This window comes from Arthrobacter sp. M71 S08, from assembly GCF_059089725.1.
The window spans coordinates 168,980-283,720 of sequence record NZ_JBNHEY010000001.1 but is presented as its reverse complement, the minus strand read 5'-3'; the positions used below and the strand labels follow the sequence as shown (position 1 = coordinate 283,720).

The following is a 114,741-nucleotide window of genomic DNA, read 5'->3' as shown; positions in this document are numbered from 1 at the left end:
TCGGATCCCTCTACCGATCCCGCTGCCTCGCGGATTCCCCGCGCGGTTGCGGCTGCGGCGATCGCACCCGGAGCGGTGGCCGCGTTCTTCGCAGCCGACGACGGCGAAAGGTCGGTCTACAACGACCCGGCGGCTTTGCGCGCCGGCGGGTCGGGTGACACGTACACTGGCGCTGCGGTTCCCTGCCCCGAGGCGGACTTTCCCGCGTCCTTCGACACCGGCGGAGCAGACGGCGGCGGCGAGTAGGCCAGCAGGCCCTGAACGCAGCAGCGCACTCGGCCGTAGTGGTCAGCCCTTCACCCAAGAGTGGCTACGCCGTCCGAGGGGGCGGATTCGAATACCGACGTCCGTACCGGGCAGCGTCTGCCTCACAGAGGTGGACCATCATCGCCGGCGCCACCCACAGAGCGCCGATCGGGTTGGCAATGTCATTCCGCGGTTTCCGTAACAATCCCCGGCGCACGGTCGCGTTTAGTCCGGCGACCGGGCGGCTGACGCCGTTGACGCCGTTGACGCCGTTGACGGGCAATCTAGCGGCGAGCGCCCGGGCGTCGTCCGTTATCCGCCGCACGAACGTCGAAGCAGAACGGCCACCAGCGCGAACACAGCGCCGACACCGAACTCCGACACCGAACTTCCGCCTGGGCACCGGACGCTGGGCCGGACCTTCCACCGCTCCCCCGTCCGATGCAGTGACCGCGTCAACGGCCAAGAGTGACGCGAGGATCGCTGTTCCCGCTGCCCCGGCCAGATGCTGCAGCGTGTTTAGGATGACTCTGGCGCGGCCGCAGAGGTTGCGGGGCAGAGCTTGGTACGGCCGTCATGAGCACCGCTGTGTCGACGGAGATCATTAAGTTCATGGCCGCGAAGGTCACTAGCGATGTGTGCGTCCAGCGTGGGGTCCGCTCTACTGGGGGATCAGTGCCGATCACGGGCCCGAAGGCGTACGTGGATTGCCGCATTATGAGTGGTCGCGCTAGTTCTTTTTTACTGTGGGTTTAGACGGAAACAGGCAAGCGATGCTGTCTCACACTGACGAGCTCGTCCAAAAGGTATCTCGTCGATTGCTAGGAACCTTCGCTGCGCGGACGAGGTTGCTCCCAGTCACGGGCGAAATCATCTCTCACCAGAGGCCAGACCAAATGGAATCCGTCCTCTAGTGAACTGACCCTGCAAGGCAGTGGCGGAAATAGCACGAACTCGTGCGGGATCACTCTGCCGGCTGCATCGCGACGCTCCTCCGGATCGGGGAACCGAAACGCAACTGTGCCTGCGTTGACCTGGAATGCTTCGCTGGTGTCCTCGACACCGGAGAATGCGGCTTCATAAATTCTGAGAGGATGCAAGCGACCCGCAGTGCGTAGGAAGCGGAAGCCCCAGTTCTTCCCGCGGGTAGCCCAGATGAATGCAATCCCTTGGTCTTCGGAACTACTGCCGGACATCACGCGCGACTCCGCAGTAGGACCTTCTCACCATCTCCACGGTCCAGCTCTAATTGAAAACCTGTCATCGTCTCCGCAAGGAAGTCGTGCTTCGCCTTCGCCTCGGCATGCAAATTCTCTACCTTGTTGCCGGCGAGCTCGAGCACTGTCTGCACGAGGCGTGGAGCCATAACGGCTGCAACACTGCCCACTGGACCAGGCAGACGAGCTAAGAGACCCGGAATCCCGGCCCTGCCGATCAGATCCGCCGTCGGGGTAGCGACGCGCACCAAGTGCTGGGCCACGTTCGCGCCTTTTCGCATTGCGAGGGCCCAGCTCACATAGCGTGAGAAGGGAAGCATGGCCGCGATCGGCAGTATCAAATCCAACCCCACACGCTTAGTTATCTCGATCTTTTCGGGCTCGAACTGGGCTGAGGAAAGCAGAACAAAATCGTCCCCCACCGACAACGCTTCAGGAGCTTCCACAAAGGTCGCAATTACCCCTTGCAATTTGTTCAGCTCTGCTCCAGCTTTTTCTACGAGCAGGTCTCGGAAGTCGATCACGTCCATATCCGGCAGGAGATCGGCCTTCGAAAGCGCCATCAGCCAGATCCGCGGAAATGTCACGAGCGGCTTGCCCTCTTGCAGAAGGTTGTCACGCAGCTTGAGCAGTTGGGTGCTGAGATTGGTCAAAAGATGCTTGAGGTATCGCTCCTCCTCGCCTACGTTGTCGAGAAGTTTTTGGCCATCCACCAAAACCAGCGCGACATCGGATCCCAGCAGAGCTTGGAACGTGCCGATCCGGCGCTCTTCTTCTTCCGAATCGCTCGGCTCCGTCTCGAACCACTCGCCGGGGTAGTCGTGCCACACCAGTCGCAACTCCTCAGGACCCCTCCTGGCTCTGGTAGCCGTCCCGGGCTTGCGTTTGATCGAAAACTCGTAGGAGGTTGCAGAAAATCGATTCGTGAGTGGTAGCACGGCGGAATTCTTCATCCCGAGATAGTTCTGATGCAGACGTCGGCCTTGAGCGTTGTCGGCTGCGAGAACGTCAAACTGTTCAGTGCCGGAGAGTAGCTGCTCTACCGCTAATCCATAGAAGGAGGACAAAAGCACTGTCTTGCCACTTCCGCTCTCGCCGAATACAGCAATCTGTTGCTCTCGAGCGACCTTATTCCGATGCATAAGATGAATTTACGCGACTCTCACGTTGAAAGACTGGTGTTACGCATTTCAGTGTGTCTTCGAGCATGTCGAAGGCGCGAGCCAAGGCCCGCGGATCGCACTAGCACTACCTTGTGGCAGCGCGCTGCTCCACCAAGTCCACCAAGTCATCTATGCCGGGCGAGGCCTCGCGTAGCGACGGCGGATGGGAATTTCGGCGATCGGTTCTGGCAGAGCTCCGTCCGAGGAGCTGATCAGCCTCGACGGGCACGTGGCCTGGATGGGAGACGAGACTCCGACGCGGCTGGAGGACGCGTCGGCCAGGTCGTTCGGCCTGCGCTTGACTAGTTGGACGCGTCTTCCACGAATGTGACGTCAATTCCGAGCGAGCCGAACATACCGGTCAGCATCGCCTCAGTGTTCTCGATAGCCTGCTCCCTAAGCTCTGACTCTTCCGCGGCGGCGGCCATCTTGGTTTCGGCGAGCTGGTAGAGCTCCGATTGCTCGGGCGTCTCGAGCGCATCGACAATTCGGTTGATGATGCCTCGGTCCTGATCGTGAATATATGATTGCTCAAGGTTGAGGTTGGGCTTGTCGAGTTTCGGCTCGGGCAGCCGGATTGTCGCCGACTTGCCGTCCGCGGATACCTCAAGATCATCGTCGGCCAGACCAGATAGCTCAACATAGGAATTGACGGTGCCCGCTGCGACAAACAGCGTCCGTTGTCCAGCGATTAGCTCGGGCATCCAAGCAACATCCTCCTCGATGTCGAGCAACACCTCGAAGTTGCCCACCGCAGCGTGGTACTGGCTTATTTCTTGCACCGACTTCAGCAGCGCGGGCTGGCTCCGGTCGATCTGGCCCGCTTGGTTCCCCTGAAGTCCAAGCACATTAACCACCCCAAAAGTGGCCAACACCAAGACGAATACGACAACAACCCCAGACGCGATACGTTTGAAAAGCTTAATGATCATCGGCCCCCTCGAACCCTCGAAACGCCCCCGGGGCCGTTTTCGATTTGCCCACCCGGCGAGTGCTGGATGGGCTGAAGCAGCATCAGTGTAGCGCCTGGTGTTGGCTCTGCTGGTCGCCCGAACTAGTGTGACTGGTCGGCCATGCGAGTCGGGTCCGCTCACCACCATTGGTGGCGGCACTCGGCATTCTGGCACGCCCATTCAGGCGAACCGTATTCAACCTTGCCGGTCGCCGGGTAGACACGCTGTTGATATTCGATGCAGCAGCCCGCGAAGTATGTCTCGGGCTGCTCTTCATACGCGTCCGGGCCGACCATCCCGTAGGCGATAGGCCAGGCGTCGCTGCCACACACCGGGCACTTCTTGAGCCGCTTCCGCCGCGGCTTCTTCTCTGCTGATTCCATGCGCAAACCATACGATCCGCTACTGACAAAGCTGGCGATGCCCCATTTACATCGACGCGTCTGTCATGCGTAACCGGCTATGGCGCCGTCGACGGAAGGTTCGCGGCCAAAGCTAATCGGTCGAAGTCTTCCGGATACAACATCGCGAGATCGGCGATCTTGCCGTGGCTGCTGGCGCCGCGGTGCCAGAGATAACAAATCGTCCTGGTGCTGCCGCCCAGGGTCATTGTGAAGATGTTCTGGGAAGGATCAGGCCTGCTATTCGCTTCATCGATACCGAAGCGCGGGTACTCAGCTGCCAACTCGGGGTATGCCTCCATCAGCGCCTTGCGGGCTTTCCCTCCCACAACGACAACCAACCCCGCAGCAGTGCCGCTAAGGATGCGATTCATGTGCATCGAACTGCAGTGTGCGGCCGCCTCTGGAACGCCCTGCTCCTCCACCGACTTGCAGTGCACGACCTCAGTCATCACCGCGTTCTGATGCCACGGCGCCCCGTCGGAAATCAAAGCTTCAGTTTGTTCTTTGATCCACTTCCAATATTGCTCCGGCCTGCCCCGCGAAACGCAATCCTCCTTGAGGTGACGGAGTTCCTCATTCACCCACGAGTGGTCGCTATCGAACCGATGTGTCATGAAATCAGCGATCAACGCATCGTCCCAATCAGTCAGTCGTTGGATACTTCTCCGCCAGACGACGATAGGTGGCCGTTGCATCAGGGTGCGCAGCGCTAATCGACGGGTTGGAAGACAGGAAAACCACCTTTGCTGTGCCCAGACTCCCTGCCCACGCCTCGGGCACCTGAAATGGCCCAGCGTAGCGGTCTTGTGAGTGCACAACCTTGTGGCACGGATGCCGAGGGTCGGCGGCAGCCCTCGGCACCTCAGGACAGCGGGCGACACTCAGGGCAAGTTCTTCAAGGTGTACTGGCACTAATTCCCCCAAGGTCGTCATTGGCTATGAGAAGGAGACTATCGGTTACCTGAGACATTGGGTCACATTCGTCAGCAGGGTCACGAGTCTCGGACCGGCTAGTCGACGAGCATGTGCACATCGTCGGGACCGGTGTACCAGCGTCCGGTCGTAGGCGAGAACTGAAATCTGCCGACCAGACCTATAGGAGGTGCGATCACCTGGACGGCGGTTTCCTGCGCATGCAAAGGGTCTACCCCGGCGGCAGTACCGTGCTCGCTCTGGTCAAGGGTCTAAGCACGGCGCACGCAACTCTGGAGCTCTTTCCGGGCGCCACCTTCCAAATGAAGCTGCAGGATGTCACGTCCAATGAACTCGACACACTGGAAGACCTGCCAACGGTCGGCGAGGTAGTAGTTGTTCGCCTCGACTACAGCCACGGACCGGTCCGGCTCTCGATGATCGATGTCGATGATGAGGAACAGGTGCTTGCCGCTCCTGGGCTGGTTCCGGGTGGACCTCCCTGGCTAGAACTCGGACGGAATATGCCTACGGGGTGGGACAGCACCAGCCAGCGCCGACCTGTCAGGCGAGGCGCAAGCCGCCGTCGGCATGGGCGCGGAGACGGACCCTGTAGATGCCCCGGGCCGGACAGCACTGAACGCCCTCAAGCTTTCACTCGACGCTGCCAGGGCGGAGGCGGACAGATTGCGGACTGAACTTGTGCACGGCAAAGAACCCGGGAGCCTGCCCTTGCCCGGCAAGGAGGACGTCGATTCGCCGAACAGACTGATCGCTGAACTTGAGCTGCAGCTTGACGAGTCCGACCAGATGCTAACGTGCTCGATCTTCCGGTCGACTTCCGGTTCGTTCGCGCGCTAGCCCCGCCACATCTTAAGATCCATACCGAGTGGCCACACGAACGCGTCCTCCTCCACCGGGACCGCCCCGGCTTCTGTTGACTCGCGGTCTTAATCCCGCTCCAGGTGCTGCCGAACCCGTTGATCCGCGCCACGCACCAGTCCTGCCAGCTCAGTATCGTTCAGCGCGCCGATGACGGTGGTGCCGGTCCGCGCTTGGATCTCGCGCAGGAATCTCCTTGTGTACAGGTGGCTGCGGTCCGCACCTTCGTACCCGAGGATGAACTGCGCGGCGGCTCGGGCAAGCCGTGGGTCGGAGACGAAAATCGTGCGCTCTGTGAGGCCCACTAGTTCGTCCTCCACCAGGGGGTTGGTTGAGGCGTCCAGCAGATCGCCCAGGGCCTGGCGACGGAACCACAGACGACGTAGCACATGACGGCGGGGCGGACCGACATGTCGTGCTGCGATGCTCATAGGGAACCGCGACGCCGCCGTTCCGGGAAGGACCGCCAGTCCGAGGAACCACCAGACCTCCATGGATGCTGCTTCCGCCGGGACGATGTCCAGGGTGTCCCACAGCACCGCGCTGATTCTGCGGTCGAACTCCGCGGCTGCCTGGTTGGGTCCCAGCCCGTCCAACTCTGCAATGACCTCCGATGCCCTGGTCCGGAGGAGTTGCAGGTGTTGCTGGGTTACGGGAATTCCGCCTGTTGCCCTGGGGCTGGCGCTGACCAGGTCCACGGGGGTGGCAGGCGAGTCCGGAGGAAGGGGGCCTGCGGCTTGGAGCTCCTGGAGGCGTCGCTCTGCCTCGTGCTTGTTGATCCGGTGGTACAGCAACTGACCGGTATTCACTCTTGAGCTCCTCCGTAGTAGCCCACCGACTCCTCCAGCTCCAGCACGACGATGGCGGGGGCGTGAGAGATTCGGCGTGCAGTGGCCAGCAGACTGATCCCAAAATGGTGGCGGCAGAGTTGCTCCGCCACATGGCCCAGGCTTCCCTTCCCGCAGTCGGCGGCTCCTGCGAGGTCTGCGTCTCCGTCGGCTCTGGCTGACATCTGTAGAAGCAGCGCGAGAACCACGTCGCGGCGCACGCTGGCTAAAGCCCTTCTCCGCAATTCACCGCCGCCGGGTTGCATCAGCTCCTGGGCGACGGGGAGGTCGGAGTTGAGATAGAGCCGGGCGCATCGCCCGTAGGGAGCCTGGAGGTCGTCTACGTCGACCATGAACCGCCACGGCGATGCGTTCCACCCCTGCTCCTGAAAGCTGACCGGCGTAATCGGCAACTGGTCAGGAGCGGCCGAGAGGTCGACTTGTTCGATGGGTCCCCTGGCCAGACGGGCGCCAGGAGTGCGTTCCGGATGTCCGTGCCGGAGTCCGGGGCCGACCAGGTGCGCAGACGCCACGAGCCGTCCGTCGACCCGGTTCCCGGGAACTGGAACTGTGAGCTCGGCTCCGAGGACGCCTTCGCTCAGAGGAAGCAGGGGGACAGAGACCGTGGAACGCCAGGCGCTCTCCCGGCACACCACCTCTCCGACGAGCTTGACGTCGACAGCCTCCGTGCGCCCGACCGCACGCACTATGGCGGACGCAGGGCACTCCACCGCGATCCGCAGGTGGAGGTCCACGGCGTAGTCCCACCGGTCTGCCACGGTGGAGAAGTCCAGTCCTGACGGGTGCACGATCTCCCAGGGAGTCCATCCCAGCGCGCCAGACGAGACGGTGATGTGGGGGAAGGCAACAATTTTCTGGCCGGCCATCAGAGAGTCTCTGCCCCGATCGCGAATGAGAGGTCATCGGGCAGAACCACGTCCACATAGGCCGGAGGTCGCGAACCTATCGCCCCGGATGCCACGACGGCGGTTGCCGAGCCGGACACAATCCACTGCTGACCTTCTGCGAATGCAGGGCCCCAGTGCAACTCAACCTTCTCGTCGGTCTCGAGGTCCAGACCGCCCTCAGCGGTAGCCACCCGGACCGACAGCATGAGCCTATCCCGGTCCCCCCACTTCCCTGCGAGGGTGAGGCCGATGCGCTGGCGCTGACGTCCGGCACCTTCCGCGCCGAGAAGACCGATCGACTCGATTTCCACGGACCGCGACACGCCGCCCCTCTCGGTGCCGCCGCCCCCCGTGCCGCCCTTGCGTCTCACTTCGGGCTCTGCCGTGAAACCGCCCAGGTCCGACAACTCCGCAGACAAAGCCGCCGCCGAGCCCTCCGACACCGTCACCGGGGTTTCGCCGTAGGACTTGAGCAACGAACGGACTTCGGACCTGATCTCTCTGAGTGCCACTCTGACGAAGGTCTTCGCGTGGGACTTGGTCATGGATGTGGGGACCCAGTCGTCGTGTGCGGGGGTCTCAGACCGGGCGAAGTCATCGTCCATGGCGGGAATGGGCTTGAACACGGCGGTCCAGCACAGCTCTTGCGTCGCAATTGGTTCGCCCACGGGCAGGTACTTCACCACGAGCTCAGCCTGGTTGCGCATTAGGCACACGGCATCGACAGGCACCTTGACCTGCTGTCCGGCATACTCTTTGGACGGGTCCTTCGCCACCGGTGCCGGTCCCACGTCCACACTGAGGTGACCCAGCAGTCTGCGTGGACTCCCGCACCAAATCTCCTTCGTGTGCGTTCCCGGCGAGATCGATGGCTCACCTGCCCCGACTACCGCCTGCACCTTGCGCACCGTCTCCAGGGCTGAGCGGTAGCCATCCATGCCCGGGATCAGGTCCAGGCTCTCGGCGTTCATCTCCTCCTCACCGACGAATATCCTCAAGGCCGGGACACCCGAGACGTTGAGCAGCTTCGGCCAGAGATTTTTCACCACCAGCTTTCTCAGACGGTCGTGGATGCCGCCGAGGACGCCGTGGGTGACGACTGCCAGATCGGACTCCTCGTTGTAGAGCAGAGTCGCCGGGTCGGGGTCCAAGACGAGCATGGAAGTTCCTGTCTCCCCAGGTTCGAACCTTCTGTCAAACAGAGCCTCCCCCAGCTTTCGTGCCCGGTCTCCGCGCAACGGCTCCACCCTCGTCCGCTCGCCCTCTTGGGCCGCCTCGGGGATATGTCCCCACCAGTGGCGACCTGTGTACCGCCTGCCGCCGTGGTCGAACGCGCGCCCCAGTCCACTGACGATGAGCCGGTGCTCAAGATTCCCGGTGTCCGTCGCGCACACCGACCAGTAGACGACTGTTTTCGCCCGGCTCGCCTTAAATGCACTGCTCTTTCCGAAGCCGAAGGAGCCCCCGGTGCCTGCGCCCTTGTTTGCAGTGCCGACGTTGAACACTAAGTCGATGAAGTTGGTGGGGGTGCCGGAAGGCACTGCGAGGTCGGAGCGGACCGGTCCGTTGAGCCCAGTGGTGCCCCGGTCCCAGATCTCCAGAGCGCCCGTGGACTGCCGCGCAAAGCTCTCATGGAGGTTCGTGAACCTGGTGCCCTGCGCGAACACCACCCTGCTGAGCATCTGCTCAGCCTCCCGGTTGAAGACCTTGCACCGGAGGCCAAATTCGGGTGTGGCCCCCGGCTCACGGGCGTCCCAAGAATTCTGTGCGGACTCACGGATGAGCAGCTCGACGATCTCCACCTCCGGCTGCCCTAGCAGACGATCAGTTCCGGAGGCATCCATGCTGCCGACCCCGAACTCGAGCGGAAACCAGTCCAGTGTTTCTTCGGAAACACTCTCTTCCCCGTCCGTCTCTGGAGACCTCCGGCGAGAGAACAGTGCCTTCAAAGCGCTTCTCCCCCCTCAGCCGGCGGAGCGGGCACGTAGTCCTCTTCGTTGTCGTCTTCGACCACGAAGTCGACAACGACGTCGAGGTCCTCGTCGTCGAGGGTGGGGGTGACGGCGACGTACTCGACGTCTCCGTGCCCAGCGTCGGGCAGCACCAGTCCCAACCCGATGATGTGCTCATCGGCGTCCATGTTGCGCCGGTTCTTCGATGCCTTGCCGTAGTGGTCGGTCTGGGAGTCCTTGTCGATGGCGTAGAGCACCAGCAGGGGGACGTTGCCGTTCAGCTGGCGGAACTTCAGTTGCTCTTCCACGGTCTTCTGTTCCTTGGAACCGCCAGTGGTGCCGGCCCGGCGCTCCTGGATTTGGAGATCGATCAGAACGTCGTTGCCAGCCATGAGCGCCTTGATGTTGGCGCTGGCGGCGCATCCGGACTCCTGCAACGGGGGCCTCTGTGTCAGCGGGACGTCGGCCCCGTGCGCGTACGAGAAGGTTCCTCCGCTCTTCGACTCCGCGTTGCTCGAGGCCCGCAGCACGACGTTCCAGCCCCGGTCGGCGTGCTTCTCAATCCAGGGAACTGTCCTCTCAGGCTGCAGCGGCGTGTGATCCGGGTTGACGGCGTATCCGGACAGGAAGGCCGCCACCAGAGAAGCTGGGACCTCACGGAGCATCACAGACCCGGTGAGCTTGTCCACGATGGGTGTGATGCCCCCTGCAAGGGCCCCCTGGACGAGCTCGTTAGCCTTTTCCTGGTTGTTTCTCAGCGTGTCGCCGTCGTGCTCCTCGAACCTGGTCGTCTGGTGGCGGTGGCCTCCCAGCGCCAGGGTTACCTTCTCGGTCATCGTCATCTTGTTGCGTGAGGTGATCTCGAGCCGTCCGGGGTGGGTCCTCACCGCGACTCCCACCTCACTGGGCGGGCTGCCGGCATGAGCCATCTGACGAACCTTGTCCCTGAGCTCTTCTTCGACGCCTGCGAGGAAGGCGTAGTCCACGGCGAGTTCCGCGGAAGTCCAGATGCGGACGAGGTCTGCGTAGTCCGGCCGGTAGCCGAACCACCGTCCCATCTGCAACAACGTGTCGTAGGCAGACGCGCCGCGGACAAAGTAGGACGTGACGAGGCCTTCAAGGGTGAGGCCCCTGGCGAGGGTGTTGCCGCCCACGACGACCACCGTACGAGGACGTCCGTCAGGATATTCCACCCTGTAGCTGGATGCGCCGTTGTCCGCCAGTACCTCCAGGTCTGCGAGCACGTCCGCCACCAGGGGCCGGATCTGGTCCCATGCGGGGTTGGCCTGACCTTCAGGCTCGACCTGTGTGTTCTCGGTGCTGTAGAGCGCTTCAAGGTGCGTGCAGTCTCCAGCTGCGACCGTTTCGCGCAGTTCGTGCACGTACTCCTGCAGGACTGCCTGGAGGGCGAAGTGGGAGTCTTTCCACGCGGCTGTGTGGACGAGCATGGAGGAGTGGAAGTCTCCGTGGCCCCGGAATCGTCGCACCGCGGAGGAAATCACAAACCACTGCACCGCGGCCGCCAGTGAGGGCACCATCTCGGGGTCGTAGTACTCGCCAGTCTTCTCCTGCGCCTGCGGTGACTTGGGCACAATGATCTCGACTTCTTCCTTGGGAACGTACCGGACGATTCCCATTCCGTCGTCGGAGCCGTCCTCCGAGAACTCCCCGGAGACCCCGAACACCTTCCTCGCACCGATGTAGGTTTCGGGTCGACTCAGGGGGTAGATGAAGTTAGCGGGGTAGAGCTCACCGCCATCGTCGGGGTCCATGAAGATGTTCGCGAACGGAGTGGCCGTGTAGGCGACGTAGGATCCGGTCTCGACGAGTTCCCAGACCTGACGGACCAGATTGTTGATGCCCGAGTACTTCTCCTTCTTGGCCTCCGTGTTCGGTGTCGCCTGGTCGGACTCGTCGTCGATGATGAGGACGGGTGTCTTCGCCAGGGCGCCCAGTTGCCGGGCCATTTTCAGGAAGTTCACGAGGTTGGTGAGTCTGCTGGGATTCTTCTTGACGACGGCGGTCACGTAAAAGTTGGACTTCCCGAGGACCTGGGTGCCTGCCAGCGACGTGCCGATGTCACCGCTCGCGTCCGTCAGCGGGTACCAGGAAGCACGGGTGCTGAAGAGATCTCTGTCAAGACGCTCCTGTGTCTGCTGTCTGAGATTGTTATGCATGCCGGCGAGGACGATCACCATCCGGTACCCCTCATCGAAGGCTTTAGCCACCACCGCGGTGTAGTTGGCGGTCTTACCGGACTGGACATAGCCGATGACGAGGCCTCTGACCTTGTCACCCTTCACCTTGGGATTGGCCAGCCCTTTGACGATCAAACCCGATTCCTTGTCGATCGTTGCCACTGCACCGGCAAGAGGTCCGGCTGACATCTTCTGCTTGATCTGGCCCCACACGGGCCCGGGGTCCTTGTTGTTGTCGTACCACCCTCCGCCGTCCTCTGCAGGCTTGCCGTCGACCACTTCCCCACTGTTCTTCGCGTTGTACTGCTCGATGCCCTCCTCGTGCTCCCTCTTGATCCCCGCCAGGAGCTCGGACACCCCGGGGAAAGCGCCCACCAGCTCCGTGCAGAAGTCGATGGCCTCGTCGAACGAGTGGCCCAGGAGCTTGTGGCCCTCAATCATCTTCTTCAAACCCGGCGTGTCCAGCACTGTGCATTACTCCTTCATCGGCGGTGGAGGAAGGCCCACATGAGCTCTGACCCACACGGATTTCCCCAAGTAAATCCTATGCGCGGCACGCGACACATACGCACCTCCTGGCTACGGAGCTGTGCTGGGCATGCCTGGACCTGAGCCATGGTGCGTCCAGTAGTGGCTGCAGACCTGCATGGTAGGACTGGATGCAGGTCTGTGACACATGGTGTGGACGCAACCAACAACATAGTCATTGGAAGCTTCTTGGCGAGTATGGTTGCTATTTTGAGGGTGACCACGACAGCCCTCGCCGACGCCATCTGCCCGCAGACGGACCACCACAGCCTCGCCGGATACCTCCTCACCCGCACTCGGGTTGGGTGGGATGTCCAGGCGTCACGGGACGGAGCCCCATGTTCTACGACAACCTCGCCGAACACATCCTGCGCGCCCCGCAGAATGGCGCAAACCTCGATGTGGTGAGCGGGTACGCCTCACCGTCCGCCCTCTTGTGGTGCCTTTCAGACGGCGACCCCAGCAGAGTGTTGTCCTCCAGCTCCGAGCTGAAGACCACAGACGTCATGCCAAGAATCAGGTTGTTGATTGGCATGGCGGGCGCCTCCGGAGTTACCCGTGCCGAGCATGACATGTACCTGCGCCTCTGTGCCGGTTCCCAGGGCCACCTCGAGGTCCGGTACCCCCACCCAAACTTCCAGTCGGACATCCACACGAAGGTTTACCTGTGGAAGGACGAGATACTCCGCCCCCTGGCAGGATTCTCGGGTTCGGCGAACATGACCAACGCTGGCATGGGAATCGGCAACCACGTCCAGGAAAACGTCATGAGCAAGGTCGATCCTGTTGCAGTCTCCGTGTATTTCGAGCAGCGCTACAGTCTCGCTCTCGATTGCCTTGCACCCGGAGTCGAGGACCTCATCGACTTTCCGGCGCACCAGGACGACATTCGGTTGCCAGTTGCTCACATCGGGAAACCCGGATCGAACCGACCCGATGCTGACGCCGGCAGGGTCAACTTCTACCTGTACAAGAAACGAGAAGGCCAGGCCTACGAGCCCGGTGGCGGAATCAACTGGGGCCATAGGGGCAGCAGAGACCGCAACGAGGCTTATGCCGCGATCTCCGCCGCAGTCAGCCGATCAGGTTTCCTGCCGGTGAAGAACACCCCCATCACGGTGCATTGTGACGACGGCGAGATCCTTGTGCTCAGGGGAGCCAGCGGAAACGAGCTGCACCCGTCAGGCAAGGACCTCACCTCGATTCCCTCCAACGCGGCCCTGGGCGCCTACCTGCGGAAGCGGATGGGTCTGCAGTCCGGCCAGTACGTGGGCATGGAAGAGCTCTCCGATTACGGCCGGGCATATTTCACGCTGTCCCGCCTCCAGAGCGGTGACTACTACCTCGACTTCTCTGCACTCGGCCCCGGAGACTATACGGGGTTGGAGGAGGCAGGCCTTCCTGATCTGGACGAAGGATGAAGCCCTCCGGCTCAGGCAGCGCACCGTGGCACGGTCTTACGCGCGCCGGTTCTTTCGATGGTCGGGGGGAGCGCGAGTGACCATTGAGGCTCTGCTCGACAGCATCGCGGATGTGGAGCACGAGTCCGTCGAGCCGTCGCTGGCTGATCTCATCCTTCAGGCATAAGCCCTTCCAAGGGGATGGGAAACTTCAATTTCGACCTGGTAGGCCCGGCTCAGGAGCGAGTCGCCTACCTTCACCGCATCGGCGAAGGGCATGAAGACACTTCCACCATCAACGTCACCTATTCGTGCATCAGTCCCTCAGAGTGAAGAACGGCTTCCTCCCAGCTTGGCCTCAGTCCGGGTCCTCCGCCCAAACGGTGCAGCTGAGACGGACTGGGCAGTGCCTGCAGACGTCGGGGTCATCAACCCCCGGGGGTAGGTACGCGCTACCAGGGGGAACGAGGATTTCTGGGGCTGGGCTCTTCTCCTGCGACGCCATTTGGTAGGCCTGGCTGAGCGGGTCCTTCCCCTTCGCACTGCCAGAGAGAGTCAGGATCCAGGGGCCCTCTGCCGAGGGTTTAACCGGGTGGACCACGCGCTTTTCGCGGCTGCTGGCCCTCTGCCCTGGCGTGAATTGGCGCCAGAGATCGTTGGCGGCCCTCAGCGCGTCGTCTCTGCTCATGAGCTTGAGTTTGACGAGTGCGCCGGCGACGTTCCCGTGCATCATCGCGTGGTGGTGCTCGGACTGGAAGGCGGGTGACTGGCCGAGGACCCACTGGAGGGCCAGCCGTCGGGCGCAGGCCACTGCCGAGGCGCTTGCGTAGGGATCGATCATTCCGACGGACTGAGCCACTTGTGCCTCCGGGGCTGAGGGGAGAGCGGGCACGGGGCGCTGAGTGGTTGGTGGCATGTCTGCGGGGGACCTCACTGATTTCGCCTGGAGGCCGCCTGCCCTGGCCTGCACCGCAAGGCTCTTCACTCCTGGGCGAGTGAGGAGCGAGAGAATTGAGGACGGACTGCGCAGTTCGCCTCCGATGTCGGATATCCAGCTGAGGGTGACTCTGCGGCCGTGCTCGACCCCGTCCAGGGCCAGCCACATAAGGTAGAGGTCGCTCAGGGCTGCGGTCTCCGACCGCGCTTTCAGGATTTCGACGGTGACGGGGTCGGCTGGGTCTGAGGCACCGACCAAGTCGTCGGCGCGGAAGGGCCACCAGACTGCTGGGGCGGTTGAGGGGAAGGTCCCCTCGGCCAGGTTCGTCACGTGCAGGTCCTGGGCCAGCGGGTAAAGCCCAAGTGCGTCCAGCGCACGGAGCTCATCGATCGCATAGGTGCTGGTGTCCCGCTCACCGAGGGCATCAAACTCAGCCTTCCGGCCCAGGAGCATGGTCACCACGTCGACGAGGCCTTCGACGTCGATCTCGTCGTCAAGACCGACGGAGAAGCCGTCCACCTTGGCGGTGATCTCGAGCCGTTCCTCCTCGGGAAGCTCCCGCATGCCTTGCACCAGCTTGCTCTTGAGGAAATGCATGTGGCCCTTCAGCGTGACACGTTCACGTGCGGCTATTTGATCCACCAGAGCCGCAGTGGAGGTGACCACTTGTGCAACTCCGGCCGCCTCATCGCGGCTCAGGTCTCCCCATGGCACCAGTCGCAAGGGGTTGTGGGCAGCAAGTCGGATCCTCTCTATATCTGTCACGCCGGCGTCCCTGCCCCCCAGAGGCTCCACCTCGGCGATGATAAGGCGATGGAGGTGGTCTGCCCGTTCCTTCCACTGGTCTCCGGTCGCGCATCCATGGAAGAAGGGCAGGGCGCGCCGCAGGGCACTGACATAGTCCGTGGTGGGCCTGTCCAGCCCCCGGGTCTCGAGGTAGCCGCTGGCCGCGATGTCCAGGACGGCCTCACTGCTCAGCACCACATCTGCGCCGCCGCCAGCGCGCGGCTGGATGCAGTCGTGGACGGCGAGGAGGAACGACCCGATCGGCAGCTGGGCCAGGTCCGTGGGGCCTGAGTCGGTGTCCCTGCCCAGCCGCCGGACGAACCGCTCAACCGACTCCGCATCAGCGGCGAACCGGCGGGAAAGGGGCCTCTCTCGGTCGGTGGTTTCGTCCCGCCAATGGCGCACGAGCTCCGCCGGGTTGCGGCACTCCAGGACGGTGAGGCTTTCTGCGAGACCGTCCGAACCAACCGCTTCGCCGCTGAGCGCCTGGAGAAGTGCTTTCGCTCCAGGGCCAGGCCTTGTGGCTCTCTGCTCGCCCCCTGGCGAGAGGCGGACATCCATGGGCACCGGCATGTCCCACTCGTCCACGAAAAACCGCCGCCACGTCTCAAACGCCGGGTTGACGCCGTCGTCGTGGACTACGAAGAGCTGGTCCACATCGGGCATCCGCCGCAGCAGCTGGAACAGTGCCCACTGGGGCGGGGTGAAGAAGTAGAAGCCGTGGTGGACCACCACCCTTCTGCCTCGGGGGACGCCGAACGCGCGCTGCAGGGCCTCATCAATTCGGGCGCGAAGATTCCGGGCGTGGGGGGTTGACTGCCTTTGGAAGTCGTCGAGGTCGATCCAGAGGTCGTCTCGCAAGGCTGTCAGCGAGGGGATGTCCTTCTCCAGCTGGTTCCACGCGGCCACAGCGGTGCGAGGGAGCTCGCCGTCCACGGAAAGCTCGTCGGGATGGATGCCCGCGGCGATCAGTCCATGGACGGTCCGGGAGAACTCGCGCCGGGACCTGATCAGCAGCTCTCCTGCGGCCTGACCAGGAAATTCATCACGGCAATACCGTCTCAGGGCGTCATCGAACTGTATGCCCATTCTCAGCCTCCGGCCGGTGGCCCACTGCTGCCAGGTCGAGAGTGCTCGCCTGTAGGGCGCAGGGCCCTCCCCGCCCAGCACGTCCGGTCCGGGAAACCTGTCGAGCGGCAAAGCCATGTCTGGCACGCCCGGAAGCACGATGAGGTCCGTGAGGGTCGCGATAGGCAGGCCAACGACTTGAGAATCCCTGATGCTCTTCGCTAGCGAGGTTGTAGCCGTGACGTGAGAGGCAGTCTCCCAGCTGCTCCCGTGCGCGCTCAGGAGTGCCCGCAGGGACTGCTCGTCGACCTTGCCGCTGGACACGGCCTTCCATCCACCCACTATCTACCTCCCGAGTGACATGAGATCAGCCCAAGACGAGGGCTGGACGTTTCGCCCACTTCTGCGGTTTGGCAGGTAGACCCGCAGCTGGTCCTTGGCGCGTGTGAGTGCGACGTAGAGCAGTCGGGCTTCTTCGCGGGCAGTCTCCCAGTCGTCTTGATCCCAGAGGTGCTTCTCCTCGGTGGAAACGTTGGAAAACCTCTGGCCATTCCCGTCGTTCCACTGCCATGCGACACGGGGTCGGCTCTGGCCTTCGTCGCGTAGCACTGAGACCCGTGTCTTCACGTGACTCGGTGTCTCGAACTTTGTCCAGGTGTTCGGCACCAGCACACGGTCGAACTCCAGCCCCTTGGCCTTGTGGACGGTGAGGGCGGTGGTCCTGCCCTGGAGGTCGCCCCATTCGATCGGCTCGTCCTCAGCCCGGTTCGTCGCGATCTGCAGCTGGAGCCAAGAGATGACCCTGTGGAGGGTCACTGGTCCGTCTTTGAAGTTCGCGTCCATGAGTATGACCAGGTGGTCGAAGCAACGGGCGTACCGGCGCCGTTCGGAATCATCGTCCACGGAGGGAAGCACCGAGCCCTCGGGGACGAACGCCCGGGCGCACTCCACAATCCACGCCATCATCGGCAAGGTGTTGAGCAGCGTCCTGAGGGACTGGATCCGTTGTCGCATCGGCTCGAGGTCCGACCTGTCGTATGTACCCGACGATGCCAGTGACCCGATCCTGTCGTGCCATCCGTGGAGCGGCGGGGCGGGGGCTTCCCACGCCGCTCCGGACACTCCCTGCGGCGGTTGCCCATGAAGGATGCCAGCGGCCCACCGCGTTTCGCAGAGCTGGAGCAGGGCGGCGTCGTCGGACGGCTGCGCCACGGCTTGGAGGAGGACATTAAGTTCCCTGACTGCTGGCGAGGTGAAGAAACTGCCCCCAACCAGCAACTCACACGAGATTCCCAGCTCTTGGACCGCCGACCGCACCTGCATCGCGTGCCGGTTCCGACGGCAGAGGATGGCGATCGTCGCATCTCGACTCTCCGAACGCCACTTCTGCACGTCTGCCGCAGCATACTGTGCGAACTTCTTGGACGGAACCTCCCGGAGGTCGATCGTCCTACTGGTATCCCGGCTCTGGACTTGGGGCTGCAGACGCTCTGACTCCCCGTAGACCAGTAGGTCGGCCACGCCCCACGCCGTGAAATGGGGGTGTAGGGAATTGAGAAGACGAGCCCCGGAGCGGAAGTTCCGCGTCAGCGGGTATTCCTCCAAGATGTCGAGCCTTCGAACTCGGACTCTGGACCGCAACTCTTCGAACGCGTTACCTTCCGCCCCCCGGAACCGATAGATGCCCTGCTTCGCATCACCGACCACGAACAGTCTGGCTCCGAGCCTGGTGTTGACTTCCAGGATGAGGTCCATCTGGAGGGCGTCGGTGTCCTGGAACTCGTCGACGAAGAGGTACCGCGGCTCCCTGACACGCGGTTTATCCTTGCTCCTCATGGTGGCCAGTGCGAAGGGGACGAGCTCAGAGGCAGGGATCGATTGGTTCTGCAGGCACAGCTCCCGGAACCGGGCGGCCACCTCGTTCACCACGAGACGGGTCGCATCTTCTACGGCGGCCCGCAACCCGTCTGAACCCGTCGCTCCCCAGTCCACACTGGGAACCTCTCCGGAGCCGTCGGTGACTGGCATCATCTCCACGCCGTTGTTCTCAAGGGCGTCCCACACAGCTTGGATGTGGTCCTGCCAGAGGTGAGACGCTGGCACATGCGCGTGGTGCTGGTCGATCAGCTCTGCAAGACGGGGGGACAGGGCCTCGTGGAGGAGGGCCCGAAAATCCATGGTCTGACGGCTCACCGCCAGTCCCGGCCCAAGGCCGAGTACACCGCCGCCCGACTGCACCAGGTGCTTCGCATAGGTGTGGATGGTCGCGATCTCAGCGTTGCTGAGCTGCATCATCCACGCCAGCGCAGGAAGCACGCAACGGCGGCAGAGCCTCTGTCGGAGCATCAGGGTGCGGCCGATCCTCTCTCGCATCTGGCGGGCCGCCTCGCGGGTGAAAGTCATCAGGACGATGTCGTCCGCGCGGAGGTCGAAGGGCCTGGAGATACCCGGTTCCTGCCTGTCCTCCGCGCCCTGGCACGTGGCCAGCAGGTAGACCACGCGTTCCGACATCGTCTCCGTCTTGCCCGTGCCGGCCCCCGCGGTGACCAGCAGGTCGGAGTCCGAAGGAGCATGGACGATGCGGTACTGGCCGACGTTAATCCCGCCCACGTCGTCCGCGGCGCCGAAAGCCTGCGCCAGCCCTTTGGGAAGGGGAGTAGGAAGGGCGCCGTCTACTACCCACTCACCGAACTCGTCGTCTAGCTCGTCTCCCACAACCGCCCACTCCAGTAGGCGGCTGTCCTTGAACGCCTGCATCTCAGCCGGGTCCAGAGTGGTCTCAGCTTCCGTGCCGCTTACCACAAACACACGGATGCCGTAGTGCAGAAGACCGAGAAGATCGTCCACGTCCACGCCACCCAGGCCCACCCTGAGGACGGAGTACCGCGGAAGCGCCGGGATTCCCAGCGACCGGCGCAGGACGTCCAGGCCCACCGCGGGATCCCCCTCCAGGATAGTCGCGGGGTCGGGCACAATCGCGGGTGCGTTGTCCGTCCCTTCTGTGCCCGTAGCCGGTCTGCGCTTCCTCAGCCTCCTTTCGAACGGCTCCAGGTGTGCCGGTTCCAGGGCCACGTGCATTCCCTCGGCTGGTAGCAGGTCCATAGGGGCGGCGTGGAGGTCCACACCAGGACCGGGGACGACCTCCATCGCCGCTGCCGGCCAGATCCAGGCCTCGACTTCCTCGCCTCCCCGCCCCAAGCGCATGCCTTTCCGCCCCTGCTCGCGCAGTTCACGGACCTCCGCACGCAACCACCTTCCCGGTGACGTTGACGTGGGGGCCTCGAACAAGATCAACCAGACCTTGCATCCGGTCTCCTTGACGACGTTGAGATAGTCCCTGAACGCCTCGTAAGCGGTCCAGTGCACACGTTCGCCGGTCAACGCGTCCACGTTGGACCGACTCCGGAACTTGACCTCCCAGTACTCGCTGGTTCCAGCTTTTGTTGCAAGCAGGTCCGGCGCTCTCAACTGCTTGCCGCCGACTGCTATGAGAGGCGCCCTCGTCCCCGGGGTGTTGCCCACAGCGTCGCTGAGATGCACAACTGTGTAGCGCTCGGACTGCAACCAGTCAGACCATGCTGTCTCACAGCGGCGCCACGCCGCGTTCTCCTGCTCATGCTCTGGTATCATCGCTTTTCTCCATCACGAGCTGCGCGATCAATGTCGGGGCGTGCAGGAACGACACTGTGGGATTTCGTAGCGCGGCGAAGAGCGTCCCGCTCATGGGCGATCCGAAGCCGGTCTTCGGCCAGAACATCCACGGACCGCCCAACCTCATCCGGCCCACTCTGCAACCTTTTGCGCCACTCGCCGAACATGAGCTCCTGCATGTCTCGGGGAAGCGCGGCCGTCATACCCCAGCGGCTCAGTAGCTCAGCCTCAACCGTGAACGTCGCGCGGAGTGACTCATACTTCCACAACAACGCCTCGGCCTCCCCGACCGGTGCTGGAACCCTCGGGACGACGGCATCGACCTTGACCTCCTGAATCGGCTTCGCAGGAGATAGCGGGGTCGGACGTGAAGTGTTGCGGGTCCGGCCTCGAACCGGTGTCCTCTCAGGCAGCGATTGATCCTGGTTTCTCAGCTGGGACTTGAGCAGCCGAGCTCTAGGGCTCTTGCGTAGCTCGAGCTCGGCAATCAAACGCCGCGACACCTCCGGATCATCTCCACCTGCCCGGGCTAGTTCTTCCAACTGCCCAATTTTGAGAGGGCGGTACGGTCGTGCAGTCATGCCGTTCTCAGCGGCTGGAAATTGGTCATCGTGAACCCTTGGACCGCACTGCCTAGCACTCCGCTTCCCCCAGCCAGAAAAAGTCTAATCGCTGTTGCAACCTATTCTGATCACTCTAGAAGCAAAGCTCAAAAGCGTGTTGCGCTGCGGCTCTACCACACAGTTTTGAATGGAAGTGCGCGAGGGCCACGGGCATCGATGAGACGTTCCTAGTCATGACATCCTCGATCGGAAGGACATCGCGGAGATGCGTGGCCGCTAAGGCGGATGGTTCTCATTTGCCCAATCTGCCACCGCCTGCCGCGATCCCAAGTGCCGCTGTTGACACCCGAAGAGTTGCGCCAGCGACGCCCTCCACGGGCCTTCCGAGTAACCAGACGCCCGGCAGGCACGGTGCTCGCAGTGGGCATCATCGCCTCCTCGCGCGAGCTCGAGTCGCGGCGGAATAGTTCAGACGGCTCTTGCGGTCCCCGTGGTACTGGTCCCAGTGCTGTGCCAACCACTTCCTCTGCCGGGGCATCAGAGGCACATACGGCTGGCCCTGCATGGGAGGTAGCCGACGGCCTTTCGTCCTCGAGTTTGTCCCCGAGATCCGGGCCCCATGCATCAACTTGCGAACCTGCCTGCGTCCGAGTGACCGGACTGAAGATAAAACTGCTCACGTATCCATCCGGCAATGGGGACGAGGAAGCCCATCTCTCCCAGTTCCCGGCGAGGGGGAAACGCATCACCGCGGTCTGGGTGCTAGCCAGGAAGGTCACGGCACCGGCGTCTGCCAAGCACACCTGGATTTCTTGACAGTAGTCCCCACCATTGGGCGCATTTGCATCAGCCACTGATGGAGCGACCTCGCGGCCCACGCACTTCGTTCGACGGTCGTCACAACGGGTGTCGGTCTAGTCATAATAAGCTACCTTCAGAGGTCAGTCCCGGTGGTTGCGCCGGGACTGATGCACCGATCGATGACCGCTTGACCTATCGGTGCATCAGCCCCTTCTGCAGAGCTGAGGCGCATCAGCCTGCTCAACTTCGCGCCTTGCACCCGTCCAGCCCAGGTGTCCGGTTCACAAGCCTGCTCGGACAGCGGGGGCGTATTCGTGCACCATGGCGCGGAACTTCTGGACGGACTCTGGGGCCAGTAGCGGCAACCCGGCCGTGTAGCGGCTGGAGACAAGTTTCCTGCTCAGCGGCTTGCCCGCCAGGACGGTGTAGGCGCCGTCCACGAACTTTTCGAGACAGACCAGGCGCCGCTCGACGAAGGCTGAGGTAGTTTCGAAGAATGCCAAATTGTCGATGTCCAGCCGCGGCTCGACCAGTACCGGCGCACCATGAGGGACCAAGCGGTTCCACGCGTAACCTGTGCGCCGCGGTGGAAGTGCCCTCGTGCCCGCAGAAGATGGCTCGGCGGTGGCTTGCAGCAGCGCCCGCACGCGTGGCTGGTGGTCGGTCAGGGAGTTCAGCGGCGAGGGGATCCAAACCAGGTTTGCCATGAAGGAGTAGATCCACGGGTCACTTCCGCCGATTCCGCCGTCGTCGAGTTCGCGCCAGATGTGGCAGGTTGTGAAACCGCGCGACGCACTGCCGCCCGCGTAGACGTGGCCTTTGGAAGCGAACACGTTCAGCGGGATCGGCAGCTTCTTGATGATGCTGTTGTCATCCCTCAGGTACCCGTGCTCGTGGGGGAACCCCACGACTCGGGCCCCTGGTCCCACCGGGCGGAACGGTCGCGGATGCACCCCGGCGTCAATGTGGGTATCAGGGCGTACCCTCCGGGCGCCACCAGATGCTCAGCCGCTGCAACAGGTGGAGGGTCAGACGCCTACGGGCCTTCACGGTTTCTCGCGGCGGCCTCGGTGACGAGGCCCTCGGTCAGATAGCGGGCGATGCCGGCGCCCCGCGGGGCGGCGGAGGCGACGGGGTCTGTCCCGGAGAGACGGTCAAGCTCTGCCACGAGAACAGCCTTGCCGTCGACGCTTCTCATCATGCCCTCCTGCCACCGATGACGACCAGTCGTGGGGCCAACACACTTTACCGGCGACGAACCAGGTCGAATCTGCAATGCAATACTCTGGTCGAAGCCCGCGGCACGCCCTCCAGCATCTCGAGCCAACACCTCCAGCGACAGTCCTCACCAGACGTAGCACGCGCTCCACCGGAGGGCTATCTCGACGCCGCGGGCCTCCGACGGCAAGCGTGTGGTGCCTCGGATGCAGGGCTGGAGCCGGCGCGAGGAAATGTGTGCCCTTATGCCCGGTCGGAGTGCTTGACCTCTTGGGAGCGTCAGGAACCCTGACCGTGTCAGAGTCTCAGATCCAGCAGAACGGGGATTGATGTGACGTCCGCTTCCCTGTTGCACGTGCGGTTTCTCGCAATATTCTCGGGTGACGCAGGGCAAAGTATTGCTTCGCCCTCGACAGTGAAGCGCGGCAACAAATTCCTCGTTCACCTGAGTTAGGAATGCAATCGACGTCGGGGTTGCGAGGCTGCGGAACGGCAGCTGCACGGCTAGGATGGGCCTCGTGACCATCGCAGCTGAACACCCCCCGAAGACCACCGCAGACACTCACGCAAGTACCAAGACCACAACATTTCGGCTCGGCGAATTGTTCTCCGGTCCAGGCGGGCTCGGCCTGGCCGCGAAGCTGGCATCTCGACCCGGATACGAGATCGTCCACCAGTGGGCAACTGACTACGATGCGGACACCTGCCGCACCTACGCCCAAAACATATGCAACGACCCCGATGACAAGTCAGTGGTACACCGCGACATCCGCACGTTGGACTACGAGGTGCTCAAGCAACTTGGCGGAATCGACGGCCTAGCGTTCGGCTTCCCGTGCAACGACTTCAGCCTCGTGGGGGAGCGTAAAGGCTTCGACGGCAAGTTCGGTCCGCTGTACACCTACGGCGTCAAGGCACTGAAGGAATTCAAGCCCGACTGGTTTCTGGCCGAAAACGTCGGGGGCATTCGAGCCGACGGTGGGGTCGCATTGAAGCGCATCTTCTCAGACATGATCTCGGCCGGCTACCGCATCTACCCGCACTACTACCGCTTCGAGCAGTACGGCGTCCCGCAGGCTCGGCACCGCATGATTGTCATCGGCATCAAGAAGGAGCTGGAGCTCGAATTCAAGGTGCCGAGCCCCAAGCCCTACGCTGCTCGAGACGTGAGCGCCAGGACTGCGCTGGAAGGCATACCCGCGTGGGCTACCAACCAGGAGCCAACAAAGCAGTCCGACACCGTCATCGAGCGCCTGGGATTCATACCGCCCGGTGGCAACGCCTGGCATGCAGACATCCCGGAGCACCTTCAGATAAAGACTAAGACGAAACTATCCTCGATCTACAAGCGCCTGCATCCAGAAAAGCCCGCTTACACGGTCACAGGCTCGGGCGGTGGCGGAACCCACATCTACCACTGGTCAGATCCTCGGGCTTTAACCAATCGGGAACGTGCTCGCCTTCAGACGTTCCCTGACAAGTTTGTCTTCCACGGTTCTAAGGAGTCCGTGCGGAAGCAAATCGGGATGGCAGTGCCGGTGGAGGGGGCTCGTGTGATCTTCGAAGCTCTGCTCGACAGTTTTGCGGGTGTGACGTACGAGTCTGTGGAGCCGTCTTTGGCCCATCTCATTCCGAAGGCTTGAACCTTTCAAGCCGTTTCTGAATAGCACGGCTTAGCGCCTCGGCCAGAAACTAACGAGGACCGAGTGAACTCGGAGACGAAGTGTGACCCCCCAGTCCGCCTAAAACGCCTCAATACAAGCGGCTAGACGTATTCCTGAACTTCGCCGCCCTTCTTGGGCACAATCGGTCAATGGCCGATGCATCAAGGAAGCAGGTACAGGAAAGGCATCGCAATGTTGCGTCGAAAACGGCGTCCCCCGCCAACCTGATTGGACGACCGCAATCAGAAGTTTCAGCCCATAACATCCTGTAATTTGTCGCACCGGCCATGATAATTAAGCTTCCAGAATGCATTGGAGGCCGCTTTCCTATACACAGAGGAAGTGTTCGTGAAAGACGATGAGTACGGGAGCTCGCTGGTCATTCCTCCCTTCCCCGCAGCAGCATTGGTGGATCCAGCTCTGTCCCGCCGTATGGCCCGGTACCCTAGGAAGGACACCGTTCCGGAGATGGTTCTTCGGCGAGAGCTCCACCGCCGAGGTCTACGGTATCGGGTGGACGCTCCGCTACCGGGTATTCCGCGCCGGCGAGCGGACATCATGTTTACACGTGCCAAGGTGGCGGTATTCGTTGACGGGTGCTTTTGGCACGGGTGCCCCGTGCATGGAACCCAGCCGAAAAACAACCGATCTTGGTGGCAACGTAAGCTTGATGGAAACCGGGCGCGAGACGCTGACACTAACAGCCGGCTGCAGGTTGCCGGGTGGACAGTTCTCAGGTTTTGGGAGCACGAGGACTTATTGAGCGCGGCCGACGCAGTTGAGACAGCAGCCCGGACCCCGGTCCAGGCCCGCAATCCACCGGAATAGGCAGGATGCCAGGACACCGTGCGCAGAACGCACTCTTGTAGGGCCTGCGTGAAGTTGTTGAGCTTGTCGCACCCCTGGTGAGCGGGCAGACGGCATATGCTGGTGCGGATGGTGACTCCGTTGATGCCGCGGTGGTTGGCCCTCTCCCGGCACACTCCAAGAGGATCTCAGCGCATGCCCTGCGCCACCAAACCGTCCTACCGCTACTGGATGTTCCCCTTTTCGACCTCATCCGATGCTTCGGGGCGCGACACCGTCCGAGACCTATCCATATGGGCGCCCCCCTCGGGGACAACCAGATTCATCGAGACTCGACTTCATGCAACCTGTCGCATTCACGTAGCTGTGTGATGATCGAAGTACAGATGTCAGACGCAGACTCGGGGGCACAAAGCAAATGACAGGTAATGCTTGGCTCGTCTCAGCCATGGGGGACGTCCGGACCTATGGCGGGAACGACGGATACGCAGACGAACCAGAGTCTCTGTACCGCTGGGACAGCAACGTCGCCCACAGTAGAGAGATCGAAGATGGCGATTACATCGTGGTTCGCAACAAGAAGATCAGTCTCGGGTACTCGGTAATCGAGAGAGTCGTCCAGAAGGACGGTTTCAAAACACTGCGATATTGCAAGTTCTGCGAAAGTTCGAATATCAACTACCGGAAGACGCTTGGAAACTACCGCTGCGGAAGTTGCGAAGAAGGAGGGGAGGGCTTCACCGACCCGACGTCGAGGGAGGCCGCGGTTACTCACTACACGGCGTTGTACTCCTTCGGGTGGAGGAACCTCACTACAATCTCAAGCCAGCAGCTCAGAGCTATGTGTCATGGGAGTGAGGGAACGCAGCACAGCATCAGGCGGATCGACTGGAGGGCGTTTACCGAGGCAGTAGTCGATAGAACAGGTTTCGGTCCGCTCCAACAGGTTGTGAACCTACAGAAGCAAATTGCCGGAGGGCACTCACGCGCAACTGTTCGTGTGCGTATAGGGCAGGCCGCGTTCCGGCAACGGTTGCTGAACAAGTACCGCGCCAATTGTGCCATGTCCGGCCCGTGCCCTGAAGAAGCTCTTGACGCCGCCCACCTGTACAGCTTCGCAGCTGAAGGAGAGCACCACGAGGACGGCGGTCTACTACTTCGAAAAGACCTTCACCAACTCTTCGACCTGGGCCGCCTGGCAGTCGAGCCTACAACAATGCTCATCAGTCAGCGGGGCCTTGATGCGTTCCCGGAATACGCAAGGCTTGACTCACAACCACTGCGAATCACCCTGACTCCCGGCCAGAGGAAGTGGTTGAAGCTTCACTGGCAACAACACCGGCGGGAAGAGCGTGCGTAACCTCTATGAGACGCCGGTGACCTGAGGAGCGGCGGGCACGCCGAGGCGTAGGACGAGCGCTCCTCAAAAAAACTACGCCGACTACGGTCCGGAACGAGGCGCGAACTCATTGCCCTGCGCGGCACCCAGGTTGAGGTCCACGAGACCGACCAGCTGGACGTCGTCGTTCGTCTGACAAACCCCGCGTAAGCCCAAGACCCCAGCACCGCACGGACATCGGCCCGCCGCTGCGACGCCACGGCAACCCCGTACGCGCCCCCACCACATCGTCGATGAGCACCCGCTGGTTCGTCGACCCGACTGCACCGCCGCTTCCACCATTGCCAGGCTCACCAGACCGCAACGCCCACACGAACTCCACCAAGGCGCCCGCGATCTCCTCCTCATGCGACGCAGCATGAACCGCAGCCGCACCTGACAGCAGCTCGGCCACCGGCTCCCCCGCACCGTCCCACGCCGCGGTCCGCCGGCACCGTTCACCCGCCACGACCCGTTCCACGAAGTCTCCAACCCGTCCGCACACCAACTCCCGGTGTACACGTACCGGTGCCGCCACTCATCTGGAACACCGCGGTGGCGGCTACCGCGCCGTCGTACCAGCTTCACGCGGATTGAACTCCTCGCAATACACACACCGGATTCTGGTCCAGCAGAAACCGCACCGCATCGAACTGGTGGATCGCCATGTCCACAAGCAGCACATGCGCCATCTCCTCCCGAGACCCGCCAAAGGGGGGCCTTGAAGAACTCGGCCGTCATCTCGCCAGCGTCACCCAGCCCAGCAGTCAACGCCTTCAACTGCGTCAGCCCCTGAAAATGCCGGCGGGACTGGCTGATCATCAGCTGCCCCTCACCTCCGTAGCAGCAGCCAGCGACAGACCCTCGGCGACGCTCGGGGCCACCGGCTTTTCGCACAGCATCGGTAGCCCGGCGAACATCGCCTCAACATTCACCAGATGATGCGCCGCCGACGCCGTCGTGTTCATCCTGGTGGCCGTTGCCGGTGTAGAGCTCCTCGGTCTGGTAGCGCAGCAACACCGAGTCTGTACGCGTTGATCTGCCGGTCCTCAGTGTGCCCTTTTGCGCGTATGGCATGCTCTCCTCCAAGTCTGACGGTGATGGCGTATCCGTCGTCTGTGCTCAAGGTAAACACGCCCCGTGGGGAAGGAGAGTACAGCGAAAAAAACAAAATTTCGCAAACCCTGCACTAATCCCCAAGGAAAACGTCAGAGGCGTCACATAGCCTCAGACCATCTCGTACAGCAACTCATTTGGGGGATGACATGACGCTTCTGGCTGACGCCGCGGATACAGGACTCTCAGGGCAAGTGACCGGTGCCATACCGACCGCGATCCCGACATCCTACGACTACGCCTTTCTGTATCCGTGGCAACAAGAAGCGCTGAAGTCCTGGCATCACAATGCTCGCCGGGGTGTCGTGGAAGCGGTCACCGGCTCTGGCAAGACGAGAGTGGGCGTGGCCGCTGCCTTCGAAGCGGTGCGCCAAGGCATCAAAGTGCTGATCCTCGTGCCGACAGCCGAGCTGCAGCGCCAGTGGCTTGAGTCGCTGAAGCGGGATCTCCCCAGGGCAACGCGCGGTGCGCTTGGCGGCGGTCGCACCGACTCGCTCGACAATGTCGACATCCTCGTGGCCATCGTGCACTCCGCTTCAAACCGTCAGACGCTTCGAAGCCACAAAGCCGGACTCATCATCGCCGATGAGTGCCATCGGTACGCTGCCCCCATGTTCACCGGCGCATTGCAGGAACAATATGCCTGGCGTCTCGGGCTCACCGCTACTTACGAACGAAGCGACGGGGAGCATGAGAACGCACTCACCCCATACTTCGGTGGTGTCATTTACACCCTCTGGTATGACAGGGCGCTGAAGGACCAGGTGATCGCACCGTTTGACATCGCTCTGGTTGGCGTGCAGCTCACGGACGGCGAGCAGGTGCAATACGCAGATTACTCCGAGGTCCTGCTCGAGACCGGACGCAACCTTGAGAACTACGCGGGCATTCCTCGTCGACCGTTCGCACACTTCATCGCAGCCGTCAGCGCCCTTGCGGGATCCGATTCCGCAAGTAGGGAGGCCATGCTGGCCCGGAAGTACGTGCGGGCGATGGCATCACGGTTGACCTTGCTGGCCGACGCGAAGAAAAAGTACCACGCGCTCGCCGCGCTCAAGGGAACCGTGGACGGTTCCCGCGGCACCCTTGTCTTCACGCAGACACAGGATTCCGCGCGCCGTGCGGAGGCTCTCTACACCGCGATGGGGTCTCGTGCTTCAGCGATTTTCAGCGGTATGGCCAGAGAGGAGCGCAAGCAGGGGATGGACGATTTCCGCAGCGGGGCCTCCCAGATTCTCGCGGCTCCACGCTTGCTCGATGAAGGTATCGATGTACCCGAGGCGGATCTGGGCATCATCGTGGCGGCAAACCGCAGCCAGCGGCAGATGGTGCAGCGTCTGGGACGTGTCATCCGCAAAAAGGACGACGGCCGCGTGGGTCGGCTGGTTGTTCTCTACTCGAAGGGCACCGTCGAAGACCCGGATGTGCAGGGCGAGGAATTCCTGGGACGCGTCCTACCGTTCGCACGAAACGTCGAATTCTTCGATATCGAGCAGGATCTAGCGCGAATCGAGGAGTACCTGCGCTACCCGGAGTTGCCGGTGAAGAATCCGGTGGTGCCGCCCGCGCCAGAATCTCCTGATGACTCCAGCGATCAGGACGCCGAGAAAATTGAGGACGAGGTTCCGGATGAGACCGCCCCGAGCACCTTCGATTGGGACGACGACGAAGAGTGGGAGGAGCAACTCGCGGGTTTTGAAGGGCTAACCGACGACGCCGTGAGGGATTATTTGCGCAGAATTGGCCGCTATGAGCTGCTGACTGCGGAGCAGGAAGTCGAGTTCGCGCAGGACATCGAGGCGGGGCTTTTCGCGCAGCACCTTCTGGAGAACGGTAGGGAGTGGTCTCGCCGGGAGACCCGGGAAATGAGAGCCATCGTGCGTAAGGGGCACCAAGCGATGGAGGCATTGTTGAACTCAAATCTCCGCCTCGTAGTCTCATTGGCCAAACGTTATACAAACAAGGGTCTGGAGTTCCTCGATGTGATCCAGGAAGGCAACCTGGGACTCTACAGAGCGGTTCAGAAGTTCGACTACACCAAGGGCTTCAAGTTCTCGACCTACGCGACGTGGTGGATTCGGCAGGCCATCACAAGAGGTCTGGCGGATCGGGGGCGCCCGATACGCCTTCCAGTACATGTCGTCGAACAGATCCAGAAAATATGGTCTGCGCAAGCGGAAAACGACGAGACCTCGCAGCTGGGCGTCGACCGACTTGCTGCGGTGACCAACAATACGGTGGAGAAGGTCGAATATCTTCTCTCTCTGCAGAAGCCGCTTTTCTCCCTCGATCTGCACGTCCCTGATGGCCGGGGCGGTACTGAGCCACTATCGGAGCAGCTCTTCGACCCACTGGACACGCCGCCCCTCGAAAAAGTCAGCTTCGTTCTGCTGCAGGAACAGCTGCACTCGGTACTCGACACATTGCCAGAACGCGAGGCGGGCGTGATCGCGATGCGATTCGGCCTGACAGATGGCGAGGAAAAGACACTGGACGCCATCGGGAAGGTTTACGGCGTGACGCGGGAGCGCATCCGCCAGATCGAGTCGAAGACCATGAGTCAACTGAGGCATCCCTCCAGGTCTCAGGTCCTCCGCGATTACCTATAAACCCTTACGGAATAGTCGCGACGGCCGGCCGCGACCGCCGTCGGACATGTCGCCTGTCTCCTTGAGCTGCGGCTCCATCAGCCGGCGGAAGGTATCGCGCTGCAGGGGCTCCCCCGCGACGATCTCGTGCATGAGCCTGAGCTCGCGCAGTGTGAACGGCTCTCTCATCAATCCACCTGGATCGGGGTGCTCGGCGTAGGCGGTCCGAACGAACTCAAGCGCCTTGGCGAGGATGATCGGGTGGTCAAACGGCAGCTCGGGTTTTCCGGCCATTAGGTCCTCAAATGGTACGAGTCGTACCGCGTCGCTCTGCAGTGCGTCGGCGAGCTTCCGCTCCGGGACGAAGTCAACGTGCGCCACCGACAACACCCACCCTCGGGGATCACGTTTCGGATCGTCGAACACATGCAGCTGCCGCGGAGTGCGGCCGCTTATGCCCGCCTTGTTCCGAAGGGAGCGCAACACCGCATCAGCCAGCGTCTCCCCAGGATGCAGGAAGGCGCCGGGCAACGCCCAGCCGGAGTTTGACACCGAGGTTCCCACCAACAAGGCGCACAGCCGGCCCTCGGAAATGCTGAGTACCGCAGTATCCACAGCGACCGAAGGGCGAGGGTACTGCTCAAGGGCACTGCCGGCGTCGTTCGCTGAAGTCATGCGACCATTTTGCGCACACTTGCGCTAATCATCCAAATGGGCCTAGTCTTAATTTAGCGCAAATATGCGCAATATCGACAGAGCGACTGCCCCGGCAGCCGGATCGGAGGCACCATGAAAATCAGCCAGCTACATGTAGGCAGCGGCCATCAGGTCGGGCCCCTCACGCTCTTCCCCGTCTGGTGCGAGGGTCCGGCCGTCGTCAGCCTTACGACCGGCGCTGCAGCGAACCTGTCCGTGACCGAGCTCCCCGGCGGTCCGCAGGTCGCCAAACTCCTGGTCACAAACCGGAACACCAAACCGGCGCTCCTCCTCGAGGGCGAGCTGCTTGAGGGCGGCCACCAGCACCGGGTCTGCGCACGGGACGTCATTCTCGCTCCCGGCGAGACCCGGGAAGTTGACACCCTCTGCGTTGAGCAGGGCCGGTGGGGTGGGGCGAGCGCGCATGGCCATTCCGGCCGCCGCGCACCGCTGAACGTGCGCGCCGAACTGAACCGGACGCACTCCGGCGGCGCCGTCCAGCAGCGGGTGTGGTCGAGGGTCGGCCGCTTCCAGGGGGTGAACACCGTCTCCGCGACCGGCTCGCTCGTCGAGCATCTCGACGCAGGCGCCGGACGTGCTTTCGATGCCACAGCGTTGCCGAGGCCGATCGACGGGCAGCGCAGCGTCGTCGTCGGTTTCGGTGGGAAGGCGCTCATGATCGAGCTGTTCGGGAGCCACCGGCTTTTTGTGCAGCACTACCGCGCACTGGTGGAAGCGGCGATGCTGGACATCCAGCTCACCGCCTCGAGCCTGCCGCACGTGCTGACACCCGCGCAGTCCGCGAGGGATCTTGCGGTGCGGGTGATGGAGCTCGGCCTGTCGCGCGACGGCGGTCCGGTCTCCGTCAACGGCGTCACGTACAAGACGCCCGGGCACGAGCCGGTCCTCGCGCATCTCACCGGCTGGGATGCACGCCATCCCATCATGGGCGGCTGAAAACGTCAGAGCCACCTGCTAGAACATTTCACAACCCTTTTGGAGGCCCCATGAACCTTGATTCTCTTCAGAGCGACCGCGCCGCAGGCGTCCTGGTTGCGCTTGCCGCCGGCGATGCGCTCGGCGCCGGCTACGAGTTCGGTGTGCCCCTGCCCGACGACGCCCTGGTCACCATGAAGGGCGGCGGACCCTTCGGGTTCGCTCCTGCGGAGTGGACCGACGACACTTCCATGGCCATTGCGGTCGCTGAAGCGATGCTCGATTCGGCGGATGATGGTCGGGATCCGGTTGGTGAAGCGAGCCTCTCTGCAATGGTTCAGCGCTGGGTTAAGTGGGCACGGACGAGCAAGGACGTTGGTGCGCAGACGAGCAGCGTGCTTTCGTCGGTAGTTGGGATGCTGCGTGGCCAGCCAGGGCTGTCCGCGGCGGACGCTGCTTTCGCCGCCGCATCGGAGCTCCACCAGCGTCACGGCCGGTCTGGTGGCAACGGGTCCCTGATGCGCACCGGGCCGGTGGCACTCTGCTATCTCGAGGCGGAGCCCAGCGTCCTTTTTGATGCGGCCGTCAACGTCAGTGCGCTGACCCATTACGATCCCGACGCCGGGGAGGCGTGTGCGCTGTGGTCGCTCGCCATCCGCCATGCGGTGCTCACTGGTGAGCTGGACGTCCGCGTGGGGCTGAACCTTCTTCCGTCGGAGAGGGCCGATCTCTGGCTTAATCGTATTGAGGAAGCCGAGCGATCACTCCCCCGCGACTTCGACAAGAACGGATGGGTGGTGCAGGCATTCCAGGGTGCGTGGAGTGCCATCGTTTCCACCGCAGACTTCGCCGCCAGCCCTGCCCATCTGCGTGCGGCACTGGAGGCCTGTGTTCGGGGTGGACGTGACACGGATACAGTGGCGGCGATTGCGGGCGGGCTCCTGGGTGCGGCGTACGGGTATTCCGCCATCCCGTTCGAGTGGCGCCGTTGGTTGCACGGGTGGCCCGGCTACCGCGCCGGGGATCTGATGCGGATAGCGGCGAAACTCGCCCGTGGCCGAGGCCGCACCCCGGGTGCTTGGCCCGATCTCGAGCGGTTCGACAACTCGGGCTATATCGCCGACGACCAGACGGACGTCGTCGTGCATGCTCTGGATGACGGCGTGCTGCTGGGTGGTGCGCCGGCTCTTTCACGGGACGACTACGACGCTGTTGTGTCGCTGTCCCGGGTCGGGACGGTGGATGGTGCGCGGGTGCCGGCGGAGGACCGCGCGAGCTTCTGGCTGCTGGATTCTGCCGGGCCGGGCGCGAACGCTCATGTGGAGTTCGTGCTACAGGACGCTGCGGAGGCTGTCCGACAGTTCCGTTCGGAGGGTAAGCGGGTGCTGCTGCACTGTGTGCGGATGGAGAGCCGAACGCCGACAGTCGCGGCGCTCTATGGGTCGAGGGTGTCTGGGCTGACGCCGCTTGAGTCGTTGGAGCGGGTGCGCGAGGTGCTGCCGAGCGCGCGGCCGAATGAGGCTTTCATGGAGGTGCTCACTCGGGAACCATGACTCGCCTCTGCGAGCTCCGTCAGCCCGGTTGATGCAGCTATACACGTATCATTTTGACCAATTGCGCTTACGCGACCTTCTCTAGATATTCGAAACCCTGGAGCACATATGCAGGAGATGGCAGGACCCGCACTTCCTCCATGGGAGGCAGTTGTCGAAGATGCATATCGGCGTGGTGATCCGTTGCTGCTGCTTGGGCAGAGCTAGAGAAACACGAAGCTCTGGTGCAGAAACTGCTTGGATCGGAAATTGCGCTGGCAGATGTTCCTAAGGTACTGCGCGCTCTCACGGACAACAGCATCGACGACGATATCGCCGCCGAGCTTCTATGGACTCCTGGTGCTCCGGATAGTCGCATTCTGGCCGATCACAACGCGCCTCAAGGACCTCGGCTCAGCGACAAACTGAGCCTTCTCTATTTTGCGGGTAGTCATCACGAAGTGACGGCCGACTACGAGCTGGCATTGGGCAAAATGTCTCTAACTTGCATTCAGGAGTTGAGGGACCTCCTTTATGAGGGGTTCCCGTACCGTAGAACTGCTGAAATGCTCGCGACTATTGAGACGACCGCACTGGCAATTCGCGCCGACCGCGAATTGAGCCTTACACCCGCAGAATATGAGACTGCCGCTAAGGAATTCGCTCGGCGAAATGGCAAAGTAGGCGTCGACGTCGACCGACCTTGGCCGGTGCCGGTCGAATTACTTCGATCTCGGCTAGGTAAAGGGTTCTGGGAAGATGCTTTGAGGGCCGGGGGGCTTGCCGCCCCACGGGTCGACCAACACTTCACGGAGGAGGAATGCTTCGATGCCCTTGACCGTTTCACGGATACCGATCTTGATTTCGATCTAGTCGGTTTTGATTCGTGGGTTACTGGTGAAATCGCTATGGGTCACGAACGGCCCTCCGTGCTCGCCCTGATTAGACAGTACGGCTCATGGGAGGAGGCACTCGGTCGCATCCTTCCTAACGATGAAGAAGGGGAAGAATACGAGTACGGGGAACCCGATGACCACACATATCATTGGGGCTTTCCATTCGGAATGGAGGACGCCAGCCTCGCTGCTAATGAAAAACGATCGCGTGAAGACGCCGACCGGTGGCATCGTGCAGCTAGTTTGGTAGCCCAAGTGCTAGCAGCGCTACCGCAGTGCGAAACACTTCATGTTGCATACGTGCCGCCCAAGGACGAATGGGAGTTGCAAGCGACATTGCGAGCGGACGAAGGCATGCTGCATTGCCGCATACAAGGTCGAGGTGGATTGCTCACGCCTATCCTGGAGAGAAATGGATGGACCGCCGATGCCGCTGGCAGTACATCCTGGGAGCAGAAGGTCGCCGATCCAGACGAAGCCGCCCGGCGCACCCTGAACGGGTTCAGAGTGAGACTGTTCGGCGGGGATGTTGACCATCTAGGTTGGTGGGTCGGCGAAGAAGGGCCCAAGTTCGCCCATGGTGTCGCAATCACAGTCAGAGACGCTCTTGGCGGAAGCTTCCAGACCCTGCGCAATGCATCCGGTCCCGGCGAAACCACACAGTGCTTCACCGAGTGACGGACACGAAGCACGGAGGCCATTGCCTCCTCGAATCGCGTTGAAGCGGACCGCTGAGTGCGGGACGAGCGCCGGGTGCGTTGCCTAGCGGCCGTCGAAATTGGACCCGAGCAGGTTTTGCGCGACCTCTGGATCGGTCAGGTTACAGGCGAGATCGTGGTCAATTTTGTTCCTACCGTGGTAGTCACTCGATCCGGTTACGGCGAGACCCAAATTCTTCGCGATCGACCGCAGCTCGGCGCGTACCTCGGAGTTGTGCTTTTGGTGGTCTACCTCGATCCCGTTGAGGCCCGCCGCAGCGAGGGCCGCGAAACCGGCCTCAGTGACGCCGGGACCCCGCCTTTCGTCCCGCGGATGCGCAATGACGGACACGCCTCCCGCATCCCGGATCGCGGCGATCGCTTCTTCAATCGCGGGACGGTATCGCTGGATGTATACCGGGCCTCCTTCATTGAGGTAGAGCTCAAACGCGTCGTCCTCGGTCACGACATGCCCGGCCCGCACCATGCCGGCGGCAATGTGTTTCCGGCTCGGGGTTCCACCGGCCAGTCCGTTGACGTAGTCGCGGTCCACCGGCTTCCCGATCTCTTCCAGTCTGCGGAAAAGGTCCGGCACGCGGTTTTTACGCGACGTGTCGCCTCGCTGAAGGATTTCTGCGATAGCAGTATGCCCCGCGGAGAAGTTGTAACCGAGGAGGTGCTGTCCGCGGCCCTCGTTGGTCGTAGAGAACTCAGTGCCGCGCACCACCTTGATATTCAGCCGATTCCCAGCGTCGACTGCATCGTCCCACCCCGCGACAATGTCGTGGTCAGTCAAGGCGACGACATCGAGGCGGGCTGCGGCAGCCTGTTCGACAAGTTCGGCGGGTGTGTCCGTACCGTCGCTCAGCAGAGAGTGCGTGTGCAGATCTATTCGCATGTTTTCGTCACTTTCATTGTAGTTTTCGATGCCTGAATTGATTGGAGGGCGTCACCCATAGACGTGCAGCGCCGCTCCGTAGCCGAGCGGCACTCCGTGACCTCTGAGCCAGGAATCCAGCACTTCCGTGACGCCCGCAAAGGTGAGCCGCTGCGACGGTGCGGGGCCTCCATACGGGACGTTGCCGTCGTCGTCCGCTTCCAGCCCCAGGCCGATCCGCCAGTTGTGGACCACCGCGCCGTCCTGATGCGCCACCTCCACGTGATAGCCGCGCCCCACATTCATGACCTGCGCGTATCGTCCCACAGGAAGGTAGTCGAGGTTCTTCGACTGGATGATCAGCCAGTCACCATCCGTGGAGATTAGCTGGACCAGGCCGACCACCTGGTCCCGCGACTCAAGGTCCCGCCAGTCAGTGCAGCGGCCGTTCAGGCTGACGCTCCACTCGAATGCATCCTCAGGTGATGGGCGGAGGAGCAAGTCAAGAGCGGTTCCTTCGACGGGCATCCCACCCAAATGCGTTGGCATGTTCTCAATGGTCTGCGGGGCGGTATGAGTTTCCAGCATGGCGGGCACCTTTCCTGCGGTTCGGCCTCACCATCATCATGTCGCCCGGCACCGACATTTCTGGATGTGCCGGTGACCTGGGCTGTCCGTCCGCCTGCGCTTCGGCTACTCCGGGAAATGTGGGTGCCGGCTAGTAGCCTGCAGATGTCGGAGGCGTTGGGCTTGTGAACCGGAGCCGGAGTTGCCGCCGTTCTGGATCAGCATCGAGCGAAAGGACCCGCCATGAGCACTCAGAGCCTGACTCCCGAGGTCGCCGCCGCGAAGGCGATCGCCACGATCGCGCATCGTGGGCAGACGGATCGGATTGGGGTCGCCTACATTGAGCATCCGCGGAGGGTTGCGGCAAGGTTGTCGGACCCCCGCGAAGCGGCCGCTGCCTGGCTGCATGACGTCATCGAGGACTGCGATATCAGCGCGCAGGATCTGCTCGATGCCGGCATCAGCCAGGACGTGGTGGACGCCGTCGTGCTTCTCACCCGCACCGGAGATGTCGGCAAGGAGGACTACTACAGGGCCATCCGGGAAAACCCGATCGCCCTCGCTGTGAAACTGGCTGACATCGCGGACAACACTGACGAGACGCGCACTCGCCAGCTGGACCCCGCGGACCGTGAAAAGTTCGCCAAGAAATACCGGGAGGCGCTCGAAGTGCTTCAAGGATGACGTTGCGGATCCACCACCGTATGGCTCCCGCCCTCCGGAATGTCACAGCTGGCTGCTAGACCTAGCCTCATCAGTCAAAGGAGCAGCCATGGACAACTACACCGAGTTCATCCAGCGCCTCGACGCGGCCTCCTCCAAACTCCAGCGCCGGCGAAGTTCAGTGGCCACGAGTCTCGAGGTGCTGACCTGGATGTACACCAGGCACATCACCGGCCTCCAGCAGTGGGAACGGCGTCGAGCGCTCGTCACGCAGAAGCTTGACGGGCACGCCGGCACGCCGGGTGCGTACAAGTCCCTCAGCGACCTGCAGGACGTCGCACGAAACATGGAGTCCATGTTCCGAAAGCGCACCGAACGGATCGATGAGCGCCTCGCCGTCGTACAGCAACGCTGCAGTGAGATCGACCGCTCCCTCCGGGAACTGGAACGCAGCAGGCTGAAGCTGGAATCGTCTCGGATGCTCCATATCGACCGTGAGAATCTTCGCAAGGCGATGACCGATCTAGCCGGCACACCGGACGCGTCCATCAGCGAAGCCCAGGATCCGTCGCTGCGAGATGAACTCGGGGACGCCCGTGAAGCCATCGCACTGGCGGAAGCCCTACTCGAACTGAAGGAGGACTGACCATGCAACAAGCGAACTCCGAGCAGCGAATCCTCGCCTCGTTCACCTCGGAACAGTGGAACGGTCGACCCGGCAAGGGCGGCTGCAGCATGTTCATCGGCTCAGTCATCCTCGGATACATCCTCGCGGCCATCCTGGCGATTTTCATACCACCACTGAGGGACGCATCCGCTGCCACCGTGTTGGCGTTCATCGTCGGCATCGTCATCACCTGGGCGGGGATCGGTTCCGGCGCATCTCTGCAGAAGGCATTCCTGCACAACCTGCTGGACAAGATTAACGACACCGTCCTGGGCATTACCGGAAACCCGAATGACCGCCTGTCCACGTCAGATTTGCGTTCCTTGGTCCAGCGGCAGCGCTCCCGTCCGCTCCTCGTCAACGGCGTTCCCGGTGTTGAGCTCCGGGCTGTCCAGTCGAAAGCGCCCGGTCCCACCCGCACGGTCCAGGTCAAAGGAAAGCCTGCTCAATACCAAACCGAGCCGATCGTGACCACCACGATCCTTATCGAAATGACGGCGCCGGACCTAGGTCTGTCCAGCTTCGACCGACTGCTTGAAGCGAACGAGTAGGACGGCAATTAAGTACCTGGCCGAGAACGCCGTGGGACGGCATCGAAACGGTGCCGCCCCTCTTCCTTCCTCGGAATCAAGCCTTGCTATCGAGTGATACCCGCTCCCCCGCGTGCGCCCGCACTGCACCCCAGCCCTCCAGCACCGCCCGCACGTCCATACGCCGCTCCGATGCCACCGCAATCCGGTACGCGTCCTCCACGACGTCGTCGATCAGCACCCGCTCGCCGGTTGACGCCGACTGCACCGCCGCCTCCACCATCGCCAGGCTCAACACGTTCGAGTGCACCTCCCCCGACGGCACCTCCCCCGACCGCAACGCCGACACAAACTCAGCCAGTGCCCCGGCAATCTCCTCCTCATGCGACACCGGCGGAACCGAAGCTGCACCGGACACTAGCTCGACCATGGGTGAACCAGCACCGTCCCACGCCGCAGTCCCGCCGGCACCGTTGACCCGCCAGGAACCGTTCCACGAGGTTTCCAGCCCGTCCGCACACCAACTGCCCGTATATACGTACCGGGCACCACCGTTCATCTGGAACACAGCGGTGGCGGCAGGAGCGCCGTCGTACCAGCTCCAGGACGGATTGAACTCCTCGCAATACACCGACACCGGATCCTGATCCAGCAGGAACCGCACCGCATCGAACTGGTGGATCGCCATGTCCACCAGCAGCACATGCGCCATTTCCTCCCGGAACCCGCCAAAGTGCGGGGCCTTGAAGAACTCGGTCGTCACCACACCGACGTCACCCAACTCCCGGGTCAGCTCCTTCAGCTGCGTCAGCCCCTGGAAGTACCGGCGCGACTGGCTGATCATCAACAACTGCCCACTGACCTCCGCCGCAGCCGCCAGCGACAAGCCCTCCGCCACGGTCGGCGCCACCGGTTTCTCACACAGAACCGGCAACCCGGCGAACATCGCCTCCACATTCACGGGATGGTGCGCCGCTGGCACCGTCACATTCACGACGGCGTGAGCACCAGAAGCAGCGGCAACCTCGGATACGGAGGTGCCCAGCACAACATCCCGTAGCCCGAACTCGTCGACCGCGGCCTGCGCGGCACCCAGGTTCAGGTCCACGAGGCCGACCAGTTCGACGTCGTCGTTTGCTTGAAGTGTCTGAATCCAGGCCTTGCCCATTCCGCCGGCACCCACCTGCACCACGCGTAGCGGCCCGGCGGTCTCAACTGTTTTGAAGGTGATCAACTGCTCATCGCTCCCTGGTAGCCGTGGCCGGTGTAGAAGTCCTCGGTCTCGTAGCGCAGCAGGACTGGGTCGGTGCGCTCGGGCCGCAGCGTCTTGGCCCACTCGACGCCGTTGGCGATCACGCGGCGCACGTCCTTGTGGTGGTAGACCGGGTAGTCCTGATCGCCCGGGCTGAAGAAGAAAATCTTCCCGAAGCCGCGCTTGAACGTGCAGCCGCTGCGGAACACCTCACCGCCGCTGAAGGTGCTGAGGAAGATCAGCTCATCCGGCGCGGGAATGTCGAAGAACTCCCCGTACATCTCCTGCTCGGGAATGATGAACGGGTGCGGCACGCCCTGGGCAATCGGGTGCGCCGGGTTCACGGTCCACACGATCTCGCGGTCGCGCTCGGACCGCCACCGCAGCGTGCACGAGGTCCCCATGAGCTTGCCGAAGATCTTCGACCAGTGGCCCGAGTGCAGCACCACCAGCCCCATGCCCGCCAACACGTGGCGGTGGACGCGTTCGACGACGTCGTCCGCCACCTCGCCATGCGCGGCATGCCCCCACCACACCAGTACGTCGGTGTTTTCGAGGACGTCCTCGGTGAGGCCGTGCTCGGGATCATCAAGCGTGGCGGTGCTGACAACAGCCCGCGCCCCGAGGTTCTCCTCGATGCCCTCGCGGATGGTGTTGTGCATGCCGTCGGGGTAGATGGCGCGGACTTCGGGCTGGACCTGCTCGTGGCGGTTCTCGCCCCAGACGAGGACGCGCAGGGTGTCTGTGGTGGTCATGGTTTTCTCACTTTCGTTAGGAACGTTTACTTGACGGCCCCGCCGGTGGCACCGGCCGCAATGTATTTCTGGGCCAGGATCAACAGCACGATCGCCGGCAGGGAGGACAGGACAGCGGTGGCCATGACGGCACTCCAGTTGGACACCTGCGTGCCCAGGTACTGGTAGATGCCCAGCGTCACCGGCCGCACCTCGTCCGTGGTGGTGAGGGTCAGCGCGAACAGGAAATCGCTCCAGGAGAACAGGAACGCGAACAGGCCCGCGGTGATGAGCGAGTTCCGGCTGATCGGCAGCACAATCGAGACGAACGCCCGGACCAGGGCGGCGCCGTCGACCCTGGCGGCCTCCACGATCGACGTCGGAATGCCGATCATGAACGCCCGCATGATGAGGATGACAAACGGAATGGCGTGCGTGGCGTCGGCGAGGATCAGGCCGGGGATGCTGTTGAGCAGCCCGAGGTCGTTGTACGCCGCGTACAGTGCGTTGGCGATCACGATGCCCGGAATCATCTGCGAGATCAGGATTGCCAGAAGTGCGATGTTCACCCAGCGGAACCGGAACTGCGCCAGCGCGTATGCTGCGGGCGCCGCGACGAGCAGGCTGAACACCACCGTCCCCAGCGAGACGATCAGGCTGGTGACGAGGTTCTGTCCCTGCTCGGCGATCGCCTTCCGGTACCCCTCGAAGCTCGGGTTCCACGGGAAGAAGTCCGCCGTCAGCGTGTTGCCGGAGGGCTGCAGCGACGCGTTCACCATCCAGTACACGGGGAACAGCATCACTGCCAGAAACAGGATCCCCAGCGCTGTATAGGTGGCGGAGCGCGTCCGTTGCTTGCCCGCGTTGCGCTGCGCCGGAACGGGCACGACGGCGGTTTCCATAGTGGTCACGGTTGTCCCCTTACTCGTCGACTGCGCGCCGGTTGGCACGAAGGTAGATGACGGCGAACACCAGCGAGATCACGATCAGGATGTTGCTGAACGCGGCACCCACCCCGAACTCGAAGTTCACGAACGACTCCTGGTAGGAACGGATGGACAGCGTCTGCGTCGCATTCGCCGGCCCACCGTTGGTCAGGCCCAGGATGATGTCCAGCACCTTGATGGTGTAGACGACGCCGAGCACCAGCACCACACTGACCACCGGCTTCAGGTTCGGCAGCGTGATGTTCCAGAACGCCTTCCACCCAGTGGCACCGTCCAGCGCGCCCGCCTCGTAGAGCTCGTCCGGGATGTCCTGCAGACCCCCGTAGAGAATGGTCACGTTGAACGGGATGCCCACCCAGATGTTCACCAAAATCACGGCGAGCAGCGCCACCGCCGGGCTGGTCAGCCACGGAACCGGTGACACCCCGAAAATGCCGAGGAACTGGTTGAGGATCCCGGAATCCTGATCGAGGATGGAACGCCAGGTGGCGCTGGAAACAATGAGCGGCAGGAGCCACGGCAGGAGCAGCATCGAGCGCAGGAAGTTGCTCAACGGGAAGCGCCGCTTGAAATAGCACGCGAGCGCCAACCCGATCACGAACTGCCCGGCAATGGACCCGACGGTGAACAGCGCCGTATTGGTCATGGACGGCCAGAACAGGTTGCTGCTGAACACCGCCTGATAGTTCGCGAACCCCACCCAGGGCGCTTCTCCGGTGAAGAAGGTCTTGGTGGTGTACTCCTGCAGGCTCATGATGATGTTCTTGACCACCGGGTAGCCGAAGAACAACACCAGGTAGAGGGCCGCCGGCGCCACGAACAGGAGGCGAGTGATTCCCTCGCGGCCGAGCCGCCGTCGTCGTACTGGTGCTGGTGGTGTGTCCTGACTGCGGGAGGAGGTCGTCGCCGGAGCGCTGTCGATCTGTGTCATGAGAGGCGTCCTTTCCTGCGCATCGCCGTGAGTATCCTGCGCATGTCTGGGCTATCCTGCCGAGGCTTGCTCGAACGCTTCGGCGGGCTCCGCCTTGCCGGTCAGGGCAAGCTGGATGGCGGTATAGATGGTGGTGGCGGCTTCCGGCCAGTCCTCGCCGAGCTGTCCGGTGCGCGAGCGGGCGTTGGCGACCTGCTCGGTGAAGGACTCCATCTCCGGAACCTTGGCGACGTACTCTTCGGCCAACTCGGTCTTGGTGGGCACGGTGTAGCGGGCTTCGGCGAGCGCGAGCTGGTTCTCGTCATTGCTCATGCACTCGACGAACTCGGCCGCCTTGGCCTGCTTGGCGTCGTCGCCGGTGACCGGGACGGTCCAGACCTCGCCGCCGAGCGGTGCAACGGAGGTCTGACCCTCCTCGTTGACGGGGATCTGCACGGAGTCCCACTTCACGTCCGGGTTTTCCTGCAGGCCGGGGATCTGCCAGGGCCCGTTGACCATCATGGCTGCCTTGCCCGCGACGAACTGGTCTTTCACATCGCCCTGCGACCAGTTGATGACTGCCTCGGATGCGGAACCGCTGCCGACGAGGTCCTTCCAGAGCGCGAGCGCTTCGGCCACCTTGGGGCTGGTGAGGTCGGTTTCGTCGCCGCCGTTGGACCACATGAACGGCAGGAACTGCCAGCTGCCCTCATAGGTGGCGACGGCGGAGAACGCGATGCCGTACGTGTCACCCTGCGTGAGCTTCTCGGCCGCGGTCTTGAGCTCGTCCCAGGTCTGGGGCGGTTCGACGCCGGCTGCCTCCAGCAGCTCCGTGTTGTAGAAGATGCCGAGCGTGTTCGCGGTCGGTGCAAGTCCGTAAACCTCACCCTCGTACGTGGCAGCCTCCAGCATGCCCTGCGCGAAGCCGGAGGTGTCGACGTCGTACTGGCTCAGCGGTGACAGCCCGCCGGTGGCGGCGATTTCCTGGACGTCAGGATTGTCGATCATGAGCACGTCCGGCAGGGTCTGCGATGACGCGCGCTGCAGCACCTTCTGGATGAGGTCCTGGCCGGGGACGGTCTCGCGTTCGATGGTGACGCCCAGTTCGGTGGCGCACCGGTCGATGGCCTCCTGGACGAGGGTCTTGTCCGGCTCGTTGTTGTAGTAGTCGACGACGGTGAGGGACTCGACGTCTCCGCCCGGCTCTGCGGCGGCGCCGCCTCCTCCCCCGCACGCGGTCAGCGCGAACGGTGCGATGGCTGCCATCGCGGTGAGCGTTGTGAGTTTCCGGTTGTTTTTCATGGGGCTCCTTTGCCTAGCTGTTCTTGGAGGATTTGTCAGGGGGACGGGATGCTGTGCCAGGCCGCGTTCTGCGCGGCGCTGGCTTCGACGGCCGCGAGGACCTGCTGGATCTGCAGGCCGTCGCGGAAGGATGGTGCCGGTGCTGTATCGGTCGCGATGCAGCGGACGAAGTCGGCGATCTCGTGCGTGAAGGTGGACTCGTAGCCCAGGCCGTGACCCGGCGGCCACCACGCGCCGGCGTAGGGGTGGTCGGGTTCGGTGACGAGGATCCGCCGGAAACCCTCGCTCGTGGCCGGCTGGGTGTTGTCGTAGAACTCGAGCTCGTTGAGCTTCTCGAAGTCGAACGCGAACGAGCCTTTCGAGCCGTTGACCTCGATGCGCAGCGCGTTCTTCCGGCCGGTCGCAAAACGGGTGGCTTCGAACGTGGCCAGCGCGCCGCCGTCGGTCCTTGCGAGCACGACGACGGCGTCATCGACGGTGACTTCCCCGCGCTCCGTGGTTCCGCCGTCGTTCGCTGCGGTGCCGCTTTGTGCGCTGAGCCCGGAGGACGACGACGGCAGCGGCCGCGTGGGCACGAACGTCTCGGTGAGCGCGCTGACGCCAGTGAGGATGTGGCCGGTGAGGTGCTGGGCGAGGTCGAGGATGTGCGCGCCGATGTCGCCCAGGGCTCCTGAGCCGGCTTGCTCGCGGTCGAGGCGCCAGACCAGCGGGAAGTCCTCGTCCGTGATCCAGTCCTGGAGGTAGGCGGCGCGGATGTGGCGGATGGTGCCGATGCGGCCGTCTTCGACCAGTTGCTTTGCGTAGGCGAGCGCCGGGGTGCGGCGGTAGCTGAAGCCGACCATCGCCCTGGTGCCGTTCGCGGCCGCCTGTTCGGCGGCGTCGGTCATGGCCTGCGCTTCCTCGAGGGTGTTGGCGAGGGGCTTCTCGCAGAGGACGTGCTTGCCGGCCTTCAACGCGGCGATGGCGATGGGCGCGTGGAGCTTGCCGGGAGTGCAGATGTCGACGACGTCGATCTCCGGGTCCTCGACGGCCTTGCGCCAGTCGGTCTCGACCCGGTCGATGCCGAACTTTTGCGCGAACTCCCCCGCGGCGTCGGCGTTGCGGCCGCAGACGAGGGCGAGCTGTGGTGAGGCGCCGAGGTCAAAGAAGCGGGGCGCCGTCGTCCAGGCCTGTGCGTGGATGGAGCCCATGAACGAGTAGCCGATGAGGGCCACTCTCAGGGATCGCGGCATGGAGCAACTCCTTTGTTGTGAATTGTGTGGCGTTTCCGGGGCGGACTGTGCGGCTAGTAAAACGCTTAACTCGACCGCCACCATCGAGTGTGGTCCGTGACACCGGCCTTGTCAAGGAAAAATTTAAACGCTTTACTGGAAGGGCCGAACGGAGCCCAATCACAGGCGTCCGCGGCATATTGCTGACCCGAAGGACGGTTCCCGTGGCCACCATGCAGGACGTTGCCCGGCACGCCAACGTGTCCATCGCTACGGTGTCCTTCACGATCAACAACACCAAGCCGGTCTCGCCAGCCACCCGGGCGAAGGTCGAGGCGGCTATGCAGGAACTGGGGTTCCGGCGGAACGTCGTCGGCAGGGCCCTGGCCAGCAAGCGCACACGAATCATCGCGCTGCTCTTTCCGGCGCTGCAGCATTCCTTCAGCGGGACCATCGTGCAGTTCTTCACGAGCGCTGCGGCTGCGGCTCGGGAGCTCGGCTACAACCTGGTGTTGTGGCCCATCAGTAACGACGCCGGCCAGACCACCGAGCTGACCTCAAGTGGACTGGTGGACGGCGTTATTCTGATGGAGGTTCAGCTGGATGATCCGCGCGTGGAGGAACTGGAGAAGTCGGGGACACCGTTCGCCCTGATCGGGCGCACCCGCGATCCGAGCGCCCTGACCTACGTCGACATCAACTTCGAGGACACGCTTGTTGCCGCGGTGCAGCACCTCACCGAACTGGGGCACTCACGCATTGTGCTGCTGGACGACGCCGTCGGCAGCCGCGAGCTCGAAGGGTTCGGCCCGGTGGGCCGCTCCCGGGACAGCTACGAAGCCGAGATGAAGCGCCAGGCGCTTGAGCCGGCGTCGTTCACGTGCGAGGCGAACCCTGGAGCAGGGAAGGCTGCGGCGGCAGAGTTGCTGCGCGACTTCCCGGACGCCACCGGCGTCATCATTCAGAACGAATTGGCGGCCACGGGATTTGTGAGCGGGTTGCGGCACGCGGGAATCGAAATTCCGCGCGACCTGTCTGTGCTGTCGGTCGGGTCGTCAGTCGAGATGGCAGCGATGGCAGACCCCGAGCTGACCGTCATGTCCTCCCCCAGCGTCGAACTGGGCCGGATGGGCGTCGAGGCTCTGATCGACCAGCTGGAGGGCCGGGCGTCGGAGCTGCGGCAGGAACTGGTGATGTGCACGCTGGAGGGCGGAACGTCAACGGGGCCGGTGCCTAAGGAGCGCTGAGGCCTGACGGCTGGCAGTCTGCGCCTATCCGGCCTCGACCAGGCGTCGGCGGTTCTTCAGTTCTTTCACCCAGCCTTTGATCTCGGCGTCCGAGAGAGGCACAGCTCCCCCACTCAGGTCATCGGTCAGACCCCGGGTTGCATTCAAGGCAACCTCCAGAACGCGCTCTCCTACCCGCTGCGGCAGCCCCACTTCCTGCATCCAGCCCAGCAGATGCTTGCGGGAAATACCCGTTCGTTTCCCCCCAACCGGTAACGCCAGTGTCCTGTCTCCGTAGGCCACAGTGGACGGAATGTCATAAATGGGGGCGATAGCGATACGACCCCCCGCATCCTCCAGGAGGGACACGTTCTTGGCGTGAAGGTCACCGTTCCCTGTCAGCCAGGCGAAGACCCCCTGCAGCGCGAGGTTTCGCAAAGCAGGAAGTGGAGCGTCGCACAGGCGAGTCAATTCCTCGCACACGCGGTCGTAGGAAACGTCGTATTTGGCGGCCGGGTGCAAGCCCATAATTTGGGATGCATCCTCAACCGCCAACCGGCGGAGGCCCCCCTGTTCATCTGTCTCCCGATCGAACCGCTCCACCAATAAACCGGGCCGCCCCGTGACATCGTGAACCAGGTTCACGGCACTAGTGGGAACCTTCAGCCGCCGCGCATACCCGTACATGAGGAACTCGTTCACAACCACATGCCGGTACTCCGGTGGATCCAGCTTGAGAATGAAGCGTCTACCCGCTGCTTCCACCGGCAAAGTGATCATCCCGGCCGAGAGCTTGTCCTGAACACCGGCCAACGCGCGCGGGTCGATGCCGGTCCGTTCCATCACCTCATCAAAGTCAACCGGAGCCTTGGGATCCAGCACGACGGCGGCAGCTACCTCTGCCGCCACGGCACCTTTAGGGACGATCTGCACATCGCCTACCGGATCACCTCCCACTGCGAGTAGAAGGGATAGCTCATCGTCAATCGACGTTTTCACAGCCCTGCGCAGCATTGACAAGCGGCGCCCTTCAGGCAGCAATCCAGCAAAAAATGGGGGTACCGCGCCACTGACCAGAACCACGGCGTCGGACGACAGCGGAAGCGATGCCGCCACCGCCGGACCGCGCGTCAATAGGTATTCCGGAAGATAACTGAACCGTGTCCCGCTCTCATAACGTTCCAGTCGTGCAGCGAGCACCCCCCGCTTGTATACATCAGCCTGCCGCTGAGCCTTGGCATCCTCAAATGACTTCACGGGTTCTTATGCCCTGAAGCCCCGGTCGCCTCCTGGACATCTGACTCACGACGTCTACCTGTGACGGCGAGATCGAGCCCAAGTGTACGAAGGACAGCCAATAGCGACTCAAGCCGGATAGTCGGCTTCCCACGTTCAACAGAGCGGACAAAGCGTTCCGAAACGCCGGACAGGTCGGCCAGATCAGCTTGCGTAAGGTGCTCAGCGACGCGCCGGGCACGTACGGTTTCCGCAAGCGTCTGCTCGAAAGTTGCCATCGCACCGATTCCTCACCCGGCATGATCGTGCCGTTTCTCCATTCTGTCGCGGTCGTAAGGAGCATTGCAAGGTCTGAGAGCACAAGAATCGGTACGAACGTTCCGGTTGTGGTTCCACTCCAGTCTCTAGGCGGTCTTTTCGCGCCCGTAGGCCTGCGAACGGCACGATCGCACCGGTGACTCCTCGACCGAAGCCCCCGCAGACCCCGGGTTAGAGCTCCTCGCCCGAAGACGAATAGCTCACGGGGTCGATCGGCCTTCAATCATCGCGCTAACCCATTCGGGCGTACTGCGGCCCAGGCGGCGGTCGAGAACAATACGGAGCCGGGCGGCTTCCACTTTTGCCCGTTGTTCTGATTCCTTGAGAGGCGCAACTCCCTGTGCTCGGGCTCCCCGAGATTGAGCTGGTGCTTCCGATTCGAGTTCGTCCCGCCACGCGGCATCCAGGAGCAGGATCTCCTCCTTGGTCAGCCACTCCGGCTCACTAAGCACCCGGATCATGGCTATTCCTGCTGCCTTTCGAACGCCGTCATTCGATAAGGCCGAGTCGAGTGCCCACTGGACGCGTTCCCACCACTGCGCCTTCTGGTCCGCGAGCGCTCTCTGCTCCAATTCCGACCGGTCAGCTTGAGCCTCCTGTTCAAGCACCCGCTGCGAGTGGCGCAGACTCCTCCACCCGATCACGCCGGTAATCACCGCAGCCAGAAGGGCAACGAGCGGACCCAATGCTCCGACGACCTCCCACCACTGGGCTCCCCCATCTGACTCCACAATCACTCGCGCAGGTTCGGGAAGCAGCTGGGTCGGGGCCATGCTCTCATCCTAGGGATCACGGTCCTTACGGCCCGAGTGGCGCGACCGTAAACAAGCGGGTCAGGTCGAGTAACGAAGCCATCACGGGTTCGCTGTGCCGGGTAACGATGTCATTCCGGGCCCCTCCTGCTCCTTGCAGGAAGATCATCAGCCAGCTTACGTTTTAGTGGTACCGCCGCCGGGATTCCGAATGTTGGGGAGCCGGCGGCCACCGATATTTATCCCGGAACGTCTCCCGTGTTTGGCCCGAGTACATGATCCGGATCGCGTCAAGACGAAATCCATCGTCATGTGATCCCGGGACAAAACGCACCACAATTGGAGAAGGAGAACACATGATTTCCCAGGACGACATGTCCCAGATCCTCGAATCCGGAGGCAACGTCATCGCCAACGACGGCGACAGGATCGGCTCCGTCGGCCAGATCTACGTCGATGACCGCACCGGCAACCCCAGCTGGGTCACCGTCAACACCGGGCTTGTCGGCGGGAACGAGTCCTTCGCACCCCTCGAAGGCGCAACGCTTGAAGGCAACGACGTCCGCGTCCGATACTCCAAGGCCAAGGTCAAGGACGCACCCAATGTCGATCCAGATGCTCACCTGAGCGAGCAGAAAGAGGCCGAACTCTACCGCTACTATGGCATCACCACCGGCGGGTATGACACCGATGACTACACCACCGGAATCTCCGGTGACCATGAGTCCGACCGGACCACGGTCGGCCATGACACCTCCGGCCCGACCACGGACGATTCGATGACCCGCTCCGAAGAGCAGCTTCACGTGGGCACCGAGCGCCGTGAGGCTGGCCGTGCCCGACTGCGCAAGTACGTCGTCACGGAATATGTGACCAAGACGGTCCCGGTCCAGCGCGAAGAGGTCCGCATCGAGCATGAACCGGTCACCGACGCGAACCGGAATGAAACCCCGGACCGCTCCGCCTCGGGCGAGGAAGAGCACGAAGTCGTTCTCCATGAGGAGCGCCCGGTCATCGAAAAGGAAACCGTACCTGTTGAGCGGGTCCGCCTCGACAAGGAAACCGTCACCGAGCAGCAGGCCGTCCACGAGGAAGTTCGCAAGGAACGAATCGACATAGACGACGTCGACCGCGACCGCGACCGCCGATCATAAGCGTTCGCCCATCACTGCACCGAAAACAGACCTTTAGGAGAGATCATGAGCACCAGCGCAGGATCAGCCCACAGCGGGCCAGAGGACAACGACCGGGTGCACAACCGGCACGATGACCTCGACCGGGATCACACCCGGCGCACCGACATCGACCGGGATCAGCGGGACCACCTGCTGGAACGTGAAGAGGAGAAGTTTGGCAGCATCAAGATCGGCTCGGCCTTCTTCGGTTGGCTCACCGCCACCGGAACCGGCGTGCTGTTGACCGCACTGGCCGCCGCACTCGGCGCAGTCATCGGCAACGCAACCAACACAAACGTGGCGGGCGAAGCCACGCAGGACCCGCAGACCGCCGGAATTATCGGCGCGATCATCCTGGCCGTGATCCTGTTCCTCGCCTACTTCTGCGGCGGTTACGTCGCAGGCCGGATGGCGCGATTCAACGGTGTGAAGCAGGGCATCGCCGTGTGGGTGTGGGCGATCGTTATCGCGATTATCGTCGGCATCCTCGGTGCGATCGCAGGCGACCAGTTCAACATTCTCGCTCAGCTCAACACGTTCCCGCAGATCCCCAACGCGGAAAACCTGACCACGGCGGGCATCATCTCCGCGATCATTGCTGCGGTCGTAGCCCTCGTCGGTGCGATTCTCGGCGGCAAGGCTGGAATGCACTTCCACCGCAAGGTCGACAGAGCCAACCTCGTCGACAACAGATAGCAGCCGAGCCCTAACGCTCCCTCGGCCCACCTCCTACTCAAGGAAGTGGGCCGATCGCGTACTAGTCTGGGTCACCTCACTTCATCTCGCCCTCCGGCGTGGCAACGGAAGGAACATAATCTCCAATGTTGAACACCGAACGAAGCGGCTCCGGAAAACCACTCGTGCTCGTCCACGGGCTCGGGTCCAGCATCCGGAACTGGGATCCCGTACTCCCCCTGCTCAAGGAACAGCGCGAAGTGATCGCCTTTGACCTTCCCGGATTCGGCAAAAGCGAGCCCCTCACCGGTGAGGTAACCATCGCCACCCTGACGGACGCCGTCGAACGCTTCCTCCGCGACGAGGATCTGGAAGGCGCGGACATTGTGGGCAGCTCGATGGGAGCGCGCATGGTCGTCGAGATGGCCCGACGTGGGCACACAGGCAACGTGGTCGCTCTCGACCCCGGCGGATTCTGGAACGACACCCAGGTGCGCATCTTCAACAGCACCATCACTGCGTCCATCGCGCTCGTACGCCGGATTCAGCCTGCCCTTCCGTCGCTCGTGAAACAGGCAGCCGGACGCACAGCGCTCCTCGCCCAGTTTTCTGCCGCCCCGTGGAAACTTGACCCGGATCTCGTCCTGACCGAGCTCCGCGGATTCGCTACCTCCCCCAGTCTTGATGCGGCACGCAGGTCACTCGCCCACGGTCCGCGCCAAGAGGGCGCACCCCAGGGCAGCCTCAAGGGAAGCCTCGCCTTCGGATGGGGCAACCAGGACAGGGTTACGCCACTGAGCGAAGCGGCCGTCGCAATGTCGCTCTACCCGGACGCCACCCTCCACGTCTTCGAGGACTGCGGGCACTTCCCCCACTGGGACCAGCCGGAGGAGACCGCGCGCTTCATTCTTGAGTCGACGCGCGGGTGAGCTTCCTAGTCGCCAGAAGGACGACGGTGTCAGCTCACCCGCCCGATGACGGTCAGACCGTCTCGGTCCCGTCGGCTGCCGCCGCGTCGAGCAGGGTGACTTCCTCGTCCGTCAGCATCAGGTCGACGGCGGTGGCCGAGTCGCGGATGCTGGCGGGCCGGGAGGATCCGGGAATGGGAATGACCTGAGGCGACCGGGACAGGTGCCATGCCAGGCAGACGACCTGCGGGCTGACGCCGCGGTATTCGGCCACCTTTCCGAATGCGCTGAACCGGTCGCCGAGGGCACCGGCCGACGAGATCCCTCCCAGCGGGCTCCAGGGAAGAAACGCGATCCCAAGCTCGTCACACAACTGGAGCTCGGGTTCGCTGCTCCGGAACGCCGGCGAGAACTGGTTCTGCACCGAGGCGAGGCGCCCGCCGAGTATCTCCTGGGACAGCCGGATGCGCTCCGGGTTCGCATTCGAGATGCCCGCGAGACGGATCTTCCCCTCGTCCAGCAAATCCCGGATCGCTCCCACGGAATCCTCGTAGGGGACCTCCGGGTCAGGACGGTGGAACTGATAGAGACCGATAGCTTCGACACCGAGCCGTTTGAGGGACGCCTCGGCGGCCTTCTTGATGTATTCGGGCCTGCCGTTGAGGGTCCATGTGCCGTCACCTGGGCGGAGGTGCCCTCCCTTCGTGGCGATGAGAACGTCCGACGTGTCACCGCCCCAGCTCGCGACCGCCCGGGCGATGAGGGACTCGTTGTGCCCGACCTCGTCCGCGTGGAGGTGGTACGCGTCCGCCGTGTCGAAGAGGGTGATGCCCTCATCGAGCGCCGCGTGCACAGTGGCTATGGCCTGGGCTTCGTCCGGCCGCCCCTCAATGGATACCGGCATTCCGCCGAATCCGATCGCACTGACGTCGATGTCTGAGATTCTGCGTGTCTTCATATTTTCGGTTCCTTTGTTTGGTCGTCGCATCAATCGTTGCTAGAGGTCAAGTTCTCCCGGCCGGCCCAACGCCACCGCTGTCCAGGAAACAGGCGGCAGGGTCACCGTGAGGAGGCCGTCGTCGTGCGTCACCGTCGAATTGGGCTTAAGCTGCACTCGATCCGGAGCGTCCATCGTGTTTCTGGCGTACACGTCCGCATCGGAGATCATCTGCGATTCAAGCAACGCTACATCGCCGAGCTTGGCCAGGTTCACGGTGACCGTGATGGCATCGGAGAGCGACCGGTTTACGAGGAAGACCGCAGCACGTCCGCTCTCGGTGTCGTACGTCGCCCCGGCATCGATGAGCGGCACGCTGCCGAGTTCATCAGCGTCGTACTGCTCGCTTTCAACCCGGATGTCGAGAGCGACGCCGACGGCGAGCCTGGAGGTGACCGCGAACGGATAGTAGGTGGTTTGCCGCCAGGCGGGACCGCCGGGCTCGGTGGTGATCGGTGCGATCACGTTCACGAGCATTGACATGGCCGCCGAGGTGACTCGGTCTGCGTGCCGAAGCAGGGAGATCAGCAGTCCACCGACCACCACCGCATCCGCGACTGAGTAGACGTCTTCGGCGAGCCGGGGAGCCTCCGGCCAGTTGTCCCCCTCGATCTCGTCGGTGCGGTAGAAGCGGTCCGCCTGACGCGGGAATCGCCGAAGGTTGTCGCTCAGGTACCAGACGTTCCATTCATCAAAGGAGATGTTGAGTGTCTTCTCGCTGCGTTTGACCGCTTTGACGTGGTCAGCGGTCGCGATGACTACGTCAAGATACCGGTCCATCTTCACGGGGGCGGCGAGGAAAGAGCCGAGGTCGCCGTTCTTTTCCTCGTAGTAGCCATGGCAGGAGATGTAGTCGACGTCGTCGTACGCATGCTCCAGTACAACCCGGTCCCAGACGGGGAACGTGGGCATTGTCGGGTGTGAGGATCCCGAGGCTACCAACTCCACCGCCGGGTCCAACTGGCGCAGCGCTTTCGCTGTACGGGACGCCTTCTTGCCGTAGTCCTCGGCCGACGAATGCCCGACCTGCCAGGGACCGTCCATCTCGTTCCCGAGATACCACATCCTGATACCGAAGGGGTCCGGCCGGCCGTTCTCAATGCGCTCTTCGGACAGCGTGGAGCCCTTCGCGATGTTCGAGTACTCGACCACATCGAGAGCGTCCTTCGTGTCGGCGGTGCCGAGGTTGACCGCGTACATCAACTCACCGCCCACCTTCTCGACCCACGAGGCGAATTCGTGCAGCCCCACCTGGTTTGTTTCGGTAGACCGCCATGCCAGGTCGAGCCGACGGGGACGCTGGTCTTTGGGACCAATGCTGTCCCGCCACTGAAATCCCGAAACGAAGTTGCCGCCCGGGTAGCGGATGCCGGTAACGCCCAACTCCTTCACGAGTTCGATGACGTCCTGACGGAAGCCCTCCTCGTCGGCGGTAGGGTGGCCGGGCTCGTAGATACCGGTGTAGACGGCGCGTCCCATGTGCTCGATGAAAGACCCGAAGAGCCGGCGGTTGATGCGGCCGATGATGAAGTGGGGATCGACGGTCACGCGGGCGTTGGGCATACTGCTCCTCAATGGTTGGTGTACGAAGGTTCGAGTGGTACCGCTACTACTTCAGGCTGCCCAGCGACAGTCCGCCCTGCCAGTACTTCTGCAGCATCAGGAAGGCGATGATGAGTGGTATCACGGAGACCAGGGCTCCGCTTGTCACCAGGTGCCACACGAGGCTGCTGGCGGTGGCGGAGTTCGACTGAACCTGCCAGGCGTTCAGACCCACCGTGACGGGAAGCAACGTCGGGTCTGAAATCATGGCGAGCGGCAGGAAGTAGTTGTTCCAGCCTCCGACGACGGAGAGCAGCATCACCGTCACAACCGCCGGACGCATCAAGGGCAGCGCGATAGTGGCAAACGTCCTGAATTCTCCAGAGCCATCCACCCGGGCAGCGTCCAGCAATTCGTCCGGGATTGCGTCCTGAACATAGACGCGCATGAGATACACGCCGAACGGGCTCAGCAGCGATGGGAGGATCACCGCCCAGATGGTGTTGGTGAGGCCGAGGTTGTTGAACAGCACGTACGTCGGAATAACGAGCGCCGTCGCCGGAACCATCACCGACGCCAACAGGATCATGAAGCTGACTGTTCGGCCCCGAAAGCGGTATTTTGCGAACGCGTATCCGGCCAGAACGGCGAGGATTGTTGCGCCGATACCTCCCGCAGTCGCGTACAGGAAGGAGTTGCCCAGCCATTTCAGGTAGATGCCGTTGTTGTAGGTCGCAAGCTGTGCGATGTTGTCGAACAGGGCGAAGTTCTGGTCAAACCACAGAGGTCCTCCAGTGCCGGTGAACAGTCCCTGGGTGCTCTTGGTCCCTGCCACGAAGAGCCACCACATGGGAAGGAGGAAGTAGAGGGAAGCGACTGCAAGGAGGATGTGCAGGCCGACCGACTTGTTGCGCCTGGGTTTGCCTTTCCCCCGTTTCTTTCGTGGACCGGAGGGGCTTACGGCGTCATCGAGGAGAGGTGCAGGTGAAGTTGTCATCAGCGGAGTCCGCTCTGCTTGCGAGTGGCGATCAGGAAAATGATGGAGGCGAGGAAGACCAGAAGCCCTAGCGCGAAGGAGATGGCCGACGCGTAGTTGAACTGCTGATATGAGAACGCCAGGTTGTAGGCGTACAGGTTCGGGGTGTACGCGGCGTCGATGGCGTTACCGGCCAGGGGTGCGAGCACCTGCGGTTCGGTGAAGAACTGCAGCGTCCCGATCAGTGAGAACACGACCACCAGCACGAGTGAGGACGCGACGATGGGCACCTTGACCTGCAGCGCAGTCTGCAGCTTCGACGCGCCGTCGATGCGTGCGGCTTCGTAGATGGACGGGTCGATCGACTGCAGTGACGCGTAGATGATGATCATGTAGTAGCCCGTCCACTGCCACGTCACGATGTTGGTCAGCGACCAGAAAATCGAGTCACGACTGAGCATGTCCGGCGCCTGCATTTGCAGGAACTCGAAGAATGTCACCAAGGGTCCGAACGATGGGCTATACAGGAACCCCCACATCAGTGCTCCAATTACCCCGGGGATGGCGTAGGGCGCGAAGATGAGGAGCCGCGAGAAACGGGACAACCTGGTTCGAACGTCGTCGAGGATGAGCGCGAGGATGAGCGCCAGCCCGATCTGCAGTGGCACAAAAACGACGGCGAACGCGGCGACCCGCGCCATTCCCGCCAGGAAGCGCTGGTCGTTGAATGCGGTGACGTAGTTCGCCAGTCCGGCGAACTGCTCGCCTCCCGCAAGCGTGTTGGTGTGCAGGCTCATCCAGAATGCGTAGGCGAGGGGCAGGACGAGAAAGACCAGAAAAACGATCGCGAACGGAGCGAGAAAGACCCACCCGAATCGCGCGTGCTTCGTCTCCAGAGTGGTACCCCGCTTTCCAGCAGGGGGACGGCCGGACTGTTGTAGCGGTGTGGTGGCTGGCATGTGTTACTTCCTTGGGGAGGCATATGGAGAACCGCTGTGCGGGCGGGGGTTGCGTCGCACCCCCCCGCCCGCACAGATCTGACTCATTTCAGGGTGAAACCCTGGTCGGTGGCATAGGTCTCAAGCGAGGCCTGGAGCTCGTCGGCTGCCTCGGCGGCCGACATGTTGCCTGCGATCGCCTCCGACAGCAGACGCTGTGACTCGTCGTAGTAGTACTGCGAGAACGGCGAGAACGTCACGCCCTCATACGCGAGAGCAGCCGGTCCGAAGACCTCCTTGTTGATCTGCTGGCCGCCATAGAATTCGTATGGGCGGTCCTGGAAGTAGTCGGATTCGATCATCTCGGGATAGGCCAGGAAGAGCCCACCCACCTCGACCCCGAGTTCCTTGTTCTCCTGGGGAACATAGAGCTCAGCAGCAACCTTTGTGGCAAGTGCCGGATCATCCGCTTGAGCTGTGACGGCCAGTGTGCTGCCGCCCCAGTTCACCTGCTTGGGGTCGGCGCCGTCCCACTGCGGAATGGGGGCCGCCCGCCATTCGGCATCCGCCTCCGCACCCTCGAACGCGGGGATGTGAATGTTGTACCAGACAGGGTAAATCGCAGTCGCATACCGGCCGCCGCCGAGAGCGGTATTGAATTCGGAGGTCCATGCCTGATCGGTACCTACAAGGTCGCGATCGACCAGATCGAGCCAGTAGTCGAAGACTTTCTTGCTTGCCTCGTCATTGTGGTTGATGCTGATTTCCGTCGGATTGCCGTTGTCGAACTCGAAGGGTACGGCACCTGCCTGGTCGAGGAGAGCGTAATGCTGGCCCTGGCCGTTAGGTGCAAAGTTGCCGATCCGGGTGTCTCCACCGGTAGCCTCGCTCAGCTGCTCGGCCGCTGCAGCGTACTCCTCCCAGGTGGTCGGAATCGCGATGCCGTGCTCTTCGAAAATGTCGGCGCGGTACCACATTCCGACCGGACCGAGGTCGACCGGTACAGCGTAGACGCCGTCGCCGCTCGAGACGTCGCGCCAGGCCCCTTCGGTGAAGTTGTCTTTGTACTCCTCGATCCCGTGCTCGGTCATGTCGACCAGGCCGCCCTGGATAAGGAAGCTGTTCAGCCAGTCGTACTCGATCTGAACGATGTCGGGGGCCCCGGACTTGGACTGGAGCGAGGTTGAGAGCTTGGTGTATGCATCGGCTCCCTGCCCGGCGTTGGTCCAGCAGATCTGTACGTCATCATGGCTTTCGTTGAAATTGTCGACAGTCTGCGCAGTGTCCTCGAACCAGCCCCAGTACGTGACAACCGGAACGTCCTGCACCTTGATCTCGTTGGTGCAGTTCGTTTTGCTCGCTCCGGCGCCGGTTCCGCCACCGCCACCGTTGTTATTGGTACACCCAATCAGCGTCACGGCGAGTGCCGCAGACATCCCCGCTCCAAGCAGGGCTTTTCTCTTATTCATTGTGTTGCTGGTCCTTTCGCGGTGCAAAGACACCGTTGTCGGCGGCATGTGTGCCGCAGTTGCTGCGAGAGAAAGGCGTTCTTCAGACGCTTTTGTCCTCCTAGCCAAGGTTGGAAAATTCGTTAAGGCACTACGCCACCGGTCGCGGAACCTCCCCCAGAGGCACGGCGTTCGGCCGGTCCGCACGGCTCTTGAGGGGAACCGATGCTCCGGTGGCCGCGGAATTCAGCAGCGACTCCATAACCTCAAGCACGTGGTAGGCAAGTTCGCCGTTGGCACGGTGCTGCTCCCCTTCAGGGGTCTCCGCCATATCCGCAAGTCCGTACCCACGGCCGGCACCGCGGTAGCCCGCGCTTGCCGGCAGTACTTTCCAGCCGGCGTCTCGATCGGCGAGGGTGCAGATCTCCACATCGCCGTCGAAGTAGTTGGGGTCAGGAACAATCAGGCTCGCTGTCTCACCGTGGATTTCGATATTGGGTGACCGGGTCTGCACTGCATCGAAGCTCATCACCAGGGTGGAAAGTGCACCCGACTCATGCACCAGCACGCCCGTCACATGTGAATCCGTGGTCACTGGAATTGCTTCGCCTGCCCGGGGGCCTGAACCGATAGTCCGTGACGTTCGGGTATGGCTTGCCACCCCCATCACCGAGGCCACCGGCCCCAGTAGCGTGACGAGCGCCGTCACGTAATACGGACCCATATCGAGTAGCGGACCGCCGCCGGGAAGGTAATAAAAGTCCGGGTTGGGATGCCAGCGCTCGTGGCCGGGGGTGACCATGGTGGCCGTCGCCGAGATCGGAGCACCGATCAGCCCGTCGTCAATCACCTTGCGTGCCGTCTGGATACCGGTGCCCAGCACCGTGTCCGGCGCACAACCGACGCGGACACCCGCCGCCTCTGCGGCGTCGAGCACTTCCCTCGCCTCCTCCGTGGTCGCGGCGAGCGGCTTTTCCCCGTAGACGTGCTTTCCGGCGTCGATCGCTCTCAGGGCGACCTCGGCGTGCGCCGCGGGAATGGTCAGGTTGAGGACGGCATCGATGGCCTCGTCGTCCAGGAGTTCATCAACGCTCAGTGCCCACACCCCGGGCTGAGTGTCTGCGACCGCACGCGCCCGCACAGGGTCCAGATCGGCAACCGCGACCAGGTTCACGGCCTCAAGTTGCCGGAACGTCTCCAGGTATTGGGCGACGATAGCTCCGCAACCAATGATGCCGATGTTCAACGGCTTGCCCACAGCATGCCCCTTTCGATGATGGTGCGTACGTTCGGATCGTCGAGAATCTCCACGCGATGGCCGGGCGTGCTGACGAAGATGCGGCCTTCACCCCAGTGACGCGTCCAGATGGCCGGCGAGGTGACCGGTCGGTGCCACGGGTCCCACTCCCGCACTGCCTGCGTGGTCGTGGCCAGCACGTCGATGTAGTCGTCCGCCAGCACCCAGTACTGCTCGGTGACCAGGTCGAAGTCACCGATCCCCTGCGTGATGGGATGTTCGGCTGCGGCGGGCAGCATGTTGACCCGGTACGGCACGTAATTATCGGACTGTTCACCGGTGCACTCGTCCGGGTGCTTGCCCGGGTGGCAGGCGAACTGGCCGCCGATCAGGTGCAGGTAGTCGGACTCGTTCCGGTAGGAATCGGCGATGCCGCCGTGCCACCCGGCCATCCCCGTTCCGGCTTCGATCGCCGCGCGCAGCCCGCGGAACTCGTCCTTCTCGATCGTGTTCATCGTGTTGCACTGAACAATCAGGTCTACGGTGGGCATGTACTCGGGATCGGCATAGATCTTGGGCGATTCCTCGACGCGGACGTCGTAACCGCTTTCGCGGAGGAACGGAATGAAGCGCTCGGTGGCTTCCACGGGCTGGTGGCCGTCCCACCCGCCGCGGACTATCAGGGCGTTCTTGTTTGTCATGTCACGTCTTTCTGCTGGTAAGGGTTAGCGCCCGGTCGAGAATGCGGCGTCGAAGGCGGCGGCAGAGGGAGCGATTTCACCCAGTTGCCGAACCAGTGCGAGTGCCTGCGGTGCACCAATGAGCCGATCCATGCCTGCGTCCTCCCACTCGACGCTGACCGGCCCGTCGTAGCCGATGGAGTTGAGCATCCGGAAGATCGGCTCCCACTGCACGTCGCCGTGCCCGGCGGTGACGAAGTCCCAGCCCCGCCGTGGATCACCCCACGGGAGGTGGGAGCCGAGCCGTCCATTGCGCCCGTTCAGTTGGCGCACGGATTCCTTCACATGCATATGGAAGATGGAGTCGGCGAAGTCCTGGAGGAACATCACCGGATCAAGGTCCTGCCAGATGAAGTGCGAAGGGTCGAAGTTCAGCCCGAAGTTCCTGCGGCCGGCCATGACGTCCAGGGTCCGCCGGGTGCTCCAGTAGTCGTAGGCGATTTCCGAGGGGTGGACCTCCAGCGCGAAACGCACGCCGGCGTCGTCGAACGCATCCATGATCGGGTGCCAGCGGTCAGCGAAGTCCTCATAGCCGGTGTTGATCATCGAGTCGGGCACGGGCGGGAACATGGCCACGCATTTCCAGATCGAGGAGCCGGTAAAGCCCGTCACGGTGTTGACGCCGAGCCGCGCAGCCGCGTGTGCGGTGGCCTTCATGACGTCGGCGGCACGACGCCGGACCCCCTCCGGCTCGCCGTCTCCCCACACCCGATCGGGAAGGATGCCGCGGTGCCGCTCGTCGATCGGGTCATCGCACACGGCCTGCCCGGTCAGATGGTTGGCAACCGCATGGACCTGCAGGTTGTTCCGCTCGAGGATGTCGAGGCGGTCGCGGAGGTAGGCGTCGTCCTCGAGGACGCGCTCCGGGTCGAGGTGGTCACCCCAGCAGGCAATCTCCAGCCCGTCGAAGCCCCACTGGCCCGCGAGCCGCGCAACCTCCTCGAACGGCAGGTCCGCCCACTGGCCGGTGAATAAAGTGATCGGTCGTGTCATCGGGAAATCTCCTTGTCGACCCGCTGCCAGCGGGATTCGTTGGTTGCGCTGCGCTCCACCGCGGCCAGCACCCGCTGGACCTGCAGTGCGTCAGCGAACGACGGCGAGGGTTGGGTTGGTTGTGATGTTCCATCACCCAGCGCAGTCACGAGGTCCACCACCTGATGTGTGAACCCGTGCTCGTAGCCGAGGCCATGACCGACGGGCCACCAGTTGCCGGTGTACGGGTGGTCGGGTTCACCCACCTGGATGCGCCGGAACCCGGAGATGCGGCTGTCATTGCTGCCGTCGTAGTACTCCAGGACGTTCATGTCCTCGAAGTCGAACGCGATCGAGCCCTCAGATCCGTTCACTTCCAGCCGGATGGCGTTCTTGCGCCCAAGTGCGAACCGGGTGGCTTCGAACACGCCGATGCCGCCGCCGTCGAACCGCGCGGTGAAGGCAGCGGCGTCGTCAACCGTGACCGGCCCGCGCTCCCCGGACGCGTCCCCGCGTCCGCCCAGACCAACCAGGTCCCCGCCGACCGGACGCTCGGTCACGAAGGTCTCCATCAGTGCCGAGACCCCGCTGACCTGCTTACCGGTTACCCATTGAGCCGCGTCAATGATGTGCGCACCGATGTCACCGAGCGAACCTGATCCGGCCTTCTCCTTATCCATGCGCCAGGTCAGCGGGGTGTTCTCATCGGAGAGCCAGTCCTGCAGATACTGAGCCCGGACATGGCGGATGGTCCCGATGCGCCCCTCCTGGACCAGTTCCCGCGCCAGGGTCAGCGCCGGTGTGCGGCGGTAACTGTAACCGCACATGGAGAGGATGCCGCGCTGTGCTGCTGCCTCGGCGGCGGCCACCATCCGCTCGGCCTCTTCAACGGAGTTGGCCAGCGGCTTCTCGCACAGCACGTGCTTTCCCGCTTCGAGCGCGGCGATCGCGATCTCGGCATGGGTGTCCCCGGGCGTGCAGATGTCGATCAGGTCGACGTCGTCCCGCTGGATCACTTCCCGCCAATCGGTGGCGGTCTCGTTCCAGCCCATACGCGAGGCAGCGCTGGCGGCGGCATCGGCGTTGCGACCGACCAGGATGGACAGTTCAGGCTGCAGCGGCAGGTCGAAGAACCGCGGAGCCGTGCGCCAGGCGTGGGAATGGGCAGCACCCATGAAGGCGTACCCGACCATCCCCACGCGCAGCGGAGGAATATTGGAAGTCATGAAAGTCCTTTGTTTGCTGACTGGATTACTTGCTGAATCCGGCCGTGAGCCCGCTGACCAACTGCTTCCGCGCCACTGCGTAAAGCACCAGTAATGGCAGGGTTGCCAGCATGACGGCGGCGAGCACCGCCGGGATATTGATCGTGTACTCGCCCTGGAACGCCCAGAGCGAGAGCGGTAGCACGCGCTTGTCCGGACTTTGCGTCAGGATCAGCGGGAACAGGAAGCCGTTCCAGACGTGCAGGGCGTTGTAGATTCCGACGGTCACCACTGCCGGACGGGTCAGCGGCAAGGCGAGCCGCCACATCATGCTGAACTCCGAGCAACCGTCGAGCCTCATGGACTCGAACAATTCCTTGGGCACGTTGCGCAGGAAGTTCGACAGGATGAGGACCGAGATCGGAATGGCGAACGCGATCGAGGGCAGAATCAACGCCAGCAGGGTGTCATAGAGCCGGACCCGAGTGATCATGTAATAGATCGGAATGATGGTGGCGTGAAGCGGAATCGCGAGCCCCATCAGGAACAGGGTGTTGGTCCAGGTGATGAACCTGCCCTGTCCCCGCACAATCGCATAGGCGGCCATGAAGGAGATCACGAGTGCTGGCAGCACGGTCCCCACCGTGACAATCAGCGAGTTTGCGAAGTACCGGGTGAAGCCCTGCTCGAGGACGAAGACGTAATTGTCGAGCGTCGGGTCCGTAGGCGGCGCCAGCGGGTTGCTGCCGAAGAATCCGGCCTGGTTCTTCAGGCTGGTGACCACCACGTAGTAGATGGGCAGGATGATCACGACGAGCCAGATCCAGCCGCCCAGACCGCCGAGGAGGTTGGAACGGTGTCCGGAGCGCCGCCGTCGTCGTTGCAGGATCTGAGAGCCGGAGCCCTTGCCGGTGGATTGCGGGACTTCAGTTGTGACAGCCATCAGGCACCTTCCAACTGGCTGGCGGAGCGGTTCCTGCCGCCGAAGCTCTGGACGAGAATCGCAAGGCCCAGCCCGACGACGACGAGAATCACTCCCAGCGCGCTGGCCGCCCCCATGTCATTGGCCTGGAACCCGGTGAGGTACATGTGCAGCGGCAGCAGCCGGGTTGCGTAGCCCGGGCCGCCTGCGGTCAGGACAAAGATGAGGTCGAAGTAGGCGAGCGATCCGACCACCATCAACGTGGTTGACGTGATCATCGTGTACTTCAGCTGCGGGAGGGTGATGTGGAAGAACTGCTGCACCCGGCCGGCGCCATCGATCTGCGCCGCCTCATAGAAGCTGGCCGGAATCTGCCGCACACCGCCCTGATAGATCAGCGTATGGAACGGCACGAACTGCCAGGCGATCACGAACACGACGACGAACAGCACCAGGTCCGGATTGCCGAGCCAGTCCTGGGCAAGGATCGGCAGACCCAGGCCCGGGCCCATCCCGAAGTTCGGATCCAGCAACGCCTTGTAGGCAATGGCGACGGCAGCTGAGGAGAGCAGCAGCGGAACGAAGTAGATGACCGCGAGCACTGCCCGGTAGCGCTGACTGCCAGCGGTGAAGACGCCGAGCAACAGGCTGATCGGCACCTGCACGATCAGGGAGAAGAACATGATCTTCACAGTTACCCAGATCGCGTTCATGGTGACGGGGCTGGTGAGGGCGGTGACCCAGCTATCGAGGCCGGTCAGCCTGATCTCACCGAGTCCATTCCATCGAGTGAAACTGAGGAAAATCACTCCGATCAGCGGAATGACCGCGAAGATGACAAAGAACACGAGGGCCGGGACGGCGAACCAGCCCAGGGAGGCCGCGCTGCGGCCTCCCCGCGCCGGTGACGCGGACCGGGTTTCGGTCTGCAGAGCCATTTACTTGCCCAGCGTCCCGTTCATGGTCTCCGCGAACTGCTCGGGAGTGATCTCCCCCAGGAAGATGCGGTCCAGGTTGGCGAGCATCGCGCTGCCCTCCTCCGGGCTGAGCGCCTGATCCCACGAGAGTTGGAAGCTCGGCGCACCGGTTGCCATGGTGTAGAGCTGCGTCAGGAAGTCCTTGTCTTCGGATTCTGCCAGCAGGTCCTCGGCACCGACCGTCGGCGGGATGGCGCCCGATTCAACGAGGTTCTGGGTGTACTCCTCGTTGTACACGCCGTCCTTGAGGTACTCGAGGGCGGATTCCTTCTGCTCATCCGTAGCGGCCTCTGAGACCGACAGGAAGTTGCTCGGGTTGCCCACGATGTTCTCCGGATCGCCCTTGCCGCCTTCCACCTCGGGGAAGTTGAGGTAGCCCAGGTTTCCGGAGGAGACAAAGTCCGGGGCATCGTTCTTCATGGTCTGGTAGACCCAGCCGCCCTGCAGCAGCATTGCTGCTTTGCCGGTGTACATGAGGGCGGCGTCAGCACCGCCGTCGGCCGCAACCGAGGAGAAGCCGTTGACGAAGCCGCCGGCGTCGACCAGTTCCTGGATCTTGGTGAGGGCCTCGAGAACCGCGGGATCAGACCAGGCACTCTCTTCGCCGTCGAGAATGGCCTGGAACACCTCAGGTCCGCCGATCCGGTCCACCAGGTAGGAGAACCACATCAGGTTGGGCCACTTCGACTGGCCGCCGAGGGAGAACGGGGCGATGCCTGCCTCTTTGAACTGAGGCACAAGGTCCATCAGTTCCTCCCAGGTCTGCGGCGGCTCCGCGCCGATCTGGTCGAAGACTTCCTTGTTGTAGTACATGACAACCGGCTGCATTCCGGTGTAGGGAAGGGCATAGGCTGTGCCATCGATGACGCCGTTATCCAGAACCGCGGGGATGTAGCGCTCCTTCACCTCGGGGTTCTCCTCGAGGAACTGTGACAGGTCCATCACGTGGCCCTCGTCAACGTAGGACTTCAGCACGCCGCCACCCCAGCCGTGGATGAGGGTAGGGCCCTCTCCGGCACCGATTGCAGTGCGGACCTTGGTCTTGTAGGCGTCGTTCGCGAAGAAATCCAGCTTGATTGCTGCGTCGTTGTGTTCCTCGTTCCACGACTCGATGGAGGGCTCAATGATGGACTCGTTGGCGCCGGTGAGAGCCCAGAACGTGGGGGAACCCGTACTTGCGGTGGTGTCCTGGGGGCCGCTGCTCCCGCAGGCGGAAATGCTCAGGGACAGTGTCAGGGCGGAGGCGACGGCGACGATGCCTGACAGTTTGCGGTGCTTCATTGGGTAATTCCTTCCTCGGATCCGGGCCCACGCTGGCACCGGTCGATAAGAACCTTCTAAGTCCCATTCTTTCGAAATGTTTCGAAAGATGTTTCGGTTGGTGTAAAGTTATCTGCATCACATCGGAGAGGTCAATGGTCTCTCCGAAATAATCCGGTAACATCGGCATTCACGGAGAAGGAGAGACGGTATGGCAACTCGCAGCACTGTCAGGTCAAAGGCCACTCTGGCCTCGGTAGCCGAGGTTGCCGGCGTCTCCATTCCCACAGTTTCGAAAGTTCTCAATGGCAGGGATGACGTCGCTGCCGCCACCCGTGACCGCGTCCTGGAGGTGATGCGCAGTCTCAATTACCGCTCTGCAACGCCGCGGCGGCGCACCGATTCAGTCATGCTCGACGTCGTCGTGGAAAGCGTCACCACCGCCTACTACGCCGAGGTGATGGATGGGATCCTGGAATGCACCAGCGAGAACGGTGCGGAAGTGGTGCTCTCCGCGATGTCGCTGCAGGCCGTCAGCGCGGCCCAGCGGGTACAGCGCATGCTCGACGCCGGCCGACAGGGCCTGCTGCTCGTCACCTCGAAATGGGGCCGCAGTGATCTACTCACCTTCCAGGAGCGCGGCATCCCCGTCGTTCTCGTGGATCCGCTCAACCCGCCCGGCGCCGATGTCGTCAGCGTGGGCGCAACCAACTGGGCGGGAGGCAAGGCTGCCACCGAGCACCTGCTGGATCTCGGGCATCAACGGGTTGCCCACCTCGGCGGACCACCTCGTGCCGAATGCAGTCAGGACCGTCAGCACGGATACATGGCGGCTCTGCTGGGGCGCGGACTCGAGGTCCGCCCCGAATACGTGATTCCCGGGGAGTTCACCCGGTCATTCGGCATCGAGGGGTTGAGCCGCCTGCTTGAACTGCCGGAGCCGCCCACCGCGATATTCGCGGCGAACGACACCATCGCGAGCGGAGTGTGGGAAGAAGCACGCCGCCGCGGTCTGGAATTGCCCGCCGATCTGAGCATCGTTGGGTTCGACGGCACGTCCTTCGCCGAACAGGCCATGCCCCAGCTGACAACGGTCGAGCAGCCGCTCAGGGAAATCGGCCGTTCCGCTGCCCGGGCGCTGCTGCGCCAGGTCGACGGCCAGGAGCCGGATTCGACCCGCATTGAACTTGCTACACGACTGCTGGTGAGGGAATCGACAGCGCCGCCGCAGTAGGCACACGACCGCCCGGCATATGTATGCCGGCGCGCCCTCTTGAGCCCGTAAAAATCATAGGAAATACGATTCACGACGGAGTGCTTCATGGTTTATACCGCAGACACCTGGCCGATCACCGCCGCACCGCTTCAGTTTCCGCATCAGGGAAGCGACGGTGTCACCATGCAGGACGCTGAGCCTGCCGTATGGGAGGCGGTCTTCCGGGAGATACAGGATGCCGGCTTCGACAACGTCGACCTGTTGGACACCTGGATCCGCCCGGGCGACCTTTCCAGCGAGCGCCTCGACGAGCTGAAGCGTGCTACCGACAACGTCGGCGTGGGGGCACCCGCTATCTCGGCTATCCGTTGCAGCGTCATCGATGAGCAGAGCTGGGAAGACAATCTCGCCTACAGCCACCGAACGCTGGAAGCTGCCGCGCAGCTCGGCTGCGAGGTGGTTTCCTTCGGTCTGCAGCAGGCGCTTACTCCTCTCCAGAAGCAGCAGCTGTGGTTCTGGACCGTCGAGGGACATAAGGACCCAGAGAATGACCCCGAATCCTGGACCAAGGCGGTCGAGAGGCTTCGTGAGCTCGGGAACCACGCCGCGGACCTGGGACTCCTGATGTCCCTCGAACTGTACGAGGACACCTATCTCGGCTCTGGCGACTCCGCTGTGCGGCTTGTCCAGGACATCGATCTGCCCAACGTCGGGCTCAACCCCGACCTCGGCAATCTGGTACGCGTCCACCGCCCTATCGAGTCCATCCAGGAACTGATCGAGAAGACCATGCCCTACGCGAACTACTGGCACGTGAAGAATTACCTCCGGGACGAGAACCTCGCACGCAACCAGTTCGTCAGCATGCCCGCTCCCATGGAGACCGGCGTCATCAACTATCGGGAGGCGTTCCGCACTGCGCTCGCTTGCGGCTTTCAGGGCATCATCTGCGCCGAACACTACGGGGGAGACGGCCTCAGCGTCTCAGCCAGCAACCAGGAGTACCTGCGGAAGAGGATCCTCCCCAAGACCGAGGACTACGCCCTGGGCACGCCCCTCGTCGCGCAAGGCCGCCAGGAAGCGCGCCAACCCGCCCGATGACTTGGATAGTCCGCTGCTCCTTCGCACAGAAAGAGAACTAAAAAAAAATGACGCACAAAGTTGCAATAGTTGGGTCCGGATACATGGGCGGCGGGATCGCCCAGGTCCTGGCGCTGTCCGGCGCCTCCGTGGCACTCTCCGACGTATCAGCCGAAATCGCGGAAAAGAATCTAGACCGCGTGATCGCAGAGTCGCGGGAGTTCGTGTCAGCCGGCCTCTTCCCCGAGCGCGCGACCGAGACACTGGAGAAGAACCTGGTCGCCGCGGCGTCGGTCGAGGAGGCCGTAGCCGAGGCGGATTTCATCGAAGAAGCTGTACCCGAAGTCCTCGAAATCAAGAACGACATCCTCCGCCGGATCAGCGGCGCCGCCCGCCCGGACGCCATCATCGGCTCCAACACCTCCACCATCTCCATCGGGGAGATGGCCAAGGCGGTCGCCAACCCGGAGCGGTTCCTCGGCATCCATTTCTCGAATCCCTCGCCGTTCATTCCCGGCGTGGAAATCATCCCTCACGCGGGCACCGACGAGGCGGTTGTGACTACTGCGCGGGAGATTGTGCACAGCACGGGCAAGGAAACCGCTGTCGTCAAAGACGTCACCGGCTTCGTGTTGAACCGCCTGCAGTACGCCCTGTTCCACGAAGCTGCCCAGCTTGTGGAGGAAGGCGTGGCAACACCTGAAGACATCGACACGCTGGTGCGCACGACGTTCGGTTTCCGGCTCCCCCTCTTCGGCCCCTTTGCCATCGCAGACATGGCCGGCTTGGACGTCTACAACTTCTGCTACAAGTCCCTGCAAACGGATTTCCCGGAGCGGTTCGCTACGCCGAAGATCCTGACGGACCTGGTGGACGCCGGGAAGCTCGGCACCAAGACCGGTGCTGGGTTCCTCGACGTCCCTGCAGAGCGCACACCTGACCTGATCGCCTACCGCAACAAGGCGTACGTCCTGATGCAGAAGCTCATCGACGACCTGGGCCCCGCACCGCTGCGCTGACCACAGCGCTGTTTGTCTGGCGCTTCTGGATTCAAAAATCGGAACTGTCGGAGCCCCCTGTTATGTTGTGAATCACAGGAAGCAGGGGGACGTTATGGGTACGCACATCGCCGAATCCGTGGATCTGGCTCTTGAGGAACTGGCCGCGCGCATCACCAATGCGAAGGCTGGAAATCCGCTCGCGCCCATCACCATCATGGTGCCCTCCCACGCTGCGGGTTTGGACGTCACCCGCTATCTCGGACGCACGCTCAACGCGGGGTCGGGCAGTGTAGGCGTGCGCGCGTTCACGCTCAAGGACCTCGCATCCGAACTGGTTGCCGCTGACTCCTCACTGAGCGGCCGGTCACCGCTGCCTGCCTCAGTCCGCCAGGCTGCGATCAGCCGGGCGCTGGCGGACAATCCCGGTGACTTCGAGCAGGTCGCCGAACAACCGGCAACAGCCCGCGCTATCACCCGCACTGCGCCCCTCCTTGATGCAATCCAGCCCCATCACGACGGCGCACTACCGGACCTCGTACGCGAAGTCCTCCGCATTCACCGCACCGCGATGTCCGCCCTCGGGGATCGCTGGTTCACCGATCATGATCTGTTCGTTCGAGCGGGTCAGCTCCTTCAGGCACCACGTACCACCCTACGGTTGGGCACGCTCATAGGGTTCATGCTCGGAGCCCAGGTTCAGCCCGCGGTAGCCGCCTTTCGGCGACAACTCGAGCACGTTGGCCTCCAGCACATCCATGCGGCCGGCACCTTCGACGGGGAAACCGAGATCCTCACCGCGTCCGACGCCGATGATGAGGTCCGCACGGTGGTACGCCTCGTCGTTGAGCGGCTCCGGTCCGGCGTGCCCGGCAACAGGATCGGCATCTTCCATTCCACCGCCCACCCCTACCGGGCACTCCTCACCCAGCGGCTCACCCAGGCGGGAATCACCTTCGTTGGACCTGCAGCCCAGCGGTTGGCCGACACCTCTCTTGCCCGCGGACTACTTCAGCTGCTCACGCTGGATCCAGGTAAGCCCGATGTCCGCACCATCCTGAACATCCTCGCCGAGGGCACGCTTGTTTGGCGCGGCCATGAACTGCCCAACAGTGCCGTTTGCGAGCGCCTGCACGTGAACCCGCCATCCGACGACCGCGACGACAGCGAGCCGCATGAGCGCCTCACCAGGAAGCTCGAGCAGCTTGCACTGTTCCATGAGTTCGTCGAAGCCCTCGCCGCTAGCGTCGGTCAGGTACTGGATGCCGCTACCTGGCGGGCGGCCGGTGATGCGCTCACCTCCCTGATGGCCGACTTCATGGGGCCGCGCGCAGACACCGAGCCACCCGCCAAAGCCGCGACCCGCACCGCGCTTCTGGAGATCATCAACACCCTCGCCGCCCTCGACGGAATCGGACCTCCGCCCCGCCCGCTCCTCACCCGAAGCACGCTTGAAGACAGCATCTCAGCCAAAGGTGGCTGGACTGGAAAGAGCGGCACCGGCGTCGTCATCGGAGGCTATGCAGATGCTGTGGCCCGCGATCTTGACCATGTTTTTCTCATAGGCGCCGCGGAAGGACTGGCGCCCGCGCGTGTTCGTGAGAATCCACTTCTGCCGGACGCCGTCAGCGCACTCATCGGCGGTGATCTGCTGACGGTTGACCAGCGTGCCGAGGCAGCGCAGGATCAGTTCTTCGCCGCACTGGCAGCGGGCACCACCAGGATGATTACCAGCCCCCGCGGCGACCTGCGCGGCTCGGGTGATAGATTGCCATCCCGCTGGCTGGCAGCTCCGACCGGTGAACTACGCTCCTTCGCGCACGGCATCGAGCACGGCTCACCCACCAAGGCTGGCAGCGGCAGCTTGGCCGTCGCAGCCACAGACCAGGAGTGGCGGCTCCGCCATCTTCTCTCCGCAGACGCGAGAACCAAGGCCCTTCCTGATGACGATGTTCTCCAGCGGGCGGTAACGGCCACACGTCACCGCCGTGAAGGCATGTTCTCCCGCTACACCGGCAACCTTGGGACGTTCGCGGGAGAAATCATCGAGGAATCGAAGGCGCTCTCCCCCACCCGTCTCGAGGACTGGGTACTCAGCCCCTTCAGCTTCTTTCTCAAACACGTCCTGAAGGTCAGCATCTTCGAAGACATCGAACTCGAAGTGCAGATCAACCCGATGCAGCGAGGCAACCTCATGCACAAGGTCCTAGAGGGCTACGTCCAGGAAATCACTGATGAGAAGCGGGAACGCTCCCTCGACCGGCTGATCGAACTGGCTGACGCCGCCTTCGAAGAATTCACCAACCCGGCATGGTTGCCGCACGTGTGGGATCAGGACCAGGCCCGAATGCGGCAGGACTTCCGCCGACTCTTCAACGAGGACGGGCAGGCAGCCGACGCCGGCTGGGATTACAAGGCGGCCGAGGCACCGTTCGGGATGGACGACAACACCCCGCCGGTCGAGCTTGAACTCAAGGACGGCACTGTCCTCCGGTTTCGAGGCAAGGTCGACCGCATTGATGTGCACCGGGACGGCCGCATCCGGGTTGTCGACTACAAGACCGGCAAACATGACAAGTTCAAGGACCTGAGAAAACACCCGACCGCGTTCGGCACAAAGTTCCAGCTCCCCGTCTACGGACTCTTCGCCCGCTCGCTGTCGGAAACAACGACGGCGGAGGTCGCGGCGAGTTACTGGTTCACCTCACGCACCGGCAACTTCGAGGAGATCGGTTACCCGGTCACGGAGGAAGTCATCGACCAGCTAAGGAAAGATGCCGGCCTCATCATCTCGGCAATCCGAAATGGTGTCTTTCCTTTGAAGCCCGAACCGACCAAGCACATCACCCGTGACCGCACCGCTGTCACTTTCACGTCCCTGGCGGGCCAGCTGGGAATGGATCAGCACTGGGTTGAACTCCAGGACGCCCCCGAACTCGCTCCCTACGCACACCTCCTGAAGGCGGGAAAATGAACCCCGACGTCCTCGAACTGACAGATCAGGCGGACCGCGATCTCATCGAGAAAACTCTCGAAGCCAACGTCTTCGTTGAGGCGGGAGCCGGCAGCGGCAAGACCCACGAGTTGGTCGAACGAATCTGCACCATGGTGGATCACGGCATAGAACTGAAGAACATTGCCGCCATCACCTTCACCGAGAAAGCTGCTGGAGAGCTGCGGGACCGCGTGCGCCGGAAGCTGGACGAGGAGCAGACCGGTCTGCACATCCGCGCGCTGAGCCAGCTGGATACCGCGCCCATCGGCACCATCCACTCCTTCGCTGCAAGGATCATCAGCGAGCACCCCATCGAGGCGGGGGTCCCCCCCTTGATCACGGTGGTCGACGAGCTCCGCTCCCAGATAGCCTTCACGCGGCGCTGGGAAGTGATCCGGCAGCGGTTGTTCAGCGATCCTTCCCTCGATGAGGCGCTCCGCATCCTGCTCGCTGTCGGTGCCTCGTTGAACCATCTGGAAAACGTGGCGGCCGGGCTGGACGCCACCTGGGACCGGCTGGAGAGCCACCCGCCGCAACGACGACCGATACCTGCCATCGACCTTGGTCCGCTGCTGCGTCAAACCACCGAGGTGCTTGAGCACACGAAGCATTGCACAGCTTCCGATGACCTGCTTCTTGTCGCTATCGAGAAGATCCGCTCCTGGCATGGGCGGCTCGAGAACGCCGGCACAGGAGAACTCGCCCTCGTTCTCGAAATCCTTGAGGACATCCCTCCCACCCCGAAGCAGGGCCGCAAAGGGAACTGGGCGGTCGACATCGCAGAGGTGCGCGATTCGTGCGCGAAGCTCAGCGCTGCAGCAGCCGCCCTCCGCGACAGCTTCGTCACCCCCGCGGTGGACACCGTAGCGGCAGCGATGGCCGTGCTGATTGTGGAAGCAGCACGGGAACGCCAGCGGAGCGGCGAGCTCGAGTACAACGATCTCCTCATCCACGCCCGCGACCTGCTGGTCGGCACTGACCAGCGAACGGTAGACGTACACCGCGCGCTCCATGAGCGGTACCAGTGCATCATGCTCGACGAGTTCCAGGACACCGACCCGGTCCAGGCCGAAATCGCAACGCGGATCGCAGCCACCGGCGTATGTGGAGTGGACGGATGGAAAGCGCTCGACGTTCCAGCGGGGAGGCTGTTCACCGTCGGAGACCCCAAGCAGTCGATCTACCGCTTCCGCAGAGCCGATATCGCTACCTACCTCGAGACCCAACACCGCTTTGCTGGTCAGGCACAGTCCCACATAGCGTCCCTGCGAACCAATTTCCGTTCAACGGGTGCGCTGCTGGACTGGATCAACGCGACGTTCGGCCAGCTCATCCTGGAAAACGGCAATATCCAGCCGCCCTACCAGGAGCTCACGGCGGATCCGGCGCGTCCTCGGTGGGACGAGGTAAACGGACCTGCCGTTTCGGTTCTCGGCCGCGACGGTGCCGTAGCAGGCGAATCAGGAAAAGTATCCGCAGAAGAAATGAGGAAGCAGGAAGCCGCGGACGTCGCTCAGACCATCCTTCTTGCGTCCGGGCAGTCAGCGCAGCCCGCCTGGCTCAAACAGGCCAAGGGGTCAAAGGATTTCGAGACCAGCGCCCTTCGGCTGAAGGACATCTGTATCCTTCTTCCTACCCGTACCGCCCTTGCCGCGCTCGAGGACGCCCTCGACGACGCCGGCATTGAGTATCGTGCGGAAGCATCCTCCCTCGTCTACTCGACGCAGGAAGTGAACGATCTCCTGCTTGCCCTCCGGGCCATCGCCAATACCGCCGATGACGCATCACTGGTGCTGTCCCTGCGCTCTGCTCCCTTCGGCTGCGGCGACGACGATCTGTTCGAATGGAAGCAGGCGGGAGGATCCTGGAACCTGTTCGCGCCGGCCCCGGATACGCTCACCGACTCCCCGGTTGCCCATGGGATGGCGTACCTGAAACAGCTGTGCCGGGAGATCAGCGTGCTGACGCCTGCGGAACTCATGGATCGCATCGTCGCTGAGCGCCGCATGATGGAAACCGCCATCGCGTCACCCCGTTACCGCGACGTCTGGCGCCGGCTCCGTTTCGTCATCGATCAGGCCCGGGCATGGACCGAGGCAACCCACGGCAGCCTGCGGGACTACCTGGTATGGGCCGGCACCCAGCAGGAAGAGAACACCCGGGTGCGTGAATCCGTCGTACCGGAGACGGACGTCGACGCCGTCCGCATCATGACCATCCACGCCTCCAAAGGTCTGGAGTTCCCCATGGTCATCCTCGCCGGCACCGGCTCCAGCCCCCGCTCGCAGAACGACGCGGCGTTGTGGGATCAGGAAGGCGCGCTGCATGTTTCCCTCGTCAAAGCGATCACGTCCGCCGGTTACGCTGACGCACAGTCCGTAGAGAAGCTCTTCGACAAGGCAGAACGATGCCGGCTGCTCTACGTCGCATGCACCCGGGCGGAAAGCCACCTGGTGGTTTCGCACTACGTCAATGCGAACGACAGTCTCGGTGCACTTCTGAAGGGTGCGGATGATCCTTCAGTGCCATCGCTTGAGCTGCCGGCGGAGTCCCTCCCACACGCGAAATTGCAGGTGTCGGTTGCTCCCGTCGACTCCTGGGAGGCGTGGGAACAGGAACGCACGCGTTGGCAGGAAAAGTCAGCCGTCGTCTCCACTACTTCGGTCACCGCCATTGCCAAAGCGAAGGGCAAACCGAGTGATGGTCCCGGCCCAGAGCCGACGCTGCGATTCATCCCGCTCGACGACGAGACCCTCCCGGCCCCGGCCGCTCCCTACGCAGAAGGCGGCGCAGTATTCGGTACAGCGCTCCACCGCGTCATGGAGCTGAGCGACCTGCAGGAATCCGCTGACGTCGAGGCTATAGCGGACAGTGTGGCGAGAATGTCCGACGGCGCCACCTCCGAAGGGCTCGCCGCGAACGCCCGCGCAGCCCTCACCACCGAGCCGGTCCGGCGCGCGGCTCAGCGGGAACATTGGTTGGAGCTCCCTGTTGTGGCGCAGACGGGTGGCGTGACCGTCGAAGGCGTCATCGACCTGATGTACCGGGAGGAGGATGACACCCTGGTCATCGCAGACTTCAAGACGGACAGGGAAGTCACTGAGGAAACGGTCGCCGCATACTGGCGGCAGCTCGCAACGTACGCTGACATGATCCAACGCATCACCGGCCAGCAAGTCAGCGAACTCGTTCTCATCTTCTGCCGGGCAGCTGGAGCCGAAGTCCGTCGTCGGGGAGCGGCCACATGATTCAGTGCGGCGGAAGACGAGGGGGAACCGATGCGCTGCATACCGGAACAGCCGGAATTCACTGAAGGGCATTCAGCCGAGCGGGCCGTGTGGCTGAAGCTGCGCGCCAGCCTGCCGGACGACGTCGTGCTTGCCCACTCGATACAGGTCCGTCATGGCAGGGCCGAGCATGAGATCGACATCCTGGTGCTGTGGCCAGGTGTTGGACTGGCTGCCATCGAAGTCAAGGGCGGGCTAGTCGGCGTCGAGCGCGGGCGGTGGTGGCAGTCCGGCGGCACGGACGGTCGGCACAATATCCAGAGCCCCATCGCGCAGTCCCAAAGCTCCGTGCACGCGTTCAAGAAGTGGATCTCGGACGAGCTGGGAAGTCCGCTCACAAGCCGCTTCGCGTACATGGCCTGCTTCCCCTACACGAGCCTGACGGATGAGTGGAGCATGGTCGGGTGTCCACGCGGACTGATCCTCGATCAGCAAGACCTGATTTCTCCCGCTGACAGGATCCGTCACGCCATAGAAATAGAGGGAGCTGGTGCGATACCCCTCGCGGCAACGTATCTAGACCGCATCGCGCGCCGTCTGGAGGGAAGCTACGAAGCGGCAAGCGGCTCCCCCGCCGAGGAAGGGGAAGACTTTCAAAACCTCCTCACCGAACGACAATCGACGCTGCTGCAGGCCACCCGGGACCTTCCGCGCATCAGGTTCACCGGCGGCGCGGGAAGCGGCAAGACCTGGCTGGCCCTGGCCAAGGCCCAGCAGCTGTGCCGTCAGGGAAAGCGGGTGGGACTGTTCTGCTACAACAAGGGGCTCGGGCAGCACCTCCAGAATGAGGTCAAGGGCTGGCGATCGGCGAAACCGGCGTTCACCGGCGAATTTCACGAATACGTGCGCTCACTGGGCGTTCCGGATGGCGCCGGCCAGGCGTACTTCGACGAAGAAATGCCACGCCTGCTCAAGGAGGGTGCCCGGGATTTGCCGCCCGAACAGCGGTTTGACGCCGTCATCATCGATGAGGCCCAAGACTTCGCGCCGCTGTGGTGGGAGGCGCTGTTCGCATGCACCAGAGATCCCGAACAATCTGAGGTGTATGCGTTCATGGACGATCGGCAGGACGTCTACCGGCGCTGGGGCGGGTTCACTGCCGACACGGTGAACGGGCCGACCGCCAACCTCGTGCCCATCCATGTGGACGACAACCTGCGGAATACCCGGAGGATCGCCGAAACGTTCAAAGGTTTCGCAGGGGAACACTTCACTCCCCGAGCAGGAACCGGGTTACCGGTCCGGCGAGTGGAATGCGCAACGGAGGATGCCCTCCGCGTAGCCGGCGACTGCGTTGACGCCCTGATTGAAGATGGTTGGGCAAATAACCAGATCGCGCTGCTCACCACCTGCCATCGGCATCCCATCCACCAGGACTACTTCGACCGCGGGAAAATCGAAGAGTACTGGCAGGACTTCCACTCAAACGAGGCCGAGTTCTACGGTCATGTCCTGGGCTTCAAGGGTCTTGAACGGTCAGTCGTGATTCTGTGCATCGACGGGTTCAAGGAGACGGACAGGGCGCGGGAGCACCTCTATGTCGGTCTCTCCCGGGCCCGGAGTCTGCTCGTCGTCGTCGGTGATCCCGCGCTACTCGCCGAGGCATGCGGGCGCGAACTGGAGAGGGCACTCTCCCGAACGGAAAAGTGGGAGCTTCCGTCCGTTTAGGTTGATTCATGGTGACCTAGCAGGCCAGCGCAGCCAAGGCAGGGACGGCACCGATGGTGCCGCCCCTTCTGGCTTTTCACCTGCGTCCCAGGGAACCTCAGGCCGCGGCTGTTGGGGCTATTCCGGTCTCTGCCAAGGCAGCCATTTCCTCGAGCATCACGGTGGTGAGTTCGGCCATAAGTCCTCGCGCCTGCGGGTCCTCAGCCAGATTATTCAGCTCTTCCGGATCCGTTCGATGGTCATAAAGTTCGGTGATGCCGGTTCCGAAGTAGCGCGTCAAGCGCCCCTTTCGAGTAATGACCGATCGGGTCCGCACCGGAGCAGGAAGGCCGGATAGCCCGAAGGGTTGGTCTTCCTCGATAACGAGCGCCTCCCTGATTGAGTTGGTTCTGCCTTCCAGGAGTGGCATCAGGGACTTGCCCTGGATACCGCGATAGAAGGGAGTCTCCGTCAGTTCCAGCAGGGTCGGAGCCAGGTCTGCGGTCGAGACCAGACCGTCGATGGCTCCCGCAATTCGGCCGGGGATTCTTATCGTCAGCGGCACATTCGTGACGGCACGATAATGACTGAAGTGCTTGAGCATCAGCCCATGATCTCCGAAGAGATCGCCGTGGTCGCTGGTGAAGACGACGATAGTATCCTCGTCCAGGCCGTTCTCCCTTAGAGCCTCAAGAACAAGCCCAATGTGCTTATCCATCAGGCTGATCAACCCGTACTGAGCCGCCGCTGCGGCCCTGTACTGTTCCTCCGTTGCGGCCCAGGTCATGGTCGGGTCGCTGTTGGGCACGCCCCGGTGCTCAATCATCTTCCGGATGTGCGGGGGTGATTTCGAGTGGTCCTGATTGAAACCGACCGGAAGTTCGACATCCTCCGGAGAGTACATATCGGCATACCCGTCCGGCGGAGAAAAGGGGTGGTGTGGGTCGGGAAATGAGACGAACATGAAGAACGGTTTGTCGTGCTGCGCGAACTCTTCAATGTGTTCGACCGCTTTCGTTCCCACATAGGCGCTGGGATGCCGGTCGGCAGGCACTGACGTTTTGTACACTTGCTCCCAATCAGCCAGCAGGGCGGCTGCGTTCTCGGGTCCGCCGCTGGTGTAAGGGTCGACGCCGTGTTCCCGTGCCCAGTGCACGTAGTGCCCACCAGGTCGATCGCCATGTCCGATCACAAGATCGACGTGCTGATAGCCGTAGTAGTCCTCCGGAAGCGGTATGAACGCCCGATCGTGTGCCGACTTGTCCTCCCACTTGTCCCAGCCGGGCTCACGACGACGCGACCAAGCGTCCGCAACAGATCGCACCAACAACGGGTCTGTGTCCTTGATCTGCTCCAACTGGTCGGGTTCGAAGTCCCACCCCATGTTTTGGTGGTGGAGCTTGCCTACCGCCGTCGTCGAATATCCCGAGCATGCAAGAGACCGAACCACGTTGTTCGTGTCCGGGTCCATCGCGATCCCGTTAAACCGCGTGCCGTGCGCTGAAGGCCAACGCCCCGTCACCAGGCTGGCCCGGTTAGGCATGCACGTTGGATTGGTCACCATCGCTTCGGTGAAGACGGTGCTCTCTGCTGCCAGTCGGTCGATGTTCGGCGTCTTGACCACCGGGTTGCCCGCGTATCCGAGGTGGTCGGACCGCAACTGGTCCGCGATGAAAACCAGGACGTTCGGCCGCCTACCCTGCGCTGGACTTTCCGGGCTCATGCGGGCCTCTTGATCAGTGAAAGTACTTCGGTGCGCTGCCGGGCGAATTCGGGGAGTGATCGTGTGGAGATCTGGTCCCGCGGAGCGGGGAGATCAACGTCCACCACCTTGAGCACCTTGGCCGGCTTGGATCCGAGTACGACGACGCGGTCGGCTAGGTAGACCGCTTCGTCGATGTCGTGGGTGACCACAAGGATGGTCATGCTGAAGTCCTCGCGGATCTTGAGGCACAAGTCCTCCAGATCAAAGCGAGTTTGCGCGTCAACTGACGCGAACGGCTCGTCCATAATCAGGATCTCGGGCCGATATGCCAGGGCGCGGGCGATCGCCACCCTCTGCTGCATACCGCCGGAGAGCTGCCAGGGGTACTGGTGGTCGGCATGTTCGAGACCCACTGCCTGAAGGGCGCTGTCACAGCGGTCCTTGGCTTCGTTCGCGGGAAGCTTGAGGTGCCGCAGCGGCAGCATGAGGTTCTTTCGGACTGTCAGCCATGGCATGAGCGAGCGGTTGTAGTCCTGGAAGACTAGGGCCATCTCACGTGGAGGCCCGGAGATGGCCCTCCCGTCGATGAACGCCTGGCCACGGGTGGCCGGCTGCAGACCGGCCAAACATTTGAGCAGGGTTGTCTTACCGACGCCGGATGGGCCGACTATGCAGACCATCTCGCCGGCGTCCACTGTGAACGTGAGGTCTTCGATCACGGCTACCGACTTTTCGCCAGAGCCGTAGGTCTTTGCCAGTCCCTCCACTCTGAGGCGAACCGTGGCGTCGGAGGAGATGTTGGTTTCTGTCATGGGAACCACCTGCTGGCTGTTCTTGAAGGGTTTCGGGGACGCAATTGTGGGCTTCATGCGGTGCGTGCCAATCGTTTGGAGCCTACATACCAGGCAAGGATCTTGTTTCTGGCTATTTCAAAGAGCAGGTTTGCGGCGAAGCCGATGATCCCCAGGAGCAGAATGCCTGCCCACATATCGGAGATCATGAAGCTCTGCTGTGCAAGGAGCGTCATCGCGCCGATACCCTGAGAAGAGCCGAGCATCTCGGACGCGATCATGACGATGAAGGCAACCTGAAGGCTGACCTGCATGCCGGAAGCGATCTGCGGCCCGGCGGCCGGCAGATAAACCTGAGCCATCTTCTCTCCCCGCGACAGCCGGTACACGGCGCTGACGTCCTTGAGGCCCGAATCGATGCTGCGGATGCCGTCGACCGTCGCAATCAGCGTGGGAAAAAGCGCAGCCAGGGTGATGCTCAAGAGGCGCATCTCGACCCCGAAACCGATCAGCGAGATGAAGATCGGCACCAGCGCCACCGGTGGGATGCCCCGGAAGAAGTGGATCAAGGGGTCCAGTATCCAGCGCGCAACGGGTATCAGGGCGATGATGAACCCCAACCCGACGCCAATGACGGTGGCGAGGGCATAGCCGAGGGCGAGATTCCGCAGACTGAGCAAAACGTCCGAAGTGAAGTGGTCAAAGAGCCACAACGCCTGGAAGCGTTCGAGGATGTTGCTCAGCGGCGGGAAGAACGTGTTGGTTGAGGTGCTGGACAGTGTCCACCAGAGAAGCACGATCGCGAGGGGCGTGCCTACTCCAAGGGACCAGTTGATGGCTTTGCGGTTCATGCGGGAAGCACCTCTCGATAGGAAGCGTGCCAGTGCAGCGTGCGGCGCTCGGCTGCTCGGCTGAGACCCTGGAAGACCAGCCCCAGCACGCCGAGGACGATGACGTAGGCATAGAGCGAGGGGTAATCACCGCCGGCCTGAGCCTGGTAGATGCTTCGGCCCAGCCCGGGCCCTCCGCCCAGTAGACCGGCGACGACGGTGATCACCAGGGCAGCGGGCGCCGCGATCCGCATGGCCGTGCCGATGAAAGGCATAGCCGAAGGCAGAGTCACCCGGGTCAGTATCTCGGCCCGTCCCAACCCGTAGCAGCGGGCAGTATCGATAGTTACCGGGTCGGCGTCATGCACGCCGGCTACGGTCTGCATGATGATGGGCAGCACGCAGCCGAAGAACACCAGAAACCAGGCCATCTGCGTTGTAGGGCCGTAGATCAGCACGACCAGGGGCAGGATCACAATCGGCGGAATCGGTTTGAGGAATTCCAGGAGGGCATGCGTGGCGTAGCGGAACGGGTCGAAGCTGCCGATCAGAATGCCAAGGATCACTCCGATGACCGCCGCCGTGCCCAGCCCGAGCAGTGAGATGATCACAGTGTCCGCAAATGATGCCCAGAACTCACCGCTGCCGAGCAGGCGGGTCAGTTCGACGAACGTTGCCGAGAAGGTGGGAAGTGGTCCGCCAGCCATCGGGAAGGTCGCTATGAACTGCCAAAGCAGGACGGCACCGATGATCCCGCCGGCGCTGACCAGTGGTTGTCGAAGATGGGTGTTCATGGCTTCAGCTCCACGTCGCTTCATAGGACCTATTCACTGAGGATCAAGCTCTCATCCAGGGGAACTTCCTGTGGCAGGAAGCCGAGTTCGACGAGGAGCTTATTGACGCGCTGAAGGTCCTCCAGCCTGACCTCGGTGGGCCAATAAATCTCAGCGCCTTCCTGCACCGTCTCCAGCGGTAGGTTCGTGACTTCCGCAGCCACTTCCTCAGCTTCCTCCGGGTTGTTGTTCGCGTACTCGTTCGCCTTATGGATCGCACGCCCAAAGGCGGCCATCTCCTCCGGGTTCTGTTCGATCGTCTCGGCGCCTGCGACCCACAGACCTACGGCGCCTTTCTCGAAGAACTCGATACCCGGAGAAGCCAGGCGCTGGTGTCCCTTCTCACCGGCCTGGGCCGTGAACGGCGAAATCAGGGCGGCCGCATCAACCCGGTTCGAGTCCAGCGATTGCAGGGCGGACGCGGGATCCAACACCATCCAGTTGACCTTCTGCGGATCACCCCCGGCGTCCTGGATCACTTTGGAAATAGTCACTTCCATCTGGGCTTTGCGGGCCGGTACGGAGACGGACTTGCCTTCGAGATCCTTCGGATCGGTGATCGAACTTCCCTCGGGGACGTACAACCCGGTGTCGTCGACGACGGCCAGATCCTCTGCCTGCGCTGCATCCTCGGCATAGCCGTCAGCCGCAGCGATGACCTTCAACGGAACGTTCTGACTCAGCGCGTTGAGCAACGGAATGGACGGCGTATAGGTCACGTCGAGCTGCCCGCTTTGAGCGGCCGCGATGCCGGCCGGTGGGTTGGCTACGACAGTGGTTTCGACGGTGAGCCCTTCCTCCTCGAAGTAGCCCTTGTCGATGGCCATCTGAATCGCCGCGTCCGATCCAATGCCGACGGTTCCCACCTGGATGGTGGATGACTCTTCGGGGGCTGCGGCTTCATTGCCGCCATCACCTCCGCAGCCGGTCAGCATGAGGGCCGACGCGGTTGCCAGTACTACCGGAATTTTGATTCGCACGATTTCTCCTAGGGGTTTTGAGGTGCTGGTGGGGTGATGGGGTCGTCAATGGACGTTCGTGTAGTCAGGGTGAGGAGCAGACGATGCCGGGTCGTGTACAACGCGCCCTCCGGCCAGGGTCCAGGCGACGCGGCGTTCGGCCAGGTCCTCGGCGTTCACAGGCCAGGGGCCGTCGAGGACGCAGATGTCGGCTACGTATCCGGGCCGCAGTCGTCCCTTGTAGTGCTCCGCGTGGTCCTGCCACGCCGGCAGGGATGTCATGGCGAGTAGAGCCTGGCCCGAGGTGATGCCTTCAGGGTCGTTGGGTACACCCGCGGAATGGACCGTGGCGCGGGTCATTGCGGCCGTCATCGTCTTGCGCCAGTCCGTGTCCGTGACTGGCGAGTCCGAAGCGATGTTCAGCTTCACGTCGGCGCGAAACGCTGATCCGAGCGGTTGGTGTCGAGCGAACCGCTCTTCGCCCATGAGTCGCTTGATGACATCGCCGCCGGCTGCCCGGATGGCCGGATTGGTGCTGTACCCGATCCCGTGTGCTGCCAGTCTGGGCAGTGAGTTGTTGCTGCGGAAGGCGCCGTGGATAATGTAGTGCCGGGCATCGCGGCCGTGCTCTTTTTGAGCCGCGATGATCGCATCGACCGCCGCCTCGCTGGCAGCGTCCCCGGTGGCGTGGATGCCCGCCTGCAGACCCGCGTCGTGGATGAGCCGGACAATCTCCTTGAGCTCGGCGACCCGCTCCTTGTCAGTTGCTCCGGCGACTACCAGGGACCCGTGGCTGCACTGTTCGCCGTATGGCTCGCTCATCCAGGCCGTGCCGCTCCGCGGGGTTCCGTCGGCGAAGACTTTCACGCCAGCTATCCGCAGCAATTGCGGGTCGATGCCGCGCTCCGAGTAGAGATGGTGCAGGCCCGAATCCAGGCCCTGCCGCACTGCGTGGGCGCTGATGCCTCCCGTGCCGGCGAAGAGCAGCAAGGTGTTGATGCGCAGTGACAGCTCCCCGGACTGGGCAAGGGAACCGAGCAGTTCCAGCGATGGGACGGTGCAGGTCCCGTTGAGCAGGCCCGCACCTCCGGGTCCCAAGCCCGGCTCGGTCAGTGAAGTGATTCCCTGGGAGTGCAGCAGCGTTTGGTACATCAGTGCGGCCTCGCGCAGAGTCTGCGTGGGCACCTGCGGCATGGCTGTGGTGATGAGCTCCATCGCAGCGTCCACGAAGAGACCGTTAGGCGGTCCGGCCTCTGTTCGCCCGATGACACCGCCTTCCGGAATTCGAGGGGAAGCCGGGACACCTGCGGCGTCCATAGCGGTCTGGTTGGCCAGCAGTTGATGCCCCGTCTGGTCGAAGGCCACCACCGGGGTCCCGGACCGGAGTTGGAGCAGAGCCTCAGCTCCCCCGCGCCCCAGGACCACGTCGTCCCACCCGTGCGCCCGAACCCAGCCGTCTTCTGCAGGAGCCGCAGCGGTGAGCAATGCGGCAACCTCCTGCCAGCTGGTGGCGGCCTTGACGCCTATGTCCAGGTAGCCGAAGCGGACCATGGCCGAGGCAACGAAGTGCAGGTGAGCATCGTTGATGCCGGGAATGATCGCCCCGCCGTCGACGTCGATGATTCGGGCCCCCTTCGATACGAGCTCTCCAAGATCCTCCCCACCGACGGCCAGGATCCGGCCATCCCGCACGGCAACCGAAGTGGCTGGACCATCAGTCGACGCACCACCCTGCACTTCGGTGGGAACCCTCCCGTTGACGAGAACAACGTCGGCGGGAGGAGAAGACTGCAGCGAGCTGTTCAAGTCGACCTCCGGTGTGATGTGCATTACTAATTTCAATAAGTATGTCGCATGACTTGGTCACTTGACTAGAACTTTCTTGTAAAATGTATGTAACCCGTTGAGGCGCCCTTGTAAGAGCGAGAGACGCATGCGGTGTGCCTACACTGGATCGCAGGACCGGAAGGGATGAAATGGCTCGGGTACCAACCGCCGAACGCCGGCTGCAATTCGTCGAGGCCGCAGCGCGCGTCATTGCCAATGACGGCGTTGGTGCAGCGACCACGCGCCGCATCGCTTCTGAAGCGGGGGCCCCGCTCGCCGCTCTCCACTATTGCTTCCGGAACAAGGACGAGCTGCTCGAAGAGGTCTACCATTACCTGAGCCGCGACTATGCCAAGACGCTACCTCCGGTGGAAAACCTTGAAGCCGGTCTCGCGCACGTAGCCCGGGCCCATGCGCACCGCGTCTGGGAGCGGATGCTGCGGCTGCCGCATGAACAGGTCACCACCTTCGAGCTGCTGTTGCGGCGGTTCCGGGTTGAGTCGGACGACGAGCCCCGCGCGCTGGCTATGAACCGCTCCATGTACCAGGGATGGATTCAGGCCACTGAGGATTTGTTTGAATCAGCGGCCCGTGCAGCAGGTGAAGAGGTACCGTCCAACCTGGAGTTGATCACCCGCCTGTTCATCTCCGGCATTGACGGGATCAGCATGCAACACCTGGCCGACCCGGATCCGGAGCGCTCCAGCAAGCTCGTGGACATGCTGGCGGACAGCATCATCAGCGCCTTCGAATACGCCCCGATCACCGCCTGAATATCCCGGCCGCGCGATACTGCGCCGGACTCTCCCAAGACGGGTACTACGTCACCCCTACAGTTTCGACTGGGCCTGCACAGTGCGGAATCCACAGTTGCTGCTGGCAGAATCCGGCGAATTGGAGCTGCGGGCGGCGACGCGGTAACGGTTGCAGTACGAGTCGTGGCACAGATATGAGCCCCCGCGCATAACGCGACCCTTGCCGATTGTAGGACCGGGTGGGTCCTTCAGGGGCGAGTTCCGGTAGTACTTGGGAAGGAACCAGTCGTTGCACCACTCCCAGACGTTTCCACTCGTCTCGTAGAGGCCATATCCATTGGGTGGGAAGCTACGAACAGGGGCGGAGCCGAGGAATCCATCGTCCTGGGTGTTCTGCTCCGGAAACGCACCCTGCCAGATGTTGCACAAGTGCACTTCGTCCTGACCCAGCAGGTCATTTCCCCATGGAAATCGCTGACCCTCAAGTCCACCGCGGGCTGCGAATTCCCACTGTGCCTCCGTCGGAAGCCGCCTCCCCGCCCATCTGCAGTACGCCTGAGCATCATTCCAGGAAACCTGCACCACCGGGTGGTCGGGTAGATCCTGCCAAGCCGAGTCCAACCCGTACGGATGAGCCCAATCGGCTCCACGGACGTTGAACCACCATGGCGCTCCGGTTACCGCGCCGAGGACATCAACGGAAGCAGCCTGAACCAGCAGGTGGAATACCGCGGACGTGCCATGAATCTCAGACTCGGTCCGGTACCCCGTGGCGCTCACAAAGCGCGCGAACTGGCTGTTGGTCACTGCGGTGGCATCGACGGAAAAAGCGTTGAGCATTACCTGATGAACCGGCGTTTCCCCGTCCGCCTGATAGCCCTCGTCAAAGTGATCCCCCATGAAGAAGGATCCCCCCGTGATGTGAACCTGTTCCGGAAGGTCCGTCTGCTTCGACGAAAGAACGACGTCGGACTGAGCCGGCATGGGTGCACCCAAACCCTTGGGAGAACCGCAACAGCTCATCGGTGGCCCCTTTCCTACACTGGACACCCTTCTGCCCGGGACGAGTCGGCAGGTCTCTACCATCATCCCAGCTTCAGCTGAAGTGACGCATATCGCTGGAAGCATCAGGTGGGGCCCGACGTCGGGTGCGTGGCCCTACCGATGGCGGCGCGAATGCGTAAGATGGTTCGGAAAGCGCTATCCAAGGGAAGGTCTTCCGTGAAACAGGCGCATCCTTCACCGACGATCGCAGAGTCCGACAGCTCGCCGACGGGCCCGCGCCATCGCGTCCTGCTCCTCGTAGCTGCCCTCGCCATGCTGCAGGTGATCTGGCCGCTGACCATGGACCTGTACCTGCCCGCCTTTCCGGCCATCCGCCGGGAGTTCGACTCCCCCGAGTCTGCCGTACAGCTAACCCTGACCGCTGCCTTCATCGGCATGGGCATCGGGCAACTGTCTTCCGGGCCGGTGTCCGACGCCGTCGGACGCGCACGACCCCTCGCGGTGATGATTTTCGTCTACTGCCTCGCAACCACGTCTTGTGCTCTGGCGCCCTCGATGGAATGGCTCATAGCCAGCAGGGCATTTCAGGGCATGGGCTCAGCAGCATGCGCCGTCATCGCCCTTGCCATCGTGCGCGACCTCTACAGCGGCAAGAAACTCCTCATCATCCTCGCCCGCCTGGCTATCGCGTCGGGCGTTTTCGTCGTTGCCTCGCCCGCACTGGGCGCCCAACTCCTGGGAGTTGTGGGGTGGCGCGGGCTTTTCTGGGTCCTGCTGGTATACGGACTAGTGCTGCTGTGCGTGGCAGGCGTGATCCTGCTACGGAACGAAACGAACCCGCCCGAGCGTCGACTGCAGCGAAAGGGCGTCCGTCTCAGGGACGACTACCGCAGCCTGATCACGGACGGACGTTTCCGATCCGTTGCGCTGGCCGGCGGGCTGCTGTTCTCCGCCATGATGTCCTTCATGGCGGGGAGCGCCTTCCTGCTTCAGGAGGTCTACGGCCTGACCCCCACCGGCTACGCTCTGTTTTTCGGCGGACAGGGTGCGCTCATGGTGATCGGTGCGCAGGTGGGTGGCTTTCTTGCCAGGCACACGTCCCCAGTCCTCGTGGTCCGGGGCGGAGCCGTTGCCCTTGTCGTTGCCGCGACCGTGTTGCTGCTGAGCGTCAGTCTCGCCCCGCATCTGGGAGTCTGGGGGCTGATGGCGCCGATCATGGGATTCACCACGTCGTTTGGGCTCCTGCATCCCGCGCTGCAGGCGACGGCACTCGAGCACCACGGGCTCCGCGCCGGCACCGCCGCCTCCCTACTCGGCGCAGCAAACATGACCGGCGCAGCTGTCATCGCTCCGGTCACTGGAGCATTCGGGCTGTCCTCTCCCGTGCCGACCGCCGTCGTAATGCTCTGCTGTGCGGCCGGGGCGGCCGTACTTCTGCTGACCGGGGTTCGGAGGACATCTTCGGCGTCGTCTCAGATGCGCGCCGACGCGAGCGCATAGCTGGGAGCTTCCGTCCGTTTAGGCTGGTTCCATGGAATTTCTGCGCAACCTGCTCCTCGTCCTGCACTTCGTCGGTCTCGCGGCCATCCTCGGGGGCGTCATCGCCCAGATTCGTAGCATGCGCACTGGCCGCGCCGTCGTCACTCCGGGCATCATGCACGGCAGCTGGCTGCAACTGATCACAGGACTGGGGCTGGTCGGCGTCATCGAAGCCGGTGACCTGGCGGAAGTCGACAACATGAAAATCGGCGTCAAGCTCCTGGTGATGATCGCCGTCGTCGTATTGGCCTTCATCAACCGCAAGAAGGACGCTGTGGCGACCGGGATTCTCGGCGCTGTCGGCGGTCTGACGCTGCTCAACATCATCATCGCCGTGTTCTGGTAGTAACGGACAAGGCAGGGTGACGACCATGCAGCTTGACTTCATCGCGGCACCCGAGGTCCTCAATCTGCTCAGCCCGACTCAGGCCACCTCAGCCATCGTTGACGCGCTGGTCTCCGGGCTCGATCCTGCAACGGATCCAGCCCCGTCGCCAACGGGATAACCCAGCTCGACCTGACCGCGCAGTCCTGTTCAAAAGCTCGGGAATGGCCTGGGAGGACCTTGTCATCGCCCGCGCAGTTGTCCAGGCCTCACGGAGCAGCGACAGCCGCCCTTCGCTGGTAGGCATCGACCGAAAGTACGGTGAAGTGCCGCCGAAGGAGTGAACACACTCCGGTCCCTTCGCCCGATGAGCTAGCACTGCCTCTGCGGCGAGACTTCTGTCATGACCACTCCCTCCCCCACACCGCCTGCGGCGAGCAACGCCCCTGAGGCGCCTCGCCGACATCCCGGGAAGCGCTATTGGAAGGTGCCGACCGGACTCATCCTGCTCAGTCTCGTGCCCGTGATTGCCGGCGCGACCCGCATCACTGAACTGGCTGCCGGAGCCGAGATCACCGAGGCCAACGCGCGGTTCTTCGCGTCACCGGTCCCCGTCCTCATCCACATCGTCGCCGCAAGTGTCTATTCAATCCTCGGAGCCTTCCAATTCGTTCCGTCCCTGCGCCGCGGGCGACCGAACTGGCATCAGCGATCCGGCCGGCTCCTCGCGCCGCTAGGACTCCTGGCCGCGCTCTCCGGCGTGTGGATGACCCTCTTCTACAGTCACCCCGACGGCGCCAACGCCCCTCTCGTCGCTTTGAGGCTGTTCTTCGGGCTGGCTATGGCGATAAGCATCGTCCTGGGCATCCTCGCCGTTCTGCACCGCGACATTCCGCGGCATAGTGCCTGGATGACGAGGGCGTACGCCATCGGGCTTGGCGCCGGAACCCAGGTATTCACCCTCCTGCCGTGGACGCTCCTTATCGGCCCTCCCGACAAACTGACAACCGCGGTTCTGATGGGTCTCGGATGGGTCATCAACGTCGCGGTCGCAGAATACGTTATTCACCGGCGCGGGCGGCGCCTGCCTCCTCGTACTTCCGGCGGATACGCCTCGGCCCAACCCGCTCGTATGATGTGGTCATGATGGCGCACCTGCGTTCGGTGTGGACGGCCCCGCCCGCCTCACCCCCACCTCCGGCGCGGGTGTGGCGCGACTACGCTCTCATCGTTGCGGTGGCTTTGGTTGCATTGGTGGAGGGCTTGCTGAGTTCGAACCCGTCCTGGCCGATGCTCATTCTTGTTGTGGCGATCTCCCCAACCCTGCTGTGGCGCCGCACCAAGCCACTCGGGATGCTCATAACGGCAATGGCCGGTACCGCCCTGGGCGTAGTCATCCTGGGCAACAGCGAACCGATTGCCTCAGTCTTCTTCGTCGTCCTCCTCTACGCACTCTCGCGGTGGGGTTCGGGTCGATCGATAGTAGTGGGCGTCGCCGTCGTCCTGGTGCATCTGTGGGTCACCGAAGTGATGACCGGCTTCGTTCTCGAAGATGTCATCGGAGCACACATCCTCATAATCACTGTTATCTCGTTGGGCCTCGCGGTGAGGTTTCGAGCCAGCACGCGCTCGCGGGAGATCGAGCAGGCACGGATGCTCGAGAGGGAACGGCTCGCCCGTGACATCCACGACACCGTCGCCCACCACGTCTCAGCCATAGCCATCCGGGCGCAGGCAGGGCTGGCGACGGCAGCATTTGATCCAGGCGCGGCAACGAATGCCCTCCGCGTGATCGAATCCGAAGCAGCAAGCAGCCTGACTGAGCTGCGAACCATGCTGCGTGTGCTTCGCTTCGACGATGCAGCCGAGCTGCATCCGAGCCCTCACATCGAGGATCTCGAACGCCTCACACGGAGCGAGAACGGTGGCCCGACCGTGAACCTGCGACTTACGGGCCAGCTGAACGACCTTCCATCGTCCGTCATGACCGCCGTTTACCGGATCGCACAGGAATCGGTGACCAATGCACGGCGGCATGCCACCCGGGCAACCCGCGTCGATGTCGCCGTTGAGGCCGACGAGCAGCAGGTGCGCCTGCAGGTGCACGACGACGGCGCTCGCGGCGCGCCCACCACCCCCGGATTCGGGATAACAGGAATGAAGGAGCGAGCCGCACTGCTCGGCGGCACTTGTACCGCCGGCCCGACGAACGACAGCGGCTGGACCGTAGCGGCCGTACTGCCCAGAACGGGACGGCCGGCATGAGCATCCGTGTCCTCATCGCAGACGACCAGGAGGTCGTGAGAACCGGCCTGACCATGATCCTCAATGCACAGCCGGACATTGAAGTGATTGGCGAAGCCGCCGATGGTCGGCGGGCGATCGAGTTGGCACGCCGCCTGCGCCCCGATGTCTGCCTCTTCGATATCCGGATGCCGTTGATGGATGGCATTGAGGCGACCCGCGCGCTCGCAGGTCCCGACGTCCACGACCCGTTGGCCGTCGTCATCATCACAACGTTCGATCATGACGAGTATCTCTACGCCGCATTGCGCGCCGGTGCCCGCGGTTTCCTCCTCAAGGACGCCGGCGCGGACCTACTGGCGCAGGCCATGCGCGCCGCCGCGAACGGAGATGCTCTCATCGCTCCCAGCGTGACAGTCCGGCTGCTGGAGGCGTTCGCCGGCTCGGCCCCCGCCCCGGCGCCACCCGAACCTTTCGAGCCGCTCACCCCACGGGAAGAGCAGGTGCTGGCAACGGTGGCGCGCGGTCGAAGCAACAGCGAAATCGCGAGCGAACTGCACATCACGCTCAGCACCGTCAAGACACACCTGACAAGCCTCATGCAGAAGCTCGGAGCACGCAATCGCGTGGAGGTCGCCAAGTGGGCTCACGACAGGAATCACTCGCGAGGCTGATGCAGCAACTGTCGCAGACGAGACGGGAGCCGTCGCTCTCAACGGTGGCTCCGTCGTCGTTCTGTGGTGTCAGAGCGTGGTGCCGTTCTGGAAAGCGGTCGAGAAGGTGGCCGCAAAAAACATGACCCACGCGACGATGAGCACAATGCTCAGCACTCCGAGAATGATGGCAACCCATCCCAACAGCCGCCCTCCGGCTGCCGGCTCGCCCATGCGCTCGGCCTTGTTCGCATTGCTGATCGCCAGCGGGCCGAAGACGAACCAGAACATGAACATTCCCAGGACGCCGAAGGCCAACGAGAGCTGGGCGGCGCGCTTACCCTCATAGTCAGAACCGGCGTAATTCATAGCTGAGGGCTTGCGGGTACCGGTGCCCGCAAACGGCTGCTCGCTGGGGTACGGGGCACGATATTGGCTGGAGTAACTCGACATAGGTATTCCTTCTGAGACAAGGTGGGTAGTCCGGGATCCTGTTGGTGAGTTACCGCCGATGCACCCGTATTGGAGCACATCCTATTCCACTTCAGACCCATCAAGGCGGCACGATGAAAGAACAGAACGACGGCCCGGCCCGCGGCGTCCTCTTCGACGTAGACGGAACCCTCGTCGACACCAATTACCTGCACACCCTCGCCTGGTGGCAGGCCTTCCGACGCTTCGGTCACGACGTTCCCATGGCGGCCATCCACCGCACCATCGGGATGGGCGGCACTACCCTCATCGAGCACCTCATCGGTGAAGACCGGAACAAGGACCAGGACGAGGCCCTGGAGGACACGCACGGTGCGCTGTTCTCGGCCCAATGGCCGGCCCTGCGATCGTTCGACGGCGCCCGCGACCTACTGCAGCACTGCGCCGACGCGGGTCTCGCCGTCGTTCTCGCCACCTCCGCCTCGGAGGAGGAACTTGGCGTCCTGAGGAAGGTGATCGGTGCCGACGGCGCCATCACCGGGGCCACCAACGCGACGGATACGGGCATCAGCAAGCCGGCCCCGGACATCCTCGAGTCGGCGCTGGGTGTTGCCGACCTCAAGCCGGAGGACGCCGTCTTCATCGGTGACGCTGTCTGGGACGTGATCACCGCGAACAAGCTCGGCATCCCCACTATCGCCGTCACCACAGGTGGCACGAGCGAAGCGGAACTGCGCGACGCCGGAGCGGCTTATGTGTTCGAGAATGTTCGGGAGCTGCTGAACGCCGTCATCGCCGGCGAGATCCCGGAACTGGCTAAGGGAACCGGCCAATGAAGCCCGACTACCCCTACGCGCTCACCTATGACCGCTATCGGGAGCTGATGGAGCAGGGATTCTCGCGCCTGCTGGAACTCACCAGCGCAGCGGAATCCGCCGGCCGGCTCGGAACGCGCGTACCGGCGTGCCCGGAGTGGGATATCGAGCAGTTGGCGCGCCACACCGCGCTCGTCTACCTGCAAAAGGCCGAGACCATCCGCACGGGCGTGAAGCCCCAGGGCCACTGGGTTCCTGACGAGATTCTGCAGCTCGGGCCGGTTGACATCCTCAAGACCTGCTACCAGCGGCTCGCCAGCGAGTTCGATTCCCACAGCCCATCCGACGCCACGGAGTCCTGGGTGAAGGAGGACCAGACCGTCGGGTTCTGGATCCGACGGCTCACCCACGAGACCGCTATCCACCGTTACGACCTTGAAGCCGCGCTGGGCGACCCTCAGCCGGTGGAGACGGAACTCGCGATCGACGGGATCGACGAGGTCCTAACCGTCATGTTCGAGCGCGGGCGTTCCACCCAGAGCGCTGACGATCTTCCGGAAGGAGTCACCGGAAGCGTCGTGCTCGACGCCGGAGGGAAAACCTGGTCGGTGCTCCTCCTACCCCGCGACGTCGAAGTCTCCCACGAAGCAGGCGACTCTCCCGATACCATCGTCAGCGGGGACCCCCACGACATTCTGTTGTGGCTCTGGGGCCGTGAGCCCCTGCCCATAAGTTCCGACGACGGCGGTGTAGCCTCAGAGCTGCGTCGGCGCCTGGCCGCCACCACCTGACCCGTCGAACGAAGGCACTCATGAAAATCACTGGAGCGGTTCTTGAGGAGATCGGCCGGGAACGCCCCTACGCGGATTCCCTGCCCATCAGCATCGGAGAAGTGGAGCTGGACGCGCCGGGCCCGGGCGAGATCCTGGTGCGCATCGAGGCCGCCGGCCTCTGTCACTCCGATCTGTCCGTTGTCGACGGCAACCGGGTCCGCCCTGTCCCCATGCTGCTTGGCCATGAAGCTGCCGGGCGGGTCGAACAGCTTGGCGACGGTGTCACCGGAATTTCCCTCGGCGACCGGGTGGTGATGGCCTTCCTGCCGCGCTGTGGGGAATGCCGGAACTGCCGGACGGACGGTAAGCTCCCCTGCTCCACCGGCTCCGCGGCCAATAACGCGGGGGTCCTGCTCGACGACGGGCAGCGCCTCCACCGCAACGGTGAAGCGATCAAGCACCACCTCGGCGTATCGGGTTTCGCGACTCACGCCGTCGTCAACCGCAAGTCCGTAGTGAAGGTCGACGACGATGTCCCACCGGAAATCGCCGCCGTCCTGGGCTGCGCTGTGCTCACCGGTGGCGGCGCCGTCATCAATACGGGCAAGCCGGAGGACGGCGACACGGTGGTGGTCGTAGGACTGGGCGGTGTCGGGATGGCAGCTCTGATCACGGCGATTTCGCTGGGCAAAGGTGACGTCATCGGCGTCGACGCCGTACCCGCCAAGCTGGACGCCGCCAGGGAACTCGGGGCAACCGCCGTCTACACGCCGCAGGAAGCAATCGACACCGGACTGAAGGCTCCTGTGGTGATCGAGGCGGCCGGCAACGCCCGGGCGTTCGAGACCGCGGTGCAGATTACCGACGTCGGCGGCACCACCGTCACGGTAGGACTTCCATCGCCGGATGCGCGCGCATCCATCGCGCCGCTCGGCATCACCGCTGAAGCGCGGACCATAACGGGCAGCTACCTCGGTTCCGCGGTCCCGGAACGGGATATCCCCCGGTTCGCACAGCTTTGGCGGGAAGGGAAACTCCCCGTGGAGGCCCTGATTTCCTCGCGCATTGAGTTGGAGGACATCAATGAGGCAATGGACCAGCTCGCCGACGGCAAGGCCATCCGGCAGGTGATTCTGTTCGATTCCCCCGCCGCCGGTAACGACCCGTCAATTTCTGGTCCCCTGTCCTAGACTAAGCGTGCTTCGGCCGTTCACCCAGTAAGGAGTGCGCCCTGATACGCGCGATCAGCTACAACCTTCGGGAGCATAAAGCCAGCGGGGAGCTGGAATCTCTCGTCGAGGACTACGAGGTCGATCTGCTGTGCCTGCAGGAGTGCGACGCATCGGATCTACCCGACATCGTCGGTAACCTCCAGATGGCTACAGCCACCAAGGAAAATCGCCTTGGACTCGCGATGTATTACAGCCGGGCGCGGTTCGACATGGTGCGCGCCGACGCATTTTCCCTGAAAAAGTCCCTCCACGACCGGGTCCTGACCCCGGCGCACGAGCGACTGATCGGCGCGAAGTTCCTCGACCTCGAGACCGAGAACACGCTTGTCGCCGGATCCTTCCACGCGGCCCCCCTGACCGCCTTGAACTCACTGCGCAGGCACCAGATCGACGCCGCGCACGCCGAACTGCTGAGCATGGGGGACGGCTTCGCGACCCTGATGGTCGGCGACTTCAACTACCCCTTCTTCACGCAGAAGCTCACTGCCCACATGAGCGAATCCGGTTACGACCTCTCCCTCAGCGACCGTCGGACCTACACGAGGGGCATGGTGTTCCGCGGGCACTTCGACTTCGCGACGTCACGCGGGCTGGACATTGAGAAGGTCGAGACCCTGCCCCGCGGTGCCTCGGACCACCTGCCGATCCTCGTGCTGGCGGACTACCGGACGAACGGCGACGACGGCGGGAACGGGAACGAAGTCGCTTCGACCGAGCTGGCAGAGTAGTCGCCCTATGTGGAGAGCGACACCTTGGGGAAGTGCTTCCACTCCTTGCGAAGGCGGCTCTCCGCCTCCAGCGCTGCGGTTTCTTCGAGGGCGTGCAATCGCCCGTAGGTGAAGCCGTTCTCGCCCTGGGCGGCGGCTTCGGCTCCTATCCGGGACAGCACCGCTTGGGTTGCCAGACTGTCCTGGTGACGGTCGAGCGCTTTCTGGACCCTGTGCACCGCTTGGATCAGTTTGGAAGCTTTCTTGGGGTTGAGGGGCGCTGCCGCTAGCACCGCATACCGCAACCGCACCGCGTTCTTGCGCACATCTTGGAGGGCATGGTGGTCGCCCGTTCCGCCGGGATGCCATTTCGCTTCCTGGGCGGCTTTCCGAAGTCGTTTGAGGTCGCGGTGGACGAGCTTCGGAATTACCTTCCTTGCTCGTTTCTTGCCCAGCGGTGAAAGGGCTGCGTCGCCCAGGAGCGACTCGAGCGTGTCAATCAGGTGGAAGTAGCGGTTGCTGTCGAGTGTTCGGAGAATCCTGGTGCGAGCCTTCTTATAGTCCCGTCCGAGCTCCAGGTCCACCCTGTGGGCAACCGGACCCATCACAAGCTCCTCCGGCTGGTCAGCGATCATGTCGTCAAGGCGTTGGTGCATCACCTCGGCTCCGCGGGCTTCGCCGAGTAAACCTGCAAGAAGTTTCAGTTCGCCCCGCAGGAAACCGACCCTCTCGCCGTCCGCGAGGAGTTTCCGATAGGTCCCCAGCATGGAACGCATCCGCTGGGTAGCGGCCCACATCTTGTCTATGGCGTCCTTTTCATCGAGCCGTAAGCGAGGGTCCTGTTCCAAGAGCATGTGAACCTGCTCGGCGAGACAGGCGAGCAGGACATTACCCGCGGGGCCTTTCGCGTCGGGTTCCGGCGACGGCGCCGCACCCGGTATGGCGTCGCCCAATGCGCGCCCCACTTTGGAGAGGTGACCCGCCGGAGAAATCCCTGCATGGGCAAACAACGTCTGGCTCGCGTCCAGCAACTCCCGTGACCCCGCTACGAGTTCCAATTCCCACTCTCGCCAGTCCCGGCTCGATTCCTCAGGCACAAGCGCCTGCGCATGGACCAGGTCGTCGCTGAACTCGGCGAGGACCTCGTCGTCCGTGTTATGGAGGGTGTACACGGTGCGCGTTGTATTGAGGCGGGCAACCACCGTAAGCGCCTCATTGCGGACGTGTACGCGGATGAGGCGCAGGAGGGGCTTGGGCACGCCGTCGTCCTGCCCTCCGAGCGGCTCATGGTACTCGTGGCGCTCGCCGCCAGCGGAAGGAAGTTTCAGGTGCCATCCGGCATCGCTGCCGCCGGTTCTACGTCGGAGCGTGATTCTGCGTGAGATCAGGCGTAAGTCTCTCGTGTCGAAATACTCCGCTTCAAGTTTGTGCTCAACCGCTCGATCCACGCCGGCCACGCCGGGCAGATCTGTCAACGGAGGAATGGGGACGCCGTGGTCGACCTCGTACTTCCGCTCAATCTCCACTACGTGTTTCGGAGGCATAGGACAGCTTAAACCGATCCCTTTCGGGTGTCACCGGCGCGGGGGCAGCCTGAGCGAAAGCGGCTACACCACCTCAAGCGCCTCGGCGATCGGGGTCTCGCCGGTATTGAACTGGATGAACTTCCCGACCGTGCCGGGGTTGCTCAGCACAGCCGCTGCAACCTGCGCCACGTCCTCCCGGGCAACCGAATCCTGCTGAGGCTCGCCCGAAACCTCGATCGCTCCCTTACCCGGATCCGTCGTCAGAGCGCCCGGACCGAGGATCGTCCACGCAAGGTCGGTCTCACGCAGGTACTCGTCCGCCGCAGCCTTCGCCTCCGCATAGTGGAAGAACCCGTTGTCCTCGGGGACTCCGTGATCCTTCCGTGCACCGAGGTAGGAGACCATCACATACCGGTCGACCCCGGCCTCCTTCGCCGCGTCCATGGAACGGATCGCCGCATCCCGGTCAATCGCGTACGTGTCCTCCGGGCTGCTACCAGCCGCGCCTGCCGACCACACCACCGCGTCATGCCCGCGCAGGACATCGGCCAGCTCACCGGTCGACAGCTGTGTCACGTCCGCAACAACGGGCTTGGCACCGCGCTCCTCAACGTCAGCGGAGTGATCCGGATTGCGGACGATCGAACTCACCTCATGGCCGGCACCGGACAGAATCCGGGACAAATGCAAGGCCACCTTTCCGTGGCCTCCAATGATGGCAACTCGTGACATGACCGCTCCTTCTCGTTGGGTGTCTTGCCCGCAACGCTACGAGGGGGGCCTCCTGGGTGGCTAGCCATTCCGCGCCCGGCGAATAAAGTACGGAAGCATGTGCGGCGGCTCACGCCTACAACGGCGCATCCAGACCGAGTGCTGCTGCTTCCGCCTTCAACGCCTGCCGGATCGCTGCAATAGCCGGATCACCGGCACTCGAGCGACGCGCGGCGGTAAAGATAGTGCGCGTCGGCCGGCCGGGCAGCTCAATCAGACGTGACCGCTGCTCCCGCTGCATCCACACCAGTTGCGGAAGGAACGCGACGGCATTTCCGGACTCCACCAGACGGACATGCGTCTGCAGGTCAGCACTCTCGAAACGAACATCCGGTTCGAATCCCGCCAGGCGGCATAGCTGCTCCGCCCAGTGCCTTGAGGCAGCTCCACGGGGCTCCATCACCCACGGCAACCCCATCGCATCCTTCAGGTCCTGAACACGGTGGAAGGCTTCGGGCGCCGCAGTCAGGTCCGTCGGCACCGCCAACCGAATGTCATCACGCGTCAGCAGGTCGCGATCGAGGCTCTCGTAGTGGGGAGCAGCGTGCCCGGGATACTGCTCGGCGACCACCAGGTCGAAGTCGCGTGCCCACGTCTCGTGCAACGCGGTCTCCGGTTCGTGCTGCACCATCTTCACCAGCACCAGTGGATGCGTCTCCCGAAGGGTTCGCAGCATGTTCGGCATGAGGGCAAGCGCCGCAGTCTGGAAGACGGCCAGGCGCACAGTTCCGGACACGACCGGCCGGCTGACCGCCAACGCGGCCTCCGCCCGCTCAAGTCCTTCGAGCAACTCTTCCGCATGCTCCACCAGGACCAGAGCGTGCGCGGTCAGTTGCAACCGCCTGCCACTCTTTCGAAACAGCGTCACTTTGGCTTCCCGTTCGAGCAACGAAAGCTGTTGGGACACCGAGGAAGGGCTGTAGCGCAGGGCCGCCGCAACCTCAGCGATCGTTCCGCGGATACTGAGTTCCCTGAGGAGACGCAGCCTATGGATATCGAGCATTTCAACCATTCGATATTTCCGAAGCTTAAGTTTCGGAAAACGTTACTTTTCCTAAAAGTGACGCAGAGTCATACTGAAAGTCAAGGCCTCACGCGTTCCTCCAACGACGTCAGGTTCGCGAACACTTCCCGGGACGCCATCCACTCGCGATGGCACCCGAACCAGATACACCAAGACCGCGCCTCAACGGCAACTTCAAACACCTACCTCACCCGCCCTAACCCGGCCATGCGCCGAAACCCATCTTCGAGGAGTACCCCCTATGACCGCAGTAACAGGGACCAGCACCAAGCTCGTCCGCCCCGGTGACCTGGCAGAGGAAGCCGTGTCATTGGTCCGGCACTGGTTGGCTGAAGGCGCCAAGGTTCCCGTTGATGCCGCCGCCGCCCAGCTCGCAGGCGTTCTGAAGGATCCGCATGGCCTCGAGTTCACGGTCGGGTTCGTTGACGGCGTCATCCGTCCCGAGGACAAAGCGGTTGCTGCGAGGAATCTGAAGGCACTGGTCCCGAAGGTCCCGTCCTTCCTGCCGTGGTACATGAAGTCAGCCGTCGCTGTTGGCGGGTACATGGCACCGGTGGTTCCCGGCGTCGTCATTCCTGTTGCCCGCAAGGTACTGCGGGAAATGGTGGGCCACCTGATCGTGGATGCAACCGAGGCCAAGCTTGGCCGGTCGATCGCCAAGATCAGGCGCGATGGAATCCGGCTCAATGTGAACCTGCTCGGCGAGGCAATCCTCGGTGAGGGTGAGGCATCGCGCCGGCTCGCAGGCACCCACAAACTCCTCGCCCGTGAGGACGTGGATTACGTCTCCATCAAGGTGTCCTCCACCGTCGCACCGCACAACCACTGGGCATTCGACGAAGCAGTCAGCCACATCGTGGAGACGCTTTCCCCGCTGTTCAGGCTCGCGGCCTCATCCTCCCCGCGGAAGTTCATCAACCTGGACATGGAGGAGTACAAGGACCTCGACCTGACCGTCGCTGTGTTCACCCGCCTGCTCGAGAAGCCCGAGTTCCACAACCTTGAGGCCGGAATCGTCCTGCAGACGTACCTGCCGGACGCCCTCGGCGCGATGATCGGGTTGCAGGAATGGGCAGCGGCCCGCACAGCGAACGGCGGCGCCCCTATCAAGGTCCGCGTCGTCAAGGGCGCGAACCTTCCGATGGAGCAGGTCGACGCAGACGTGCACGGCTGGCCCTTGGCGACCTGGGGCACCAAGCAGGATTCTGACACCTCCTACAAGGCGGTGATCAACTACTCCCTGGTCCCGGAGAGGATCTCGAATGTCCGGATCGGGGTCGCCGGGCACAACCTGTTCGACGTCGCACTGGCCCACCTGCTGGGCAAGGCACGCGGAATTACCTCCGGCATTGAATTCGAGATGCTCCTCGGCATGGCCACCGGTCAGGCTGAAGCAGTCAAGCGCGACGTCGGATCCCTCCTGCTCTACACGCCGGTGGTGCACCCGGCGGAGTTCGACGTCGCCATCGCCTACCTGATCCGCCGCCTTGAAGAAGGCGCGAGCCAGGAAAACTTCATGTCCGCAGTGTTCGAACTGGACAAGAATGAAGCCCTCTTCGAGCGCGAGAAGCAGCGCTTCCTCGCCTCGCTCGCGGCCCTCACCGACACCGTCCCCGGACCCAACCGGGTCCAGGACCGCACCCGGTTCGACGCCGACGCCGCCCTGGCTGAAGTGACTGCCCGCGCCGGGCTCGAAACAGGTACACCGGGGTATGGCGGGCCGACCGTCAGTTTCATCAACACGCCTGACACCGATCCCGACCTGCCCGCGAACCGCACCTGGGGCCGGGCCATCCTCGACCGGGTTCCCTCCTCGACTCTCGGCGAGGCAACAGCGGACAACCATGAGCTTGGCTCCAATGATGAGCTCGAAGCCGTCATCCAGACAGCCCTTGCCCGCGGCACCGCCTGGGGCTCCCTGACGGGGGTTGAGCGCGCCGCTGTACTCCACCGGGCCGGCGTCCGTCTGGAAGCACGGCGGGCCGAACTGCTCGAAGTGATGGCAACAGAGTGCGGGAAGACCCTGGACCAGGGCGATCCCGAGGTCTCCGAAGCCATCGACTTTGCCCACTACTACGCCGAGCTGGCCAAGGAACTGGACACCGTCGATGGTGCGGAGTTCATCCCCTCGAAGCTGACCGTCGTCACTCCGCCGTGGAACTTCCCCGTCGCCATCCCGGCAGGTTCGGTGCTCGCGGGCCTGGCCGCCGGTTCAGCAGTCATCATCAAGCCCGCCCGGCAGGCTCGCCGCTGCGGCGCCGTCATGGTCGAAGCCCTCTGGGAGGCCTTCGACGAAGCAGGAATCGATCGCGATGTGCTGCAGTACGTGCAGGTAGCCAAGCGTGACGTTGGCACTGCGCTGGTCTCCCACCCCGCCGTCGACCGGCTCATCCTCACCGGTGGCTACGAGACCGCGGAACTGTTCCGCTCCTTCCGCAAGGACTTGCCCCTGCTCGCTGAGACCAGCGGCAAGAACGCCATCATCGTCACCCCCAGCGCCGACCTTGACCTCGCGGCCCGCGACGTCGTGCAGTCCGCGTTCGGGCACGCCGGGCAGAAGTGCTCCGCTGCGTCATTGGTCATCCTGGTCGGATCCGTCGCTACCTCACGCCGGTTCAACCAGCAGCTCCTGGACGCCGCACGGTCCCTGCACGTCGGGTATCCCGTTGACCCACGGACCCAAATGGGACCGATTATCGAACCAGCCAATGGAAAGCTGCTCGGTGGACTGACCGAACTCGGTGCCGGAGAGTCCTGGGTGCTCGAACCACGCCAGCTCGACGACAGCGGCAAGCTTTGGAGCCCCGGTGTGCGCACCGGTGTCCAGCGCGGAAGCGACTACCACAAGACCGAATACTTCGGACCGATCCTGGGCATCATGACCGCTGACACGCTCGAAGAAGCCGTCAGCATGGTCAACGACATCGACTACGGGCTGACATCCGGCCTGCACTCCCTCGAGCCCAAGGAGCTGAAGTACTGGCTCGACAACGTCCAGGCCGGAAATCTCTACATCAACCGCGGTATCACCGGAGCGATCGTGCGCCGTCAGCCGTTCGGTGGCTGGAAGAAATCCGCAGTCGGCGCGGGCACCAAGGCCGGCGGCCCGAACTACCTCGTTGGCCTGGGTGAATGGAAGGATGCGCCGATTGGAATAATCCCCGCAGCCACGCTCGCTGCACCAGCACGGCGGATCCTCACCGCAACCGCCGAAGCGATCAGCACCGGAAGTATTGAGGCCGCCGATGTGGTCTGGCTCGAATCAGCGCTGGCGTCGGATGCCGTGGCATGGGAGACCGAATTCGGCGCAGCCCGCGACGTCTCGGAACTCCACGCGGAGCGGAACATCTTCCGCTACCGGCCGCTGCCGGCCACCGTCCGCTACGAGGCGGCAACGTCCGGACACGGCCTGGCCGAGCTGCTGCGCGTAGCCTCAGCCGGTGTGACCGCCTGGAACGGGCATCCGGCACCCAACGCCCTCACGGTGAGCACCTCCGACCCGCTTCCCGATGCGGTGGCACGGGCACTTCGGGACTCCGGGGTGGTCATAGTGGCCGAAACCGCTGAAGCATGGGCCACGCGTGTCCAGCGTTACGCAGCGAAGACGGGACCGGAATCGGGGGTACGTATCCGCCTCATCGGGGCGGCCGCCATCGATACCGCAGAGGCCGCGGACGGCAAGCCCGATGTCGCCATCTACTCCAACGACGTCGTCGCCGCCAGCCGGGTGGAACTGCTCCCCTTCCTGCGGGAGCAGGCAGTGTCCGTCACGGCACACCGATTTGGGACACCGAACAACCTCACCGGAGCCCTGATCTAGTACAGTGCCTCAGCCGGGTCCGTCCGCTCCAGAACAGTGGATGGACCCGGCGGCACTATCCGTGACATATTAGTTACATAGCACGCCAGAAGCGACAACGAGGTCAGATTCAGCGATGAAAAAGCATCACCCGCACAAAGAAGTGCACGGCACGACCACCCACAGGACGAGGCAAGCCAGAACCGGGGAACACTGCCCCTTCAACGGATGGTGGGCACCCGACGGCCGGGAAGAAGACCGACGCTACGTCATGCAGGGAAATATTCTGCCCGCATACGAGGGCAGCACCGTCGTCTGGACACTCGTCGCGACCAGTGCCGGCTCCCGTCACCCGAAATATGTCCTTCCCCCAGCAGGGGTCTTCATTGACAACTACTAGGCTGCACACACTCCGAGTTGCGGTGCGGATGCCACGGTATAGCCAGCATTTCTGTGAAGACGGCTGCTATTTCTGCGACGGTCCGGAAACCGACTGAAGCAGATTCGGTGTCAGTGACCCGCCTTCTGGTGGTGACCGCGTCCGGAACGGTGTTGTGACCCAGAACACTTGACGGCAGGCACCCTTGACGGCAGGCACCCGCAGATTCACAGTGGGTCAGTGACCGTTCCTGATCCGGAAGCCGAGACGGGGCCTGCAGAACTGCAGCATCCCCGTTTCGCCCGCGCTTATGCCAGTGCCGTCGAGGGGATGAACCTCAGGGGTGCGACCGAGCACCGCCGTGCACTGCTGGCGGACATCAGGGGCAGGGTGATTGAGATCGGCGCCGGTGAGGGGTCAAATTTCGCACATTACCCGAGCACGGTCACCGAGGTCCTGGCGGTGGAACCTGATGATCACCTCAGGTCCCTGGCTCGGAGTCGGGCGGCGTCCGCTGCTGTTCCTATCCGGGTGGTTGCCGGAACGGCGGAAGATATCCCGGCCCCGGACGGCAGTGCCGACGCGGTGGTTGCCAGCCTGGTGCTGTGCAGTGTGTCGGACCAGTCCGTTGCCCTGGCGGAGGCGCGGAGGGTCCTGCGCCCGGGCGGAAGCCTGGCCTTCTATGAGCACGTGCGCTCGGAACGCAGGATCCTCGCTGCCGTGGAGGACCTGCTGACGCCCCTGTGGCGACGGGCTGCAGGAGGCTGTCACCCTAATCGGAATACCCTGCAGTCAATCATCGCTGCCGGATTCGAGGTCAGGGATAACGAGCGGTTCGGTTTCTCGGTCCAACCGCTGGCGCCGCCTGTCGCGCACATTCTCGGCCACGCGGTTTCACCCTGACCCGAAACGATCCCCGCGACGCCCGTCGACGCAACTTTTCGACAGGATTGCCGCAAATCAGCATCCCGCCACGAATCCTTCGGCAAAGCTATTGCGAGTACAAGTGCGCGAGAGGACGAGCTGAACAACCATGGGGGTATTGGACCGCGAGTGGTCCCGTAGAGATGACGTGCCGCCGTCGTCATCAGAAACGCGACGGTCGAGTTCGGGACGAGTGCCCCAATGGGCACTGGAGGAGTCGCTCAACGCACAGCTCCGCGCCTATGCGGCCGAAACCAGCGGGAAGCGGACAAGGAAGGCACCGCACCGTCGTCGTCCACGTTCATCAGCGTTCAAGCTGCGGGTGCGGACGGCGGTGCTCGTTGCTTTCGTCCTCGCTCTCTATCTTTCGCCCACAGTGCGACAGGACTCACCTTCGTCTTCGACGGCCCAACCTCCGAAGCACCGAGCCCTGAGGAACGCGACACCTACCAGCCCGAACTCTACGGCGAGCGCTGGGCGCCGGTCCTCGTCACGTGGACCAGCCCCGTCGAGGTGCCCGGGCTTACCGGGGAGATAGTGGGACTCGGCGGCAGCGAAATAGCGCAGCGCCCGGACAGACCCGTGGTCCTTGTGGCTGGTCAGGTGATGCTTGATGCGCCGGCCATGACCGAGATCCTTCAGTTTCAGGGCGGGCGCGAGCATGTCAGGGCGATCGTCATCCACGAACTGGCGCACGTGCTGGGTCTGGACCACATCGATGATCCGAACCAGCTGATGTACGAGGAGAACACGGGCCAGACACACCTCGCCGACGGTGACCTCGCCGGTCTGGCGAAACTCGGTGCCGGCCCCTGCGTGCCGGAGCTTTGAGCCGAATTGGGCGCCTGCAGCCGACCTGCTGCGCCGGCGCCTCCCCCATGGGCGCCGGTCCAGCACTGCATGCAAAGTGCCTGTACGGCAGGCACGGGTAACAACTCAGGTATACAGACCGAAGATGACGAGAAAGTTAACGACCGGCCCGGACGCCGTCGCTAGGCCGGGGGCTCCAGCCCCACCAGGGCAATGGCCAAGCCGTAGGCAGCGCCCATCACCACAAGTTCACCGCCGGCGAGCTTCCCGAAGTCTGCCCGGCCGAAGGAGTCCCCGGCAAGAAGCCGACGCCGGTGCACCACCCCAAACCCGATCAACACTCCCAGCACGGACACCTTCAGCAGCAGGACCAGTCCATAGAGCGACGACGGCAGCGCCGCCAGATCCGGCACGCGCACCAGCGCACTCGCCGCCCCACTGATCGCCACTACCGCTGCACAGATCAGGGCGAGCCTGCTGAACCGGCGGGCGACTACGTGCAGCCGGTCGCCGGCAGCTACCGCGAGCCACGCCACACCCGCAAGCCCGCCCACCCACAGCGACGCCGCCGCGATGTGAGCCGTCATGCTGAACATTGCCACGCTGTGCCCGGCTTCGGAGGCGGCATGTCCGCCGAGGGCCAGCGTCGTCGTCCCTGCCACGGCGAGAAACAGTGCCATCCGCAGGGCCGTGAGAGTCCGGGCAACCCACGCGAGCACAGCACTGGCGAGCAGGAAACCGATCTGTGCGACCAGTGCCCGGCCTGAGGCGAGCTCGTTCAGGAAGGTCCCGAAATCACCGAAATCCACTTCCAGCGGGCCGGCACCAACCACATCGAAATAGGTCCACAGCAGCAACACAGAACAGGCGACGACGCCGGCGAGCGCGGCCACGCTCCCCCGCCGACCCAGCCGCTCAGCGAACGGGGACAGTTCTTCAGCACCGTCCTGGGCAGGCAGCAGAACGCCGACACAGAGAACCGCGATCACCGCCAGGCTCGCAAGGTGAACCAGCCCGCGCGTCAGAGGCAGCGTCCACCCAACAAACCCAACGGCAGCGCCGTCGTCGGACAGGGCCACGATGACCAGCGGTATCAGCGCTAGGAACAGCACCGCCAGCAGGACCACGATCACGACCCGCCGGGAGGGCGCGCCAACAGCATGCCTTCTTCGGGACAACACGTGCATGGCTGCCTTCTCGAAAGTCGGGAAAAGGTCGGTACAGCGATCCTAAGCCAGCTTCCCCACCAGCCCGAGGACATCTGAGCACGCAGATCGGGCGGTCACACTCCGGACGGCCGTCATTCCGACGCCGCATCGGTCGCGCGAAGAACGATCGGCGCTACCCTAGCTCTGTGACCGTTGTTATTGACCATGCCACCGCGAATGACGCCGGCCCGCTTGCCACGCTCGCGGCCGTCACCTTTCCGCTCGCCTGCCCGCCGACCTCCCGTCCGGAGGACATTGCGCACTTCATCACCACGGAACTCTCCGAGGAGCGGTTCGCCCAGCACATCGCGGACCCCGACAAGATCCTGCTGTGCCTGCGCGAAGACGGGCATCTCCTTGCATGGAGCATGCTAGTAAAGGACTTGCCGAAGGATCAGCAGGTGCGGTCCTCCCTGTCGATCTTCCCGACGATCGAGCTGAGCAAGTTCTACGTGCACCCTTCGCACCATGGGCAGGGTTCGTCGTCGCATCTGATGGAGGCATCGCTGGAGATCGCGGCGAAGGGAACCGAGGCCAAAGGCATCTGGCTTGGCACTAATGACCGCAATGCCCGCGCCGTCCGGTTCTATGAAAAGCACGGGTTTGCCCGTGTCGGCGCGAAGACGTTCCAGCTGGGCAGCAATGTCGAGACCGACTTCGTGATGCAGCGCCCACTCTCCTAGAACGGGCGTAAGCCGAATTCGAGCACATATGCGCCGGGCCTTTATTCCGCACAGCGAAATAATCATTCTGTTATAAGAAACTTTTCCTTCAAATCCATTGACAGTGTGCTGCGTCACGCCTACTGTCAATTTTGGGATCCCAAGTTTGACGGGTGTATCCGCCGGACCACGAGTCAGTTGAGGCGGCGCGGCACCCGACTCCCGTTCGCACGTTCAAAGGAATTCATGACATGGCCAATGACGACCATCTGACCTCGACGGTGGATCTGCCACCTCAGGATCTCTCCGACACCTCCGGAGACGCGGGCCGCAGGTCCACCGAAAGCAAGAAGCCGACCAAGGTTCGCTGGAAGCTCTTCGTCCTGCTGCTCTTCCTCGTCACCCTCAACTATGTGGACCGGGGGTCCATCTCAGTGGCGATGCCGCTTATCCAGGAGGAGTTCCAACTCTCCCCGGAATCCATCGGCCTACTGCTCTCCGCCTTCTTCTTCGCGTACGCCATCATGCAGGTACCCGGCGGATGGCTTGTTGACCGCCTCGGTGCCCGCAAAATGGTCACCGGTTCCTGTGTTGGATGGGGCCTCGCCACCGCTGCATCCGGACTGGCCTGGAACTTCGCAAGCCTATTCACCGCCCGCGCCCTCATTGGCGTCACCGAAGCGGCAATCATGCCCGCCGGCGGCAAGCTGAACGGGCAGTGGATGGCAACAGGGGAACGCGGCCGCGGCGCCACAATCCTCGACGCCGGAGCTCCTCTGGGCGCAGGCATCGGCGGCATTGCCATCGCGGGCCTGATCGGGCTCACCGGCGGTTGGCGGGGCGCTTTCCTCGCGGCCGGCATTGCCACGGCCGCCTTCGGTTTCCTCGCCTGGTGGTACATCCGCGATACCCCTCGCCAGCACCGGAGCATCAACCAGGCCGAAGTGGACCTGATTGAAGCCTCCCACGCAGAAGAAGACGCCCGGGCAGCGGCAGTAGCAGCACCCGGCAAGCGCGGCCTGCTCCCCTACCTGAAGTTCAAGTCATTCTGGGCCATGTGCTTCGGATGGTTCGGTTTCAACGGTGTTTTCTACGGCCTGCTCACCTGGGGTCCGCTCTACCTCTCCGAAGCCAAGGGCTTCAATCTTGCCGGAGTGGGCTGGGGAACCTTCGTCATCTTCGGCGCAGGATTCGTGGGCGAAATCATCGGCGGCAACATCGCCGATGCCTGGCGTGGCAAGGGTGCCTCCGCCAACAGGGTGATGCGCACGCTGCTTGGCTTCTCGAGCCTGGTTGTCGTCGCAGGACTGGTCGGCGTCACACTCGTCAATGACCCGATCACCGCCGTCGTACTCCTGTCCGTGGTGCTGTTTTTCCTCCGCTGGGTTGGTCTCTTCTGGAGCATCCCCTCCCTGTTGGGCGGCCGCGGCAACGCAGGCGTCCTCGGCGGTGCAATGAATCTCGCCGGCAACGTCAACGGTTTCATCACCCCAATGGCCATCGGCTTCATCGTCGGAGCCACGGGCGGTTACACCTGGGCGCTGCTCTACTTCGTCGGTGCCGCCATCGTGATGTTCGCTTCAGTGATTACGCTCGACTACAGCCGCCGCCTGCCGGTCTAGGAACACACCATGAAACTCCTGGTCATCAATCCAAACATCAGCGAGAAAGTGTCCGCCCTGATCCTCGCTGAGGCCGAGCGGGCAGCGTCACCCGGGACGGAGATCGTCCTGCGGACCGCGCCCTTCGGCGTGGAGTACATCGAAACCCGCATGGAGTCGTTGCTCGCAGCGGGGGCGGTGGCGCAGGTAATCGCCGAGGAACACGAGAACGTGGACGCCGTCGTCGTTGCCGCTTTTGGCGACCCGGGGATGCCCGCGCTCAAGGAATTCGTGGACATCCCGGTCGTAGGAATTACGGAGGCCGCACTGTACACCGCTGCCCTTCAGGGCACCCGGTTCTCCATTGTGGCGATCTCCCACCGGATCACGGCCTGGTACCGGGAGTGTGTGGAACGTAACGGTCTCGGGGGGCGGTTGGCTTCCATCCGCTCCCTGACCGACCCTCTCACCGGAATAGGTTCTGTCCAGGAGGACTTCGCTCCCCACCTGCTCGAACTCTCAGGCCAGGTGGTCCGGGAAGACGGGGCCGACGTCGTCATCCTCGCCGGCGCCCCGCTGGCCGGGCTGGCAAGGGAAGTCGGTAGTCAGATTCCCGTGCCGGTTGTGGATGGCATCTCGGCCGGCGTGAAGCAGGCCGAAGTGCTCGTCGCCCTCGCAGGTGGAAGCCACCGTGCCGGCAGTTTCGCACCACCTCCGCCCAAACCGAATGCCGGCTTATCAGTTGCCATCACCCGCACGCTTGCACGCGGGCACGAGACTCATGGAAAGGAACGTGGTCCGGAATGAAACTGGACTCGCTCATCACGAATGCCGTCATAGTCAACGCCACCCATACGGTCACCGGCCACATCGGTGTGCTGTACGGACGCATCGCCGCGATCTATGACGGAACCACCCCTCCCGACGAACTCCCAGAGGCTGCCCGGCTCATCGATGCGGCAGGCCGCACCGCCATCCCGGGCGGGGTGGACGGGCACTGCCACATCGAACAGGTCACCGGTGCCTACTCATCGCTGGACACCTTCGAGTCCGCGACCATCGCCGCGCTCTGGGGAGGCACGACGACGGTCATCGACTTCGGCATCCCGCGCGCCCTGAGCGAAACTCCCCTGCAGGCTGCGGAGAACAAGCTGCGCCTGGCACAGGTGGCGCGCTGCGATGTAGCGCTCCACGGTTCGGTCATCACCTGGGACGACACCGTTCCGGCCCAGCTTGAGCGGCTGTCGGAACTCGGCATCCGGTCGGTGAAGATGTACACGACCAATCGCGGTTCCACCATGGCGGATGAGGACACCATCCTGCGTGTCATGAAGGAGATGGTGCGTCTTGACGGGCTGACCTACATTCATGCCGAGCATGACGCGATCATTGCTGACTGCACCGGCGACCACGCCGGCCGGGGGGAAACGGGGATCGAACACCTGCACCGCACCCGGCCGCAACTGGCGGAGGTCGCCTCCGTCCGTGAAGTCCTGGCCATGGCCGAGTACACCGGCGCACCGGTTTACTTCGTGCACCAGACGGTCTCCGAAGCCGTCGAGTTGGTGCAGGACGCCCGGTCACGTGGGTTCAGCGCCTACTCCGAGACCTGCCCGCACTACCTGAGCCTGGACGAAAGCGTCTATGGCTCGGAGTTCCCCGAGCGGTTCGCCTGTTGCCCGCCGATGCGCAGCAGGGAGGCGGTGCAGGCGCTTGTCGACCGGGCTCTCGCCGGCGGCATCGACACCGTCTCATCGGACCATTCGTGCTATGACATGAGCCAGAAATCCTCGCGAAAGGACGACATCCGGTTCATGCCGCATGGTCTTCCCGGCGTCGAGACCCGGATGCCGGCGACGTTCACCTCGCTCGTCACGGAGCGCGGAATGCCACTGCAGCAGTTCGTGGAACTCTTCGCCGCCGCACCGGCGCGCATCAATGGGCTGGCTTCCAAGGGAGCCCTTGCTCCCGGATACGACGCCGATATTGTTCTGTTCGATCCGGGGGAAGTCCGGACTGTCGACGGCGCCGCGCTCCACATGGGGACGGATTTCTCGCCTTTCCATGGTCTGGAGCTCGCTGGGTGGCCATCGACGGTTATTTCCGCCGGTCGCGTAGTGCTCGACGGCGGCGTCTTCAGCGACCCGGGACCCGTTGGCCGGTTCATCCCGAGGCAGGGACCGCGCGAGATGCAGGGCACCAGGCAGGAGGTCCTGTCGCATGTATGAGCTGGGTGAGACTTCGCGGCCAACCCGCATCGGGATGATTGTCCCGTCGTCGAATACGTGCCTTGAACCGCAGACCTACCGGATTCTCGGGGACCGCACCGACGTCACCGTGCACTTCACCCGTGTCGAAGTCACGCGGATTGCGCTGGACGACGGTTCCAACAAGCAGTTTGACCATTCCACGATGGTCGCTGCGGCACGGCTTCTGCAGACGGCCGACGTCGATGTAATCGCCTGGAACGGTACCGCAGGATCGTGGCTGGGTCCCGGCGCGGATCGCGAAATGGTCCGGCAGATTACCGCCGAAACCGGGGTACCCGCCACCACGTCAACCCTCGCGTATCTGGATGCCCTGAAGGCGTTCGGGGCAACCCGGATCGGACTGATCACGCCCTACACAGCCGACGTCAACGACGCAATCGCCCTACGGTATTCCAAGGAGGGCATTGAGGTGGTTTCCGAGCGGCACCTCGGGCTGTCGGTGAACGAGTCCTTCGGGAGAGTACCACCGTCGGACCTGCTCGAACCGTCCAGGGACCTGGCATCACGGCAGGACCGACCCGACGCTCTGATCTACCTCTGCACCAACCTGTACGGCGCGCCGGTGGTCGAGGAAGTCGAGACCGAGACCGGCCTGCCCGTGCTCGATTCAGTGGCAGTGACGCTGTGGAAGACACTCACCATGGCCGGTGCTCCCGGCCTTGACCAGAGGTGGGGACGCCTGTTGCTCTAGTGGGCTGATCTGCCCCTGAGTCAGCCGAAGAGGTGCTTCAGCGTCTGGTCCCGGTAGGACTGAACGTGGTGCTGCGCCTCTTCGGCTGCTGCCGTCGGGTCCCCGGAATTGATCGCCGCGCACAGGTCGCTGTGCTCGTTGCAGACGGCATCGAGGTCGGATACCTGCCCGAAGAGCCAATGCAGCCTCCCCATCAGCGGCGTCAGAATGTCACGCAGGGTAGCGCTGCCGGAAAAATCGATAATCGCGTCATGAAAATCCGAGTTCGCCGCGCGGGCGGCCTCGCGATTTCCCTCCGCGAGAGCTTCACGGGACAGATCGACATATTTCTGGAGGCCATTGGGCTCACCGGCAGCCACCCTTTCCGCTGCCAACCGGGAGGCAAGACCCTCCAGCGCCTCGCGGATGTCGAAGATCTCCTCGACTTCCTTGCGCTCCAGCCGCTTGACCACGATGCCCCGGGTTGGCAGTGTCTCGACAAGCCCTTCCCGATGCAGGATGCGGATCGCTTCGCGCACAGGGAACCTGGAGACCTCAAATTCGGCAGCGAGGTCGCGCTCAATCAGGCGCGTACCAGGCGGGAACGTTCCGTTGAAGATGCGGCTGCGGATCTCATTCCCGACGATCTCACGCAGAGGAAGGTCATGGCGATACAGTCCGCCCTGAACACTCATGTACTGTCCCTTCACCACCGTCTTCGCGCGAAATCCACACTACCGTTTCAAGGTGAACTCCTCCGCACCTCAATTCGTTGTCTTCGCCCGCAGGTGCACCCGCTCGCCCTGCCGTCCGAACAGGCTGAGGAACTCCACGGCGTGACGGTCCGACTTCCCGAACCAGTGCGGCACCCGCGTATCGAGCTCCACGGCCTCACCGGCGGGTAGTACCAGGTCGAGTTCTCCGAGGATCATCCGAAGGTTGCCGTTCAGCACGTACAACCACTCGTACCCCTCATGGACCCGCGGGTCCGGTTCCTCGAGCGGCATATCTGCGTGCAACACGTGTTTGTAAGCCTGGATGCCGCCCGGCCGACGCGTAAGCGGTACGACCGTTCCACGACCCATATCGATCGGACGCAGGTGCACACGGGGGTCGCCCGTGGTCGGCGCACCCACGAGTTCATCCAACGGAACCTGATGCGCCTGGGCCAGCGGAAGCAGCAATTCCAGGTTCGGTTTACGTTGGCCGGACTCAAGCCGGGATAACGTGCTCACGGAAATGCCCGTCGACTCGGACAGCGCCTGGAGCGTCACGTCCCGCTTCACCCGGAGCGCCCTCAGCCGGGGCCCTACTGCGGCGAGGGCTTCACCAATATGGTCACTCATATGCGTTATTTTGCCACTTCAGCAAGGTTTCTTGCTGGTGGTGTCTACCCGTTCCATGCTGGGACCATGACACCTGAACTGAACTCCTTCGACGTCGCCGTGATCGGCGGCGGAGCCGCCGGCCTCAGCGCGGCACTGATGCTCGGGCGCACCCGCCGGAGTGTCGCCGTGGTCGACGCGGGCCACCCCCGCAACTCCCCCGCCAGCGGCGTGCACGGGTTTATCACCCGTGAGGGCATGAATCCGCTGGACCTCGTGACTGCCGGTCGAACCGACGTGCAATCCTATGGCGGCGTCATCATCACAGGCACCGCCGTTGATGCCGCCCGCACCGACGATCCACACTTCCGCTTCCGCACCACGCTCGACGACGGGACCGTGCTTTCTTCCCGCCGGCTGCTCCTGACCACCGGGCTGACAGACCTGCTGCCGAACATCCCCGGGCTCCGCGAACGGTGGGGCCGGGAGGTCCTGCACTGCCCCTTCTGCCATGGGTGGGAGGTCCGCGACCAGCACATCGGAGTACTCGGAACCCGCGCCATGTCGGTTCACCAGGCGCTGCTGTTCCGCCAGTGGAGCAGCAGCATCACGCTCTTCCTGAACGACACCGTTGAGCCGACCGAGGAAGAGTGGGAGCACCTCGCCGCGCGGGGCGTCACCGTCGTGGACGGTGGCGTCACCCGCATCCTGAACGATAACGACGGCGGCGCCCTGAGCGGCGTGGAACTCGCTGGCGGCCTCGTGGTGCCGGTCGAGGCCCTGGCGGTTGCACCGCGCTTCGTTGCCAATACCGGGATCTTCGCAGGCCTGGGGCTCAACCCCGTCCAGCATCCGGCCGGGGTTGGTGAACACCTTGCGGTGGACGAGATGGGGGCCACCGACGTCGACGGCGTCTGGGCTGCCGGGAACGTTGCGAACCTGATGCTGCAGGTTCTGCCGTCCGCTGCCTCGGGGTTGGCAGCAGCAGTGGCAATCAATAACCACCTCATGGCCGAGGAACTCCAGCGGGATCTTGAGACCTACCGGTCCTCTTCCGCGTCCGCCCCCGCAGGGAGCAGGATAGGAGCGGAGGTTTCCTGATGCATGCACACCAGCAGGACCATGATCACGGTCCCCGTGAATTCGACGAAGCGTTCTGGGACGCCCGGTACGGGGAAAAGAAGCGCATCTGGAGCGGCCGTCCGAACCCGCAGCTGGTCGCGGAAGCGCACGGCCTGCCTCCCGGCACCGCGCTCGATGTCGGCTGCGGAGAAGGCGCGGATTCGCTGTGGTTGGCCTCGCGTGGTTGGGAGGTCACCGGCGTCGACATCTCCAGAGTCGCGCTCTCGCGCGCGGGTGACCATGAACGGGAGCAGGGAGAGGAATCCAGCACCCGGCCGGTGCGCTGGGAGCATCACGACATCACGGTCTGGGTCCCTCCGACGAGCTCGTTCGACCTCGTCACCGCCCAGTACATGCACCTGCCCACCGCGCAGCGCGAGCCCCTGTTCCGGAACCTGGCCCGCGCCGTCGCGCCGGGTGGGATCCTGCTGATCGTGGGTCATCATCCCTCGGACCTGCAGTCCGAGGCATCCCGCCCAAGGCTGCCCGATCTGTACTTCACCGCGGAGGAGATCGCGGAACTGCTCGACCACGGCTGGGAGCACCAGGTGATTGAGGCACGTCCGCGGGAAGCGAGCGGCCCGGAGGGTGAAACCCTTGCCGTCGCCGATACCGTCTACCGGGGCCGGCGCCTGACGTAGACACAGCGGTCAGGAAACGACGAGCGCCTCCATGTCGTCGAAGAACGCCTGGTAGCCCGCGGCGGTCTGCTCGCGCTGTTCCGCGGAGAAGCCGGGGGCGTCCTGCACGAGCGTCATCTGCGTACGGCCGTCGACATCGGCGAAGGTGACCTTGATGGGCGCTCCCGGGTCGGTACCGGGACGGTCGGTGATCGTCAGGCCCAACCGTTCGGGTGGGGTCACCTCGGTGTACTCGCCCTCCCAGTTGATGGTGTTGCCGTCCGGCAACTCCATGACGGCGTGCCAACTACCGCCGGGGCGAACGTCGAGCACGAGCGAGTCGCGTGGGACGTTGACCTGCGAACTTCCAAACCAGATGGCGAAGTCCGCGGGGTCGGTCCACGCGGCGAAGACGCGTTCCCTCGGGGCGGCGAAGGTGCGGGTGACGGTGATCTGGTGGGACATGCGGATCCTCTCTGCGTGATGAGGCGTCGGCCGGGAAGGCCTAGGCGCGGCCCTTCAAGATGGCGTACCAGTACAACCGGATGAACCCGTACCGCTCCACCAGCCACGTCAGCCGCTTCTCCTTGGCGAGGCCCTTCCAACCGGGGACCGATGGTTTCGGGGTGTGGGTGTCATCGAATTCGGCAAGCACCACTGTAGAGCGGCTGACGGTGAGAGGACAGGCTCCGTACCCGTTGTACTCCCGGCTGGGCTGCCTGTCCTTGAGCACCGCCTTCAGGTTCTTCGCAAGGACCTTGGTCTGCTGGCGGAGGGCCGCACCCGACTTTGAGTTCGGGGTTCCCGCCGCGTCGCCCAGTGACCACACCGTTGGGTAAGTGACGTGTTGGAGGGTCTTCTTGTCGACGGCGACGAAACCGTCGTCGTCGGCAAGGCCGGTGCCGCGAATCCAGTCCGGGGCGGACTGCGGTGGTGCGGCGTGCAGGACGTCGTACTGGATCTGTTCCTCCGTTCCCCGCGCGGTGTCGCGCAGGGTGGCGACGCGGTTGTCGGCGTCGACCGATGTGAGCTCCGTGCTGCAGCGCAGTTCGATGCCGTACTCGGTGATCTTCCGGTTCAGCTCCTCGTCCACAACTTCAACGCCGTAGACGGTTTTCGTCGGGACGGCGAGGATCACGCGGATGTTGTCGAGGACACCCTGCGAGCGCCAGTAGTCGCACGCGAGGTACATCGGTTTCTGCGCGGCGCCGCCGCAGGTGATGGGGCCGTCGGGCATGGTGAAGACCGCTGTTCCGGACCGAAGGTTGCTCAGCAGCCGCCACGCCTTCACGGCGAGGTCGATGCTGTAGTTCGTCGCTCCGTACGGGGAATCGTAGGCGCCCTGGAGGCCCGGAATTCCGTCCCAGTTCTTCTGGATTCCGGGGCAGACGACGAGGTGTTCGTAGAGAAGGTTCCTGCCGGAGGCGAGGGTCACGGTCTTTGTTGCCGGATCGATGGCTGTGGCGGAATCACGGTGCCAGGCGATGCCCTTCGGCATCACGGACTTCTGCGACCGCACGGCCGCTTCCGCCTTGCCCGTACCGCCCGCAATGTGGGAAAAGAAGGGCTGGTATTGATGCTGCTCAGTGGGATCGACGACGGCGATTCCCTTCACCCTGTAGCGCTTCAGCCGTGCCGCTAGAGAGATACCGGCGTTTCCGCCGCCGATGATCAGCACCTGGTAGTGGGGGTTCCCGTTCCGGGCATGTGCGCTGTCCTCAGACATGATCGCTCCTGTCGACGGAGAGTTCACCCATGCGGTTCCAGCCGGTGGCTGAGAGCTGTTCGCTGATGATGTGCGGGGTTTCGACGAGCGCCTGAGGCATGTCCTTCATGGCCTGCTGGAAGTGGTCGCTGGTCACGTGGGCGCCGGCGGCATCGTCTTCAAACGCCTCGACGAGGACAAATTCGTTGGGGTTGTCCACGCTGCGCGACCAGTCGAACCAGAGGTTGCCGGGCTCGGCGCGGGTGGCTTCTGTGAACTCGCGGGTGAGATCGAGCCAACGCTCGCTCCAGTCGGGCTTCACGTTGAATTTGACGACGATGAAGATCATGCTGATGCCTTCCGCTCAAGGGGTTCCTGCACCATGCTAGGCGTCGCGGGCGAGCGCTGCAGTTTCACTCAGCCCGCAGGTTCTCAGCGAGCTCCGTGAGACTGCTCGCCTCAATGTGCGGAGTCTCGAAGTATGCCGGGTAGGCCGTACCGGACCGGTTGATCCACGCCGTCTCCAATCCGGCCCGGCGTGCACCGTGGATATCCCAGGGATGAACCGCAACCAACAGGAGCTCCCCCGGCTCGCGAACGATTTCCGCCGCGGCATACTCGTACGCTGCAGAGGCGGGCTTCCACCGGGAGGCGTCGGCGACGCTGAGCAGTCTGGCAAAGTGTCCGCGAATTCCTGCCCGCTCGAAAAGCGCTTCCGCCACGGACGTTGCACCGTTGCTCAGGGTGACCAGCTCTGGAAGGCCGGCGAGCGTCTCGATACCGGGGACGACGTCGTCGTACACGGACAGTGTCGTCAGCACATCCATGATGTTGTCCACCGCGGCAGTGTGGTCCCCCGCACCGAGCGTGTCAGCGCACAGGCGCTGGAGGCTGTCCTTCGCGAGGTCGGCGAAGCCGGGATTATCGTTCGTCACGGTGAGGGCGAAGGCGTCCCGCAGGATTCCCGCGAACCACACACGCGCCGTCAGCGCAGGCAACCCCTCCGCGTCGAACGCGTCGGCGAGGGGACTCATATCGGACAGGGTTTCATTGACGTCGAAGACGATGGTTCGAGACTGATTTGTCATGGTGCAACCATGACAGGTGGAGGCAGCCAGGAACAGGCCTGCGGCCGCCACGTGGGAGAAACGCAACTGCGCCTGTGCACCGGGTGGATCCGGCGGCCAGGCGCAGTCTGGGAAACGGAAAAGCTAGTTGGCGAAGACGTCCTGCAGGCGCGGACCGATCCACAGGGCAACCGAATCGCCGCCGTTGTTCAGCACCGAAGCGTTGCCCCCGTTGTAGTACGCCTCAGCCGAGTTCGTCCCCGGGCCCGTGTAAACGCGAAGCTCGGCACCCGGTGCGAGGACGTAGCCCTGACCGACGGTCAGGATGTTGTTCGCGGCGTCGCGGATGACTGCGCCGCTCACGTCAACGCTCACCGCCGAGGTGTTGCGGAGGACCACGTGCTCGCCGTTCTCGGGCTGGACATCGTTACCGGCCGGGTTGTTCACCGAGTCGGCGATCTCGACGCCGGCTCCCGGGAACACGGGCTGACCCTTGAGGAAACGGTGGTTCTGGATCGGAA

104 protein-coding genes (2 of these 104 only partly in view) are annotated in these 114,741 nt (G+C 63.2%); 47 read left to right on the top strand and 57 right to left on the bottom strand.

What is annotated here, in order from left to right:
- Positions 1–246: the 3' portion of a hypothetical protein gene (locus AC5RTB_RS01355; RefSeq protein ID WP_494059273.1), read on the top strand. 51 nt of this gene lie to the left of the window's left edge; 246 of the gene's 297 nt are visible here — the last part of the coding sequence; the start codon falls outside the window, past its left edge; its stop codon occupies positions 244–246.
- A gap of 64 nt (positions 247–310) precedes the next feature.
- Here AC5RTB_RS01355 and AC5RTB_RS01350 read toward each other — a convergent pair whose 3' ends face one another.
- The 5 genes from AC5RTB_RS01350 to AC5RTB_RS01330 form a co-directional block, all read right to left on the bottom strand.
- Entirely contained in the window at positions 311–571 is a 261-nt protein-coding gene (locus AC5RTB_RS01350; RefSeq protein ID WP_494059272.1) for a hypothetical protein, read from the bottom strand.
- 870 nt (positions 572–1,441) lie between these two features.
- Positions 1,442–2,605: a TRAFAC clade GTPase domain-containing protein gene (locus tag AC5RTB_RS01345; RefSeq protein ID WP_494059271.1), complete on the bottom strand. Its 1,164-nt coding sequence runs from the start codon at positions 2,603–2,605 to the stop codon at positions 1,442–1,444.
- A 323-nt stretch (positions 2,606–2,928) separates the two neighbouring features.
- Entirely contained in the window at positions 2,929–3,558 is a 630-nt protein-coding gene (locus AC5RTB_RS01340; RefSeq protein WP_494059270.1) for a DUF4230 domain-containing protein, read from the bottom strand.
- 158 nt (positions 3,559–3,716) lie between these two features.
- Positions 3,717–3,962, bottom strand: a complete 246-nt coding sequence (locus AC5RTB_RS01335) for a hypothetical protein (RefSeq protein ID WP_494059269.1) — start codon at positions 3,960–3,962, stop codon at positions 3,717–3,719.
- Between the two features lie 77 nt (positions 3,963–4,039).
- Positions 4,040–4,564 (bottom strand): hypothetical protein, encoded by a 525-nt coding sequence (locus AC5RTB_RS01330; RefSeq protein ID WP_494059268.1) that lies wholly within the window; start codon positions 4,562–4,564, stop codon positions 4,040–4,042.
- Between the two features lie 922 nt (positions 4,565–5,486).
- Between AC5RTB_RS01330 and AC5RTB_RS01325 the strand changes: the two genes are divergently transcribed.
- Positions 5,487–5,756 (top strand): hypothetical protein, encoded by a 270-nt coding sequence (locus tag AC5RTB_RS01325; protein WP_494059267.1) that lies wholly within the window; start codon positions 5,487–5,489, stop codon positions 5,754–5,756.
- Positions 5,757–5,845: 89 nt separating this feature from the next.
- On the opposite strand, the gene AC5RTB_RS01320 is transcribed toward AC5RTB_RS01325, so the two are convergent.
- The 4 genes from AC5RTB_RS01320 to AC5RTB_RS01305 form a co-directional block, all read right to left on the bottom strand.
- The gene (locus AC5RTB_RS01320; protein ID WP_494059266.1) at positions 5,846–6,586 is read right to left on the bottom strand and encodes a DUF6339 family protein; all 741 of its coding nucleotides are present in this window, start codon (positions 6,584–6,586) and stop codon (positions 5,846–5,848) included.
- The gene (locus AC5RTB_RS01315) at positions 6,583–7,491 is read right to left on the bottom strand and encodes a hypothetical protein (protein ID WP_494059265.1); all 909 of its coding nucleotides are present in this window, start codon (positions 7,489–7,491) and stop codon (positions 6,583–6,585) included. Before AC5RTB_RS01315 ends, AC5RTB_RS01320 begins: the two co-directional genes overlap by 4 nt.
- Entirely contained in the window at positions 7,491–9,356 is a 1,866-nt protein-coding gene (locus AC5RTB_RS01310; RefSeq protein WP_494059264.1) for a hypothetical protein, read from the bottom strand. Before AC5RTB_RS01310 ends, AC5RTB_RS01315 begins: the two co-directional genes overlap by 1 nt.
- A 101-nt stretch (positions 9,357–9,457) precedes the next feature.
- Positions 9,458–12,130: a Z1 domain-containing protein gene (locus AC5RTB_RS01305; RefSeq protein WP_494059263.1), complete on the bottom strand. Its 2,673-nt coding sequence runs from the start codon at positions 12,128–12,130 to the stop codon at positions 9,458–9,460.
- A 398-nt stretch (positions 12,131–12,528) separates the two neighbouring features.
- Here AC5RTB_RS01305 and AC5RTB_RS01300 point away from each other — a divergent pair, with 398 nt between their 5' ends.
- Complete coding sequence (locus AC5RTB_RS01300) at positions 12,529–13,611, top strand: restriction endonuclease PLD domain-containing protein (protein ID WP_494059262.1); 1,083 nt, start codon at positions 12,529–12,531, stop codon at positions 13,609–13,611.
- Between the two features lie 180 nt (positions 13,612–13,791).
- Positions 13,792–13,923, top strand: coding sequence for a hypothetical protein (locus tag AC5RTB_RS01295; RefSeq protein WP_494059261.1), 132 nt, complete (start codon positions 13,792–13,794; stop codon positions 13,921–13,923).
- A 25-nt stretch (positions 13,924–13,948) separates the two neighbouring features.
- On the opposite strand, the gene AC5RTB_RS01290 is transcribed toward AC5RTB_RS01295, so the two are convergent.
- Together AC5RTB_RS01290 and AC5RTB_RS01285 are read right to left on the bottom strand one after the other, a co-directional pair.
- On the bottom strand, positions 13,949–16,705 hold the full coding sequence (locus AC5RTB_RS01290) for a PD-(D/E)XK nuclease family protein (RefSeq protein ID WP_494059260.1): 2,757 nt from the start codon (positions 16,703–16,705) through the stop codon (positions 13,949–13,951).
- A gap of 21 nt (positions 16,706–16,726) precedes the next feature.
- The gene (locus AC5RTB_RS01285; protein ID WP_494059259.1) at positions 16,727–20,011 is read right to left on the bottom strand and encodes a UvrD-helicase domain-containing protein; all 3,285 of its coding nucleotides are present in this window, start codon (positions 20,009–20,011) and stop codon (positions 16,727–16,729) included.
- A 56-nt stretch (positions 20,012–20,067) separates the two neighbouring features.
- Here AC5RTB_RS01285 and AC5RTB_RS01280 point away from each other — a divergent pair, with 56 nt between their 5' ends.
- Entirely contained in the window at positions 20,068–20,253 is a 186-nt protein-coding gene (locus AC5RTB_RS01280) for a hypothetical protein (protein ID WP_494059258.1), read from the top strand.
- 1,424 nt (positions 20,254–21,677) lie between these two features.
- On the opposite strand, the gene AC5RTB_RS01275 is transcribed toward AC5RTB_RS01280, so the two are convergent.
- Both AC5RTB_RS01275 and AC5RTB_RS01270 read right to left on the bottom strand, forming a co-directional pair.
- Complete coding sequence (locus tag AC5RTB_RS01275; RefSeq protein WP_494059257.1) at positions 21,678–22,304, bottom strand: hypothetical protein; 627 nt, start codon at positions 22,302–22,304, stop codon at positions 21,678–21,680.
- Positions 22,305–22,432: 128 nt separating this feature from the next.
- Positions 22,433–22,597, bottom strand: coding sequence for a hypothetical protein (locus tag AC5RTB_RS01270; RefSeq protein ID WP_494059256.1), 165 nt, complete (start codon positions 22,595–22,597; stop codon positions 22,433–22,435).
- Positions 22,598–23,132: 535 nt separating this feature from the next.
- On the opposite strand from AC5RTB_RS01270, the gene AC5RTB_RS01265 reads away from it, so the two are divergent.
- From AC5RTB_RS01265 to AC5RTB_RS01255, 3 genes are all read left to right on the top strand, one after another.
- On the top strand, positions 23,133–24,257 hold the full coding sequence (locus AC5RTB_RS01265) for a DNA cytosine methyltransferase (protein ID WP_494059255.1): 1,125 nt from the start codon (positions 23,133–23,135) through the stop codon (positions 24,255–24,257).
- Between the two features lie 453 nt (positions 24,258–24,710).
- Entirely contained in the window at positions 24,711–25,106 is a 396-nt protein-coding gene (locus AC5RTB_RS01260) for a very short patch repair endonuclease (RefSeq protein ID WP_494059744.1), read from the top strand.
- A gap of 397 nt (positions 25,107–25,503) precedes the next feature.
- Positions 25,504–26,445: an HNH endonuclease gene (locus AC5RTB_RS01255; RefSeq protein WP_494059254.1), complete on the top strand. Its 942-nt coding sequence runs from the start codon at positions 25,504–25,506 to the stop codon at positions 26,443–26,445.
- Positions 26,446–27,387: 942 nt separating this feature from the next.
- Here the strand turns inward: AC5RTB_RS01255 and AC5RTB_RS01250 are convergent.
- A complete protein-coding gene (locus AC5RTB_RS01250; protein ID WP_494059253.1) occupies positions 27,388–27,540 on the bottom strand; it encodes a hypothetical protein in 153 nt (50 codons plus the stop codon).
- Positions 27,541–27,728: 188 nt separating this feature from the next.
- Between AC5RTB_RS01250 and AC5RTB_RS01245 the strand changes: the two genes are divergently transcribed.
- A complete protein-coding gene (locus tag AC5RTB_RS01245; RefSeq protein ID WP_494059252.1) occupies positions 27,729–30,188 on the top strand; it encodes a sigma-70 family RNA polymerase sigma factor in 2,460 nt (819 codons plus the stop codon).
- Here AC5RTB_RS01245 and AC5RTB_RS01240 read toward each other — a convergent pair.
- The gene (locus AC5RTB_RS01240) at positions 30,183–30,842 is read right to left on the bottom strand and encodes an NUDIX hydrolase (RefSeq protein WP_494059251.1); all 660 of its coding nucleotides are present in this window, start codon (positions 30,840–30,842) and stop codon (positions 30,183–30,185) included. The two genes, AC5RTB_RS01245 and AC5RTB_RS01240, sit on opposite strands and share 6 nt — an antisense overlap.
- A gap of 114 nt (positions 30,843–30,956) precedes the next feature.
- Here AC5RTB_RS01240 and AC5RTB_RS01235 point away from each other — a divergent pair, with 114 nt between their 5' ends.
- The 3 genes from AC5RTB_RS01235 (at position 30,957) to AC5RTB_RS01225 (ending at position 34,905) form a co-directional block, all read left to right on the top strand.
- Positions 30,957–31,820 (top strand): ARPP-1 family domain-containing protein, encoded by an 864-nt coding sequence (locus AC5RTB_RS01235; protein ID WP_494059250.1) that lies wholly within the window; start codon positions 30,957–30,959, stop codon positions 31,818–31,820.
- Positions 31,821–31,870: 50 nt separating this feature from the next.
- Positions 31,871–33,352, top strand: coding sequence for an ADP-ribosylglycohydrolase family protein (locus AC5RTB_RS01230; protein WP_494059249.1), 1,482 nt, complete (start codon positions 31,871–31,873; stop codon positions 33,350–33,352).
- A 224-nt stretch (positions 33,353–33,576) separates the two neighbouring features.
- A complete protein-coding gene (locus tag AC5RTB_RS01225) occupies positions 33,577–34,905 on the top strand; it encodes a hypothetical protein (RefSeq protein WP_494059248.1) in 1,329 nt (442 codons plus the stop codon).
- 84 nt (positions 34,906–34,989) lie between these two features.
- Here the strand turns inward: AC5RTB_RS01225 and AC5RTB_RS01220 are convergent, their stop codons facing one another.
- Together AC5RTB_RS01220 and AC5RTB_RS01215 are read right to left on the bottom strand one after the other, a co-directional pair.
- Positions 34,990–35,823 (bottom strand): PHP domain-containing protein, encoded by an 834-nt coding sequence (locus AC5RTB_RS01220; protein WP_494059247.1) that lies wholly within the window; start codon positions 35,821–35,823, stop codon positions 34,990–34,992.
- Between the two features lie 51 nt (positions 35,824–35,874).
- Positions 35,875–36,390 (bottom strand): hypothetical protein, encoded by a 516-nt coding sequence (locus AC5RTB_RS01215; protein ID WP_494059246.1) that lies wholly within the window; start codon positions 36,388–36,390, stop codon positions 35,875–35,877.
- 222 nt (positions 36,391–36,612) lie between these two features.
- On the opposite strand from AC5RTB_RS01215, the gene AC5RTB_RS01210 reads away from it, so the two are divergent.
- The 3 genes from AC5RTB_RS01210 (at position 36,613) to AC5RTB_RS01200 (ending at position 38,250) form a co-directional block, all read left to right on the top strand.
- Complete coding sequence (locus tag AC5RTB_RS01210; protein WP_494059245.1) at positions 36,613–37,053, top strand: HD domain-containing protein; 441 nt, start codon at positions 36,613–36,615, stop codon at positions 37,051–37,053.
- Positions 37,054–37,141: 88 nt separating this feature from the next.
- A complete protein-coding gene (locus tag AC5RTB_RS01205) occupies positions 37,142–37,678 on the top strand; it encodes a hypothetical protein (protein WP_494059244.1) in 537 nt (178 codons plus the stop codon).
- 2 nt (positions 37,679–37,680) lie between these two features.
- The gene (locus tag AC5RTB_RS01200) at positions 37,681–38,250 is read left to right on the top strand and encodes a hypothetical protein (protein WP_494059243.1); all 570 of its coding nucleotides are present in this window, start codon (positions 37,681–37,683) and stop codon (positions 38,248–38,250) included.
- Positions 38,251–38,326: 76 nt separating this feature from the next.
- On the opposite strand, the gene AC5RTB_RS01195 is transcribed toward AC5RTB_RS01200, so the two are convergent.
- The 6 genes from AC5RTB_RS01195 to AC5RTB_RS01170 all read right to left on the bottom strand — a co-directional run bounded on the left by AC5RTB_RS01195 (position 38,327) and on the right by AC5RTB_RS01170 (position 44,606).
- A complete protein-coding gene (locus AC5RTB_RS01195; RefSeq protein WP_494059743.1) occupies positions 38,327–39,460 on the bottom strand; it encodes a Gfo/Idh/MocA family protein in 1,134 nt (377 codons plus the stop codon).
- Positions 39,460–40,236: a ThuA domain-containing protein gene (locus tag AC5RTB_RS01190; RefSeq protein ID WP_494059242.1), complete on the bottom strand. Its 777-nt coding sequence runs from the start codon at positions 40,234–40,236 to the stop codon at positions 39,460–39,462. Before AC5RTB_RS01190 ends, AC5RTB_RS01195 begins: the two co-directional genes overlap by 1 nt.
- Before the next feature lie 26 nt (positions 40,237–40,262).
- The gene (locus tag AC5RTB_RS01185) at positions 40,263–41,015 is read right to left on the bottom strand and encodes a carbohydrate ABC transporter permease (RefSeq protein WP_494059742.1); all 753 of its coding nucleotides are present in this window, start codon (positions 41,013–41,015) and stop codon (positions 40,263–40,265) included.
- A gap of 121 nt (positions 41,016–41,136) precedes the next feature.
- The gene (locus AC5RTB_RS01180; protein WP_494059241.1) at positions 41,137–42,093 is read right to left on the bottom strand and encodes a carbohydrate ABC transporter permease; all 957 of its coding nucleotides are present in this window, start codon (positions 42,091–42,093) and stop codon (positions 41,137–41,139) included.
- A 51-nt stretch (positions 42,094–42,144) separates the two neighbouring features.
- Entirely contained in the window at positions 42,145–43,374 is a 1,230-nt protein-coding gene (locus tag AC5RTB_RS01175; RefSeq protein ID WP_494059240.1) for a sugar ABC transporter substrate-binding protein, read from the bottom strand.
- A 35-nt stretch (positions 43,375–43,409) separates the two neighbouring features.
- Complete coding sequence (locus tag AC5RTB_RS01170) at positions 43,410–44,606, bottom strand: Gfo/Idh/MocA family protein (RefSeq protein ID WP_494059239.1); 1,197 nt, start codon at positions 44,604–44,606, stop codon at positions 43,410–43,412.
- A 212-nt stretch (positions 44,607–44,818) separates the two neighbouring features.
- On the opposite strand from AC5RTB_RS01170, the gene AC5RTB_RS01165 reads away from it, so the two are divergent.
- Positions 44,819–45,832 carry a LacI family DNA-binding transcriptional regulator gene (locus AC5RTB_RS01165; RefSeq protein WP_494059741.1) on the top strand — a complete coding sequence of 338 codons (1,014 nt, stop codon included), beginning with the start codon at positions 44,819–44,821 and terminating at the stop codon, positions 45,830–45,832.
- A 24-nt stretch (positions 45,833–45,856) separates the two neighbouring features.
- Here the strand turns inward: AC5RTB_RS01165 and AC5RTB_RS01160 are convergent, their stop codons facing one another.
- The 3 genes from AC5RTB_RS01160 to AC5RTB_RS01150 all read right to left on the bottom strand — a co-directional run bounded on the left by AC5RTB_RS01160 (position 45,857) and on the right by AC5RTB_RS01150 (position 48,138).
- The gene (locus tag AC5RTB_RS01160; RefSeq protein ID WP_494059238.1) at positions 45,857–47,068 is read right to left on the bottom strand and encodes a type II toxin-antitoxin system HipA family toxin; all 1,212 of its coding nucleotides are present in this window, start codon (positions 47,066–47,068) and stop codon (positions 45,857–45,859) included.
- Positions 47,065–47,325 carry a helix-turn-helix transcriptional regulator gene (locus AC5RTB_RS01155; protein ID WP_494059237.1) on the bottom strand — a complete coding sequence of 87 codons (261 nt, stop codon included), beginning with the start codon at positions 47,323–47,325 and terminating at the stop codon, positions 47,065–47,067. Before AC5RTB_RS01155 ends, AC5RTB_RS01160 begins: the two co-directional genes overlap by 4 nt.
- 240 nt (positions 47,326–47,565) lie before the next feature.
- The gene (locus AC5RTB_RS01150) at positions 47,566–48,138 is read right to left on the bottom strand and encodes a hypothetical protein (RefSeq protein ID WP_494059236.1); all 573 of its coding nucleotides are present in this window, start codon (positions 48,136–48,138) and stop codon (positions 47,566–47,568) included.
- Between the two features lie 335 nt (positions 48,139–48,473).
- Here AC5RTB_RS01150 and AC5RTB_RS01145 point away from each other — a divergent pair, with 335 nt between their 5' ends.
- The 3 genes from AC5RTB_RS01145 to AC5RTB_RS01135 all read left to right on the top strand — a co-directional run bounded on the left by AC5RTB_RS01145 (position 48,474) and on the right by AC5RTB_RS01135 (position 50,896).
- Positions 48,474–49,271 (top strand): YsnF/AvaK domain-containing protein, encoded by a 798-nt coding sequence (locus tag AC5RTB_RS01145; RefSeq protein ID WP_494059235.1) that lies wholly within the window; start codon positions 48,474–48,476, stop codon positions 49,269–49,271.
- 45 nt (positions 49,272–49,316) lie between these two features.
- Positions 49,317–49,988, top strand: coding sequence for a hypothetical protein (locus AC5RTB_RS01140; protein ID WP_494059234.1), 672 nt, complete (start codon positions 49,317–49,319; stop codon positions 49,986–49,988).
- 125 nt (positions 49,989–50,113) lie between these two features.
- Complete coding sequence (locus tag AC5RTB_RS01135) at positions 50,114–50,896, top strand: alpha/beta fold hydrolase (RefSeq protein ID WP_494059233.1); 783 nt, start codon at positions 50,114–50,116, stop codon at positions 50,894–50,896.
- A 52-nt stretch (positions 50,897–50,948) separates the two neighbouring features.
- Here AC5RTB_RS01135 and AC5RTB_RS01130 read toward each other — a convergent pair whose 3' ends face one another.
- From AC5RTB_RS01130 to AC5RTB_RS01075, 12 genes are all read right to left on the bottom strand, one after another.
- Positions 50,949–51,833 (bottom strand): aldo/keto reductase, encoded by an 885-nt coding sequence (locus AC5RTB_RS01130; protein ID WP_494059232.1) that lies wholly within the window; start codon positions 51,831–51,833, stop codon positions 50,949–50,951.
- Between the two features lie 39 nt (positions 51,834–51,872).
- Positions 51,873–53,435, bottom strand: a complete 1,563-nt coding sequence (gene arfA, locus AC5RTB_RS01125) for an arabinosylfuranosidase ArfA (RefSeq protein ID WP_494059231.1) — start codon at positions 53,433–53,435, stop codon at positions 51,873–51,875.
- A gap of 46 nt (positions 53,436–53,481) precedes the next feature.
- Entirely contained in the window at positions 53,482–54,411 is a 930-nt protein-coding gene (locus AC5RTB_RS01120) for a carbohydrate ABC transporter permease (RefSeq protein WP_494059230.1), read from the bottom strand.
- Positions 54,411–55,349 carry a carbohydrate ABC transporter permease gene (locus AC5RTB_RS01115; RefSeq protein WP_494059229.1) on the bottom strand — a complete coding sequence of 313 codons (939 nt, stop codon included), beginning with the start codon at positions 55,347–55,349 and terminating at the stop codon, positions 54,411–54,413. The genes AC5RTB_RS01120 and AC5RTB_RS01115 overlap by 1 nt, the downstream gene beginning before the upstream one ends.
- A gap of 83 nt (positions 55,350–55,432) precedes the next feature.
- On the bottom strand, positions 55,433–56,797 hold the full coding sequence (locus AC5RTB_RS01110) for an ABC transporter substrate-binding protein (protein ID WP_494059228.1): 1,365 nt from the start codon (positions 56,795–56,797) through the stop codon (positions 55,433–55,435).
- Positions 56,798–56,927: 130 nt separating this feature from the next.
- Complete coding sequence (locus AC5RTB_RS01105) at positions 56,928–58,034, bottom strand: Gfo/Idh/MocA family protein (RefSeq protein WP_494059227.1); 1,107 nt, start codon at positions 58,032–58,034, stop codon at positions 56,928–56,930.
- Entirely contained in the window at positions 58,019–58,714 is a 696-nt protein-coding gene (locus tag AC5RTB_RS01100) for a ThuA domain-containing protein (RefSeq protein WP_494059226.1), read from the bottom strand. Before AC5RTB_RS01100 ends, AC5RTB_RS01105 begins: the two co-directional genes overlap by 16 nt.
- Before the next feature lie 24 nt (positions 58,715–58,738).
- Positions 58,739–59,746: a sugar phosphate isomerase/epimerase family protein gene (locus AC5RTB_RS01095; protein ID WP_494059225.1), complete on the bottom strand. Its 1,008-nt coding sequence runs from the start codon at positions 59,744–59,746 to the stop codon at positions 58,739–58,741.
- A complete protein-coding gene (locus AC5RTB_RS01090; protein WP_494059224.1) occupies positions 59,743–60,951 on the bottom strand; it encodes a Gfo/Idh/MocA family protein in 1,209 nt (402 codons plus the stop codon). The genes AC5RTB_RS01095 and AC5RTB_RS01090 overlap by 4 nt, the downstream gene beginning before the upstream one ends.
- Before the next feature lie 25 nt (positions 60,952–60,976).
- On the bottom strand, positions 60,977–61,873 hold the full coding sequence (locus AC5RTB_RS01085) for a carbohydrate ABC transporter permease (RefSeq protein WP_494059223.1): 897 nt from the start codon (positions 61,871–61,873) through the stop codon (positions 60,977–60,979).
- On the bottom strand, positions 61,873–62,790 hold the full coding sequence (locus AC5RTB_RS01080; protein WP_494059222.1) for a carbohydrate ABC transporter permease: 918 nt from the start codon (positions 62,788–62,790) through the stop codon (positions 61,873–61,875). Before AC5RTB_RS01080 ends, AC5RTB_RS01085 begins: the two co-directional genes overlap by 1 nt.
- Positions 62,791–64,110, bottom strand: coding sequence for an ABC transporter substrate-binding protein (locus AC5RTB_RS01075; protein ID WP_494059221.1), 1,320 nt, complete (start codon positions 64,108–64,110; stop codon positions 62,791–62,793).
- A 190-nt stretch (positions 64,111–64,300) separates the two neighbouring features.
- On the opposite strand from AC5RTB_RS01075, the gene AC5RTB_RS01070 reads away from it, so the two are divergent.
- From AC5RTB_RS01070 to AC5RTB_RS01045, 6 genes are all read left to right on the top strand, one after another.
- A complete protein-coding gene (locus tag AC5RTB_RS01070) occupies positions 64,301–65,323 on the top strand; it encodes a LacI family DNA-binding transcriptional regulator (protein WP_494059220.1) in 1,023 nt (340 codons plus the stop codon).
- An 87-nt stretch (positions 65,324–65,410) separates the two neighbouring features.
- On the top strand, positions 65,411–66,406 hold the full coding sequence (locus AC5RTB_RS01065; protein ID WP_494059219.1) for a sugar phosphate isomerase/epimerase family protein: 996 nt from the start codon (positions 65,411–65,413) through the stop codon (positions 66,404–66,406).
- Between the two features lie 47 nt (positions 66,407–66,453).
- Positions 66,454–67,404, top strand: coding sequence for a 3-hydroxyacyl-CoA dehydrogenase family protein (locus AC5RTB_RS01060; protein ID WP_494059218.1), 951 nt, complete (start codon positions 66,454–66,456; stop codon positions 67,402–67,404).
- 94 nt (positions 67,405–67,498) lie between these two features.
- The gene (locus AC5RTB_RS01055) at positions 67,499–70,357 is read left to right on the top strand and encodes a PD-(D/E)XK nuclease family protein (RefSeq protein WP_494059217.1); all 2,859 of its coding nucleotides are present in this window, start codon (positions 67,499–67,501) and stop codon (positions 70,355–70,357) included.
- On the top strand, positions 70,354–73,626 hold the full coding sequence (locus AC5RTB_RS01050; protein WP_494059216.1) for a UvrD-helicase domain-containing protein: 3,273 nt from the start codon (positions 70,354–70,356) through the stop codon (positions 73,624–73,626). The genes AC5RTB_RS01055 and AC5RTB_RS01050 overlap by 4 nt, the downstream gene beginning before the upstream one ends.
- A gap of 30 nt (positions 73,627–73,656) precedes the next feature.
- A complete protein-coding gene (locus AC5RTB_RS01045) occupies positions 73,657–75,333 on the top strand; it encodes a nuclease-related domain-containing DEAD/DEAH box helicase (protein WP_494059215.1) in 1,677 nt (558 codons plus the stop codon).
- 97 nt (positions 75,334–75,430) lie between these two features.
- On the opposite strand, the gene AC5RTB_RS01040 is transcribed toward AC5RTB_RS01045, so the two are convergent.
- The 6 genes from AC5RTB_RS01040 to AC5RTB_RS01015 are packed head-to-tail and all read right to left on the bottom strand — an operon-like array spanning position 75,431 to position 82,260.
- Positions 75,431–77,035, bottom strand: a complete 1,605-nt coding sequence (locus AC5RTB_RS01040; protein ID WP_494059214.1) for a sulfatase-like hydrolase/transferase — start codon at positions 77,033–77,035, stop codon at positions 75,431–75,433.
- On the bottom strand, positions 77,032–77,829 hold the full coding sequence (locus AC5RTB_RS01035; protein WP_494059213.1) for an ABC transporter ATP-binding protein: 798 nt from the start codon (positions 77,827–77,829) through the stop codon (positions 77,032–77,034). Before AC5RTB_RS01035 ends, AC5RTB_RS01040 begins: the two co-directional genes overlap by 4 nt.
- A 53-nt stretch (positions 77,830–77,882) precedes the next feature.
- On the bottom strand, positions 77,883–78,659 hold the full coding sequence (locus tag AC5RTB_RS01030; RefSeq protein ID WP_494059212.1) for an ABC transporter permease: 777 nt from the start codon (positions 78,657–78,659) through the stop codon (positions 77,883–77,885).
- Entirely contained in the window at positions 78,656–79,432 is a 777-nt protein-coding gene (locus tag AC5RTB_RS01025; protein WP_494059211.1) for an ABC transporter permease, read from the bottom strand. The genes AC5RTB_RS01030 and AC5RTB_RS01025 overlap by 4 nt, the downstream gene beginning before the upstream one ends.
- Positions 79,433–79,461: 29 nt before the next feature.
- Positions 79,462–80,451 carry an ABC transporter substrate-binding protein gene (locus AC5RTB_RS01020; protein WP_494059210.1) on the bottom strand — a complete coding sequence of 330 codons (990 nt, stop codon included), beginning with the start codon at positions 80,449–80,451 and terminating at the stop codon, positions 79,462–79,464.
- Between the two features lie 45 nt (positions 80,452–80,496).
- Positions 80,497–82,260, bottom strand: coding sequence for an amidohydrolase (locus AC5RTB_RS01015; RefSeq protein WP_494059209.1), 1,764 nt, complete (start codon positions 82,258–82,260; stop codon positions 80,497–80,499).
- A gap of 146 nt (positions 82,261–82,406) precedes the next feature.
- Between AC5RTB_RS01015 and AC5RTB_RS01010 the strand changes: the two genes are divergently transcribed.
- Positions 82,407–83,030 (top strand): TetR/AcrR family transcriptional regulator, encoded by a 624-nt coding sequence (locus AC5RTB_RS01010; RefSeq protein WP_494059208.1) that lies wholly within the window; start codon positions 82,407–82,409, stop codon positions 83,028–83,030.
- A 57-nt stretch (positions 83,031–83,087) separates the two neighbouring features.
- On the opposite strand, the gene AC5RTB_RS01005 is transcribed toward AC5RTB_RS01010, so the two are convergent.
- Positions 83,088–84,035: a formylglycine-generating enzyme family protein gene (locus tag AC5RTB_RS01005; protein WP_494059207.1), complete on the bottom strand. Its 948-nt coding sequence runs from the start codon at positions 84,033–84,035 to the stop codon at positions 83,088–83,090.
- Between the two features lie 198 nt (positions 84,036–84,233).
- Between AC5RTB_RS01005 and AC5RTB_RS01000 the strand changes: the two genes are divergently transcribed.
- From AC5RTB_RS01000 to AC5RTB_RS00975, 6 genes are all read left to right on the top strand, one after another.
- The gene (locus AC5RTB_RS01000) at positions 84,234–85,517 is read left to right on the top strand and encodes a multidrug effflux MFS transporter (protein WP_494059206.1); all 1,284 of its coding nucleotides are present in this window, start codon (positions 84,234–84,236) and stop codon (positions 85,515–85,517) included.
- Between the two features lie 31 nt (positions 85,518–85,548).
- Positions 85,549–85,902: a hypothetical protein gene (locus AC5RTB_RS00995; RefSeq protein ID WP_494059205.1), complete on the top strand. Its 354-nt coding sequence runs from the start codon at positions 85,549–85,551 to the stop codon at positions 85,900–85,902.
- Between the two features lie 25 nt (positions 85,903–85,927).
- Complete coding sequence (locus tag AC5RTB_RS00990) at positions 85,928–86,062, top strand: hypothetical protein (protein ID WP_494059204.1); 135 nt, start codon at positions 85,928–85,930, stop codon at positions 86,060–86,062.
- A 222-nt stretch (positions 86,063–86,284) separates the two neighbouring features.
- Positions 86,285–87,028, top strand: a complete 744-nt coding sequence (locus tag AC5RTB_RS00985) for a DUF2306 domain-containing protein (RefSeq protein ID WP_494059203.1) — start codon at positions 86,285–86,287, stop codon at positions 87,026–87,028.
- Positions 87,025–88,146: a sensor histidine kinase gene (locus tag AC5RTB_RS00980; protein ID WP_494059202.1), complete on the top strand. Its 1,122-nt coding sequence runs from the start codon at positions 87,025–87,027 to the stop codon at positions 88,144–88,146. The genes AC5RTB_RS00985 and AC5RTB_RS00980 overlap by 4 nt, the downstream gene beginning before the upstream one ends.
- The gene (locus AC5RTB_RS00975; protein WP_494059201.1) at positions 88,143–88,799 is read left to right on the top strand and encodes a response regulator; all 657 of its coding nucleotides are present in this window, start codon (positions 88,143–88,145) and stop codon (positions 88,797–88,799) included. Before AC5RTB_RS00980 ends, AC5RTB_RS00975 begins: the two co-directional genes overlap by 4 nt.
- Before the next feature lie 69 nt (positions 88,800–88,868).
- Here the strand turns inward: AC5RTB_RS00975 and AC5RTB_RS00970 are convergent, their stop codons facing one another.
- Complete coding sequence (locus tag AC5RTB_RS00970; RefSeq protein WP_494059200.1) at positions 88,869–89,231, bottom strand: hypothetical protein; 363 nt, start codon at positions 89,229–89,231, stop codon at positions 88,869–88,871.
- 113 nt (positions 89,232–89,344) lie between these two features.
- Between AC5RTB_RS00970 and AC5RTB_RS00965 the strand changes: the two genes are divergently transcribed.
- Genes AC5RTB_RS00965 through AC5RTB_RS00950 form a run of 4 tightly spaced genes read left to right on the top strand, consistent with a single transcriptional unit; the run spans position 89,345 to position 92,758 of the window.
- Entirely contained in the window at positions 89,345–90,046 is a 702-nt protein-coding gene (locus AC5RTB_RS00965; RefSeq protein WP_494059199.1) for an HAD family hydrolase, read from the top strand.
- Positions 90,043–90,816 (top strand): maleylpyruvate isomerase family mycothiol-dependent enzyme, encoded by a 774-nt coding sequence (locus tag AC5RTB_RS00960; protein WP_494059198.1) that lies wholly within the window; start codon positions 90,043–90,045, stop codon positions 90,814–90,816. Before AC5RTB_RS00965 ends, AC5RTB_RS00960 begins: the two co-directional genes overlap by 4 nt.
- Before the next feature lie 20 nt (positions 90,817–90,836).
- Complete coding sequence (locus AC5RTB_RS00955; protein ID WP_494059197.1) at positions 90,837–91,988, top strand: alcohol dehydrogenase catalytic domain-containing protein; 1,152 nt, start codon at positions 90,837–90,839, stop codon at positions 91,986–91,988.
- 44 nt (positions 91,989–92,032) lie between these two features.
- Positions 92,033–92,758 (top strand): endonuclease/exonuclease/phosphatase family protein, encoded by a 726-nt coding sequence (locus tag AC5RTB_RS00950; RefSeq protein WP_494059740.1) that lies wholly within the window; start codon positions 92,033–92,035, stop codon positions 92,756–92,758.
- A gap of 5 nt (positions 92,759–92,763) precedes the next feature.
- Here AC5RTB_RS00950 and AC5RTB_RS00945 read toward each other — a convergent pair whose 3' ends face one another.
- The 3 genes from AC5RTB_RS00945 to AC5RTB_RS00935 form a co-directional block, all read right to left on the bottom strand.
- On the bottom strand, positions 92,764–94,281 hold the full coding sequence (locus AC5RTB_RS00945; protein WP_494059196.1) for a CYTH and CHAD domain-containing protein: 1,518 nt from the start codon (positions 94,279–94,281) through the stop codon (positions 92,764–92,766).
- A 63-nt stretch (positions 94,282–94,344) separates the two neighbouring features.
- Positions 94,345–94,995: an SDR family oxidoreductase gene (locus tag AC5RTB_RS00940; RefSeq protein ID WP_494059195.1), complete on the bottom strand. Its 651-nt coding sequence runs from the start codon at positions 94,993–94,995 to the stop codon at positions 94,345–94,347.
- A gap of 115 nt (positions 94,996–95,110) precedes the next feature.
- Entirely contained in the window at positions 95,111–96,037 is a 927-nt protein-coding gene (locus tag AC5RTB_RS00935) for a LysR family transcriptional regulator (RefSeq protein WP_494059194.1), read from the bottom strand.
- Positions 96,038–96,299: 262 nt separating this feature from the next.
- Between AC5RTB_RS00935 and AC5RTB_RS00930 the strand changes: the two genes are divergently transcribed.
- The 4 genes from AC5RTB_RS00930 (at position 96,300) to AC5RTB_RS00915 (ending at position 101,991) form a co-directional block, all read left to right on the top strand.
- Positions 96,300–99,878 carry a proline dehydrogenase family protein gene (locus AC5RTB_RS00930; RefSeq protein ID WP_494059193.1) on the top strand — a complete coding sequence of 1,193 codons (3,579 nt, stop codon included), beginning with the start codon at positions 96,300–96,302 and terminating at the stop codon, positions 99,876–99,878.
- Positions 99,879–99,993: 115 nt separating this feature from the next.
- On the top strand, positions 99,994–100,257 hold the full coding sequence (locus AC5RTB_RS00925) for a hypothetical protein (RefSeq protein ID WP_494059192.1): 264 nt from the start codon (positions 99,994–99,996) through the stop codon (positions 100,255–100,257).
- Positions 100,258–100,476: 219 nt separating this feature from the next.
- Complete coding sequence (locus AC5RTB_RS00920) at positions 100,477–101,139, top strand: class I SAM-dependent methyltransferase (protein ID WP_494059191.1); 663 nt, start codon at positions 100,477–100,479, stop codon at positions 101,137–101,139.
- A 222-nt stretch (positions 101,140–101,361) separates the two neighbouring features.
- The gene (locus tag AC5RTB_RS00915) at positions 101,362–101,991 is read left to right on the top strand and encodes a matrixin family metalloprotease (RefSeq protein ID WP_494059190.1); all 630 of its coding nucleotides are present in this window, start codon (positions 101,362–101,364) and stop codon (positions 101,989–101,991) included.
- A gap of 161 nt (positions 101,992–102,152) precedes the next feature.
- Here AC5RTB_RS00915 and AC5RTB_RS00910 read toward each other — a convergent pair whose 3' ends face one another.
- The gene (locus AC5RTB_RS00910; RefSeq protein WP_494059189.1) at positions 102,153–103,157 is read right to left on the bottom strand and encodes a copper resistance D family protein; all 1,005 of its coding nucleotides are present in this window, start codon (positions 103,155–103,157) and stop codon (positions 102,153–102,155) included.
- A gap of 167 nt (positions 103,158–103,324) precedes the next feature.
- Here AC5RTB_RS00910 and AC5RTB_RS00905 point away from each other — a divergent pair, with 167 nt between their 5' ends.
- From AC5RTB_RS00905 to AC5RTB_RS00885, 5 genes are all read left to right on the top strand, one after another.
- Positions 103,325–103,861, top strand: a complete 537-nt coding sequence (locus AC5RTB_RS00905) for a GNAT family N-acetyltransferase (protein WP_494059188.1) — start codon at positions 103,325–103,327, stop codon at positions 103,859–103,861.
- A gap of 230 nt (positions 103,862–104,091) precedes the next feature.
- The gene (locus AC5RTB_RS00900; RefSeq protein WP_494059187.1) at positions 104,092–105,462 is read left to right on the top strand and encodes an MFS transporter; all 1,371 of its coding nucleotides are present in this window, start codon (positions 104,092–104,094) and stop codon (positions 105,460–105,462) included.
- A gap of 9 nt (positions 105,463–105,471) precedes the next feature.
- A complete protein-coding gene (locus tag AC5RTB_RS00895) occupies positions 105,472–106,248 on the top strand; it encodes an aspartate/glutamate racemase family protein (RefSeq protein WP_494059186.1) in 777 nt (258 codons plus the stop codon).
- Positions 106,245–107,669 (top strand): dihydroorotase, encoded by a 1,425-nt coding sequence (locus AC5RTB_RS00890; protein WP_494059185.1) that lies wholly within the window; start codon positions 106,245–106,247, stop codon positions 107,667–107,669. The genes AC5RTB_RS00895 and AC5RTB_RS00890 overlap by 4 nt, the downstream gene beginning before the upstream one ends.
- Complete coding sequence (locus AC5RTB_RS00885) at positions 107,662–108,402, top strand: maleate cis-trans isomerase family protein (protein WP_494059184.1); 741 nt, start codon at positions 107,662–107,664, stop codon at positions 108,400–108,402. The genes AC5RTB_RS00890 and AC5RTB_RS00885 overlap by 8 nt, the downstream gene beginning before the upstream one ends.
- 20 nt (positions 108,403–108,422) lie before the next feature.
- On the opposite strand, the gene AC5RTB_RS00880 is transcribed toward AC5RTB_RS00885, so the two are convergent.
- A complete protein-coding gene (locus tag AC5RTB_RS00880) occupies positions 108,423–109,076 on the bottom strand; it encodes a GntR family transcriptional regulator (RefSeq protein ID WP_494059183.1) in 654 nt (217 codons plus the stop codon).
- A 69-nt stretch (positions 109,077–109,145) separates the two neighbouring features.
- The gene (locus AC5RTB_RS00875; RefSeq protein ID WP_494059182.1) at positions 109,146–109,727 is read right to left on the bottom strand and encodes a helix-turn-helix domain-containing protein; all 582 of its coding nucleotides are present in this window, start codon (positions 109,725–109,727) and stop codon (positions 109,146–109,148) included.
- Between the two features lie 66 nt (positions 109,728–109,793).
- On the opposite strand from AC5RTB_RS00875, the gene AC5RTB_RS00870 reads away from it, so the two are divergent.
- Both AC5RTB_RS00870 and AC5RTB_RS00865 read left to right on the top strand, forming a co-directional pair.
- A complete protein-coding gene (locus tag AC5RTB_RS00870; RefSeq protein WP_494059181.1) occupies positions 109,794–110,807 on the top strand; it encodes an NAD(P)/FAD-dependent oxidoreductase in 1,014 nt (337 codons plus the stop codon).
- Positions 110,807–111,469: a class I SAM-dependent methyltransferase gene (locus tag AC5RTB_RS00865; RefSeq protein WP_494059180.1), complete on the top strand. Its 663-nt coding sequence runs from the start codon at positions 110,807–110,809 to the stop codon at positions 111,467–111,469. The genes AC5RTB_RS00870 and AC5RTB_RS00865 overlap by 1 nt, the downstream gene beginning before the upstream one ends.
- Before the next feature lie 9 nt (positions 111,470–111,478).
- On the opposite strand, the gene AC5RTB_RS00860 is transcribed toward AC5RTB_RS00865, so the two are convergent.
- From AC5RTB_RS00860 to AC5RTB_RS00840, 5 genes are all read right to left on the bottom strand, one after another.
- Positions 111,479–111,913 (bottom strand): SRPBCC family protein, encoded by a 435-nt coding sequence (locus AC5RTB_RS00860; protein WP_494059179.1) that lies wholly within the window; start codon positions 111,911–111,913, stop codon positions 111,479–111,481.
- 40 nt (positions 111,914–111,953) lie between these two features.
- Positions 111,954–113,174 (bottom strand): NAD(P)/FAD-dependent oxidoreductase, encoded by a 1,221-nt coding sequence (locus AC5RTB_RS00855; protein WP_494059178.1) that lies wholly within the window; start codon positions 113,172–113,174, stop codon positions 111,954–111,956.
- Positions 113,167–113,502, bottom strand: coding sequence for a putative quinol monooxygenase (locus AC5RTB_RS00850; RefSeq protein WP_494059177.1), 336 nt, complete (start codon positions 113,500–113,502; stop codon positions 113,167–113,169). The genes AC5RTB_RS00855 and AC5RTB_RS00850 overlap by 8 nt, the downstream gene beginning before the upstream one ends.
- A gap of 64 nt (positions 113,503–113,566) precedes the next feature.
- Positions 113,567–114,241, bottom strand: coding sequence for a haloacid dehalogenase type II (locus AC5RTB_RS00845; RefSeq protein ID WP_494059176.1), 675 nt, complete (start codon positions 114,239–114,241; stop codon positions 113,567–113,569).
- A gap of 123 nt (positions 114,242–114,364) precedes the next feature.
- Positions 114,365–114,741, bottom strand: partial view of a glycerophosphodiester phosphodiesterase family protein gene (locus AC5RTB_RS00840; RefSeq protein WP_494059175.1) — the final stretch only. 832 nt of this gene lie beyond the right edge of the window; the window shows 377 of its 1,209 coding nt (coding positions 833–1,209); its start codon lies off the right edge, out of view; its stop codon occupies positions 114,365–114,367.

Coding starts and splice junctions, on each gene's coding strand:
- AC5RTB_RS01345 (WP_494059271.1), bottom strand. CDS start 2,605: ATGCATCGGAATAAGGTCGCTCGAGAGCAACAGATTGCTGTATTCGGC.
- AC5RTB_RS01340 (WP_494059270.1), bottom strand. CDS start 3,558: ATGATCATTAAGCTTTTCAAACGTATCGCGTCTGGGGTTGTTGTCGTA.
- AC5RTB_RS01335 (WP_494059269.1), bottom strand. CDS start 3,962: ATGGAATCAGCAGAGAAGAAGCCGCGGCGGAAGCGGCTCAAGAAGTGC.
- AC5RTB_RS01325 (WP_494059267.1), top strand. CDS start 5,487: ATGGGCGCGGAGACGGACCCTGTAGATGCCCCGGGCCGGACAGCACTG.
- AC5RTB_RS01315 (WP_494059265.1), bottom strand. CDS start 7,491: ATGGCCGGCCAGAAAATTGTTGCCTTCCCCCACATCACCGTCTCGTCT.
- AC5RTB_RS01310 (WP_494059264.1), bottom strand. CDS start 9,356: ATGGATGCCTCCGGAACTGATCGTCTGCTAGGGCAGCCGGAGGTGGAG.
- AC5RTB_RS01300 (WP_494059262.1), top strand. CDS start 12,529: ATGTTCTACGACAACCTCGCCGAACACATCCTGCGCGCCCCGCAGAAT.
- AC5RTB_RS01295 (WP_494059261.1), top strand. CDS start 13,792: ATGGGAAACTTCAATTTCGACCTGGTAGGCCCGGCTCAGGAGCGAGTC.
- AC5RTB_RS01285 (WP_494059259.1), bottom strand. CDS start 20,011: ATGATACCAGAGCATGAGCAGGAGAACGCGGCGTGGCGCCGCTGTGAG.
- AC5RTB_RS01270 (WP_494059256.1), bottom strand. CDS start 22,597: ATGATGAGAAGCGTCGACGGCAAGGCTGTTCTCGTGGCAGAGCTTGAC.
- AC5RTB_RS01260 (WP_494059744.1), top strand. CDS start 24,711: ATGGCCCGGTACCCTAGGAAGGACACCGTTCCGGAGATGGTTCTTCGG.
- AC5RTB_RS01255 (WP_494059254.1), top strand. CDS start 25,504: ATGACAGGTAATGCTTGGCTCGTCTCAGCCATGGGGGACGTCCGGACC.
- AC5RTB_RS01250 (WP_494059253.1), bottom strand. CDS start 27,540: ATGCCATACGCGCAAAAGGGCACACTGAGGACCGGCAGATCAACGCGT.
- AC5RTB_RS01245 (WP_494059252.1), top strand. CDS start 27,729: ATGACGCTTCTGGCTGACGCCGCGGATACAGGACTCTCAGGGCAAGTG.
- AC5RTB_RS01240 (WP_494059251.1), bottom strand. CDS start 30,842: ATGACTTCAGCGAACGACGCCGGCAGTGCCCTTGAGCAGTACCCTCGC.
- AC5RTB_RS01235 (WP_494059250.1), top strand. CDS start 30,957: ATGAAAATCAGCCAGCTACATGTAGGCAGCGGCCATCAGGTCGGGCCC.
- AC5RTB_RS01230 (WP_494059249.1), top strand. CDS start 31,871: ATGAACCTTGATTCTCTTCAGAGCGACCGCGCCGCAGGCGTCCTGGTT.
- AC5RTB_RS01220 (WP_494059247.1), bottom strand. CDS start 35,823: ATGCGAATAGATCTGCACACGCACTCTCTGCTGAGCGACGGTACGGAC.
- AC5RTB_RS01215 (WP_494059246.1), bottom strand. CDS start 36,390: ATGCTGGAAACTCATACCGCCCCGCAGACCATTGAGAACATGCCAACG.
- AC5RTB_RS01210 (WP_494059245.1), top strand. CDS start 36,613: ATGAGCACTCAGAGCCTGACTCCCGAGGTCGCCGCCGCGAAGGCGATC.
- AC5RTB_RS01205 (WP_494059244.1), top strand. CDS start 37,142: ATGGACAACTACACCGAGTTCATCCAGCGCCTCGACGCGGCCTCCTCC.
- AC5RTB_RS01200 (WP_494059243.1), top strand. CDS start 37,681: ATGCAACAAGCGAACTCCGAGCAGCGAATCCTCGCCTCGTTCACCTCG.
- AC5RTB_RS01190 (WP_494059242.1), bottom strand. CDS start 40,236: ATGACCACCACAGACACCCTGCGCGTCCTCGTCTGGGGCGAGAACCGC.
- AC5RTB_RS01185 (WP_494059742.1), bottom strand. CDS start 41,015: ATGCTGTTCCCCGTGTACTGGATGGTGAACGCGTCGCTGCAGCCCTCC.
- AC5RTB_RS01180 (WP_494059241.1), bottom strand. CDS start 42,093: ATGACACAGATCGACAGCGCTCCGGCGACGACCTCCTCCCGCAGTCAG.
- AC5RTB_RS01175 (WP_494059240.1), bottom strand. CDS start 43,374: ATGAAAAACAACCGGAAACTCACAACGCTCACCGCGATGGCAGCCATC.
- AC5RTB_RS01170 (WP_494059239.1), bottom strand. CDS start 44,606: ATGCCGCGATCCCTGAGAGTGGCCCTCATCGGCTACTCGTTCATGGGC.
- AC5RTB_RS01165 (WP_494059741.1), top strand. CDS start 44,819: ATGCAGGACGTTGCCCGGCACGCCAACGTGTCCATCGCTACGGTGTCC.
- AC5RTB_RS01155 (WP_494059237.1), bottom strand. CDS start 47,325: ATGGCAACTTTCGAGCAGACGCTTGCGGAAACCGTACGTGCCCGGCGC.
- AC5RTB_RS01150 (WP_494059236.1), bottom strand. CDS start 48,138: ATGGCCCCGACCCAGCTGCTTCCCGAACCTGCGCGAGTGATTGTGGAG.
- AC5RTB_RS01145 (WP_494059235.1), top strand. CDS start 48,474: ATGATTTCCCAGGACGACATGTCCCAGATCCTCGAATCCGGAGGCAAC.
- AC5RTB_RS01140 (WP_494059234.1), top strand. CDS start 49,317: ATGAGCACCAGCGCAGGATCAGCCCACAGCGGGCCAGAGGACAACGAC.
- AC5RTB_RS01135 (WP_494059233.1), top strand. CDS start 50,114: ATGTTGAACACCGAACGAAGCGGCTCCGGAAAACCACTCGTGCTCGTC.
- AC5RTB_RS01130 (WP_494059232.1), bottom strand. CDS start 51,833: ATGAAGACACGCAGAATCTCAGACATCGACGTCAGTGCGATCGGATTC.
- arfA (WP_494059231.1), bottom strand. CDS start 53,435: ATGCCCAACGCCCGCGTGACCGTCGATCCCCACTTCATCATCGGCCGC.
- AC5RTB_RS01120 (WP_494059230.1), bottom strand. CDS start 54,411: ATGACAACTTCACCTGCACCTCTCCTCGATGACGCCGTAAGCCCCTCC.
- AC5RTB_RS01115 (WP_494059229.1), bottom strand. CDS start 55,349: ATGCCAGCCACCACACCGCTACAACAGTCCGGCCGTCCCCCTGCTGGA.
- AC5RTB_RS01110 (WP_494059228.1), bottom strand. CDS start 56,797: ATGAATAAGAGAAAAGCCCTGCTTGGAGCGGGGATGTCTGCGGCACTC.
- AC5RTB_RS01100 (WP_494059226.1), bottom strand. CDS start 58,714: ATGACAAACAAGAACGCCCTGATAGTCCGCGGCGGGTGGGACGGCCAC.
- AC5RTB_RS01095 (WP_494059225.1), bottom strand. CDS start 59,746: ATGACACGACCGATCACTTTATTCACCGGCCAGTGGGCGGACCTGCCG.
- AC5RTB_RS01090 (WP_494059224.1), bottom strand. CDS start 60,951: ATGACTTCCAATATTCCTCCGCTGCGCGTGGGGATGGTCGGGTACGCC.
- AC5RTB_RS01085 (WP_494059223.1), bottom strand. CDS start 61,873: ATGGCTGTCACAACTGAAGTCCCGCAATCCACCGGCAAGGGCTCCGGC.
- AC5RTB_RS01080 (WP_494059222.1), bottom strand. CDS start 62,790: ATGGCTCTGCAGACCGAAACCCGGTCCGCGTCACCGGCGCGGGGAGGC.
- AC5RTB_RS01075 (WP_494059221.1), bottom strand. CDS start 64,110: ATGAAGCACCGCAAACTGTCAGGCATCGTCGCCGTCGCCTCCGCCCTG.
- AC5RTB_RS01070 (WP_494059220.1), top strand. CDS start 64,301: ATGGCAACTCGCAGCACTGTCAGGTCAAAGGCCACTCTGGCCTCGGTA.
- AC5RTB_RS01065 (WP_494059219.1), top strand. CDS start 65,411: ATGGTTTATACCGCAGACACCTGGCCGATCACCGCCGCACCGCTTCAG.
- AC5RTB_RS01060 (WP_494059218.1), top strand. CDS start 66,454: ATGACGCACAAAGTTGCAATAGTTGGGTCCGGATACATGGGCGGCGGG.
- AC5RTB_RS01055 (WP_494059217.1), top strand. CDS start 67,499: ATGGGTACGCACATCGCCGAATCCGTGGATCTGGCTCTTGAGGAACTG.
- AC5RTB_RS01050 (WP_494059216.1), top strand. CDS start 70,354: ATGAACCCCGACGTCCTCGAACTGACAGATCAGGCGGACCGCGATCTC.
- AC5RTB_RS01045 (WP_494059215.1), top strand. CDS start 73,657: ATGCGCTGCATACCGGAACAGCCGGAATTCACTGAAGGGCATTCAGCC.
- AC5RTB_RS01040 (WP_494059214.1), bottom strand. CDS start 77,035: ATGAGCCCGGAAAGTCCAGCGCAGGGTAGGCGGCCGAACGTCCTGGTT.
- AC5RTB_RS01035 (WP_494059213.1), bottom strand. CDS start 77,829: ATGACAGAAACCAACATCTCCTCCGACGCCACGGTTCGCCTCAGAGTG.
- AC5RTB_RS01030 (WP_494059212.1), bottom strand. CDS start 78,659: ATGAACCGCAAAGCCATCAACTGGTCCCTTGGAGTAGGCACGCCCCTC.
- AC5RTB_RS01025 (WP_494059211.1), bottom strand. CDS start 79,432: ATGAACACCCATCTTCGACAACCACTGGTCAGCGCCGGCGGGATCATC.
- AC5RTB_RS01015 (WP_494059209.1), bottom strand. CDS start 82,260: ATGCACATCACACCGGAGGTCGACTTGAACAGCTCGCTGCAGTCTTCT.
- AC5RTB_RS01010 (WP_494059208.1), top strand. CDS start 82,407: ATGGCTCGGGTACCAACCGCCGAACGCCGGCTGCAATTCGTCGAGGCC.
- AC5RTB_RS01005 (WP_494059207.1), bottom strand. CDS start 84,035: ATGAGCTGTTGCGGTTCTCCCAAGGGTTTGGGTGCACCCATGCCGGCT.
- AC5RTB_RS00995 (WP_494059205.1), top strand. CDS start 85,549: ATGGAATTTCTGCGCAACCTGCTCCTCGTCCTGCACTTCGTCGGTCTC.
- AC5RTB_RS00990 (WP_494059204.1), top strand. CDS start 85,928: ATGCAGCTTGACTTCATCGCGGCACCCGAGGTCCTCAATCTGCTCAGC.
- AC5RTB_RS00985 (WP_494059203.1), top strand. CDS start 86,285: ATGACCACTCCCTCCCCCACACCGCCTGCGGCGAGCAACGCCCCTGAG.
- AC5RTB_RS00980 (WP_494059202.1), top strand. CDS start 87,025: ATGATGGCGCACCTGCGTTCGGTGTGGACGGCCCCGCCCGCCTCACCC.
- AC5RTB_RS00975 (WP_494059201.1), top strand. CDS start 88,143: ATGAGCATCCGTGTCCTCATCGCAGACGACCAGGAGGTCGTGAGAACC.
- AC5RTB_RS00970 (WP_494059200.1), bottom strand. CDS start 89,231: ATGTCGAGTTACTCCAGCCAATATCGTGCCCCGTACCCCAGCGAGCAG.
- AC5RTB_RS00965 (WP_494059199.1), top strand. CDS start 89,345: ATGAAAGAACAGAACGACGGCCCGGCCCGCGGCGTCCTCTTCGACGTA.
- AC5RTB_RS00960 (WP_494059198.1), top strand. CDS start 90,043: ATGAAGCCCGACTACCCCTACGCGCTCACCTATGACCGCTATCGGGAG.
- AC5RTB_RS00955 (WP_494059197.1), top strand. CDS start 90,837: ATGAAAATCACTGGAGCGGTTCTTGAGGAGATCGGCCGGGAACGCCCC.
- AC5RTB_RS00945 (WP_494059196.1), bottom strand. CDS start 94,281: ATGCCTCCGAAACACGTAGTGGAGATTGAGCGGAAGTACGAGGTCGAC.
- AC5RTB_RS00940 (WP_494059195.1), bottom strand. CDS start 94,995: ATGTCACGAGTTGCCATCATTGGAGGCCACGGAAAGGTGGCCTTGCAT.
- AC5RTB_RS00935 (WP_494059194.1), bottom strand. CDS start 96,037: ATGCTCGATATCCATAGGCTGCGTCTCCTCAGGGAACTCAGTATCCGC.
- AC5RTB_RS00930 (WP_494059193.1), top strand. CDS start 96,300: ATGACCGCAGTAACAGGGACCAGCACCAAGCTCGTCCGCCCCGGTGAC.
- AC5RTB_RS00925 (WP_494059192.1), top strand. CDS start 99,994: ATGAAAAAGCATCACCCGCACAAAGAAGTGCACGGCACGACCACCCAC.
- AC5RTB_RS00915 (WP_494059190.1), top strand. CDS start 101,362: ATGGGCACTGGAGGAGTCGCTCAACGCACAGCTCCGCGCCTATGCGGC.
- AC5RTB_RS00910 (WP_494059189.1), bottom strand. CDS start 103,157: ATGCACGTGTTGTCCCGAAGAAGGCATGCTGTTGGCGCGCCCTCCCGG.
- AC5RTB_RS00900 (WP_494059187.1), top strand. CDS start 104,092: ATGGCCAATGACGACCATCTGACCTCGACGGTGGATCTGCCACCTCAG.
- AC5RTB_RS00895 (WP_494059186.1), top strand. CDS start 105,472: ATGAAACTCCTGGTCATCAATCCAAACATCAGCGAGAAAGTGTCCGCC.
- AC5RTB_RS00890 (WP_494059185.1), top strand. CDS start 106,245: ATGAAACTGGACTCGCTCATCACGAATGCCGTCATAGTCAACGCCACC.
- AC5RTB_RS00885 (WP_494059184.1), top strand. CDS start 107,662: ATGTATGAGCTGGGTGAGACTTCGCGGCCAACCCGCATCGGGATGATT.
- AC5RTB_RS00880 (WP_494059183.1), bottom strand. CDS start 109,076: ATGAGTGTTCAGGGCGGACTGTATCGCCATGACCTTCCTCTGCGTGAG.
- AC5RTB_RS00875 (WP_494059182.1), bottom strand. CDS start 109,727: ATGAGTGACCATATTGGTGAAGCCCTCGCCGCAGTAGGGCCCCGGCTG.
- AC5RTB_RS00870 (WP_494059181.1), top strand. CDS start 109,794: ATGACACCTGAACTGAACTCCTTCGACGTCGCCGTGATCGGCGGCGGA.
- AC5RTB_RS00865 (WP_494059180.1), top strand. CDS start 110,807: ATGCATGCACACCAGCAGGACCATGATCACGGTCCCCGTGAATTCGAC.
- AC5RTB_RS00860 (WP_494059179.1), bottom strand. CDS start 111,913: ATGTCCCACCAGATCACCGTCACCCGCACCTTCGCCGCCCCGAGGGAA.
- AC5RTB_RS00855 (WP_494059178.1), bottom strand. CDS start 113,174: ATGTCTGAGGACAGCGCACATGCCCGGAACGGGAACCCCCACTACCAG.
- AC5RTB_RS00850 (WP_494059177.1), bottom strand. CDS start 113,502: ATGATCTTCATCGTCGTCAAATTCAACGTGAAGCCCGACTGGAGCGAG.
- AC5RTB_RS00845 (WP_494059176.1), bottom strand. CDS start 114,241: ATGACAAATCAGTCTCGAACCATCGTCTTCGACGTCAATGAAACCCTG.